Source organism: Natronorubrum daqingense (assembly GCF_001971705.1).
Lineage (GTDB): Archaea > Halobacteriota > Halobacteria > Halobacteriales > Natrialbaceae > Natronorubrum > Natronorubrum daqingense.
In genome coordinates, this window is sequence record NZ_CP019327.1 from 3,188,377 (window position 1) to 3,301,053 (window position 112,677).

Here is a 112,677-nt window from a genome sequence, read left to right on the forward strand (position 1 = left end):
CGGCGACGACGAGTGCGCCCGCGGCGGCCGACGGATTTCGCCGAAGGCCCCGCACAGTCGGGTGCTCGAGCCACGCCGAGACGCTCGAGTCTCGACGCTCGAGGACGCTCATGCCCGCCCACCTCCGAGCGAGACGCGCGGGTCGAGCCGACGGTAGGCCAGGTCGGTGAGCAGGTTGACGACGACGAACGTCACGCCGACGAGCAGGGTGACGCCCTGAATAACGGGGAAGTCCCGCGCGAAGACGGCGTCGACCAGCAACGTGCCGACTCCCGGCCGTTGGAAGACGACTTCGACGACGACCGCTCCGCCGAGGACGGCCCCCAGTTGGAGGCCGATGATCGTTACCACCGGTAACAGCGCCGTTCGGAGCGCGTGAGCGACGACGACGCCGCGTTCCGCGAGTCCGCGAGAGCGAGCCGCGTCGACGTAGGGCTCTTCGAGCGTCTCGAGCAGCGACGAGCGGACGAGCCGGGTGAGGACGGCGGCCATGCCGGTTCCGAGGGTGATCGCCGGAAGCACGAGGTGTGCGGGCGTTCCGGCACCGTAGACGGGGAAGACGCCCAACCTGAGCGCGCCGCCGATGATGAGCAGGTAGCCGAGCCAGAAGTTCGGCATTGAGAGGCCGAGCAGAGAGACGACCTGGCTGGCGTAATCGACCCACGTGCCGCGGTAAACGGCGCTGATCACGCCGGCGGGGAGCGCGATCGCGACCGCGATGAGGACCGATGCACCCGCAAGTTCGATCGTGTTCGGGAGGTGTGCGAGCAGCAACTCGAGGACGTCGCCGTCGCCGTAGTACGAGCGGCCGAGGTCGCCGCCCAAGACGTCACCGAGCCAGTTGCCGTACTGGATCGGGATCGGGTCGTCGAGCCCCTCTTCCGCCCGAAATTCGTTGACCGCGTCGTCGTCCGGCTGACGGCCCTGTTGCTCAGCGAGTACCGTTCGCGCAGGGTCTCCCGGCGTCAGGTGGATTAGGCCGTACGTGAGGACGGTGACGCCGAACAGGACGACGGTCGAACTCGCGAAGCGACGGAGCAGGTAGCTCACGGCGTTCTCCTCGCTGGCGATCGCGGCGTCCGGCACGCTCGAGTCATTACTCGTCGGTGTGTTCGAGTTCGGTGAAGTCGGTCATCGCACTAACCGGGTGCAGCGTCGGGGGCGAGAGGTCGCTCTCGTAGCCGACGACGTACTCGAGGTAGTACAGCGGGAGGACGACGCCTCCCTCGACCACCCGTTCTTGTACCTCGCCGTAGATCTCGCGTTTTTCCTCGAGTCCGTCGGTCTGATACCCGTCTTCGATGAGCGCGTCGACGTCCGAACCGAGGTTCATGACGCCGGTCCCCTCCTCCTCGTAGAGCTGCTGGTTGTCGCTTCCCTCCGAGTGGAACATCGCCCGAACGAGGTAGTCCGCTGCGGCGCTGTTCGACCCCAGGGTAACGATCGAGACGTGGGCCTCACCGTCGGTAAACGTCTCCATGAACGCCGCCGACTCGACGCTGGTGATCTCGCTGTCGACGCCGATCTCGTCGAAGCGATCCTGCAGAATTTCGGCGACGTTCCGATCGTCGGGCTCCGCGCCGTCGATCAGAATCGAGAGCGTTTCGCCGTCGTATTCCGAGTCCTCGACGAGGTCGCGAGCGTGCTCGAGGTCGGGGCCGAACGCCGGCAAGTCGTCGTGGATCGCGAACGGAATCTCGGGCGAGATCGGTCCACGAGCTGGCTCGCCGACTCCTTCGAGGACGCTTTCGACGAGTTCGTCTTGATCGATCGCGTACGCTAACGCCCGCCTGAGGGACTCGTCGTCGGTGGGCTCCTCGTAGATGTTGACCGCGCCGAAACACGTCCGCGGCGTAAGCTGGCGTTCGGTGGCCGTCTCTTCGGCGTCCTCGAGCCCCGAGACGGCGCTCCGTGGTGGCTCGAGTGCGACGTTGGCATCCGTCCCCTCGAGTGCCTGTACGCGCGTCGTCGGGTCGTCGACGACCTCGAGGTGAAGTTCGTCACCGGCCGGGACAACGTCCCAGTGATCCTCGTAGGGGACGAGCGTGACGTCGTCGCCGGCGCGCTCCTCGAGTCGAAACGGACCGGTCCCGACTGCAGTGTCGCCGTCCGCGTCGGTCTCCGAGTGAACGACCCCGAAGTAGTTGTGCGAAATCGTGCCGGGGAGCGTCGGGAACGGTTCGACCGTCTCGAACTCGACGGTGTACTCGTCGACGGCGCTGACGCCGTCGGGTTCGACGTTGATCCAGCCGGTCGCGTCGTGGTAGTCGATGGTCTCCTCGAACGAAGCGACCACGTCCTCGGCCGAAAGCTCCGCGCCGTTGTGGAACGTGACTCCCTCGCGAATGTCGAAGCGCCAGGTCGTCTCGTCGGTCTGTTCCCACTCTGTCGCGAGCAACGGCTCGGGCTCCATTTCGTCGCTCGTGCCGACGAGCGGCTCGAAAACGCGCGTATAGTAGGGAATCACGCCCCCGTAGACGCTCCACTCGCCGTCCTGTGAGGAGCGAGGACGAGCGACCGTAATCGACTCGTCGTCCATCGAATCGCTCAGACAGCCTGCGAGCGTACTAAGGCCAACGCCGACCCCCGCGAGGACGTGTCGTCGTGAGTATCTCCCGGTCATCTCTTGCTAGAAGAACTCCCTCTGTTAATATAAATTACTAAAGTATATCTTAGAACTATTAAACCAATCAGTAACCGTTCGGTGATCCGAGCGGTCGTCCGAATACGACTCGAGCGCTGCCCCGTCCCGAATGCGGTCATACAGGTCGTTCACACGCATAGCAAATATATTTGTCTAAGTGAAATCCTACTTTAGTTGTTGGGTGCTGCAGGCTGATTACAGTCGCTACGGAGAGAAAACCGGAACAGACGGCGAAGATCGTGGTTGGAGTCAGTTCTCGTCCTGGTACGCCGAGAGCGACTGGTCGGTCGCCTCGGTTCGGTGACGCGTCGCCAACCCGGCCAGGTGCGGCGTTTCTGGAACGATCAGTTTCTCACAGGCGGTCTGACAGGCGCCCGTACTCCCGGGCAGGCAAAACACCGGCGTGTCGACGGCGATGCCCGCCGTCGCGCGAGACGCCATCGCTCGCGTTCCGATCTCGTCCCACGAGAGCGACCGAAACAGTTCGCCAAAGCCCGGCAGTTCGCGTTCGAACAGCGACGACGTCGCTTCAGGGGAGACGTCGTCGGCAGTGACTCCCGTCCCGCCGGTCGTCACGACGACGTCGATGTCGCGACGCGCGACCAACCCGCGAACCGCCGTCCGGATCGACGAGTAGTCGTCTCGGACCAGCAGCCGTTCCTGGACTTCGTGACCTTCTGCCTCGAAACACTCCTGAATCGTATCGCCGCCCGGATCGTCGGGCTCCGCTTCGTCGGCCTGTGCGCGCGAACTCGAGACCGTCACGATGCCGACGTACAGCGGATCGATGATGTCGTGGCCGTGATCGTCCGTGCCTCGTCGATCGTCTCTATCTGTCGTCATACGTTGGTATCGTTGCTGCGGGGCGATTAATCCCACCCTCTCGCGCAGCGTCTCGAGTGCGATTCACGTCACCCCTCACCGCTATTCGCCGTCGCTCGAGACCGTCGTCGTTTCGTCCATTCCTGTCGGCGTCGGGTTCTCGAACGTCGACCACTCCACGTCGAGTTCGTCGTCGCTGAGCAGGCAGTCGTCGAGGCGAGATTTCACGGCCGCCATGTTGACGTCACGTCCGATAAGTGCGAGTCGCGTCTCCCGATCACCCCACCGTTCGTCCCACGAGAGGTCGGGTTGTTGTTCCCGATACTGCTCCTGGCGCTCCTCGGAGAGGCTGGCGATCCAGCGGCCAGTGACCTCGAGACTCGTCTCCGTCCCGGCGAGGCTCATCGTGATCGCCTGGCGCTCGCGGCCCGCGATCCAGCACAGTCCTTTGGCTCGGATCAAACCCTCGGGCGCGTCGGCGAGGAAGGCCAGGAATCGCTTCGGGTGGAGCGGTCGTCGCCGATGGTACGTGTCTACCTCGATCCCGTAGCGTTCGGGTGGGTGAACGTGCTCGTGTTCGTGTTCGTCACCATGACTGTGACCATGTCCGGGGTCGGCAGTGCCGTGTTCGTTCGTCTCACCGGTGCCGTGCTCGTCGGCGTCGGTCTCGATCACGCGCTTCCAGCCCGCAGACTTGGCCGCGGCCTCGAGATCGAACCGACCGCTGTCGAGGATCGTTTCAGGCTCGAGCGCGCCGTACTCGCTGGTCACGACGTCGGCTCGCGGCTGCAACGTCTCGAGCAGCGAAACGACGCGCTCGCGTTCCTCGTCGCTCACGAGGTCGCACTTGTTCACGACGAGGAGGTCACAGAACTCGACTTGCTCGAGTAAGAGGTTCTCGAGCGGTTGACTCCCGGTTTCGTCGGGACCCTGCGGTCGTAGTGTCTCTGCTGGACTCGTCGCCTCGGACGAATTCGCCACGTCGTGTTCGCCTGCTGTGAATCGGTCGTGAAACCGTCGCGCGTCGACGACGGTGACGACCGCGTCGAGGTCGTAGGGGCCCCCAGCAGGACCGCGGACGAACTGCCGCGCGATCGGCTCGGGCTCGCCAACGCCGGACGCTTCGACGACCAGGTACTCGAAGTCGTGTTCTTTCCAGAGTTGGATCACCGACCGCGACAGCTCGCCACCGAGGCTACAGCAAATACAGCCGTTCTCGAGTGCGAGGACCTCCTCCCCGGTCGATAGGTCGGTTCGCGCTTCGACGAGGTCGGCGTCGACGTTGACCGCGCCGACGTCGTTGACTAACACTGCGATCTCTCGGTCCGCCTCCTCGAGGAGCCTCGAGAGCAGCGTCGTCTTGCCCGCGCCGAGTTCGCCACAGAGGATGGTGACGGGAACACTCATTTACTCATTCGCGAGCGCGAGTTCACGTCGGTCTTCCGGTCCGAAGGGATCGGCGTAGGCGTTCCAGTCGTCGTCCATCTCCCTCTCCGTCAGCACGCAGTCGTCGAGTCGGTCGATCAGGGTCTCGTCGTCGAACTCGCGTCCGATGAAGACGAGTCGGGTCATCCGATCGCCCCACTCGTCGTCCCAGTCGTCTTCCAGTCCCGGCCGTGCGGCGAAGAACTGCTCGCGCTTTGCTTTCGGAAGCGTCGCGAGCCACTGGCCCGCCGGTCCGGCACGGACGGACGTTCCGGCTTTGTCGATGCCCATCGCGACATCCTCGCGGCCGGCGCTCCAGAAGAATCCTTTCGCACGGATAAGTTCGTCTGGGAGCTCGGAAAGTAGGGCTGCGATGCGTTCGGGATGGAACGGACGGTCACGCTGATAGACGAACGACGTGACGCCGTGTTCTTCCTGTGGATCGTGGTGGTGATCGTGCTGGAGTTCGTGTTTCCAGCCGGCACCCGCCTTGGCTCGCTCGAAATCGAACCGGGCGCTCCCGAGGATGGCAGTGGGATCGACGCCACCAAACTCGGTTCGAACGATATCGGCTCGAGGCTGTAGGCGCTCGAGAACGGCTTCGATCTCCTCGAGTGCGTCGTCGGGAACGAGATCACACTTGTTCAAGAGGAGCACGTCACAGAATTCGATCTGATCCAGCAGAACTTCTTCCGGTACGCGGCCCGCTTCGTCCTGTAGTTGCTGGTTCGTCAGCGTACTTCCGGTATCGAACGATTCCCAGATACTGTGGGCGTTGACCACCGTCACCATCGTATCGAGTTCGTACGTGTCTGTTGGATCGTAGTCCGCGTCCTCGAATCCCATCGCGAACGTCTGGGCGACCGGAATCGGCTCCGAGATCCCTGACGATTCGACCAGGAGGTAATCGAAGTCACGGCGCTCAGCTAGCCGACCGACTTCGTCCAACATGTCGCCACGGAGGCGACAGCAGATACAGCCGTTGGATAGTTCGATGATCTCTTGGTTGCCACCCAGGTCGGTCTGCTGAGCCACGTGTTCGGCGTCGACGTTGACGTCGCCCATGTCGTTGACGACGACGGCCACCTCGAGGCCGTGATCGGCGGTCAGGACGTGATTGAGGACGGTCGTCTTTCCGGCTCCGAGTGGGCCACTGAGGACAGTTACGGGAATACGGTTGGAACTCATAGCGTAGTTGTGAATAAGGGGTGGAGTATTGTTAATGTTAGTTGTTACGCAACGGCTGCGTACTGAATAACAATTGCTATTATTCTATGGTGAGATCTTCATATAACCGATGTCTGTCGTTAGCGTCTCGATGCCGACCGGTCTGATCGAGCGACTGGATACCCACGCGGCGAACCACGAGTACACCGGCCGCAGCGAGGTCATCCGTGAGAGTGCACGTGCCTTTCTGACCGAGTTCGACAATGACACCCTTGCTGCTGAACCGCTCGCCGGTGTCGTCACGGTCTTCTACGACTTCGACACCCACCCTGTCGAGCGGCAGGTAACCGAGTTGCGCCACGAGTACGACGCTCACATCGCCTCGAACGACCACAGCCACGTCGCGGACTACTGCGTCGATCTGTTCGTTCTCGAGTCCGACCTCGAGGTGATCGCTGCGTTCGTCGGTAAACTCCGGGCAATCGGGGACGTCGAGACCGTCGACTATTCGCTCGTTCCGCTGGACTCGATCGGACAGTTACAAAACGACTGAAGGGTGGAACACAGCGGCGGAGAACGGAGTTCCTGCGGTGGCGCGTGCTGTGAGACGGTGAGGCGCACCGTCGCCGAACCGTCGAGCGATTTCACGCGAGGGATGAGTGAGGGAACGTCGTGACCGAACGAATCGGCTGGGGAGGACGAGGAATCCCTTGTTTCCATGTGAGCAGAACGTGGGGCTGAACTGACTGTTCGATCGCTCCTGTACCCTGCTTCTTGTCGGGGTCTCCTCGGGCTATCGTTCCTCGAGAGTCAGTGGGTTCCGAAAAACGCGACCAGAACACGCTGTGATCTGGGTTGCCCGAAAACCGCTCCGAAATGTATCGGACGCCGAAGCCAGGACTCGAACAGGTGCGAGACGGTCGGCTTCACTTCGTTCGGCCGCGTGCGACTCGCGTGTTCGAGTCTGGCTCGTTTCGCGTTTACGAAACCCGAATTCACTCGGAGCTATCACTCCTCGTGAGTCCTTCGTTTCGTAAAAGCGCGACCGGACACTCCGTGATCCGGTCAGCCCGAGAATTTCTCCGAAATTTGTCGGACGCCAAAGCCAGGACTCGAACAGGTGCGAGACGGTCGGCCTCACTTCGTTCGGCCGCGTGCGACTCGCGTGCTCGAGTCTGGCTCGTTTCGCGTTTACGAAACCCGAATTCACTCGGAGCTATCGCTCCTCGTGAGTCCTTCGTTTCGTAAAAGCGCGACCAGAACGCTACGCGTTCTGGTTAGCCCGAAAATTTCTCCGAAATTTGTCGGACGCCAAAGCCAGGACTCGAACCTGGGACAACCTCGTTAACAGCGAGGTGCTCTACCATCTGAGCTACTTCGGCTCATCTTCAGATAACAGGGTGTATTTGATAGGGCTTTCGTTTTGCCGGCTCCGTGTTCGATACCCTTTCACGCACCGCTCGAGTACACCCTCCCAATGAGCGAGGAGGACGCTGCCGACGAGGGGCCAGACCCAGCCAGCGGTGACCCCACCGTCGAGTCGGTCACGGCCGACGTTCACGACCAAATCGACCCCGACGCGGACGAACGCGCTCGCCTCCGCGAGATCGCCGACCGGCTCGTCGAGCGAGCCGAAACGGCGGCGACCGACTGCTGTGAGGGGGTCGACGTTCTGCAGGTCGGCTCGACCGCTCGAAACACCTGGGTCAGCGGCGACCGCGACATCGACATCTTCGTTCGGTTCCCGCCCGACCTCGAGCGCGAGACGCTCGAGCGTTACGGGCTCAAAGTCGGCCACGAGACCCTGCCCGACGGCCACGAGGAGTACGCCGAGCACCCCTACGTCAAGGGCACCGTCGAGGGGTTCGACGTCGACGTCGTCCCCTGCTTTCGCCTCGAGTCGGCGACCGAGATTCGATCGGCCGTCGACCGGACGCCGTTTCACACGACGTACCTCCAGGCGCGACTCGACGACGAACTCGCCGACGACGTTCGGCTTACCAAGCAGTTCCTGAAGGGGATCGGTGCCTACGGCAGCGACCTCCGAACGCGGGGGTTCAGTGGCTACCTGACCGAACTGCTCGTCCTCGAGTACGGCGGCTTTCGGCCGTTACTCGAGGCCGCGGCGGCGTGGCACCCCCAAGTCGAACTCGACCCCGAAGGACACGGCCGGACGACCTTCACCGACCCGCTCGTCGTCATCGATCCGACCGATCCCGAGCGTAACGTCGCCGCCGTCTGCTCGCCGACGAACGTCGCTCGCTTCCAACACTACGCGCGGTCGTTCCTCGACGCGCCTCGAACCGACGTGTTCGAACCCGACGAGCCAGCGCCACTGACCGAATCCGACCTCCAAACACATCTCGAGCGTCGCGGCACGACTCCGGTCGCCATCCAAACCGATGCCCCCGACCTCGTCGACGATCAGCTCTATCCCCAGCTTCAGAAGTCACTCGACGGCGTTACGACGGGCCTCGACGATCGCGGCTTCGACGTCTTCCGTGCAACTGCAATCGCGGACGAAACCGCAGTCATCCTCGTCGAACTCGCGGTCAGCGAACGGCCGGCGATCGAACGCCACGACGGTCCACCAGTCCACGTCCGCTCACACGCCGACGGTTTCTACGAGGCGTACGTCGACGCACCCGACACCTACGGTCCCTACATCGACGGCGACCGCTACGTCACCGAACGACCCCGAGAGTTCACGACCGCCCGCGACTTCCTCGAGAGCGACCGCCTCTTCGACGTCGGCCTCGGCGCACACGTTCAGACGGCACTCGAGGACGAATACACGGTGCTCGCCGGCGAGGAACTCACGCGTCTCTGTGAAGAATTCGGTCGAGAACTGTCGGCGTACTTCGATCCGTCGCCCTAACCCCGCCGTCGCTACACGCCGCTCGCGATACTCGTTTATTCCCACCTCGTTTTATACCCCACTCGCACGATTCGTCCGCCTACTCACTCGCCCAGTTCGAGCTCTAACTCCAGTCCGTGGACGTCGATTACGTCCTCGAGCACCGATCGGGCCTTTTCGCCGCACGTCGAGTCGGGTTCGATCGGCTCGCGGCCGTCGAACGTTTCGTGAACGATCGAGATGCTGTCGGCGAGGACGTCCAGTCCGTAGCCGCCCTCGAGGATGAACGCGAACGCGGCGTCGGTGTCGTCGGCGAGCGTCCGGAGGCGGTCGGACAGCAGCGCGTAGGCTTCCGTCGAGAGGCGAACCCGAGAGATGGGGTCGTGGCGGTGGGCGTCGAACCCTGCACTGACGAGGAGGAGGTCGGGATCGTACGCCGTCAACGCGTGACGAACCGGCCCCTCGATCGCCGCGAGATACTCTCGGTCGCCCGTTCCCGCAGGCATCGGGACGTTCATCGTCGTTCCCGTGCCATCGCCCTCGCCGGTCTCGTCGATGTCGCCCGTTCCCGGATACAGCCCCTGTTCGTGAACCGAGACGAAGAAGACGTCCTCTCGGTCGTAGAAGATGTCCTGCGTGCCGTTGCCGTGGTGGACGTCCCAATCGACGATCGCGACTCGCTCCACGTCGTACTCGTCCGAATCGAGCGCGTGCTGGGCGGCGACCGCGACGTTGTTGACGAAGCAAAAGCCCATCGCGTCGTCGAACACGGCGTGATGACCCGGCGGTCGGCCGATCGAAAACGGCGTCTCACGGCCGGTTGCTCCCTCGAGTGCGGCTTCGACCGCCCAACAGGCGAGGCCGGAACTGTGACAGACTGCTTCCCACGTTTCTTCGACGGCAGTCGTATCCGGGTCCCAGTTGCCACCGCCGTCAGCACAGAACTCCTCGACGGACTCGAGATAGTCCCGGTCGTGGACGGCAGCCATGCGGTCGATATCACAGGGCTTTGCTTCGACGTACTCGACGCCGTGTTTTTTCTTCAGTCCTTCTCGAATCGCTCGTAGCCGGTCCGGCGTCTCCGGGTGGCGCGAACCGGGGTCGTGTGCGAGACAAGTCTCGCTGTAGCCGAATTGCATCTCACTCGAACAGCGAGAAGTACGTCTCGATGTCGTCTTCAGTGATCGTTCGTCGGTCGGCGTGGTGAGCGAGGATCGTGGCTGCTCGTGCCACGTTGTCCGCGTAGTCTTCGAGAATATCCGCGAGGGCGACGCGGGCGTCCATCGAAACGCGATACCGATCGTCGATGTCGATTCTGGCGATTCGGTCGACGGGAGCGACTGGCAACTCGAGGTCGGTCTTGTCGATGACCCGCTCGACGCCGAAATCCTCCGCCATCAGCGTCTTGCGCCCGTCACGGGTCGCGTGCTCGGCAGCGTCGATCGCGAGTTCGCTGCCGTGCTCTTGGATCCGCGTTGCAAGTTCCCTCGACGCGTCGGCACTCACCCGAAGTTCGCCCGCATTCCGCCGGATGATGGTATCAACCGGGGCGAACGGGAGTTCGACGTTCATATCATGATAGGCGAAGCAAACGCCCTTAACGCTTTTCCTCAGTGCTCGAGGAGGTTCCTCGGGACATCAGAACACGTCGTTTGCGTCGAGCGTTCCGTCTCGGACGACGCCTCTGGCGGTTATCTCCTCGCCGAGGCCCACGTCGGTGTCGGTCTCGACGCTCATCGTCGTCTCGCCGTCGTCGAGGACGACCGGACTTCCAGCCTGGACGACGACGCCGGTGAACTCGATTTCCTCACCCGCGTCCGGTTCGTCGCTCCCAGCGGAATCGTCACTCGAGCCATCGGTATCTGAACCCGCATCGGTCACATTGGCCCCCTCGGTGTCGTCGTCACCGGCGAACGACGACAGCCCTGCGTTCTCGTCTCGACCGTCGTCTTCGCTCTCTGCGGACGTCGTCTCCGAATCGGACTCGAGCACCGTGATCGTCGACTGCCAACCAGCGGAGGCCTCGAGATCGTCCTGCCAGCCGTCCTGAATCTCCACGTCGCCGAGGGCGACCTCGTCGCCCGGACCGATATCGATATCGGCCTTCTCGCCCCACATCGCCACGCGGATGTCGCCGGTCGCGTCCTGCACGCGAATGTTTCGAACCTGTCCTTCGGAGCCGTCGTCACGGTCGAAGGTTCGTTTTGGGTCGGCCGAGCGGACGACGCCGGCGATGTCCACCGTCTGGTCGATTTCGATCTCCTCGATTGGCGTACTCTCTGGAACGTACTCCACTTCTTCGTCGACTTCTTCGACCGCGCCGCGGTTGCCGACGTGGAGTTCGAGGTTCCCGTCCCGATCCTTGACGTAGCCGTCGACGACCTCGACGGTGGTACTGGGGTCGATCTCCGTCGCCGTCTCGGCCTGTTCGTCCCACAACGTCACGCGCACCCGCCCGGTCGAATCGCCGAGGACGAGATTCGAGACCTTCCCCTCGGAGCCGTCGTCGCGGTCGAACGTGCGAACGCTGCCGGTGTCGAGGACGATGCCGACGAGATTGACGTTCGAGAGGCCAAGCGAGAGCGCCTCGACGGTGTGGGTATCGGCGACTTGTACGTCACCGATTTCGGTGTCCGGATCGGGTTCGACATCGTCGACGCTGACCTCGACGCCGCTGTAGCCTTCCTTCGGTCGCCCCTTGATTCGAAGTACCTGTCCTTCCTCGAGTTCTCCGATGGCGGCCTCGGCGTGCTCGTCCCAGAACGCGGCTCGCACGGAGCCGGTCTCGTCCGCGACTTCGACGTTGACGACGCGACCGTCCTCGTCCTCGCCGTCGCGTTCGAACGTCCGAACCTCGCCGATGCTGATGACTTTGGCGACGAACTTCGCTTCCTCCATCCCGGGTTCGATGTCGGCGATGCCGCCGACCTCGCTCTCGCCGACTTCGTGAGCGACGAGCATCGCCGCCGTCTCCTCGTCCGCGAGTCCCCCCATCTGCTCGACTTTCGCCTCGACGGCCTCGCGAAACTCCTCGAGGGAGACGTCGGCCTCGAGGTCTTCGTACACGCCCTCGATGTCGCTCATTCTATGTTCGTGCATGAGTAGGCCGCGCATAAGCGTTGTTCATTCGTCGTATCGGGCCGCCACTACTGAGCGCGCTGACGTGGCTGTCAGCACCCGTCTGTCGAAACATCGGCCGCTCGAGTGAACTAACTGCGATCGGTCTCTCGAGTGACCTCGAGCGAGACTGCATACTATCGTTGGTCGCGTAATCGTATATAAACCTCAGCGCATACCAACTCCAAACGAAAGAAGGAGTCGTCAGAAGTACAGCGATTCGATTCGCTCCGCCGTTCGGAGTGCCAGCGCCTGTCCCGTGTTCGTCGGATTCGGACCACCGAGGCCGTTGGCCATGGCGCTGTGATCGCCGACGAAGAGTCGGTCGACGTCGTACGCCTCGCAGTTCTCGTCGACGACTTCGCCCATCCGCATCGAACTCTGTAAGTGGAGCAAGAGCGGCGGTGCGTCTGCCCGGTGAACGTGACTCGCGCCGGCGGATTGCAGGAGGTCCGCCGCGGTTTCTGCGAGTTGGTCCCGTTTCTCGTCGTCATCCGGATGTGGCTCCCACGTCACGTCGGCGACCGGGCCGTGCTCGTCGGCCGCATCCTCGTCGACGCTGACGCCGTTGTCTTCGCGCGGCAAATCGTCCGTGATAATTAGGATCGACAGCGACCGCCGATAGTCGGCCATCCGCGCTTTGAGGTCTTCGCCGGTGACCCAGCCGCGGCTATCCCACGGCGCGTCTGTATCCACGTCGATGTCGAACGCGTACCCCGCCTGACTGAACCCGTAGTTCTGGAAGCTCGCGATACCCGGCGTCCCGCCGACCATCTCGAAACAGCCGACACCCGGTTCGTCGTAGCGCGCGGCTGCGTTGTGGCCGACGAAGGGATCGATCGTTTGCTGGCCGGTGACCTCCTCGATCGTCTCCTCGTCGAAAACGCCGGTGACGAAGTCGAACCAGTGAGTCGTCAGTCCCGTCCCAACCGTCCCGTTATCCGGCAGGTCGGAGTTGAGCCACAGACGCGGCGTCTCGATACAGCCTGCTGCCATCACGACCACGTCGGCTTCGATCTCGCCGGTTTCGCCCGTCCACGTATCCCGGTACTCGACGCCGGTCGCCTCGGGGTCGCCAGCCCACCCCGCTGAATCGGTCGTGACGTTCGTGACGAACGTGTTGGGCCGAATCGTTACGTTGCCGGTCTCGAGCGCCCGCGGGACGTAACTCACGTTGCTCGATTTTCGAGACTTTTCCGAGACGGGGGCCTCGAGTGGCGTCGGCGCACCCTGGTAGTGGTCGCCCGCGAGGGTGTCACCCTCGACGTCTGGATAGGTGAACGGGCCGTCGTAGCCGTCGTCCTGTATGGTTTCGTCCGGCGGCGTGACCGCGTTCGGTTGTGGTCGGTAACCCGCGTCGACGACGTTCAACTGGTCGATCAACTCGATGCCGGCGTTTGCTGCCCCCTCGTAGAAGACCTCCTCTTTGGCCGTGGTCGGTGCCGGATGCACGTCGCAGATGTCCTCGTTTTGCTGGTAGTACGGCACCAACTCCTCGTAGTCGATCGGCCAGTGATCTTGCTCCTCGAAGGCGTAGGGATACGCTCGCGGGTGATTACCGAAGTAGTGCAGCGTCGTCCCGCCGACGCCCGCGATCTGGGAGATGTACATCGGGTCCGCTGTCGAGCGATCCCACTCCGGCCGGTCGCGATCCGCGGGACCGAATCGGAACCGCCCGCCGTTGGAGTCGTTCGTCGCGTTTTCGCGCAAATCGAACTGCTCGTCTAACAACTCGCCGCTCAGGTCGTTCGGATCGCTGCTCTCGGTCCCGCCCGCTGTTTCGTGTGGGTCCTCCCACTGTTCGTTGCCGTGCCACGGCCCCGCCTCGAGCACGAGCGTGTCGATACCGAGGTCGCCGAGTCGCCACGCGAGGGCCGGTCCGTCGCCGCCTGCGCCGATCACGATCACGTCTGGATGTTCTGTCATGAGTGTCGTGTCTGTTAGTAGTCGTTCTCCTGGAATTCGCTTACTTCGACGCCCCGGTACGCCGCGTATCCCGGCTCGAGCCCGGGGTAGTCCGTCTGCTGACGGCTCTGGACCTCGTCGATCGGTGTCTCGAGGTCGCGTTCCGTCGGCGGATCCGTCTTCGTCTCGCCGTAGCCGGCCCACTCGCTGTAGTAGCCCATCACCGCGAGAATTTGCAGCGTCATGACCACGTCCGGCATCGTTTCGGGCGCGGCGATGAGTTCGGACAGTTCGTCCTCGAGGATCTCGACCGGCTCGCCGCCGAACAGCCACTCGAGACAGCGCAGTCGATCTCGTGGGGAGAGCCGGACGAGCGCACCGCCACCGTCGAACGCCGAGCGCGCTTCGACGTCGTCTTCGGGCTCGCCGCGGGCCACGAACTCGAGTGCGACGAGGTCGAAAATTGCTGCAAATACTGGTGCGTAGGGGTAGGTCACCGACTCGCCGTCGACGGTCTCCTCGGTCGTCGTAATCGCGTACTCCACGTCGACCCTCCCTTCGTCGCCCGGTCGGTCGACGCCGATCTCGAGGCCGCGGAGCGAACCGAATACCGTGTCGACGTCCGTCAACCCGGCCCGTCGGACTCGATATCCCTCGATCGTCGAGTGATCGTCACGAACGTCCTCGAGAATTTCCTCGAGGTCGCTCTCCCCGACGTCGATACTCAATGCCGACGCGACGAGCCACGAGAGTCCCTCAGCCCGCAACTCCTCCGAATTGTTGTAGTTCCAGATGAGGAACTCCCCGAGATCGACGTCGAGTCCCCCTGGTTCGTGTTCGGACCCGAGTTCGTCGGCGAGACTCGGCGTTTCGGGCACGATTGCGTCGACGATCGACCGAAACGTATCCCGGGTGTGGGTGCTCGTCTCGAGGGTCGTCGGCCCGTCGCCAGCACCTGCCGTAACTGCCGGTAGCCCCGCCAGCGAGGCGATTCCGGTCCCGCCGATGCCGCCGAGCACCGTTCGACGGGACAGTCCATTACCGTGTTTGTCATTTGGTCCCATTCCACTTCCTCCGAGTACCCCAGGATACTAAATCTAATGGTATAATTAATTAAATTCTGTGACTGTGGCGGGGTACGATATATGTGGTGCCCGTTCGAGGCAGAGTGCACGCTTCGTTTCTCCGCGAGTCAGCCCAGAGTGAACCTCCGATACTGGCAGTTTCGAGTGCTCCCCAGGGGGTTTACGAACCCCCTCGAGAAACCCCGTTTGCGCGGCGTCTGTGCACGAGAGTGCCAGCCGGCGACCGGTCCCTTTCGAAAGGGCTTTAATGTGCACGCGGTTACGAAGAGATGAGTCCTGGTAGGGTAGTGGACTATCCTCTTGGCTTGCGGAGCCAGGGACCGGAGTTCAAATCTCCGTCAGGACGCTCACTTATCGCGAGTGCTTCACGTTGTTCAGCACTCGCTCTGCGTTCGGTCCTGACGTGCCTCACGCTCACTCCGTTCGCGTGAGACTCCGTCAGGACGTAACGGGCTACGCCCGTCCTGCAGTCTTGATGCTGGACTTCGCCCGGTGGAAGTCAAGCGAGCAAAGACAACGTGGATTGATATTGATAACGCAGGGCTACGAATTCCCAAAGAAGAGAGTTCAGAAAATGAGGGCCATTGGACTGTTGGACTACAGGACAGAACAGCAAAGGCTCTTGATCGATGGTTGGAAGAGCGGAAGCAGTACGACTTGTATGAAGGGACAGATTAGCTATGGCTCACACGCTTTGGGAACCCTTATCAGACAAGTTCTCTCCGGCAAGTGTTAGAAACACTGTTGAAATAGTGGAAATCTCAACCCAATTCGGTTCAGGTTCTATCACTTATCCATATTCCATTTTCATTAACAATGATTCAATTACTATCCTTCTATAAATAGACATCTATTGAATTATGTCAATTAGAGTGGGTTATCCCAGATAATACCCACATGGCGATAACACTTATAATTCTCAAAACTAATCATGAAAATGAAATACAATAATGGAAAGTGACTTCGTAAATCCATACTTCAAAAACTTCCTATCTGGGTCGGTTGCAATTTGGTTTCTCGGCTCTATTATTTCATTGGTTTTATTCTCAATTAATGTTATATTAGGATTTCTATCATCGATTATCGTTGGTTTGGGAATATCGTATTTCCTGTTCTTTACAATAGCAACTATGTGTGAAGATCTCATAGATAAGAAAGCTAATCATGATGAAATCGTAGGAAACCATGACGAGATACTCAGTGATAGCCGAGAGGATGAATTAGACAGTACGGAAGGAGCAGATAAGCCGGAAGTAGTAGGAGAATTGAACCACAGTGTTGTTGAAAACTCGAATATCATTAGTATACCTGACGAAGATGTCTCAATCTTTGAAGTCACGGATGAAGAACGGAGTGGGGAATTCATTCTACAAAACGGAAGTATAAGGGTCGCATCACCGATGTATCAGAGAAAGTTCGGTGAAGAATGGGTGGCAGAAGCGAAAGAATATTTGGCCTCTGAAATCTCAGATAAGAATAACGGTACATTCTGACTTACTATACCGCTTCCAGTTGGTAGCAGCTAATATGGTACGTTGGTCCCACTCCAATACAATGGGATTTATGTACCACTGCCCGATTTATGAACTGTCACGGACGAAAACAACCTGGTAAATAGTCAAATGCCTTTGATACGGCCATTTAGTGTGGTTGTATCCATAACGAGGCTCTTGGCTTGCGGAGCCAAGGACCGAAGTTCAAATCTCCGTCAGGACGCTCACTTATCGCGAGTGCTTCACGTTGTTCAGCACTCGCTCTGCGTTCGGTCCTGACGTGCCTCACGCTCACTTATCGCGAGTGCTTCACGTTGTTCAGCACTCGCTCTGCGTTCGGTCCTGACGTGCCTCACGCTCACTTATCGCGAGTGCTTCACGTTGTTCAGCACTCGCTCTGCGTTCGGTCCTGACGTGCCTCACGCTCACTTCGTTCGCGTGAGACTCCGTCAGGACGCTTTCAATTGAATACTTCGCTGTGTCCCATCTCGAGTGAGTAGCAGGTGCTTTCTCGAGTTCCCACCTCCACAAGCAACCGGAATGTGCCTGCAGGGAGCGGACCTGTCTGCGACACTGAGGTAGGCTCGACACTCCTGTCCAACCTATGAGAGACACTGACGGGAAGCAGACCACTGCGGGGAGAAATTCACACGAAACCGACGCCAACTCGAGTGGCGTGAGTCGACGGCGAGTCCTCCGAACGACGGCAGTGACGGCCGTCGCCGGGGCCGGAGTTGCCGGTGTGACGGGGACCGCTTCGGCGGGGGTCTTTTCGGGCTGTGACGACTGGCTCGAGGCTCCCGCGGAGTACCCCGAGATCGATCTGACGAGTTCGAATCCGACGGCGTCGAATCTCGAGGATGAGGACGACCTCGTCATTTACGTCCACGGCTGGCTCGGACTCGAGACCAGCACCGATCAGGCGTACACGCTCGAGGAGGCGTTCGCGGAGAACGACTACGACGTCCCCGTCGTCGCGGCGTCCTGGGAGGCGGACACGCTGAACTACTGGAGTGCCGAAAGCGAGTCCGAGACGGCCGGCCGGCGATTGGCGTCGTGGCTCGAGTCCGATCGGATCGACCTCGAGGACGGGACGGTTCGACTGGTCGGCCACTCCCTGGGCGGCCGAGTTTGCCTCGAGACGCTGGCGGCGCTCGGCGAGGAGGCGAGCGTCGACGACGTCGCGCTGGTCGGGGCTGCAGTCGACGACGATTCGGTCTGTACGGACGGCGAGTACGCCTACGGCATCGCCACCAGTGCCGACGCGGTGTCTAACTACCACTCCGAAAACGACGATAGCGTCTGCTACGGCTACGATATCCAGTCGCTCTCGAGCGGCCTGGGCTGTGGCGGTGCCGACTGCGAGGGTGGGCTGGTCACCGGAGACAGCGGCTCGACGCCGGAGAACTACACCGACGTCGACGTCACCGACGCGGTCGACGACCACTGTGACTACACGAAACCCGACGTCGGCTGTGTACCCGAACTCGTCGACGACTTCGAGTGAGCGAAGACAGACATCCGCGGCGATAGTAACGATCTCCGCCTCGCTCGAGTGACGCAAAGCGTCGTCACTCGAGGGTCAAAGGTAGGTGAGAGGAGTAAGCCCCCTTCTGTTCGTCCCGGCATTCGGCTGAGCGTCCGCGCCGTCCGCGGCGAGGCCGCGGGGCGTTCGGGCTACCACGGCACGGACTTGCACCGGTGAGGGTTCGCCGTTCCATCGATCCTCGACCGTCTGAGTGTGGTCGATCGCGTCGAACGCGATCCACGGGTTCGAACCGTGTAACGAAGCGACCACACGCGGTTCGCGGCTATGGCCGCGCACCTGTCGGCGACGCTCGCGTCAAAGACGCGCGAATCGCCCTTCCTCTGCGGGTCAACTCCCCTTCCTCTCGGTCGGGTTCGCACGCATCATCGGTCGGGTCGAGACGTGTCGTTTCTGTTCCAGAGCCAGCGGTCTCCCGCTCCGGATTTGCATCCGGTCACCTGCCCGAACAGGTGGGGGGACTTTCCTCGCGCGCGTTACGCGGCTCTACGAGCCGGGCAACGGTGTGTGCGGTATGCGACTCGAGGAGTCACATCACGTTGGACAACTGGATCGTTGCCGACCCAGTCGCCGCGGCAGCCAGGCTCTCTCTCCCACCGTTTGTAGGACCGTCGGCCGAATAAGTCCCTCGGTCGATTCGCCCGCAGTTCACCGGCGTCGAATGGAAGCGCTTTAGGAGCACAATTCCCATGTATATCTGTATGTCCCAGCGACAGGGCGTCGACCTCTCCTACGAAGACGGGGCGCGTGCAGTCGAACTCGCACGCGAGTCTGTCGAATCTTTCGTACAACACGGGCAACGAGAACAACCGGGCAGCATGCGCGAGGCGTTTTACGAACGAACTGGTGCGTTCGTTCGCCTCGAGTCCACACGCGGGCGGGGGAGCCTGCGCGGCTGTGCTGGTGGGTATCGTTCGGGCGAACAACTCGGCCACGTCATCGTCGACGCGGCGATCGAAGCCGCGAGCGAGGATTCCTGTGGCTCCGAAGTAACCCCCTCCGAACTACCGAATCTCACCGTTTCGGTCTGTGCCGTTCGAAACGTCGTCCTGACCGATGACCCGCTCGCAGACCTCGAACTCGGCACCCACGGCGTCGCCATCGACGGCGGGGAGGGCGGGTGGCTCTACCCGACCGTGCCGGTCGAAAACGGCTGGAGCGCACGCGAGTACCTCGATCGAACGTGTCGCAAAGCCAAACTCGCACCGAGTGCCTGGCAGGACGACGACGTCGTCGTCACGCTCTTCGAAGGTCAGGTCTTCCGCGAGCGAGACGCCGACGGCAGCATCGAGGAGCTCTAAGGCCGACTCGTTCGGCTTCGCGACGCACTCGAGTGCGGGCACCTTCGAAGACTTCGAATGACCACGCTGGTCTATTCCGCCCGCGGTCTCATTCGCACTCGCGAGTACCTCGTTTGTCGCCTCTCTAGTCGTTATCCCTCGTTGTCCCCCTTCACCCAGGTCGTCCGTTCGCCCTTTCGTCACGTTTATCGGAACCGACTGAGCGCGTTCTGACGTGAGCGACGGAACAGAACCCGACAGACCGAACACGTTCACTCGAGCGGTGCTGGCGACAGCGCTGAGCCCGTTTCGTCGCCAGACGTACGCCAATCTCTGTTACCTCCTGTTCGCGATTCCGCTGGGGGCGTTCTACATCACCTTCCTGATCGCAGGGTTGTCGATCGGACTCACACTCGCACTCTTCGTCGTCGGCGTTCCGATTTTGCTGTTCGTGTTGGGAACGAGCCACGTCTTCGCGATCGTCGAACGCGTGATCGCACGGCGACTCCTCGGCGTGCACATCGACTCGCCGAACTATCCGTTTCTCGAGGCGGACGACGAACTCGAGCGAATTCGCTCGCTCGTGTTCAATCTCGGCACGTACATGGCGATGTGCTTTCTCGCAACGAAGGCTGCAATCGGCCTCGTCTCGCTCGTCGTGGTGACGGCGGTACTCCTTCCAGCGATCGCCGTCGTGTTGACGCCGCTTTACTACGCGAGGCCGGACACGCTCGCAGGCTTCGACACCGGCGGCGAGGCGATCACGGTCGCGTCGGTAGAACTCCCCGTCCACGAGTTGCTCTTCGGCGTCGAGTTCGTCCGGTCGTTCGTAGAGTGGGGCGTAACGAGCCTTCCGCAGGCGCTCGTCGTCTCGAGTGTCGGGATCGTTTGCTTCCTCCTCGCGCTCTCGATGGTGAACCTGTTCGCGCGGCTGGTGGGTCAGTTTAGTCGCGTCTTCTTGGGGTCGTTCGGCCACTCGAGTCTCGACCGGTAGCGCGAGTTCGTTCGCTGGTCGCCCAGTATCTGCGCGAGACGAAGGAAAAACGACGCGCTCGCTCGAGTACCCCGGGGCCTTCAGCGCGTCTCGAGGACGTACCGACCGACGCCGACGACGAGGACGAGACAGAACACGATCATCGCGCCCTGAGAGACGGTCGCGACGACGGAGTCGACCGACTCGCCCGAGACGAGCGCGATGATATCGGGAACGGCCCGCGCTGAACCGACCGCGCCGAGAACCGCGAGGGCACCGATGCCGTAGAGTGCGCCTCGCTCTCGACTTTCGTCTCGTCCGATCGCTCCTAGTGCAGCGATGAGGACGCCGAAGAAAGTCGGAATGAGCGCCGTCACGCTGGCGAAATCCGTGAGCACGTACGCGCCGATACCGAGGACGACGAGCACAGCACCGACGATGGCTCCGAGCGTTGCCGTTCGTTCACCTACGTCAGACATACACGGTGGTTGGTACTCGTCGAATATGACTCTTCTCGTACACCTCTCGAACGCGACCGCGAGGTGCGCTCGCCGTCCAACTACACCGACTCGTCGACCTCGCCGAACCCGACTGTCTCGGCGGCCTCGAGACAGCGCTCGCTCGCCTCGTCGAGGTCGAACTCGCGAACGATTTCGCCGTCGCGGACGAGCGGTTCGAACAGCGACTCGCCGCCTTCGGGCCCCTCGCGCTCAGCCAGCGCGACGTGGTGGCCGCCCTCGGACGTTCGGTAGACGTCTTTCACGCCGGAGAGCTTGCCGCGCTTGGAAATCGGTTCGCCCTCGAGCGAGACGATGTCGAGGCTGAAATCGACCGAATCAGCGCCGGTAATGTGGCTGCCGACGCCGAAACCGTCGGCGACGTCTCGGAGGGGTCGAATCGTCTCGGGCTCGAGGCCGCCGCTACAGAAGATATCGACGTCGTCGTAGCCCCGTGCGTCGAGTTCCCAGCGAACCTCTCGGATAATGTGTTGGAAGTCGCCCCGACGCGAACTCGTCGTGTCGATTCGAACGCCGTCTAAGTCGTCGCCGAGGGTCTCCGCGGCGAGCAGACTCTCGCTCTTTTCGTCCCAGAAGGTGTCGGCCAGCGCGATTCGTGGCACGTCCTCGGAGACGGCTTCGTCGAACGCCTCCCAGGCGTCGGCCTGGTTGCCCTCGCCGAAGCAGAACATGAGCGCGTGGGGCATCGTTCCGCCCGCCTCACGGCCGAGCACGTCACCGGCGGCGACGTGGGAGAAGCCATCCAGACCGGCGAGTAACGCGGCGCGTTCGACCGACGCGGCGATGGCGGGGTGGACGTGGCGGGCACCGAAGGAGAGGACCTGCGAGTCGGGCGCTGCCCGTCGAACTTCGAGGGCGGCTGTCGCGAACCCGCTGGGTTGAGAGAGAAAGCCCAGCAGGGAGGTTTCGAGTTCGGCAAACTCGAGGTAGGGACCTTCGATTCGCATGACCGGGCCGCCGTCGAATAGCTCGCCGTCGGGGAGGGCGTCGATATCGACGTCGCGGCCCTCGAAGAGCGTGGCCACGTCCGCGACGCCGGTGAACACGTCGAAGGAACCGGTCGGGAACTGGTCTGCGGTCACTTCGGCGACGACGCGGGGGTTCTTCCCCGCGTGCTCGAGGGTCGTCCGGGTGCGCTCGAAGTAGGCGTCGGTCGCGGAGCCCTCGAGAATCGCCTCCGCTGAGATGGTTCCGAACGGTGTTGACATACCGACGACTTCCCGTGGGACACAAAAAAGCTACTCGTCTGGCGACGAACGCCGTCACTTCGAAGCGAGCACCGCGGAGTCGCTATCGTCGCAGTCGGGTCAGGAAGACGGCAACCGCGAGCGCGACGACGGCACTCGAGGCCGCGAAACCGGGAATCGAGTCGTTGTCCGCGTCAGTGGCTTCGCTCGCATCATCTGCGTCGTCTGCGTCACCGCTCTCCTCGTCGTCGGAGCCGGTGTCGTCGGTCCCAGCATCGCCGTCCGTCGGTTCGTCGGGGTCGTCGCTGACCTCGAGATCCTCGGCGACGACGCCGTCTTCGATGGCGTTCAGTTCGTCGACCGAGGGGCCGCGAACGATCGTCACGGACTCGCCGTCGACGTCGAGTGCGTACGCCCCCTCGTAGCCGTCGTCGATCGAGTAGACGCCCTCGCTCTCGTTGAGAGTCTGCGCGTCGTTGAGCTCGAGTAACTGAGTGTAACCGTCGACGAACTCCTCCGCGTCTTCCTCGGAGGTCCACTCGCTCTCCCAGACGTAGCCGGCGTCCTCGCTCGTGGATACGGCGTCGGTATCCGTGGCGTTCGAATCGACGTAGGTGACGAGTTCGTCACCGGCCCAACCGTCCGTGTAGGGCTGGTCGTAATCGACGCCCTGCAGATCGGCCGTGAGGAGGTCGGTTTCTTCGATCACGGACGACCGGAGGGGGTCCATCGCGTCGCCGCCGAGCATGGAGACCATCCCCGCCTCGCCGACCGTTTCGTTCGCGAGTCCGTCGTCCGTCTCGAATTGCTCCCACGAGTCGCTCGAGTCGTCGTCGACCGTGACGTCGCCCGATTCGCGGTCCTCGTCGGTGTGAATCACGTCCGAGGAACTCGCGGGCGCGTCGTCGTAGGCGTCGTCGACTGCAGACCAGTCGTCTCCCTCGAGCAGCGAATCGACGTACTCTGGCCCGGCTTCGTAGGGGTGCATGAGCAGCAGGTAGATGCCCCAGTTGAGGTCGCCAACTTGACCTTCCGGCGGTTGAGCGCTCGGTAGGCACTCCCACTCGGTGTCGCAGTGTTGGTCGTACGTTTGCTCGACGGTGACGGCGTCGCCCTCGATGAGACCGTTTTTGGCGGCGTCTTGGTCGATCGTCTCTCGATCGTAACTCGCTAGATCGAAGTGTTGATCCTGCAACGCGTGCAGGAGTTCGTGGCCGAGGATCACTTCGTCGACCTCGGGTTCGTCCGGACTGTCCGAAACGAGGACGATTTCGTTCGTCGCCGGATCGTAGTAGCCGCCGACGCTATCGCCGTACATCGCCTCGAACTCGTCTTCGGCGTCGGTTTCGCTGTCGACCATGAACAGCGCCTCGTAGGTGACGTTCTGTTGGAGTTCCTCGTCCTCACCCGTCTCGACGAACATCTCGTCGTGGTCCTCCTGGAACTCCTCGCGGGAGATCACGTCGACCGGAACCTCCTCCTCGAAGGTCAGTCCCCGGATCTCTTCGACGCGCGCCATCGAGCGGTAGATCACTTCCTCGAGGTCGCCTTCGTCGTCGACGACGGCGTCCTCACCGTCGTCCGCGTCGAGTTCGTCGTCGTACCAGTAGCCCTCGACGTAGCCGACCGTCTCCTCGGTCGACGGATCATCGGGGCGGTCGGTCGAATCGCCGCTCGCAAAGAGGGGGACTGCACCCGCGGCCGCCGCGATTCCGATTGCGAGCATCACAGCCACAACTGTCGCGACGAGAACCCGCGAACGCGTCACTTTCTCCATCATTTGGAAACGATGACACCGACTACGAACGGGCTTGTAAAAAGACCGCCGGTTGACGTGATCGAAACGGAGTCGTCCGCCTCGCCGCCGGAGACCGACTGCGTCGCGCCCACGAACGTTTTCATGCGTCCCTTCGTAGCACCTCCCATATGCACCTCGAGCCAGCGAACACGGCAGTGGTGGTCGTCGACATGCAAAACGGATTCTGTCACCCCGAGGGCTCGCTGTACGCGCCGGGCAGCGAGTCGGTGATCGAACCGATCGCGACGCTCGTCGATCGGGCCCGAGAGGCCGACACGCAGGTCATCTTCACGCGAGACGTTCACCCGCCCGAACAGTTCGAGGACACCCACTACTACGACGAGTTCGAGCAGTGGGGTGAGCACGTCCTCGAGGGATCGTGGGAGGCCGAGATCGTCGACGGACTCTCCGTCGAGGACGACGATTACGTCCTCGAGAAACACACCTACGACGCCTTCTACAACACCGAACTCGAGGGCTGGCTGAACGCTCGCGGGATCCACGATTTGGTCATCTGTGGCACCCTCGCGAACGTCTGCGTACTCCACACTGGCGGCAGCGCCGGCCTGCGTGACTTCCGACCGATCATGGTCGAAGACTGTATCGGGTCGATCGAAGACGACCACAAGGAGTACGCCCTCGAGCACGCCGACTGGCTCTTCGGTGAGGTCGTCGAAAGTGAGGATCTCGAGTTCGAGGGCGAGTAACGGTCGTCGCGGAGCGAATACGTCGTCGTGGTCTCCGTCGGCGGTCGACCGTCGACAGGGTTCTATTCGACCGTCGTCCAGATCGACGCCTCCGACGCGAAATGCGAGCGTTTTCAACGGCCCCGCCGAAACGATTCGATATGGACAGTTCCCGGCGTGCTCGGTTGGGTTGCCTCGAGCGTTCGGCCGCACTCCTCGGTTCACTCGGAGGTGCGCCAGCGTGAACAATCGCCGTTTGAAATCGATGTACATCATCGGCATTGTGTTGAACGCCGGCGCGTTGGTCTACGCGGTCACCGACGATTCGCCGCTGTTCGCCGTCACGTTCGGCCTCGTCATGGTCTACCTCGGCGTTCGCTACTGGATGGTCTCGAATCAGTAACGCTCGAGTCCCCAGCGGTGGGTCGGTGTCGCGATAGCCACCACTATACGAAGCGTGACCCAGTGCAGGTCATCGCGTATCAGGGACTCGTGCGTAGCCACCGCCGATGCTCGAGTCCTCAATCTACGTCGAGCTGGCTATCTACGGCTACTTCGCGCTCGTCGCGACGATTGGCTGGTACCTCCACGGTCGTCTCTGGCTCGCCTCGCGCTCGCAGTCTGGCACGCAACAACGGCCCGATGGTGCCGAGGACGACGGGTCGCGGTTGAACGGGTGACATGGGCTTATTTATACAGGGATTTGTAACGTGTATGGATGCTGCAAACCCTCCGAATTAAATTCCACAGCGTCAATCAACAACCCATTATATCGGAAATACTTAAGTGAACAAAAATAGCCGAAACAATTATTATGGTTGGCTAATATGTAATAAACGAAGATAATTAATAACAGAAATAAAGATAGTATAATGAATAGACGAAAGGTCCTTAGTGCTGTTGCGACTACTGGAATGCTCTCGGCCGTACCGGCTACTGCATCATCTAACGAAGATGGATTAATAGATAAAATCAAAACTGCAAACGAAGTCAGGAAAGAGACTGGCTCATTCAATGCATGGAAAGAATATCTTAAAGACAAGGGGCTTGTTGTGTCGAGTGATAGCAGTAAATTAGTGCATCCGAATGATGAAGAGGAGGTTGGTATTCAGCAAATTGATGAAGATGGAATAGATATGGAAATAAATCTTGTACAGCAATGTGATGAGGAACTTCATTATGTTGAAGTTGCTTGGGAGTATGATTGGGAATGGCTCAACATAGACGATTGTGAATCTCCTATCGGTCAGTTTGGTGAACCACCAAATGACTATATTGGATTTGAATTGGAATCATACACGCTTATGGATTCTAGTCCAACGCTTACAACGGACTCAAGCGAATATGTTGAAGTTGACACGAACGAAACTGAACCTCTTAGTGGTGTTTTATTTGAAGTCGCTGATCATAGTTGGACAGTTGACTATCAGGAAGATTGTATAAATGGCGACCCAATGCCAGATAATTTACATCATGCTGGTGTCTATCTTAACACAAATGATGATCATAATGACCAAAGTCATGAAATTGCTGCAGCCTACACCCATCACTGGAGAGATATAACTATTGAATCTGTTGACTTTGCATATCCTCCATCCAGCGGAATATCGGTTAGTAACGAATCTTATCAGATTGATTATCAAACAGAGGATGGTGGTGATGGTGACTTTTTGTTAGTGAACGCAGAAGATGATACAGAAGATGGTTGCCCATAGTATTAATCGATATCTCCACTAAGACATTCTCTACACCACAATGTGTGGGGGATTTGCCATAATGAACACTTGGCAGTGTCTAGTTAGCCCAGTTTGAGAAGCGAGCAGGCCGTAGAGTTACTTTGGCATGAAGCTCGCAGACCTGCTCAGCGAGTCCTACGCGGCGGAATTTGATGAAGCTTGGGAGCGTGAGCGGACGGCGAACACCCTGACGGGCGTCGCCGTCCGGCTCCACGCGACCGGTTGTTCGCTTCGAGAAACACAAGCAATTCTTCGCTTGATCGGCGTTGAACGCTCTCATCAAGCAATCTGGAACTGGGTACATCAGCTGGCTGACAGCGTACCAGACCCGCCGATGGCGAAGCCATCGCGGGTCGCGGTTGACGAGACCGCTGTCAAAATAAACGGCGAATGGTCTTGGCTGTACGCTGCAATAGACCTCGATACAAAGTTGATTCTCGATGCTCAGTTGTTCGGTCGCCACGGCACCGATCCGGCGGCTGCGTTCCTGCATAGACTCCGCGAGAAACATGATCTCTCCGAGGCGGTGTTTCTCGTCGATCAGTTTGGCTATCGGACTGCCCTTGCGCGGTTAGGATTGAACGGTCGGGTTGACTACATCGACCGAAACCTCATCGAAAAGTGGTTTCACACATTCAAAATGCGCGTCGACTGTTTCCATAACTCGTGGGTGGGCAGTCGGCGGAGCGCTCGCAAATGGATTGAACAATTCGTGCATTATTACAACCGCCAGAGACCGCATCAATCGCTTGATGGACGAACACCGGTTGAGGAGGTTCTAAACTAGACAGTGCCAACACTTCTATTTATCATATATTCTCAATTGATACCCAGAATCTCCGTTGCGGCAAAAGTGATACACTCGGCCGTCCGCAATTGTTTGATGCCACCTTGTCGCCTCACTCTTGAGTTCCCATCGTTGGTCCCCGTCACTTCGTGTGAGGCCGACAATCGTCGAAGGCGAACTGGCGACGATCGTTTCACCGACGATTGACGGGGAGAAGACTGCTGACCCTTGTAGTATGTTGTCGGTCTGCCAGTGAGTGCTCCCGTCTCCTGGATCGAGGGCGAGTACGCGGTTTCCATCAGAAACGACGACTTCGTCGTCGCCGACTGCTGGACCGATCGACCGGACGTTTTCTTCAGTCCATTCACTACGTCCACCGACTGCGTCCAGCGCGTACAACTCGTTGCCGGCACAAATATAGATCATACCGTGGTCTACCGCTGGCCCACCTTCTACGTCGGTTAGTTCGATACCCCACTGGTGAGCACCATTGTGATCGTACACTGTCAGTTCTCCCCCGCCGGAGACGTAGACTCGACCTTCGTCGACGGCCGGGGCAAAGTGTTCGGTGTGCGTATGATGCTGCCATGGATGTTCGATGGTAGATGCGTCGTCGCGCCACTCGCGATCACCTGTTTCGATGTCAACCGCAATGACTCCCGTCGCTGTGCGCATGTAGGCGATTCCATTTTTTGCCGTCGGTGTGAGTGCGGGTCCGTCCTCGAGAGGATACGACCACAGCGTCTCTCCGTCGGACATCGAGAGCGCGACAAGGCCTGCGTCTGTGTCTGGTTCGATTCCAGACTCGTTGCTGACTGTAACGAGAACGAGGTCGTCGACAATTGTTGCAGCGCCGTCAGGAAATGCGTGCTCGAGTTCTCGCTGCCAGGTAACGTCTAGCCAGTCGTGTCCGTCAGGTTCGAAACACGTGACGAGACAACCATCGTCGTCGCTTTCTCCCGGTGCTACCAAAATAACCGCTTCATCGTCGACGACCGGTGCTCGAGCGTTTGAGCCGTTGATTCCCACCTCGTCTGCCGGATATGTAGTCTGCGGATCGGGTTGTAGCTCATCCAGCCGCCCATTAGGTATGGTGCGGGTATTTTCCGGCGTAGCGTTCACGGACGGCCACGAGAACGTTCTCGTACCGCTCGAGTCGGGTGAGGTCCCACCTCTATCGAGAACAGTGCATCCTGCGAGGGTCGTTGGAAGGAGCGAAAGGAGAGCCCGCCTTGTAGTCATAGTTCACATCGAACATGATGGTTAATAAACCTTATTCTCGTTTACCGGAAAATTCGGTAGGCTCCCTGCCCGGTCGCGACTTCCTTCGTCTCACCGTCGGGGGTCGTGCTCTCGACGGTGATCTCGCTGACGCCGACGCTGCCGCCGACGCGGATCACGTCGGCCGTCGCCGAGAGGTCGCCCGTCGCGGGCCGCAGGTAGTTGACGTTCAGGTTGATCGTCGCGACGCTGATGTCGAAGGGTTCGTCCACCTTCGTCCGAAGGACGAGCCCGCCAGCCGTGTCGATCAGGGTCGCCGCGACGCCGCCGTGGAGGTCCGCCCGCTCGGTTTCCGGCGCGTTGGGGCGGGTGTTGCTCAGCTTCTCGTCGTAGGGAATCTCGAGCGTCATCGTGCCCTCGCCGACGTGTTCGACGGTCGTGCCGATCCACGAGAGAAACTCCTGATGTTCGTCGATGAAATACTGCAGTAACTCGCCGACGTCGTCGAACTCCGCCAGCATCGTCTGCACGTCTTCGGTCATAGCTGCTGGTCGCGGTCCGACGCTCTTTACGGCTCCGCTTCCGAACTTTCCCGTTGTCGATCGTTCATCGAGGCCCAGATTCATCCCGCTCGAGCGCGTGGCACGCCCATGCCCGATCCGACCGACGACAGCGCGGGTGACGGCGACGCGACCGATCAGGGGGGCGACGACGGCCCCGAGTACGACATCGACTTTCGCGAGGAACCCGAGCGATACGAGATCGGTCGCGGCGAGGAAGGCGTCTTCAAAGTCGAACCCTACAAGAGCGAACTCCTGCCGCATTGGTCCTACGCCGACGAGGCCGCCGCTCGAGAGTCCGCGGAGGCGATATACGAACGGTACGAACGCTACCGAGCGAACGACGACTTCCCGGGAATGGACATGGCTCGGAAGTACCTCCAGATGGGGTACACGCGAGCGATGCGGTACGCGAAGTACCCCGGCGGGAAGAAGTACGACGAGAGCGACGGCGGGGAACGCGAGCCACAGCAGTGGGCCGACCCCGACAAGCGGGCTGGGGCCCTCGTCTTCGAATCCTACTGGGAACGCGTTCGCGAGGACGAGCGCTACCAGCGAGCGAAAGACGAACACCGGAACCCGTGACCGGCGGTCGCTCCTCGAGTTTCCCGTCCGGGACGAGTGGCTGCCACCCTGTTCTCACTCGGCGGTTTCCCGTACCCGCACCCGAACTCGAACCGAGTCACCGACCGAAAACGCCGTCTCTGGGCAGATCAGCTTCGCGCCGAATGCATCGTCTCGAGCGCAAAACAGCGAGAGCCCGGTAATCGCCTCGCCGTCGGCCGTGACGACCACGTCGTCCCACTCGATCGTTCGCCCAGCCACAGCGCCGAGTCGGTCGTCGTTCAGCGACACCGGTTGCTCGAGCGAGCGAGCCCCGCTGTCCCGTCCGTAGATCCCGCCACCGTCGTAGTGGGGCAACCCACCGTCGAGCACGCCGCCTCCGTCGGCTCGGATGCCGACGAACGTCTCGCCCGGATCGGGATGGGCTGGAGCGTCGAGGACGGCGTACGTCTCCCCCGTCGAGACGACCGTCCCGGTTCCGTCCCACTCGAGTCCCGCGACGTCGACGCCGGCCTCGAGTGACAGGGAGCCTGAGGCCCGTCGGGGGTTCTGGTCGGGGCGTCGAAAGCCGACGTGGAGGTGGTTGTCGACCCACGGGGCGAAGAAGCCCGCGCGGACGAGTTCGCCCAGAGAGTCGCCCCGTTCGACGCGCTGTCCGGCTTCGACCGACGGCTCGACGTGCAAGATTCTGGCCGTCAGCCCCGCGAGGTCGCCGGGGCCGTCGCACTCGAGGAGGATCAGGTAGTCGTGCTCGGGGGCGTACGGTTTCGGCGGCGCGCGAACGGCCGTGGTCTCGAGGACGGTTCCAGAGACCGGACTGGGAGCGGTCGTCGTGCGCCCGTCTCGAAGGGTGCCGGGATACAGATCGATCGCACAGCCCTCGTCGTGGGCCGGATACGGTGAGTTGTAGAGCGAAAATCGCCGATACTGAGCCAACACCGTCTCGGGGAGCCTCACGACCATCGGTTGTCTGTGCCATTTTTCGAGCGCCCTCAATTTAACTCGCGCGAGACGACCCTCCCGAATCGGGCGCGGCCAGTGAGGCCACTCGAGCGCTCCGCTGTTTCGGCCTTTTTTGCCTACTTCTGTCGCCGATTGCGGCAATCGCGAACCGGTGGGAAACCCTTATGCGCGACGCGTCGGAACTAGCGATGAACCGATGACTGTCACACTCAAGGATTTCTACGCTGACTGGTGTGGCCCCTGCAAGACCCAAGATCCGATCCTCGAGGAACTCGAGGACGACTGGGAGGGCCGATTTGAAGTCGAGAAAGTAAACGTCGACGAGAAACAAGACGTCGCCAACGAGTATCAAGTTCGATCGCTGCCGACGCTCGTCATCGAGAACGACGACGGCATCGTCGAGCGCTTCGTCGGCGTCACCCAGCGCGACGATATCGAAGACGCCCTCGAATCCGCCGGCGCGTAAGCGACGGACTCGAGCGGTTTTCTGCAGCGGTTCGATTCACGGTTAGCAGCGGCTCTTTCCGACCGCAGCGCCTCGAACGCACCTCAGGGCTCGTCCGGATCGATATCGTCGACGCTCGGGTCGTCGTCGGTCTCGAACTCCTCTCCGGGGGCTTCTTCGGTGGCGCCGAAGGCACCGGCGTCGGTCTCCGTCTCAGCATCTCGTCCCGTCCCTGCTTCGCTACCCTCCTCGAGGTCGAACTCGTCGGTTTCGAGTGCCTCGCCGTCGACGCTGACGCTGCCGTCCTCGATGTCGATCACGACGCCGGCCGTCTGTTCGGGTCGGCCGATCAGCTGGTTGGTCGTCGACTCGAGTTCCTGATTGACCGACCAGACGAAGCGGAGGACGGACTCGAGTTCGGTGCCGGCCTGACGCATGCCGCGTTCGGGCGAGAGTTCGCCGAGGCTCTGGGCGCTCTCGGGGTGGAGGTACTGAATCGGGTGGTCGTTCGGAACTTCGTGCAGGTCGACGTTGAACGACCAGAGGTAGGGCAGCAACTGGATGGCGTACCCCTTCGGTTTCGGTGCTTTGCGGCCGAGTGCGGTCGTCGCGACGCCGATGGCCGTCGTGCCGGAGTCGGTGTCGTAGTAGACGCCGGGGAGGCCTGGGATCGAGAGGCGCATACGGACGAAAGGAGTCCGTCGCGGGTGAGTCTACACCCGGCACGTGCAACCGGTCTTTTAAGAGTACGTGACCGTTCGCCTCGCTTAGAACCCGTCGGCGAACTTGTCCCGTCGATTGACGTCGATCTCGCTGATACTCGAGCCCTCGCGGCTGGCCGCGAATCGAATCGCTTCGGCGACTTCCGCGGGTTCGCTGACCTCGCCCTCCTCGAAGTGCTCCGCGAACGTCTTGCCGTCGGCCGCTTCGAACTCCGAGCGGACCTCGGCGGGGTTGACGACGGTGACGCCGACGCCGTCGTCGCCGACCTGTGCGGCGATGCTCTTGGCGAAGCCCCGCGTCCACCACTTCGTCGCGGCGTAGACGGGATTGAACGACCGCGGGTACTGGCCGGCGAAACTGCCGACGAAGACGATGTGCCCCGTTCGCTCGCGAACATGGGGAATCGCGGCTCGCGTCGCGTAGAAGAGGCCGTCGACGTTCGTTTCCTGCATCGTCTCGTAATCCTCGGTCGACATGGACTCAACGTCGCTGCCTCGAGAGAGCCCGGCGTTGTTCACCAGCACGTCGATTCCGCCGAAGGCGTCGATGGTTTCCTCGATCAGCGCGTCGACAGCCTCCTCCTCGCGGACGTTGGTTGGAACGACGAGCGTTTCGACGCCCTGTTCGTCCTCGAGGTCGTCCGCAATGGCGTCCAACTTGTCCTCGCTTCGGGCAGCGAGAACCACGTTCGCTCCCGCGGCCGCGAACTCGTGACAGGTCGCTGCGCCGATGCCCGCGCTCGCTCCCGTGACGACCGCCGTCTTCGACTCGAGTGACGTTTCGACCATATCCGTACAGTGTGTGGGCCGAGATGTTAAGTGATGTTCTAAAATCGCCATAACTCGGCCAATCCTCTGCTATACAGTCACCATTCCATAGGGAACTACTAAAATTTATCAAGCTGCGTAATGTATGGCTCAACCACTATCTACGATGATCTATTTCCAGCAGATACTCCTTTCAGCGGAGTTACTCACAAATACGATCTTCATTTCTGTAGGCGTTCTATTCATTCTCGACGTATATTTTTATAAACAGAATCGAACTGAGACGCCAGTGATTCCGATTACAGCGATGGTCATCGGTGGGATATTACTCGTTCTCATGGGCCTCAGTGGGGCTATTGCGCTATTCAGTAGCCAAAGTGCTATCCCTCACAACATTCTCATCGGAGTATTGAGTATCGTATTCGTTATTTTACCATCACAGTGGTCTCTCGATATCGGTACAAGCCCGTCTCTCCGAATATTTCTCACTCGAATTCTCGGTAACCGATAGCGCACCGGATTTACAAATCGTACAACTCGCCGTATTTCTCGGTGACGTACTCGAGGAAGTAGTCGGCCGTGAACGCTTCACCGCTCGCCTCCTTGATCAGGTCGGGCGTGGTGTAGCGACAGCCGTGTCGGTGGACGTTCTCGCGGAGCCAGCCGTTTAGCTCCGCGAACTCGCCGGCCCGAACGTCGTCCTCGAAGTCGCCGAGATCGTCTTCCGCGGCCGCGTACAACTGCGCGGCGAGCACGGAGCCGAGCGAGTACGTCGGGAAGTAGCCGAAGGAGCCGTGAGACCAGTGGATGTCCTGCAGACAGCCCTCCGCGTCGGTCTCGGGGCGAACGCCGAGGTACTCCTCGTACTTGTCGTTCCAGACTTCGGGCACTTCGCTGACCTCGAGGTCGCCCGAGATCAGGGCGCGCTCGACCTCGAAGCGGATGACGATGTGGAGGTGGTAGGTGAGTTCGTCCGCCTCGACCCGGATGAGATTGTCGTCGTAGACCTGGTTCGCCGCCTCGTAGGCCGCTTCGGGGGAGACGTCCTCGAGGCTCGGAAATCGCTCGCGGGCGATGGGGAGGAAGTGCTCCCAGAAGGGGCGGGAGCGGCCGACGTGGTTCTCCCAGAGTCGCGACTGGGATTCGTGGACCGAGAGGTCGCGGGACTCGCCGAGTGGCGTTCCGTACCCCTCGTCGGGGAGTCCCTGCGTGTAGTTCGCGTGGCCGAACTCGTGGATCGTGGACGTGATCGAGCCGAGCAGGTCGTCCTCCTCGAAGCGGGTCGTCACCCGGGCGTCGAACTGCGTGCCCGTCGAGAACGGGTGGGGTGCCGTATCCAGTCGGCCGCGATCCCAGTCGTAGTTCAGCGAGTCGAGGACGTCCCGCGCGAGGGCCTCCTGATCGTCGTCCTCGAACGTGCCCGCGAACGCGTCGGTCTCGACGTCGGCCTCGCTCTCGTCGATCGCGTCGATCAGGGGAACGAGTTCGTCGCGCAGACGTTCGAGGACGCGTTCTGCCGTCTCGAGGTCGAGGTACGGCTCGTACTCCGCGAAGAGCACCTCGTAGGGGTCGGCGTCGGGGTCGATGTGGGCCGCGTACTCGCGGTTGAGTTCGACCAGTTTCTCGAGCGTCGGCGCGAAGGCCTCGAAGTCGTCGGTCTCTTTGGCTTCCTTCCACGTCGGGTGGGCGTTAGCCGTCGTCTCCGAAATCTCCTCGACGAGTTCCTGGGGGACGCTCGTCTCGCGGTCGTAGCGTCGCCGGACCTCGCGGACGACGGCGGCCTGTTCGTCCTCGAGTTCCTCAGACTCGAGGGCCTCGAGCAACTCGCCGGTTTCGTCGGCCGTCAGTAACTCGTGACCGATCGACGAGAGCGTCGAGAGCTGTTGTGCTCGAGCGGGCGTGCCGTCTTCGGGCATGACGACTTCCTGGTCCCAGCGGAGGACGCCGCCCGCGTGAGAGATGTTCGAAATGCGGCGAATTCGCGACTCGAGTTCGGTGTACGTTTCGGCCGCAGTCGATTGGGTGTCCTGTTCGGTCGACATATGTCCCTCGTTTGGGAGAACGCGATATCAACGTCGTGGTTCCGGAGGTGCGGTGGGGCTATCGATTCCGTCCAGTACGGGCGAGGAGGGCGTGACAGCGTTCTTACTCGAGCACAGTGTTCATAAGATATGGTATAATCACCTCGAGTGCCGTCTTCGTGCTGTTACTGTAATGTGATCGTATGGGTTGTGACGCCGTTCTCCGACCGGTGATAGTTGTGTGGAACGTGCAAGCAGAGAACTGTTCTACTGAGTTGACGTGTCTCTCCATCGTATGGTAGTCGCGTCAGCCATCGTCTTCGTCACGAGTCTGTTGATCGGTGCACTGGGTATCTACATCGGCGCACGCGTCATCGTCGGCGCTGGCGACTACGATCACGCCATCGTCACGGCGTTGATCGGGGCGGTCGTCTGGGCAGTCGTCGGCTACCTCGTGGGCTGGGTTCCACTCCTGGGGCCGCTGCTCGCCCTCCTCGCGTACATCGCCGTGATCAAGTTCCGCTACCCCGGCGACTGGACCGCGGCGGCGATGATCGGCCTCCTCGCCTGGGTGGTCGTGCTGGCCGTCCTCTACGCACTCGCGGCCGTCGGCATCACCGGCTTCGAAGCGGTCGGCGTGCCGGGCGTATAACGACTCGGCGCGGAGAGGCCCGTCGGGACCCGACTCGACGTGTTGTTTCTCGAGTTACCCACGGGTCTACGACAGCCACGACTCGGCGACTCGCTGGTACGTCCGCTGGCACCGCTCGAGCACGTCGATCGAGACGCTCTCGTCTTCGGTGTGAGCCTCGCCGGGTTCTGCCGCGCCGTAGATCACGCACTCGGTTCCCGCTGCGGAGAGCCAGCCAGCATCGGTCGCGTGGGGTTTTGTCACCAGTTCCGGCGAGCCCGGCTGGACGCTCGCGGCCGCCTCGAGGACGCGCTCGGCGAAGGCCCCATCCTCACAGCGCATCGGCGGCAGGTCCTGATCGACGGTCCACTCGACGCCCTCGAGTTCTGCCACTCGCTCGAGGGCGGCGCGCTCGCCCGGAACCGTTCGCTCGTCGATCGTGAGTTCACACCGGTCGGGAACGACGTTCATCGCCGTTCCGCCGTCGATTTCCGTGACGACGAGGCTTCCCGCGAGCGTTTCGCCCGCTACGGTGACAGCGGGTTCCTCGAGCCCCCGAATCCGGTCGACGGCGTCGGTCGCCCGGTAGATCGCATTCTCGCCGGCTCCGACTTCGCTGGCGTGGGCGGCTTCGCCGGAAGCCGTGATCGTGCTTCCGCGGCGACCTTTGTGTGCGACGGCCACGTCGGTGACGCCCGGACTCGAGTAGCCCGTCGAGCCCTCGCCGACGATAGCGTACTCGGGTGCGAATCCGTGGTCGATCGCGTGGCGGGCACCGACGCCGCCGACCTCTTCGCCGACGAAACTCGCGAAGACGAGTTCGCCCGTCGCCGTCTCCGCGTCGACCGCCGCCGTCGCGTCACGAAAGGCGAGCATGGCGGCCGCGACGGCCCCCTTCATATCGGCGGTGCCGCGCCCGTAGAGTCGGCCGTCTCGTGCTTCGACGACGTACTCGCCGCCGTCGACCTGTGTCTCGTCTGGCTCGACCACGTCGTGGTGGCCGACGAGCGCCAGCGAATCGACGGACTCGCGCTTCGACCCGGTCGGTCCCGCTCGAGCGATCACGTTCCCCGCCTCGTCCCGGCGAACCGTCGCGGTGGTTTCCTCCCGGAGCCACGACTCGATGAAATCGCCCGCGGCCGTTTCGTCCTCGTGACTGGGGATGGAAACGAGCTCGCGGGTGAGTTCGACGACGCTCATAGGCGTGTCTTACTCGTCGACGGGGTTGATTGCACCGGTTACTCTCACTCGAGTCGCTCGTACACCGGCGCGTCGGTTCCCGTCTCGACCGTCGTGAGGCGAGCGACCGTTTCGCTCACCGACTCGAGGCTGGCCGTCTGTTCCTGGCTCGCGGCCGCGACGGACTGCGCCGCTCCGGAGACGTCGCCGGCCGTCTCGGCGATCGATTCGACGGTCGCCGCGGCCGATTGGACGTTGTGCGCCTGCTGGTCCGTCGCCGCCGCAACGTCGTCCATCCGGGCCGCCGTCGTCTGGGCCGCCTCGTGGATCTCGTCGAACGACTCCATCGTGGCCCGTATTTGGGTCGTCCCGTCGTCGATTCGCTCGACGGTCGCGTCGGTCGCGTCGACCGTGTCGGCGGCCGCCTCGCGGACGCCTTCCAGCGCGCCTTCGACCCGCTCGAGGTCGCGTCTGGTCTGTTCGGCGAAGGAGTCGACTTCCTCCGCGATGACGCTCATCGTTTGCGCGTTGTCGCTTCCCGTGCGCGTCGCTTCGATCTTCGCGTTCTTCGCGAGCACGCTCGTTCGGTCGGCGACGTCCTCGAGTCGCTCGAGCACCGTCTCGATCTCGTCGGTGCGGGCTGCGAGTTCGTCGACCGATCGGGAGACCGTCCCGGCGGCCTCGTCGATCTTCTCGAGATCGTCGATCGCGTCGGTGGCCGCCGACGCACCGTCAGCAGCGAGGCGTTCGGTTCGCGTGCTCTCCTCGCTGACGGTGTCGGTGACGCTGGCGACCTCCTCGATTGCGGCGCTCAGTTCGCCGAGTTCGGCGGCCGCGTCGGTTGCTTCGTCGGCCTGTCGGTCGGTGTGCGTACTGATCGCTTCGGCGCGCGCCGCGATTTCCTCGCCGGCGTCGTGGAGTTCCTCGATCGGGGCCTGCACGTCCGTCTCGACCTCTCGAGCCAGTCGCCGCCGGCGGGCGATCGACTCCTCGAGGTCCTGGGCGGCCGAGTCGACGTACGTCTCGGTCGCGATCTGCACGTCGAGATTGATGATGCGCAACAGCGAGAGCACGTCGTGCATGCCGTCGTCGATCGCGTCTCTGACGGTCTCCTCGAAACTCGCCTCGAGGCCGTCCGCGTCGGAGTCGTCGCCACGAAAGCCGAGCGCACCGGCGAATCCACCGAGCGCTCCGCCGTCGTCGTCTCGCTCTGCCGCCCACGTTTCGATTTCCTCGATCACCTGTCGCTGGATTCGTTCGTTCAGTCGCTCGAGTAAGAGATCGTAGTAGACGCCGTACTGGCCGATGTAGTGTTTGAGCGGCATGTCGAGTAGCTCGTGAAGCTTGCCAATGCGCGCCCGATTCGCGAAGAACTGCTGATCGTAGTCGCCGGTCGACAGCGAGACGAGGTACGCTCGCTGGGTCTGCTTGAGCGCTTCTACCCCCTTTGGGGACCGTTCGATGACGTTTCGAGTCCCTTCGTAGCCGAGCAAATTTTCGTAGAAATCGTCGGCGATCGCGTCCTGGTTGTCGCGGACGACGGGCTCGAGGTCGGCGAGTCGCCGTTCGTCCGACTCGTCGAATCCGATGAAGTGTTTTCGCCAGGCGAGTTCGTCCTCGGTGAGTCCGATTCGCTCGACGAGCTCGGCCGTGTCGAACGCGTCGTTGAGTGCCCCAGTCCCGAACGTTTCTGTCGGATTCATTGACTGTAAGTCGGCAGTCTCACCGTGAATGACTGTCGTGTCTTCCTACCGGTTGGGAAGTTCGGCTCGCGATTCCTTTCACTCAATTTTTGGCCGATACATATTTCGCCGATTACCGTCTGTCGTCTCTCGTGTCACGAAACACCACCACTCGCGACGAATTCAGCGACCGAACGATTCTCGTCACCGGCAGCAGTCGCGGCATCGGTGCGGCGACCGCCGAAGAACTCGCCGATCGAGGCGGTAACGTCATCGTCAACTATCACACGAGCGAGGACCGCGCTCGGGCGATCGTCGACTCGATCACCGACGCCGGCGGGGAGTCAATCGCCGTACAAGCGGACGTTCGCGATCCGGACGCCGTCGGCGAATTGGTCACCACTGCCGAATCGGCGTTTGGCACCATCGATGTGCTGGTCAACAACGCGAACATCTCCTTTTCCAGAACGCCCCTGCTCGAGCACCCCTGGGAGGAGTTCCGGCAGAAACTCGTGGGGGAAATTCGCGCGGCGTACAACTGTACGCAGGCCGTCGCCCCGGGCATGCTCGAGCAGGGATACGGTCGAATCGTCTACGTCTCGAGCGAGGCGACGCGAACCGTCAGGCCCGGGTTCAGCTCGCACGTGACGGCGAAGTCGGGACTCAACGGGTTGGCTCGGTCCGTGGCGACCGAACTCGCGTCCGATGGCGTCGTCGCGAACGTCGTCTCGCCGGGACCCGTCCGCACGGAAGCCAGTGCGGACGTTCTCGAACGGTTCGAAGACCAGTTGATCGCCGAGACGCCGATGGGTGACCTCGCCGAGCCACGAGACGTCGCGCGAACGATTGCCCTCTTCGCCAGCGATGACGCCTCGTTCGTCACCGGAACGCACACCCCGGTCAGCGGCGGATTACTGGTCGAGTGAGGTGTTCCGTTCGCTGGTGACTGGAGTGTCGCCTCTGATGGACCGACAGCGCGATTGAACATCGCTCACAATCGATAGCTTCAGGGCTTGTGAGTCCGTGATTTTATCTGAGCGGAACCCCTCAGCATCGAGTAACCATGGTGGCTGACTCACAACAACAATGGCGGCGGATCTTTCGGGCGGTCTCCGAAAATCCTCGACGAGAGATCATCGAATCGCTCCTCGAGGCTCCAGCGGACGCGTCGGTCCCCCTTCCAGCAGCAGTGTCCGATGCGTCGGACGACGACGGCGCGCTCTCGAGCGAACTGGTTCATCGGCACCTCCCGGTGCTGGCAGAACACGGTTTCGTGACGTGGGAGCGCGAACCGTTTCAGGTCAGCCGCGGCCCATCGTTCGAGGACGCGACGGTGGTTATCGAAGCGATTCACTCCCACGACGGACTGCCACACCACCTCATCGTCGACTGCAACCGACTCCGGGAGGTATCGCGTGGAACCTGAAACGACCAGCATCACGCTGCGGGTCGCGCGAGCACTCGCCGAAATCGAGGGCGTCGAGCCACATCAACTCGAGTACTCCCTGTACAACTGTATCAACACCGAGGCGCTCGAACTGTTGATGACTTCCAAGCAACCGGAGTGGGAACTCACGTTTCGCGTCCCCGATCACACCGTCACGGTTCACGGAACGGGTGCGATCGAAATCGACGGCGAACTCGTCGACGAAGGGTCCGAGAACTCGATTTTCAAAGAGTGACGTCGTCGGCTACTGGGGACCACCCGGTGGTGGCCCGACGATGTCGATTCCGTGCGACGGAGCCACCTCCATCACTCGACCAATCGCGTCCTCGTCCGGCGGCTGGCTCGGAACCGACTCGTCGTCCGTCGGCTCACCTGCCGTTGTCACGAACTCGTCGAACCCTCCCGGCGTCGTCGACGTAACGATGGTCGTCTCTTCTCGAGCGACGAGTGAGTGTTCCCCTCCCTGTGGAAAGACGATCGACCCGCCTGCAGCCACGACAGTTACCCCGTCTGGGGTGTGCGCCTCGAGTTCGCCGTCGACGACGTGAATGACCTCGTCCGCTCGCTCGTGGACGTGCATCGGCGGGGCGTGCCCCTCCCGAAGTCGCATTTCGACGACGGAATGGTGTCCGTCCGTCGCCTCGTTGGGGACCCGGACGAACGAGGTCGTATCGAGGAATTCGTACGCCTGTGCGCCGGTCGTCGTCCCGAACGCCGGTGTCGTAAACTCACCCATCGAGACACTCGTTCTCACTACACGTAGATATACAATTCGACAGTTCGGATGACCATCACTCGAGGGTGGCTCTCTTCCCGGTCGATCGTCCGAATCGTGTGTCCGCCACACACGCCGTCGGAGGCCCGTAGAGCGGCGTTCTCCGGTGGGACACGCTTATACGTGTCCGTCGACCAGCTAGCGTATGCACGTCGTGCCGGATACGAGCGTGGTCATCGACGGCCGCGTTTCGGCGACGATCGAGGACGGGCAGTTCGAGGGAGCGACGATTTCGGTGCCGGAAGCCGTCGTCGCGGAACTCGAGGCGCAGGCAAACGACGGGATCGATAGCGGCTGGGACGGTCTCGAGGAGCTTCAGCGACTCGCCGACCTCGCAGACGAGGGCGAGATCGACCTCGAGTACGTCGGCGAGCGACCCAACGCCATCGAGCGCGGTCACGCCTCCGAAGGCGAGATTGACGCGTTGATTCGCGACCTCGCAGAGGAACTCGAGGCCACGTTTATGACCAGCGACGTCGTTCAGGCCGAAGTCGCTCGCGCGAAAGGACTCGAGGTCGAGCGTGTCTCTCCGGAAGTGAGGGAGGTCGGGACGCTCACCGTCGAGAGCTACTTCGACGATCAGACGATGAGCCTCCACCTTCGGGCGGGTGCCGTGCCGAAGGCCAAACGCGGCGAACTCGGCGAGATGCGCTACGAGCCGATCGCCGACGAACCACTCGACGAGGCGACCATGGACGAGTACGCCCGCGAGGTCGTCGACGGGGCCAAGGAGGCCTCCGAGGGTTTCATCGAACTCTCCCAGCCGGGAATGAAGATCGTTCAGTTTCGGGACTACCGAATCGCCATCGGTCGACCCCCCTTCTCCGACGGTATCGAGATCACGGCCGTCCGTCCGATCGCCCAGACCGACATCGAAGACTACGAGAAAGCCGACGAGTTGAAAGAACGCCTGCTCGAGCACCAACGCGGCGTCCTCATCTCGGGTGCGCCGGGTGCCGGGAAGTCGACCTTTGCACAGGCGGTCGCTCGCTACATTTCGGACCACGATTACTCCGTCAAGACGATGGAGAAGCCACGTGACCTGCAGGTTGGCCCCGAGATCACCCAGTACACCGAACTGGCCGGAGAGATGGCGAACACGGCGGACGCCCTATTGATGGTTCGGCCGGACTACACGATCTACGACGAGGTCAGAAAGACCGACGACTTCGAGGTCTTCGCGGATATGCGCCTCGCGGGCGTCGGTATGATCGGCGTCGTTCACGCGACGCGAGCGATCGACGCCCTCCAGCGACTCGTCGGTCGCGTCGAACTCGGGATGATCCCACAGGTCGTCGACACCGTCGTCTACATCGAAGCCGGTGAGGTTCACACCGTTTACGACGTTAGGACGGAGGTCAAGGTCCCCGCCGGTCTCACCGAAGAGGACCTCGCGCGGCCGGTCATCCAGATCACGAACTTCGAGACGGGCGAACCCGAGTACGAGATCTACACCTTCAACCGCCAGGTCGTCACCGTCCCGCTCAAAGACGAAGAGGGCGGCCCGGCCAACGATTCCGGCGTCGACCGGATCGCCAAACAGGAGATCGAACGCGAGATTCGCTCGATCGCGCAGGGGTACGTCGACGTCGAACTCAAGAGCCAGGACACGGCGGTCGTCTACGTCGAAGACGACGACATCTCGAGCGTCATCGGCAAGGGCGGCGGTCGAATTTCGGACGTGGAGAACCGCCTCGGCATCGACATCGACGTTCGGACCCACGACGAGAACCCCAACTACGGGGCCCCGAGTGGCGGCGGAGCCAGCGCGGACGGTGGCGCAGGCGGTGGCCAGGCGGCGGGCCAGATGGTCACCCCCGAAATCACCTCGAGGCACATCGTCGTTCCCGTCGACGGCAACCACGGCGAGACCGTCGAGGTGCAAGCCGGCGGCGACTATCTCTTCACCGCGACGGTGAGCCGCGGCGGCGAAATTCAGGTCTCTCGAGGGAGTGCAATTGCGGACGAGTTAGAGCAGGCGGTCGATCGCAAAGATCCGATTACGGTTGTGCCGTCGTAGTCACACCGCGAACGAACACAGTGAGTGAGCGGCCTTTTTTGGTGCAGATTTTTTGGCGGAGTTCGAACGCGCCGCTGCGCGTGAGGACTCCGTTAAAAAAGGTGCGTGCGTGAGATTCAGGTCTCTCGAGGGAGTGCAATTGCGGACGAGTTAGAACAGGCGGTTGATCGGAAAGAGCCGATTACGGTTGTGCCGTCGTAGGGAGCTAACCGCGAGCGAACGGAGTGAGTGAGCGGCCTTTTTGGCGTAGATTTTTGCGCGAGAGGTGAGTGAGCGGTGCGCGGCGCTTCGCGCCGCGGGAGTGCAAACGGGGAGCGTAAGCGACCCGTGAGCAAAGCGAGCGAACCCGACGAGAAAAAGGCACGTGTGCAAAGTGTCCTGCCTAGGAAACGACCGAATAGCGACGGCCCGGTTCGGTTCGGAATCCAGATAGGTCGCCGTTCGATCCGGCGACGACGAGCGTGTCCTCGAGGACGAAGAGGTCGTCACGACAGGATATCTCGTCGGGAAGGGTCGCGTCCCACTGGAACTCGCCGCTCGAGTCGACGCAGGCGAGCCCGCAGCCGGAGCCACTCGCCCAGCCGTAGATACTGTCGGCGTCGGCGACGAGGCCGCCGCTGAGCGGCGAGTCGAGGTCCCACAGGCGCTCGCCCGCCTCGAGGTCGACGGCGATCAGATCGCCGCCGGCCTCGAGGTAGGCGGTGTTCCCGACGATAACGGGTGGCCGTGGCCCGGGCCCGGGCCCGAGTTCGAGGTCGAGTTCGAACTGCTGGTCACCGTCGGTATCGACCCCCCAGACGGCGGATTCGTCCTCGAGTCCGAGGAGAGCGAGGTCGTCCCCGGCCGCGAGCCACTCGGGTCCCTCGGGAAGCGAGCGCGTTTCCCGCTCCCCATCGGTGTCGAAGACCGCGAGTCGTGGTTCGTCGTCCTCGAGAAAGCTGACCCAGGCGTACTCGCCAGCGGCGGCGATAGCGGTCGCATTCTGCGAGGCCGGAAGTTCGGCTGCGAACAGCTCTTCGCCGGTTGCCGGCTCGAATCCCCACAGTTCACCGTCACCGAGGGCGACGACGAGTTCCGAGCCGGCGGCGAGCTCGAGTTCGAGTTCCTCCTCGCTGTCGTCAGTTCCGTCTGCGTCATCTCCGCTATCATCGCCGTCGCTGTCTTCGTCGCCGTCGTCGTCAGCTTCGCCGTTCTCGTCGTCGGACTCCGCATCACGTTCAGCCTCACCGTTTTCGGTGTCAACTTCGGTCGTCCAGTGGACTTCTCCCTCGCCGTCGGTTCCGGCTCCGATCGCGGTGACGCCACCGCCCTCGAGAGCGAGATAGATCGTTTCGTCGACGAGGACTGGTTCGCCGACGTACTGCTCGGTGGCGTCGGTCGACCACTGCTCTTCGCCCAGACTGTCGAAGGCGCTGACGTGTGCTTCGTCCAATTCTTGCCATCCGCCTTCGCCGGGTTGGGGCGTCTGCCCCGACACGTTGGCGACGCCGTAGAGTCGGTCGGTTCCGGCGAGCCAGGTGCTTTCGCCGTCCGAGAACGGCACGTCTGGGCCGACGGACACGCTCGCGCTCCACTCGTACTCACCCGCGGCCGGTTGATAGCCACAGCCCGCGAGACTGGCGGTGACGCCGCACGCGAGCGTCCCGAGCAGTGAGCGACGGCCGAGCGAGTCACGGCTCACGACCGCTCACCCTCGAGTTCGCGCAGTCGCTCGATTCGAACCGCCGTGGGCGGGTGCGTATCCGGGAAGATGTCCGTGCTGAGCAGGTCGTTCGAGTCGAAGGCCCGATCCTCGAGCGGGGCGAGGTACAGCGCTTCGGTGCCGCCGTCGAGCTTTCGAAGGTCCTCGTCCGGCACGGCCGTCATCGTCTCGTCGATGGTCTCGAGGGCGCTCGCGAGGGCTGCCGGTGAGCCGGTGATCGCGGCTGCGGCCTCGTCCGCGGCGTACTCGCGTTGGCGCGAGAGGATTCGGTAGAACAACACGCTCGCGAGCCAGAACATCGCCGAGACCAACAACGTGGCGACCGCTGTGACGGTGATGACGACGATTACGGCTACGATACCCCGCCCGTCGCCGCTCCCGCTCGAGCGCCCTCCCGCTCCGGCTCCGAGTAGCCGGTAGAAGCCATAGAGGACGTAGAACGCGACGATTGCGAGGTAGTAGGTGATCGTCGGCAACAGCCACGCGACGGTCATCAGGTTCGCGTCTCGGTTCTTGAGGTGGGCGAGTTCGTGGGCCAACACGGCCTCGAGTTCGTCCTCAGAGAGCGACTCGAGGAGGGCACTCGTCACGACGACGCGGCCCGTTTCGCCGCCACCAGCGACGGCGAAGGCGTTGGGGACGTCGCTCTCGATGACGCTGATGGCTGGTTTCGCTACGTCGACTTGCGAGGAGAGTCGCGTGACCGTCGCGTGAAGCTCCGGATACGCGCTCGCGTCGACGGGACGAGCACCGAGCGAGTCGACGACCGTTCGCGGCCCGTACCGATACTGGACGGCGAGTCCGCCGAGGACGACGACCGACAGGACGAGCGGATCGACGTAGAACTCGCCGTGGTACGGTTGTTCGTTGACCCACTCGAGTAAGGGGATTCCGACGGTGTTCACGAGGAAGAGAAACGTGTAGACGAACGCGAACGGTAGACAGACGACTAATCCGAGTGCGAGGAGCATTCGAATACGGAGTTCGCGGTCGGTGGAGAGAGCCATGTGTGGAAACGCTTGCTTGTCATCTGTCCTGACATCTTATAATGGTGTTTGTCGTGAACCGTTTCCAGTGTGTGAGGAGTCTGAACAGGCTACGAGTGGATACTGGTTGTACACATCGACAGCAACTGATCGTAGAGCTACTAGGTGTTTAAGGAGAACACACTTATACGAGACGTTTGTCTAACTATCTATGGAAAAACGTGGTGTTCAACTCCCGTGAACGCAAACGTCGAAACAGTCGACAGCGCCAGTGTCGAACTAGCTGGTACATCGTTCCTAACGGACCGTTCGAGACTCGAGGCTGTACGGTCTCGGGTCGTCAGCGACATTCGGACGTCCGTCGAGGACGCGAGCGCAGAGGGCGTCGTCGTCGCGATGAGCGGCGGAATCGACTCGACCGTGACGACCGCACTCGCCGTCGACGCGGTCGGAAGCGACAGCGTGCTCGGTCTCGGTCTACCGTGTCACAAAACTGAGCACGTCGACGTCAGCGACGCTCGAACCATTGCGGACGGACTGGGAATCGAGTTCGAAGAACGTAGCCTTCGGCCGATGCTCGAGGCGTTCGAGGAGACGGTCGTCGGTTCGCTCGAGTCCTGGACGGACGAGACCGACGCTGATCGCCCTCGCGAGCGAAATCACGCGATCGGCAACGTGATCGCGCGCTTGCGGATGTGCTGTGCGTACTACGCGGCAAATCGCCAACGGCGGCTTGTCCTCGGAACGGCGAACCGTTCGGAGCTGTTGCTGGGGTACTTCACCAAATACGGCGACGGCGCGGCCGATACGTATCCGATCGGTGACCTCTATAAAACTGAAGTTCGCGCACTTGCAAAGCGAATCGGCGTTCCAAAACGGATCGTCAGTAAGGAGCCGACCGCTGGATTCTGGGCGGCACAGACTGACGCCGACGAGCTGGGTGCGACCTACGACACCATCGATCCGCTGCTTCACCAGCTCGTCGATGAAAACACCTCGATCACGGATGCCGCAGACGCGCTCGGAATCGATCGGCAAACGGCCCGGTCGATCGCGTGGCTCTGTACTGAAACACGGCACAAACGCAAAATGCCACAGACACCCGGTATCGCGGATCGTCCGCTCGTGTAACGATCTCGCGTCGATCGGCTGACTCGGACGAACGATTCACTCGGACGATCGGTCGGCTCGCGTCGATTCACTCGAGCGTTCCGGCGTACAGCGCCGTGTTGCGCCACCAGAAGAGTCCCCACGAGAGCATGAAGCCGCCGCCCATCGCGAGAATGTCCTGGACGATGCGTGGCAGGCCGATGGTGACGATTGCGGCGAGCACGATCGCCGAGCCGAGGGCAGCACCAACGAGGACGAACAGGAGGTCTCCAACAATGTGCGCCTGTGATTGCTCCCAGTAGTGTTGGCGCTCCTCGTCGTACCAGGGGCCGATAAAGATCAATACCGGCGCCATCGCGGTGATGATGGGGATCACCTCGAAGGACTGCGGTACTCCGGCCGGTCTGAACACGTAGAAGTTGAGCAACTCGGCGACGAGCACCATCCCGAACAGGCCGATCAAGAGCCAGCCCCAGCGCGGAAGCGATTCCTTGTCCATGGAGGAAGACGATTCCGCCGTCAAAATAATCCTCCTATTTGCTGATGATTATTCGGCGCAGCAGGCGTCCTTCTTCGGTGACTCCTCGACGCCGTTTCCGTCGGCCGCGACGGGTTCCTCGATCCGATAGAGGCTCTGTCGGGCGTCAGCAAAGTAAATATCTTCGTCGACGATTCCAATGTCCTCTAGCCGCTCGAGTGCGTAGCGAACGGTTCGGGCAGACAACATCGACTCTTCGACGATCTGCTTTTGGGTCAACGGACCATCGTACTCGAGTACCTTGAAGACGAGTTTGGCACTCGGTGGCAAATCTTCGATGTTCTCCCCGTCGGTCTGTGCCATACTACGAATCGAAAGGTCCCAGAAGCATAAAAGTTGAGCCTCGCCAGCGGGATCACCCGACATAAATTTCGGCAGAGGAATTATCGTATATTGTCTCTATGGCGGTCCAAGTGCTAGAAATACATATTTGACTGGCCAGTCAGTCAATGGCGAGGATTGCGGGAGTCGAGAGTCGACGATCACCTGCCCACTTGGCACCGTACTTATCCTTCACCGACCAGTCGATCCTCGTCCTCCCACTCGCGCTCGCGAAGTTCGTACTTCTGTGTCTTTCCGGTCGCAGTCTTCGGTAGGTCTTCGACGTATTCGATCTGTCGAACTACTTTGTAACTCGCGAGGTGCTCGCGGGTAAATTCGGTCAACTCCTCCGGTGAAACCGGCGGTTGATCCGGCGAACCACTCGAGGGCACGACGAACGCTTTCGGCGTCTCTCCCCACTCCTCGCTCGGAGCCGGGATGACTGCAGCGTCCCCAACGGCGTCGTGATCGAACAGCGTGTCCTCGAGTTCGATGCTCGAGATGTTCTCGCCGCCGGAGATGATGATGTCTTTCTTCCGGTCGCGGATGGCGATCATCCCGTTCTCGTCGACCGACGCGAGGTCGCCGGTGTGGAAGTAGCCCTCGAGACGGCCGCTGAACGCTTCGTCGGTCTCCTCAGGCTTGTTCCAGTAGCGGTCCATAATCTGATTGCCGCGGACGACGATTTCGCCGAGCGTTGCATCGTCTCGCGGGACGTCGGTACCGTCCTCGTCGACGACGCGGACATCGGTACCGAGAACGCCCATTCCCTGGCGTTTCTTGAGTTCGTAGCGATTCTCGTCGGTCAGGAGCCGTTTCGCATCGGAAATGGTGATCAGCGGTCCGGTTTCGGTTGCCCCGTAGAGGTGTTTCAGGTACCAGCCGAACTCCTCTTCGACGGCGCGAATGGTCGCTTCCGGCGGCGAGCTGCCGGCAGTCGTCGCTCGCACCCGGTGTTCGCCCATCATCTCGGGTTCGCCTTCTGTCTCGTAGTAGTCGATCAACTGATTGAGCACCGCCGGTGCAGCACAGAGGAACGACACGTCTTCGGTCGTAATCGCCTCGACGACCTCGTCGGCGTTGACGCCGCGGGTACAGACGTGCGTCGCACCCATTCCGGTCACCGCGTAAATGTGGCCCCACCCGTTGACGTGGAACATCGGTAGCGTCCAGAGGTAGACGTCGTCATCGGTGATCTCGTGATACATCGACATCAAGTACGCGTGAACGGTTTCCGTTCTGTGCGTTCGACAGACGCCCTTCGGATCGCCCGTCGTCCCCGAGGTGTAGTTGATCGTAATAATCTCGTCTTCGGCCAACTCGGGTGCGTCGAACTCGGTCCCCGCCTCCTCGAGTACGGTGTCGAAATCCTCCCACTGACCGTCCACCACGTCCGTCTCGTTCGTCACGAACGTCTCCGTCGGCACGTCCTCGAGGATCGGCTCGATTTTTTCGGCGTACTCGTAATCCGCGTAGACCGCGTCGACGCCCGCATCCGAGAGAATGTACTCGTAATCGTCCGGAGTCAGCCGATAGTTCAGCGGCGTAAAGATCGCACCCAGTTGCATCGCACCGTAGGCCGCCTCGAGATGATAGTGCGTGTTCGGATCGAGCACTCCAACTCGATCACCTTTCTCGATTCCGCGTTCTGCTAACGCCGCCGAAAACCGATCGACTCGCTCGCCAAACTCCTCGTACGTGAATCGCTCCCCCGTAGTCCCGACAATCGCCGTTTCGTCTCCGTAGTGGGCTCGTGCCTGCTCGAGAAAATCGGTCACGATGAGTGGCGTCTTCATACACCAAAATCTATCACGATCGATCATTTACGCATTTCGATCACCAGGCAAACCGACTCTCCGATTTCACGACCAAAATCACCGGCAAGCGTCCCGGTGTGTCTGCTCCTAATCTCGCTTCCCCCGATGCAGTTTCACTCGAGTTCCTCCTCCGACTCGCCCGTCGAAAACGACTGCCACCGGCCTCCGTCGCCGCGCGGACCAGTACCCACCTCACGGTAGCCGGGGACGGTTAGAGTTGCTTCCAGACGTCTTCGTCGTCCTCGAACCCTTCCTCGTCCAGATCTGAGAACTCGTCGATCCCCTCGAGATCCATCTCTTCGGGCGTAATCGCCGGTTCATCACCGTCGCCACTCGAGTCGCCGTGCTCCGAGAGGTTCATCTCCGGCCAGGCCGTTTCCTCCCACTGTCCACGCTCGCTGTAGTAGTAGACGACGCCATCGTTGACCACGGCGAAGAGCCCACGTTGTGTGTCGTGGACGACGCGCTCGTTCGTATCGATCGCGACGTCGACGACGTCCTCGAGCGTATCGAGCGAGACGTGATAGTTCCCGATCCACATCGGGATCGACCCCTTCGAGATCCACTCGGCGTAGCGGCGTTCGTGAATTTTGCGCCGGGCAACCGTTTCGTCGACCGGCGTGCGCCGGACGATTCCCACCGCCCCGGCGAGCGAAATCGTTCCGAGCAGTGACAATCCGGCGATCAACGCGAGCGAGCGCGACTCAGTCGTCTCCTCGGTCCCCGTCTGCTGGGTCGCCGTCTCCGACACCGACGCCGAATCCCCGAGCCAGTAGGCCGTCGAGGTCACCTCGAACGGCGTCGTCGCCTCGTCGGTTCCCTCCGCGCCACCAGTATCGTAGGCAACCGACAACACGAACTCGAGGTCCACGTCGCCGACGCCGCCGAGTTCCTGCTCGAGTTCGTACTGTCGGTCTCGGTACGATTCGACGTCGATCGTCTCCGAGGACGTCGCGACGCCGTCTTCGACGGTCGGCGATTCCTCGAGTACCGTATGGCTCTCGTTCCAGAACACGTCGCCGTCTCGCGTCGCCTCGTATCGCGCCTCGAGTTCGTGTGTCACCTCTGTATCGTCGACCGAGACGTCTTCGCGTTCGCTCTGAACCGTCGTCTCGGGCTCGAGGGTCAACTCCGGCGAGTCGTTGAGCATGTAGACGTCGTTGTTCTCGAGATACTCTCCCTCGTTCCAGAGCGTCCCGTCTTGAACGACCTCAGCGCCTGTGTGCAACTCCGTCGAGACGTGTTCGTCCGCGTACTGTGCTTCCGTCGTCGTCGATGGGTTCCCAACGGCCCATCCCGACGCGACGAGTGCGAGCGTACCGATCACGACCAGTGCAATCGCGATCGCTCTGCCGTACTCGGCGAACAGCAAGTCGAGTCGTGCGTTATCGATCACAGTTAGTTACCCCTAGAGAGACAGCGGTGCTGACCCTCCGTTTCCATCCCCGCAGTAATCCCCAACCGCAAACGGTTGAAACTATCACTCGGGTATAATTATCACTTCCGTTCATTATAACTATACTGGCCAAACCGAGACGATCTACCGATGCGGTAGCGGATCGCCCGTCGCGGCCGAAATCGCGTTCGAACCCGATCATCGCCACTCCCGAATTTTTCGACGGACTCGAGTCGCCAGCGAGACGTGCACGCCAGTGCTTCGAATCCGAATGTCGTTTCGTCCGAACACGGCGAGGACGAGCATAACGGCAACGCCGACGATGACGCCGTTGACGGCGGCGATTGCAACGAGTGGATGCCCAGTGTGGAGCCACTCGATCACGGACGGTGGTAAGAGGGCGATATACCGGTGCTCCTCGACGGACCGCGTGTACTCGCCAGTCTCCTCGGGTGCAGTGAGCGAGACCGTCGCCTCTCCACTCGAGCGCGGGCCGACCGTCTGTCGATCCGGATCGGTACTGACGGACTCGCGATCACTCTCGTGGATCGCGACGATCGGCAGGTAGCCCGCATTGTCGACCGTCTGTGTCAACTCGCCAGTCTCTCCGGGCTCGAGTTCTTGTGGGTCGTCACCCGGGGACGTGGTGCTCGCGATTCCGTACTCGACGGTTCCCGACGGGATCACCATCGCCGCCGTCGCTCCTGTGACGAAGACGAGTAAGACGACGCCCAGCACCGTCCACAACGCGATGACGTTCGGTCGCGAGCGCGAGCGTGTCGCCTCCCGGCGCCCGGGCCCGAGTCGCTCGAGGAGGATTCCGAAGCCGAGCAAGGCGACACCGAGGCCCACGAGCACTGCGCCGGCCGAATCGAAGTCGGTCGGTTCCGACAACCCGACCGTCGACGCAACCGTTCCGAACGCCGATTCCACGCCACCCTGAATGCCCATAATCGCCGTCCCCAGGTGTGGAATCGTGACGGGGTCGCCGCCGAGTTCCCACGCGGTCGCGACGATCTGATCGTCCGTGACGTGTGGCTCGTCGCTATCTTGATCCGTGAACGGATTCGCGTCGCCACTCGTGACGTACCCTTCCTCCGTTTCGTCGACGATTCGATGCGTGGTCAACTCACCGTCGTGTAACTCTCGAGCCTCGAAGACGACCACGTCACCCTCTTCGGGCGATCCCGTCACGGCGCTCGGAACCGAGACGAAGCCGTCTCCCGCGTCCATCGTCGGCTCCATGCTGCCGGTCGCGACGTACCCGAGCAAAATGGGCTGGCCGAGGAGCTGGCCGACCAATAACAACACGATGACGAGCGCGACGACACCGCCCAGCACTCGCTTAAGGAGTGTTCCCGTCGTCACGGTTTGACCACCCGAAGGCGTCCGTTCGGCTGAATTCGCCTCGACGGTGACCGTACTCGCTTCGACGATGGTTGTACTCGCTTCCCCAGTTTTCGTTCGGACGTGCGAGTCATTTTTTTACCCACCGTCGGTTTGCGACAGTCGCGATAACCAGCAAACTCGCCGCCATCGGTGGTGCGAGCGCAGCCATCGTCGTCGCCGACAGCTCTCTGTTTTGAATCTCGAACGTCGGCTCGTCGACGGTGACCGTGCCGGCGTCGACGCCGCTGACTGCAACGGGCGTCGTTCCTTCGCCGTCGAACTCGTGTTCGAACGTGACCGTCTGCTCGCTCGCCGACTCGAGTGCGACCGTTTGCGTGTCGACGACGATGCCGTCGACCGCGAGTTCGAGCGTTCGTTCGACCGGTTTGTCGGTCGGATTCGAGACCGTCGCCTCGATTTCTCCCGTCTCGCCGGCTGCGAGTTCGGTATCGACGACCGATGCCTCGAGCACGTCGACCGGTGGACCGTCGACCAAAACCGTCTCGTGCTCGACGCCGTCGACGCCGAGTTCGGTCTCCCCCGGCCACTCGAGTTGGCGCTCGAAATGCACCGTCTCTGTGTCTCCAGGACTGACCGTCACTGACTCGGAATCGACGACGGTTCCGTCTACCGTCAACTCGGCGTCGGTCGTCTTCGTCCGCTCGCCGACGTTCTCGTAGGTCGCGTTCACCGTGACGTTCTCCCCCGTTTCGACCGTTTCCGGCTCGACCTCGAGGTCCTCGAGGGTAACGACACCGGTCGATTTCCCATCGTCGTCTTCGTACTCGACGTGGACCGTGAACGTCTCCGTCGCCGCGTGATCGACGTGCGTATCGATACTCACACCGATCCGCGCGCTCTCGCCAGCCTCCGGCTCCAATGGCGACGATTCGCTCAGTTCTGCGTGTTGGTTCCCGTTTTCGTAAAAGGTGAGCCCCTCGACGTCTTCGATCCAGACTCGCGAAACGGCATCGTCACCGACGCTGATCGTAAACACGTCGTCGAACGTGGTCACCGCCCGCTCGTTGAGGCGCTCGAGATCCACCTCGAGCTCGCCCTCGTCCGTGACCGACGCGTAGGACGTCGTTGGCTCGAGGATGACGTCGTCGCTGGCGGTATCTTCATCCATCGTAATCGCAACGGTTGGCACTGCCAGTGTAAGTACTACGCAGGCCGCCACAACGGTCCATATCGCCTTCGGTGATACCATTCGCCGTATATCCCGCAACCGTCGCTCGTCTCGTTTCCTCTCAAACGGCTGTCGGGTGCCGGCCGAACCTGGGCCGGCACGCCAGCTACGCGAGTCCACCCCATTCCCAGTGGTTTCGGTGTACTGCGTAACAGCCTTAGCTAGTGCTACTGGCCTGACCCACTAGCCCTCGGTCGAGGTCTCAGTGGCTTCGATCTCGATTGTGTCGATATCTTCTATGTTGTCGCCCGCCCCCGTGTCGAATTGAAACCCGACGTGAAGCTCGTCGTCGTCGAGTGTTATTTCGTTGATTTCCGCGTCTTCGTTGTCGCCTTCGTACGCGAGGAACATGTCATCATCATCCGCACTAATGGTGACCTCAATATTCTCTGAATCCCGCTCTCCGTTATTCGTAATCGTAATGAGATTATCAAATCTAGTTACGGCGTTCTCGTTGAGGCCTTCCTCGTCATCTTCTCCACCGAAGTCGAAGCTAATCTCGTCGTCGTCATCGTCGACGTACTCTGAACCTTCGCCGTATGCCTCGATTCCAAGATAGGCGTCTGCATCGCCTGTTGTCGTAACCTCGATGGTACGATCTGCTTCTACCGTACTAAACGCGCCCGTCCCGAGTGCAGCCCCGCCACCCGCGACGATCGTTCCTAATCCCACTAACACATTGCGTCGATTCATTCTCATGTATATGGTCTCCGTTCTTCGCGCCGGTCGTCACCGTCTCGAGGACGGACGCCGGTACGCGGTCCGTATCAACTCTCAGATACGCTACCCACTTTGTATTCGGTTGCCAGAAGGGCTGAACGGTGAGCCATACGCTCGCTCAGGGTTGACTTGAACGGACCAATTCGGCGTCGAAATTGTTCGATTCCGTTTACGAACCGCTGTCAAATACGAACGAGCTTCGATCTTACAACTTCCTTCATTCGGCAGAAAAATTATTGTATATCTGTCGCCATCTCAAGTCTCATGGGAACACGAGTTGGGGAACGATGTGGAGTGCCTAGTCCGTTGGTCTCCTCGAGACGAGTGCGTCCTCGGTCGCATGAACCGAACGCAAATTCGATCGACGTGACGAGAACGGATCTGTATCACTGCCGATCCCAACCGACGAGCATAGGGACTGTTTCATGAGAAACGCGTTCACGATGCTGGGTGTGATCTGTCTCCTCGTCGGGAGTGCAATCGTCGCTGCTCCGTTCTTCGGCGGCTATTCTACCCTTGCCGACAGAGAAACGAGCGTCTCCGTCGCTGAGGACGAACAACACGCGTATCTCGGCCTCGAGGAAACGTACGACGGACCGCTCATCGAATACGAAAGTAGATGGCTGATTGGCGATATCGACGTGAGCGCCGATGTAGCGCACGTAACGAACAACGCGAACAACCCACTCGAGATTACGGACGTACACGTCCGCGGTACGACGTGGGCTGGCGGCGGTGATAGCAGTGTCCTCTCGGTCGCGAATGCCGATGATCACGCCGGCCTCGACTCTGGGGACGTCGTGCCGATCGAACTCGAGTGTAGTCAGGATGTCGACGTGGCGGCGGACGACGCGACGGTCGACTTGTCGGTTACTACAGACGGATCTGGTGCTTCTGTTGACCGAGAGGCGTTTACGGTATCTGGCGTCGATTTCGATTGCGAAGGCGACCAGCCACCCGCCGATGACTACCCAGCGCCGATTCCAATCGACGATTCCGGCCTTGAACTCGTCGGTCCACCCGAAACTGCGACCTCGAGTGGCGTCGATACTGGCGAGGAATCGGCAGTCATGTTCGACATCGAATACGAGGGCGAAGGTGATGGAACTGTGACTGGAATCTCAGTCCGAGAAACCTCGAGTGCGGCGAGTGAAATCGGCTACACCGGAACCGGCGGCTCAGAACTCATCATCGACGCGAGTGAAGACGGAAGTCTCGATGACGATATCGAAATCGGCGACGGTGCACCCCGATACGATCTTGATGATCAGGCACTGCTCGAAAGTGGGGACGAGGCCACAGTTACGCTCGAGCAGTTCCGTACTGGCGGCGCATTCAGCCAGGTCGACATGCGCGGTGAAACAGTGACGGTCGTCCTGTACGTAGAGGGACTCGATTCGGACGATCCCAACGCCGAACTTCCCATCGAAATAGTTCTCGATATTCCTTAATAGTGCGGTGGTGGGCACTCGTCTACGCGACGTACTCTTTTCTCCAACTTCTGATAAAATAGGTGTTCGTCTATGATGAGTATACAGTACACTTATATAATTCAGGACAGGATTGTCTTGTAGAATGAACAGTGTTGGGAACCGACCATCTTCACACGATTGCCGGGATCGAGGGGTCAATCCGCAACTCGGTATCGTGCTGTTGTTCATGATGGTCTTCGTGGGGGGGACGCTCGTGTTCGTCGTGGGAATGAGTGCGATGGATACGATCCAATCACAGACGCACGGGGAAAAGACCGAACAGGACCTTCAGCAGTTCGACGCCGATCTCACGACGATTGCTGGACAGGGTGAAACGGGATCAGTCTATCTCGACGGTCTCGACGGCGAAATCGTCGACGACGGCGAATTGAAAGTGACCGTTTCGGATGGGTACCGAACCGACACTGAATCGACCAATTTGACAACGTTCGCGGCCGAAGACGACGGTGGAAACGAGTACGCCTATCAGGCGGGTGGCGTCTGGGAGATTCACGACGACCGGGCGACCCCGATGGCGACGCCGAACATCGACTATTATCAGGAGACCATCGACGACGAGGAGGTCGGCCGAATCGACATTTCGCCGCTCTCACTCGAGGGAACTGTCGGCTCCGGTGAGCACACAGTTCAACAACCCCAAGACGATAATTCAGGAGAATTCGACACCCTCGGTAACGACATGGACTATGTGGACCACGTCACGGTCGAGGTTACCGATACGGCCTACCACCACGGCTGGTACTCATTCCTGGAGGACGAGTTCGATGCGGTCGACGAATCCGACGTGGACGACGACTGTGACTCGGCCAGTGGCGAAGTGACTTTAATCTGTCACGACGAGTCGGCAGAGTCGGTTACGGTCGTCGCCGCCGTCGACGGGGACGCACCGCTCGCAGACCTCGTCGATATTGAACCGGCCGTCTTCGGCGGCCTGTTCCTCGAGGGTGATGAGGGTCAACTCCGTTCGAGTCTCGACGTAAACTCCTACGACGACCACGATACGGCGAGTAACGTTACTGATGATCTGTTCCTCGCGAACTATGACGAGTACGAGCTAGCGAACAATGCCAATGTTTCCGGACTTTCTGTAGTTAACGGAGAAGTACATGCGCCGTCGAATCCTAAAATGTCTCCACTAGTGTATGGTCTTGAGTTTACTGACCAAAGCATCCACGAACCCCTCGATGAAGGTGTTTATCAGATAAATTCCGACGAACCACGAGGACAATCCGTTGGGGCTGAATTATCTGAACCGTTCGACGATATCGATACGATCGACGACGAACTCGAGCGATTACACACGGAGTATCTCGATGGTGAATCAGAAGCGGATGGTGAAGTCTCCGCCACCGACGATAGTAGTCAAGAAGGGTTGTTCGATGGGGCGTCCGACATCAATTCACTCGATTCGTCCGATGGCGACATTCACGTTGGTGTCGACGAACACGACACGCTTGAACTCCCATCTGATTCAGATGATCCATCCGTGTCAGAAACTCTCACAGTTAGTGGAGACAATCAGACGAACTTCTACGTCGAGGGGGATGTCCAACTTGGGAATGTCGAAATCGAACCCGACGATCGCGCCGATTCGCTATGGGTCTACGCATCGAGCGAGTCGCAGATTACGATCGACGACGACTTCCAGGGCGTCGTCTACGCGCCGGGTGCAGACATCGACATTGCTGAGAACGTAACGATCGACGGTGCAGTCGTTGCTGGAGACGGCAATATCGAATCAAACCAGGGCTCACAGGGGCCACAAGACGATAACATCGAGGAGTACGATGTCGAGATCAACTTCGACGAATCACTCCGTACCGAGACTCCGTTTACGGACTCCGACGAGGACCTCTACTTCGAGTACGGCGAGCAACGAATGCCACTCGATGCGACGTTCGTGCTCGACCGATCCGGATCGATGGGCCCACACAATCCGAGTGATGCAATCGATCCGTACAACCCGAACGACGAGGAGGACATCGGCGAATCGTGGGAACCGATACCGACGGACGATCCGTTCCGAAACATGGACGGTGGCTTCCTCGGGATCGGCGACGAATCTGACGTCGAACTCCGTGACGAGGACGGCAACACCGAGCGACTCGAGTATCGCGACTACGCTCATCCGGATGATTGGGAGGATATCCGTGTCCACCCAGACGACCACGGTGGACTGTTCGGCGGCTCGGCCACGCTCGGACTGTACGACCACCCTGGCAACGACCCGACCAGTGAACGGGTCGACGCAACTCGGAATTTCATCGGCATGATGAACGAGACCGATGGTGACCGCGCCGGAGTCTACGACTTCGACCGAGACGGACACGTGCTCCACCACCTCGACGACGACCTCGACGCAGCGCAGGCGAACGTCGAAGGCCACGCAGACGGCGGAACGAACATGGCCGACGGGTTCGAACTCGCACTTAATGACTACGAGAACTACGGCGAAGACGACCAGGAGCGAGTTACGGTTTTGCTGAGCGACGGACAGAACAACTATCCCGAAGATGATGCGGCGATGGACGCGCAAGTCGAGCGCGCGAACGAACTCAACGTCACGCTCTACACTGTCGGATTAGGCGGCCTCGAGCACGATCCGATTCCGGAAGACGAACTCGAGGAGTGGGCCGAACAGACTGGCGGCTCGTTCCACAGCACGGACGACGCCGAGGAACTCTTCGATCTCTTCGAGACCATCGCGGAAGAAGAAGTCGAGGTCGATGCCGAACCAGAAGTCGAAATTACCGCGACACACGAGCGGGACGTGACGGCAGACTACGCTGTCAGTGCCAGCGAACAGGTCGTCGAGATCGACTCCTGACACGCTCGCTCAAGCTGACAAATTATAGATGGCGGCGACCTCGTGGTTGATCTGTCCGATCCAATATAGTCGATAAGGCGTATAATGCGCACGATATTGCCATCCTATCACACACCGGAGTACTGTCATTTCTCGGCAAGAAACATTATGTACAACAGATACGTCAGTCCTTATTGGGGGATACGATATCCAATGGCGACACCGATGAGTAGTGACTCGAGAAAGGGGGAAATATTCGATCTCTTGAGCAATCAGCGTCGCCGCTATACGATTCACTACTGTAAACGTGAGAACGAACCAGTGACGATCGGCGATCTGGCGGAACACGTGGCGGCCTGGGAACTCGACAAGGAGGTCGCAGAACTCACGTCTGCAGAGCGAAAGCGCGTGTACACGTCCTTACAGCAGACACACTTGCCGACGCTCGAGCGAGCGGACGTGATCGAGTTCGACGACCGGACGATCGAACTGACAGACGAGGCCGCCGCGCTTGACGTCTACCTCGACGTTGTGCCTGCGGACTCGATTCCGTGGGGTGTCTACTACCTCGGGTTGGCCGCCCTCGGTGGAGTCATAATTGGAGGACTGTGGCTCGAGGTCGTCCCAACGGGAACGGTTTCAGAACTCGAATGGGCAACGCTGGTGTTTGCATTGTTCGCGTTTTCGGCAGTTGTACACGTAGTTCAGAGTCGACAGATGCGATTGGGAGAGATAGAGCGACCACCGTAGAGAACGTGACGATAGATGCCTCAAAAAAGTACTGTAACGCGACGTACTGCGCTCGGACTGATCGGAGCCGGCGTCCTATTGACGGCATCCGAGACGTTCGGGTTTAGCGAAATCTATGCGGGGCGAGGTGTGAGCGTTACTGCGAGCGACGATCCATCTGCGTATCTCGGAATTGACGGCACTACCGCTGACAGGACTCCCGTGTTTGTGAACAATACTACCACATATTCGATGACCGTCGAACTTGACAGCGACGACGATATCGAGTTTGATGTAAACGGAGAAGATGAATTTCAGGAACAGGTTGAGTTCGATATTGAACCGGGAGAAAACCAAGAGATTGAAGTAGGGGGGACAGATGAAACAGCGATCGTTCATATTTTTGCTGACCTCGAACCGACGAACAGCGACGACGCCACTGGCATTATCGATCTCGAACGGATATTTGAGATACCTCAGACAGCCGCTATCAGTGACATACAGGGAAGTGTTGATTCCGCGGGCAACAGTGGCAATTACGAATTTATCATCGAGAATACTCAACCTGACGACGGTCAAGTAGTCGAGCTTGACGGACTAGCTATCAGCTGGACGAATAACGAGGATGCGAATCAGGTTGGTGGCCATAATGATGATATTTTATTATTCGAAGACGAGCAGATTATAGACGAGGTTATCTACATTGGCGAAGAACTCGTCGGGTTCTCGAGAGATGGAGAAGAAAATACTGTTGCGATTGAACCTGGTGACGAAATGGAATTCGAGTTTGATAGATTTCGCGAGGAAGATGGGGGCGGTAGTAATGTTGGTGTTGACGACGTGGATATCACAGTCCGTGCAACCGACGGTTCTACCGCTCAAATTGAATTGAGATCCTGACAGTATTACGGCGTACGAGGGCTGACCTCATTCAGGAGTAGTACTTACATCGTTTCAAGATAGCCACTACCCTTGAGTTTGAACATCACGTCGAAATACATATTCTGTCATCACTCTCCACGTTTGTGCTGTTAGCGTCTTGTTCGCGAAAATTCCTCTGGTGGCAGTGAAGCAATCACATAAGGTTATTGCTACTGACGAAAGCAAATGTAATCTTACTACAACGGCTGGTACCAGTGTAGATACAGCGACGTATGACTCCCTCGAGACCAACCCGAACGCCTTTTTAGCCCCGCACTCGGAGTTGTTCGCATGTCGACCGAATCGATTAGTGACCGACGCGAGCATATCCGCTCGATCAGCGTGACGGCGCTGTCGGCGCTGCTCGGCGTCGCTGCCGGGTTTGCCTCGTTGGCGATTACCGGCGACGCCGCTTCGGCGGACGCGGCAGCGTCGGATATGCGAGGGCTCTTGCTCGTGTTGGGGGCGATCCTCGCCCAGTTCATCCTCTTTGACTTCACGAGCATTTACGGGGACGACGAGTTCGGGGCGAAACACTACCTGTTCATCGTGTTCATGACCTTCTCGTTCTGGTTCGTGACGTTTGGAATCTTGCTCACCACGGGGGCAAGCGTCTAACAATGGCGGATGACAGCATCGCCGTCGTAGACTTAGATCGGTGCCAGCCGGATCGATGTAGCTACGAGTGTAAGAACTACTGCCCGCCGAATCGGACGGGAAAGGAGTGCATCACCCTACGGGGTGAAGATACGGACGAAGGGCAACCCGAACAGATCCACATCTCCGAGGAGATCTGTCTGGGCGAAACCTGCGGGATCTGCGTCGAGAAGTGCCCCTTCGACGCCATCGAGATCATCAACCTGCCGAAGGAACTCCAGAACGATCCGGCCCATCGCTACGGCGAGAACGCCTTCTCGCTCTATGGGCTCCCAGCTCCACAGGACGGGCAAGTCACCGGGATCCTCGGCCCGAACGGTATCGGGAAGACCACTGCCATCCGAATTTTGGCCGGCGAACTCGAGCCGAATCTCGGACGCCACGACGAAGACGTCGACTGGGACGACATCCTCGAGGCCTACCGCGGGACGGAACTCCAGGACTACATCGCGGCCGTCCGCGACGGCGACGTGACCGTCGCCCGAAAGCCCCAGTACGTCGACCAGATTCCGAACACGTTCGACGGAAACACGCGCGAGTTGCTCGAGCAAACCAACGAACGAGGGGCGCTCGACGAACTCGTCGAGCGACTCTCGATCGGGCCGGTGATGGACCAGTCGATCGACGACCTCTCCGGCGGAGAACTCCAGCGTGTGGCCATCGCGGCGACGCTGGCTCGTGACACGGACTTTTACTTCCTCGACGAGATCACGCCGTATCTCGATATCGGCCAGCGAGTGACGGCAGCCCGATTGATTCGGGACCTCGCTGAGAAAGAAGATCGATCGATGCTCGTCATCGAACACGATCTCGCCATTCTCGACTTGCTCGCCGACACGCTCCACGTCGCCTACGGTGAGCCCGGTGCCTACGGTGTCATCACGGCCCCGAAATCCGTCCGAAACGGGATCAACGAGTACCTCTCGGGGTACCTCGACAACGAGAACATGCGGATCCGACCGGATCCCATCGAGTTCGAAGAACACGCGCCTCGAGCGGCGAGTCACACCGAGACGCTCGTCGAGTACCCTGACATCACCAAGAGCTACGGCGAGGGCGAGTTCTCGCTCGAGGTCGAGGGCGGGACGATCCGCCAGAACGAGGTGCTCGGTATCGTCGGTCCGAACGGAATCGGGAAGTCGACGTTCGCGAAACTCCTCACGGGGAACCTCGAGCCAGACACCGTCGGGCAAGACCCGACGGAAACGTCGAGCGGGCAAAGCCCGCTAGACGCAGGCGACGCGGACCTCGATCTCGACATCTCCTACAAACCACAGTACGTGACGATCGACCAGCACATGCGCGTCGACGCCTTCCTCTCGTCGATCACGGACCAGTTCGGTTCCTCGTACTGGAACACCGAAATCGCCCAGCCGCTCCAACTCGAGCGGATCATGGAGCAAAACCTCGCGGACCTCTCGGGCGGCGAACGACAACGGGTGGCCATCGCGGCCTGTCTCTCCGACTCCGCGGATCTGTACTTACTCGACGAGCCGTCGGCCCACCTCGACGTCGAGCAGCGGGTGCAGGCGACGAGCGCGATCCGACGCTACGCCGAACAACAGGACGCGACGGTCATGGTCATCGACCACGACACGTACATGATCGACCTGCTCGCGGACCGATTGATGGTCTTCGACGGCGAGCCCGCCGAACACGGTCGGGCCGGCGCGCCACAGCCGATGCGCGACGGCATGAACGACTTCCTGGCGAATCTCGAGGTCACGTTCCGCCGGGACGAGCGCACGTCGCGCCCGCGAATCAACAAGCCCGATTCGCAACTCGACAAACAGCAGAAAACGGACGGCGAGTACTACTACGCGCCCTGACGCTGGGACGTGAATTGGTCTGTATGCAAATCTGTTCTTCCGACGGCGATTCGAATCGGCTTTGCTGACGGTCCTACGGTGAGTTGCGAGTGCCGATCGCGAAACCAACCAGCACGATCGAGAGCCCGAGAGCGATGGCTCCGACGACGGACGTCGAGACGACGAGCGTCCCGGTCGCGCCGAGGACGCCACCGATCGCAGCGACGAGCGTCCCCACGAGGACGAACGCGATACCGAGGCGTTCGTCGGTACGGAGTTCCGAGTCGGGTTCCGTCTTCGACTCCGGTCGCTCGAGCGGGTCCACGAGTCGCCACTCGGGCGCCTGCGCTCGCTCGAGTCGGTATCGCCCGCCCGAGAGCGAGGAGAGCAACGCGTCGCTGGCGGTTTGGAGCGAGGATTCCCACGTCCACCACTCCTCGTCGTCGGGCTCGAGATCCGTCCGCTGGACGTAGACGGGTTCGCCGACGATGTGGTCGATCGAGGCGGCGTCGTAGCCGACGTCTTCGACGAGTCGGGCGAGGAGGAACTCCCGAGACCACGGAATCGGTTTCTCGAGGGGGAACGAGACGGTCTCGCCGTGGGGGAGCGCTACGGTGAGTTCAACCGTAGTCGGATCGAGTCCGGCGACGTCGGTGATGCGCCCCTCGACGTACCCCTCGGGCGTCGTCATGACGTCGACCCGACCGAGTTCGTCCGCGAGAGCCCCTTCCGAAACGGACTCCCCGGCGCTCTCCTCGAGTCGGTCGTGCGTCGTCTCTCGGTCGTGTCGTCGGTCACTGGGTGAACCGGGAGCGTCGTCGAATCGCTCGTCGCGTCCGCGAGTGACCTCGATTTCGACTTCACCGTCGCTATCGCTGGTCTCGCGGTCGATATCGTTCGGTTCGGTAGGTTCGTCGGTCACGAGTCGGGTAGTCGTCTCGAGCGTACGGTCGCGAGCGAGGTAAGTCGTTCCCGTCTCTTGCATCCCTGCGACAGGCTGACAGCCGGCTCACCTTTCCCGGCACGCCTTCGAGAACACGCCCTCCTCGAAGACGCACAGACAGAGCCGAACTGGTTGGAGTGCAATCTAATCGGTGAGGGTGTGCGGTAGTAGGCTGCCACCGAGAGATGGGCCAAGTTAGCTAATCAATCGCTGACAGCTACCACAGAGGTTCTCCTCTTTGATGTCGACTTCGCGGACGGTCGGCGAGAAGTTCATCACGCAGCGGTTGTTGTCGCAGTGCTCGAGGCCGTAGGTGTGGCCGATTTCGTGGACGATCTCTTTACGGACGCGGTCTTGAAAGATGTCGGCTGCACTTTGATTCGAAAAGCCGCCGTCGCTCGAGGTCTGGAGGCGGTAGGTCGAGACGACGCTGCCGCTGCCGTCGAGATAGGCGAGTCCGAAGACGTAGTTTCGACGGCGATAGAAGAGGTCGTGTGGCGTAATGGCGATGTTCTTCTCGCCGTTGCCGACGCGTTCGGCGAGTTGGATGAAGGTTTCTGCAGTGTACTGATTTCGGTCGGCGTCGTACGCACCGTTGGGGACCGGCTGGGAATCGTTGATCGTCACGTCGCAATCGTATACCGATCGCAACGCGGAAGAAGCCGCCCGTTTGACGTTGGCGGGGACGTTTCCGACCGGCACGATATCGACGAGCATAGCAAGTGCTATGGCGGCGGATGGCATAAACGTCCCGCCGTGTCCCACTCTCGCCGGAACCCGGAGACGTTGCTCGAGGCCTTAGCCGATTTCGAGTCACTCGTCGAGGTCGGTATCGGCCGCCGAAGCGATATCGCGGCGGCCCTCGCCGCTCGCGGCGCGAGCGTCACCGCGACGGACGTTCACGACCGATCGGTTCCGGACGGCGTGCGGTTCGTTCGGGACGACATCGTCGATCCGGATCTCTCGCTCTACGAGGGTTTCGAGGCGATTTACGCGCAAAACCTCCCTCCTGAGTTACACCGCCCGGCACTCGAGGTCGCTCGCGAGGTCGACGCTGCGTTCTTGTTTACGACGCTCGGTGGCGACCAGCCCGCGGTTCCCGTCGAGCGAGTGACCATCGACGCTGGGACGCTGTACGTGGCTCGCTCGAGCGAGTCTCGATGATCGATTTGGCTCGAGATCGATTTCGACGAGTGTGGGCTGTTATCAGAGAACTACCAGCGGGGAGCGTGACAGATCGCTCCGAACGAATTATCGGGGTGTACTTCCTTTCGCACACTAATGGCCGGTGAGTACGCAGTCGCTGCTGTCGCGCTCGTCGTTGCGCTCGTGGCCGTGGCGGTGGCAGTTTCGGGTTTCAGTTACCTCCTCTGGTTGGTGCTTCGAGTGTTCTCTGCCCCCGGCGTCGTCGTCCACGAATTCGCCCACAAACAGGCCTGTGACGCCGCCGGGGTTCCCGTCGCGGAGGTGGTGTACTTCCGACTGGGTGACCCGCCGGGGTACGTTCGCCACCACCACCCGAAGCGCTATCGAACGTCGTTCGTTATCAGCGTCGCGCCGTTTCTGGTGAACACGATTATCTCGCTCGTCGCGTTCCTCGGGTTCGCCTGGCTCGTGACGACGGCCGTCGACGCTACTGTTCTGGCGGACGGTCCCGCCCTCGAGTCGGTTTCCGCGGCAGTCGGTGAACTGCTCGCAGCCCCACCCGAGACGCTCGCACTCGTCGGACTCAGCGGCTGGCTGGGGCTCTCCGTCGGGATGCAGGCGTTTCCGAGCACCGGCGACGCGAAAACGCTCTGGACGCGCTCGAGCGCGGAGTGGCGCCAGTCGCCGCTCGTGTTGCTCGGCGTTCCCGTCGTCGTCGTCATCTACGTCGCGAACTTGCTCTCGTGGCTGTGGGCCGACGTGCTCTACGCGCTGGCACTCGGTGTCGCCGCGTTTTCCGTCATCGGTTGGATCGGTCTCTGATTCGACTGCAGCCGTGACCCTCGGTCCCCGCCTCGAGTCCAAATCCGACCGTCTTTATTCCTGCCGCCGCCTCTACTCGAGTATGAACGCAGATGCTGTCGTCCTCGATATCGACGGCGTGCTCGTCGACGTCGAAGACTCCTACCGACGCGCGATCGTCGAGTCGATCGAGGCCGTCTACGACCGAACGATCCGCAAGCCCGACATTCAGCAGTTCAAAGACGCGGGCGGGTTCAACAACGACTGGGAACTGACGTACGCTGCCGCGCTGTACGTCCTCGCGACGGGTGAGGGCTACAGCGCGTCCATCGACGAGTACACCGACGAAATCGCCGCTCGAGGCGGCGGACTCGAGGCCGCCGAGGACGCGGTTCGCGAGGAACTCGGCGCGCGGGCGACCCAGCGCGTCACGGAGCGCTGGGATCGAGAGCGACTCCGCGACGTGTTCCAGCAGTTGTACCTCGGGGCCGACCTCTATCGGGGCCTCGAGGGCGGGAATCCTGATCGCGAGACGCCCGGGTTCATCCACGACGAACCAGTGTTGCTCGAGCCGGAGACGCGCGAGGCTATTCTCGAACGGTACGACGTCGGCGTCGTCACGGGCCGACCGGAAGCGGAGGCCGAAATCGCACTGGAGCGCGTCGGTCTCGAGAGCGAGATTCCACTCGAGCACCGATTCACGATGGACGACTGGGCGGAAGGGAAACCACACCCCCACGCGTTGACCACGCTCGCCGAGCGATTCGACGCCGACAGCGTGGTCTTCGTCGGCGACACCTTAGACGATATTCGAACGGCCACGAACGCGGCCGACGCGGACCCCGGCCGGGAGTACTACGGCGTGGGCGTCCTCACCGGCGGCCTCACCGGCGAAGAGGGCCGGCGAGCGTACGAGGCCGAAGACGCGGCGGCCGTCCTCGAGTCGATCAACGACCTGCCGGACCTGCTCGAGTCGTAGGTCGAGATACTCGAGCGATCCGTTTTCCTCGCAGGATTACCTGATCCGTTCTTCCTTGCAGGGCCGCCCGTCCGCTTTTTGTCGCCCGTCGGTGTAGCACGTCGGAAGATGGCCGAATTCACTCGAGACGACCTTCCCGGCGAACCGACTTCGTGGTGGCTCGCGAGCACTCCCGAGTCGACGCGAGACGACGAGACGGGAGGTGGTGAGAGAGACGGTGACGAGATGGAAGGTGACGAAGCAGGGGACGAGGACGACGAAACTAGGACGCTGACAACCGACCAGTCCGTCGACGTGGCGGTCGTCGGCGCCGGTATCGCCGGCCTCTCGACGGCGTATTCGCTTCGCGAGCGCGGCGAAACAGTTGCCGTCCTCGAGCGAGATCGCGTTGCGAGCGGGGTGACGGCGAAGTCGACGGCGAAACTGACCAGCCAACACGGCGAGATATACGACCACCTGCGTCGCGAGTTCGGCCGTCGACAGGCGAGTCAGTACGCTCGCGTGCAGGAGGACGCGATCGACCGAGTCGAAAGTCTGGTCGACGATCTCGACATCGACTGCGGGTTCGAACGCCAGCCCTCGTACCTCTACAGCAACGAACCCGACGCGATCCAGCGCGAGACCGACGCCGCGCAGGCCGCCGGACTCGAGGCGACGTACGTGACCTCGGTGCCGCCGTTTGAACGGGCGCAGGCGGCCGTTCGCTTCGGCGACCAGGCGTGGTTCCACCCGCGAAAGTACCTGCTCGCGATCACCGACGAACTGCGGGGCGACGAGGGAGCGAGCGTCTACGAATACACCCGCGTGACGGACGTCGATCCGGGGACGCCGTGTCGTGTTCACACCCCCGAGGGGACGGTGACGGCGCGGCGAGTCGTCCTCGCGACGGGGTTTCCCATTCTCGATCGTATCGGCTACTTTGCCCGAATGCACCCCAAGCGATCCTACGTACTCGGGATCCGCCTCGCGGGCGACCCACCCGAGGGAATGTACTACCGCTCGAGCGACAACTACCGATCCGTGCGCAGCCATCGCGACGCCGACGGCGAACTCCTGCTCGTCGGCGGCGAGAATCACAAGACCGGGCAGGGGGGTTCGACCGCCGAGCGCTACCGACGACTCGAGCGCTGGGCTCGCGAACGGTTTCCCGTAGACGAGGTCGCCTATCGTTGGTCGACGCAGGATTACAAGCCGGTCGACAAGGTGCCGTTCGTCGGCCGCGTCGGCGGGGCCGAGAACGTCCTCGTCGCGACCGGCTTTCGCGGCTGGGGGATGACCAACGGCGTCGCCGCCGGAACACTGCTCGCGAAGCTCGTCGCGGGAGAAGAGCCCCCGGAACGCGACCTGTTCGACCCGCTTCGGTTCACCCCGAAGACCTCGGCTGGCTCGGCGCTCACCGAAAATGCCGACGCGATGAGCCAGTTCGCGACCGACTGGGCGCGCTCGCTGCTTTCGCCCGACCTCGAGGCCCTCGAACCGGGCGAGGGTCGCGTCGTGCGACGGGGAGGCAAACCCGTCGCCTGCTCGCGGGACGACGACGGTGAACTCCACGCGACGTCGGCCGTCTGCACGCACATGTACTGCGTCGTCGAGTGGAACGACGCCGAAGGAAGCTGGGACTGCCCGTGTCACGGCTCTCGGTTCGACCCCGACGGCGACGTGCTCGAGGGACCGGCGACCGACGATTTGCCGAGACGGGAGTCACTCGAGGGGCATCCATCGGATTCCGAATCCGCATCGAACCAGTGACCGCATCACGATCAGCAACTGCGGGCCGTGTATTTTGGCCCGCAGTCGGACAATTTATGTAGGATATCGAACGAATCGTCGATAATGGCGGATACACGCGTTCCAGCCCTCTCGGCAACCCTCGTCGGTCTCGGCCGATCCCTCGGGACGTTCGCCGGCGTCGCCTGGCTGTGTGTCGTGACGGGAACCGTCCTCGCTCGAGTCAGTGACGCCTCGGTGACGGCCGTCCCCGCGGAGTGGCTCGGTATCAGTGTCCTCGCCGTCGCGTTCGTCGTGACGAGTTGGCTCGTCGACGGCGGGTTCGACCGTCTCGGTGCCGATCCGAGCGGGGGTTTGACGTTCGTCTGGTTAGCCGTCTTCTTCGTCCCACTCGCATTCCTCCCGACGCGAGTGACCCTCGACGCCGTCGCCAACAGTGCGGGCGTTCTCGACGCCGCGTTCATCCTCGCGACGACACTGTTTGCCGGCTGGCTCGCGTTCTACGGCGGCCTCGAGCGACTGTCGCTCGCGCCGGACGACTTCCTCCAGATCGCCGTGTTCGTCGTCGCGCTCGGTGCTCCCCCCGCCGTCGTGGCCGTCCTCGCCGACGCGTCGTGGCTGACGATCGATCCAGTCGCCGTGGCCCTCGCTCTCGTCGTTCAAGGCGGTGCCTGCTGGCTCGGAGTTCGGATGGACGTTCCCTAATGCTGTCCGGCTGGACCGGCCGACGCCCTCACGCGTCCGAAAACGACCCGAGGCCGGGATAGTCGGCGATGATCCCGTCGACGCCCGCCGCGGCGAGCGCCTCGAATTGGTTCCAGGTCGTTACCGTCCAGACGTTCACCGTTCGTCCCTCCCGATGGGCTTCCTCGAGAACGTCGATCCCCGGAATCGCCTCTCCCGAAAACCCGGCGTACGTGGTCTGCTCGAGTCCGGTTCCGAGGATCACGTTTCGTGGCGGGTGAATCGCCTCGCAGTCGTAGCGTCGGGTAATTTCGAGGCCCGCCTCGAGGTCGTGCCAGACGAGCGTTGCGGCTGGATAGCGCGGAGCGACGTCGCGGAGAGCCGCGAGGGCTCCCTCGCAGAACGACGAAAAGAGAATCTCGCCGCCGAACGCCTCACAGGCGTCGACGACGCGGTCGACGAACGGAGTCCACACCTCGCGTCGCTCCTCGCGCTCGTCGGCCGGCAACGCCTCCGCAAATCGCACGTCGGTCGTTCCCGGATTCTTCAACTCGACGTTGACGCCCATCGTCTCGGGAATCGACTCGAGGAACGCCTCGAGCGTCGGCACCGTCGCGTCAGTTCCGAGCACGTGCGTCTCCCGGAGTTCCTCGAGTGGTGTCTCCCAGACGTGACCCGACCCGTCGGTCAGCGGCCGGCCGTCGCGCGTCCCCTCGAGGCGTTCGTCGTGAATTACGACGGGGGTTCCGCATGCTGCCGGCTGAACGTCGATCTCGAGCATCGACGTTCGGTCGTCGTCGGCCGCGACGGCGGCCGCTTCAAGGGTGTTCTCGGGTGCGACGCCGGCGTAGCCGCGGTGGGCGATGACGGTCGGAGTGGCCATGCGTACACGTTTCTCTCCGGACTCATTGGTGTGGCGCTCGCCCCTGGTGAGAGTGAGATCGAACTCGAAGCGAAGGTGGCTCGAACCCGGGCGAGTACCCGTTATCGCGACTCGAGTCCGACAGCTTCAGCGAGTAACTCGTGTGAACGAAGCGTGTCCTCGGGGTCCGCGATCTGGTTCTGAATAATGACTTCGTCGACGCCGACCTGCGACGTGAGATCCTCGAGAATCTCCGCCATCGTTTCGGGGCTGCCGGAAATCGCTCGCGGCCACTCCCCCGGCTCGAGCGGGAGTTCCGTCGGCTCCGGAACCGAACCGAGGTACTCGATCGCGTCCTCGACCGAGCGAATCGGCAACTGATCGACCTGGCCGCGTCGGAGCGCTCGAGAGGAGGCGTCGGTCGCTGCGCGGAGCCGTGCGGCCTCCTCGTCGGTTTCGGCGCACGTCGCGTTCACTGCCAGCATTCCGTACGGCTCTGCCGGACCCGCGTCGAACGGCGAGGGTTCGAAGTGCTCTCGGTACACCTCGAAGGCGCGAACGGCCGGACCCGGCCGGATGAACGCGGCAAAGCAGTAGGGCAGTCCGAGTTCGCCGGCGATCTTTGCACTCGAGGGACTCGAGCCGAGCACCCAGGTTTCGGGTTTCGTGTCGTCGGCAGCCGGGAGTTCGAGTCCGCTGAAGGGATGCTCCGCCGAAAAGCCGCCGTGGAGGTGTTTCGCGACCTCCTCGATCTTCTCGGCGTGATCGTTCGGATTTCGGCGCTGGCTTCGATCCATCTGCAAGGCGAGGTCTCGCGTCGGGTTGCCCGTCGCCCGACCGAGCCCGAGGTCGATGCGCCCGGGGGCGAGCGAATCCAGGACGCTGAACGACTCGGCGACCTTGTAGGGGCTGTAGTGGTTGAGCAGGACCGTCCCGGAACCGACGCGGATGTCCGATGTCTTCGCCGCGACGTGGGGGATCAGTACTTCGGGTGTCGTGCTCGCAATCGAGTCCGGAAAGTCGTGGTGTTCGGCCACCCAGAATCTCGAGTAGCCCAGTCGTTCGGCCTGCTGGGCGCGTTCGACGGTTCCCTCGAACGCGTCCACGGCGTCCCCACCCTCCGGAATCGGCGCGAGATCGACGATCGATAGCTCCACGTCCGTGGTTGGGAGCACTCGAATAAGTGTGCCCGCTTTCCGGATGGTACGAGGTGACTATCGACGGCCGAGCCTTGAGGGGCCTCGAGTCCGTGCTTCCGCTATGACCGAAACCACGCTCGAGGACGTCGAACGCAGCCTCGACCGAGCGACCGAACTGGAGACCGAAGAGGCCGTCTCCGTCTTGCGAACGGCCAGACAGGATCTCGAGGACCTCGGAACTGCCGCCGACGTCGACGAGCAGCGACGGCAGGAACTCGAGGACCGACTCGACCAGCGGATTCGCGAGGTGAAAAACCGCGACGCCTACGACAGCGGCCTCGGCTCGGCGATGAACCCGGAGGATGGCGACGCGCCGTAGCGCTCGACCGTCTCTCACGGCCGACAATTCAACAGATTGACCTGTGTTGACGGTCATCTGTCGGACGATGACCGACTCGAAGTCAGAGCCGAAGGCGGACGGTGGTGTATCCGGCGAGATCGATCACGAGGAACTCTACACGACGATCCGAACGGCCGTCTCCGATGCGCTCCTCGACGTGCTTGGAACCGTCCTGTTGCTTGCTCTCGCCGTGCTCTTCGTCGGTGTCGGTGTACAGGCAATCGTCCAGACACCGTCGTCCGTCAACATTGCGTTCGGTGGTGTCGCAATCGGTCTCGGACTCGCGATTGCTGCGGCGGCGTTCGACTTGCTTCCGCCGTTTCGAGAGTAACAGTCTCGCTCGAGTTCGCCACTGTCCCAGAACCCGGCGAGAACGGCCGCCCTCCACCCCTTTTATTCGGGTGCCGCCCCGAAAGGAGGTATGCGAATTGCACTACTCGGCGGCACCGGCGACATCGGGCAGGGCCTCGCCCTGCGGTTTGCACACGACACGGACCACGAGGTCATCATCGGCTCGCGCGACCCGGAGAAGGCGCGCGAGGCCGTCGCGGAGTACGAGGAGGCCCTCGACTCGCGCGGCGTCGACGCGAAGCTCACCGGCTTCGCGAACGAGATGGCGACGGACCGCGCCGACGTGGTCGTCCTCAGCGTCCCGCCGTACTACGCCGGCGACACGGTCGAAGCCGTCGCGGACTCCCTCGACGAGGACACGATTCTGGTCACCCCCGCAGTCGGCATGCAAGGCGACGAGGACGGCCTGCACTACCACCCGCCGGGAACCGGAAGCGTCACCCAACTCGTCGCCGAGCGCGCGCCCGACGAGGTGCCCGTCGTCGGCGCGTTCCACAACCTCGCGGCCGACGCCCTCTCGAATCTCGACAACGAACTGGATCTCGACACGCTGCTCGTCGCGGACGACGACGACGCGAAAGAGACCGTTCGCAACCTGTCGAACGAAATCGAGGGCCTGCGTGCGCTCGATTCCGGCCCGCTGGCCAACGCCGCCGAAGTCGAGAGCGTCACCCCCCTCGTGATCAACATCGCGAAGTACAACGAGGACCTCCACGACGTCGGCGTGAAGTTCTTGTAGGCGACGAAACGCCGGTTTTCTACAGCAGAGCCGATCTTTCGGCGAAGTAAGACGAACCCACTCGTGTGTCGTGGCGCGCGCTGTCGATCGGCCGAGCGCGAGCGAGACCGATCGACGAAGCCGTGCGAGGGGTGAGGACCGCAGCGACGGCCGGAGCGAGGACCGCAATCGGCTGGGGAGGACGTGGAAATCATTGTAGCCAGTACGAGGAGGGTGCTCGAGCCACGGAGCAATTCTCAAAGCGTGCTCGAGTCATAGCTTGATTCCCAGAGCGTGCTCGAGCCGGTCGCTTTTGACCCTCCCCCACCTACAGCGGGGCATGCGAATCGTCACGACGCTGCCCTCGGCGACCGAACTCGTCGCGGCCCTCGGCCTCGAGCCAGTCGGCGTCTCCCACGAGTGCGACTATCCACCCGGCGTCGAATCGATCCCGTCGGTCACCGCCTCGAGAATCGACGCGGAGGCCTCGAGCGCCGAGATCGACGAACAGGTCCTCGAAGTGACTGGCGACGGCGAAAACGAAGACGCCGATTCGGGAGTCTACGACGTGGACACGGACCTCCTCGAGGACCTCGAGCCCGATCTGATCGTCACGCAGGGGATGTGCGACGTCTGTGCGGTCGACGAGGTGGTCGTCGAAGACGCCGTGAGGGAGATCGAGGCCGATCCCGAAATCCTCACCACGGACCCGCATAGCGTCGGTGACGTCCTGGACGATCTCGAGCGAATCGGCCGCGCGACGGGCCGCGAGGAACGCGCCCGAGACGTTCGGGCCGCCCTCGATGCGCGGGTCGACGCGATCCGCGAGCGAACCGCGGACCTCGCCCCGCCGGATCGCCCGCGGGTCGCCATCTTCGACTGGACCGACCCCGTCATGATCGCGGGCCACTGGAGCGCCGAACTGGTCGAATGGGCCGGCGGCGAGTACGGACTGGCCGACGTGGGCGAGCGATCCACGCCTCGCGAGTGGGCCGACGTCCGCGCGTACGATCCCGAACTCGTCGTCGTCGCCCCCTGTGGCTTCAGCCTCGAGCAAACCGCCGAAAACGCCGCGGATCTCACCGAACGCGAGAGCTGGGAAACTCTCTCGGCCGTCCAAAACGACCGCGTCTGGGCGATGGACGGCCATCACTACTCGAACCGCCCCGGGCCGCGACTGGTGGACACGCTCGAGGCGCTGGCACCGATCGTTCGGCCGGAAGCGTTCGACGCGGAGACGCCACCCCGACCGCTCGAGGAAATCGCGGTTCCGTTCGCGGACCTGCTCGAGCGCCGCGAGGCGGACGCCGAGTTGCGACCGTGACCGACGATCCGTCCGCCGACGTTGGGTCCACGCTCGTGTTGCCGGGCGAGATTCGCGACGCTATTCTCGAGCGCGCTCGAGACGGCCAACCCGAGGAAATTTGTGGCGTCTTCGGCGGCGAGTACGACGACGCTCCCGGCGGAACCAGTCGCGTTCACTCGTACTACCCCACAGAGAACGTCGCTGAGTCGCCGCAAACGCGCTATCGAATCGATCCGGAGGCTCAACTCGAGGTCTTCGAACGACTCGAGAACGCCGGCGAGGAGATTGTCGGCTTCTATCACTCCCACCCGCGCGGGCCGGCGGCACCGAGCGAAACCGACGTGGACGCGGCGACGTGGCCCGATCGCTCGTATCTGATCGTCTCGCTTTCGCCCCTCGAGGTCGGGTCGTGGCGATGGCGCGCAGACGAGGACCGGTTCGAACGCGAACGAATTATTCTCTCCGCGTAACCTCCGTCTCGTTCCCCCTTTCGGGTACACTCCAGTTCTCGCTCTCGCCTCCCTCACTCCTCTCTCCTCATTCCTCTCTCCTCACGACGGACCCGACACGCACCGATTTGCGGCCTGCATACCGATCCGAGGTCAATACGAACCGTGTGCGAACGACTCGAGACAGTAAGATAACTAATAATGATCCAATACGTTAATTACCATACTCGAAGAATGATGGGTCATGTCAAAAGGTAACTCGGAGCAAATCGGGACGACTCAGAGTTTTAACCTCACGATATCACATCGCTCGATCGAGATACTCGGACGGATTTCGGCGACGATGCTCGTCGTCGGACTCTGTCTCGGCGCCACGAGCCTCTTGAGTTGGTTCTGGATCGAATCGGCGGTCCTCCCTCAACAAGACGGGACGGAAGCGCTCATCGTCGAAGGCTACACGCCGCTGGTGTTCCTCATCGTCGCCGCCCTCGCCGCACCGGTGGTCGCCGGTCTCGCGGGGGTCGTCGAAGGGCAGCGCGTTCTCTCGAGCGAGGACGCGCTCCTCGTCGGGGTCGGCAGTTTCATCGGGGCGACGGTGCTGGTCTTCGCCGCGGGCATTTTCATCGGTTCGACCGGCGGCGACGGCGGGGCCGGACTCGGTCCGATAGATCTCCTCGGACTGGCTGGCCTCAGCGGCGTCGTTAGCGCGATTGCCGGCGTTTCGACCGCAGCGGTGACCAGAACGATCCGAACCAATCACCCGGCAATTCCGCCGGCCCGACCCGCGGCGTCGACGAGCGAACAGCGCGACTCGAGCGAACCCGAGGACAAGTAGATACGCTTCCCGGCAGTCAGCGGCGGAACGCCGGCACGAAGATAGACGGCTGCGGAACGCCGATACGAAGGTAGACGACTGTAGAAGGTCGGTCCGAACGGAATTTTCGACCGACCGAGACGACGAATGCGAAGAGAGTGAACCCCATCCACGAACGAGTGCCGTCTTTCCCGCCACGGGTCGACCGTACCTGCCACCGAGACGAGTCCGGTTTTGGCCTCGGTACGTCCGTCGAAAAAAACACGACTGAAGACCGCTCGCTCGAGGATGCGACCGTCGGTTTAGATCACGGAGCGACCCGGCTGAACACGCCGGCACCGAGTGCGCCGATGGCCGCGACCACGCCGATCACCCCGAGGAACTGGCCGAATCCGGCAACGGCGGTCGACGAACCGGTCGCGCTCTCGCCGCCAGCGTCGTCTTCGTCTTCGTCGTCGGATTCAGCGTCGCCGGAGGACTCCGTGTCGTCGACTTCCTCGTCGTCGACGTCGAGTTCGAGGTCGAGATCGAGTTCGAACCAGTTCGTGCCGGCCTCGTCCGCCGGCAAGTCGAGTTCGGAGTCGATGATGCTGTCGCCGGTCTCGTCCTCGACGAGGAACTCGTTATCGACGAGCGAGGTCGTCGCGTGGTCGTCCTCGAAGTCAGCGTCTCCGGTGAGGTCCCCGCTCTCTCCGGTGGTCGTATCGATCTCGAACGAGAACTGCCTGTCCGAGTCTCCCTCGATCGCGACCTCGAGTTCGCCCTCGACGGACATTTCGTCGCCCTCCTCGTCGATCTCACCCTCGAGTCCGTCGGGCGCTGTCACCTCTGCTTCGATCCCGGAATCGGTCTCGAGGTTCGGGAAGGACGTACTGGTGGATTCCCACGTGCCGTCGTCGATCACGCCGACGATCTGAATGTGCTCGTCGTCTTCATCCGCCGACGGGAACTCGAGACCCTCTTCGAGGGCGGCTTCTCTGTCGGCGTCCTCGGCGAACGAGATGAATCCGCCCTGACTGGTGGCGACGAACGCATCTTCGTCCTCGCCGACGTCGCCGTCCTCACCCTCTGGGGACTCGTCGTCGGTCTCCGAGGACTCGTCTACACTGACGTCGGTCGTCGCGCGGTCGTCCTCGCTCTCGACTTCCGCCGTGTGCTCGCCGACGTCGTCCTCGTCGATGTCCCACTCGAGGGTCACCGTCTCCTCGTCGCCGGCGTCTACCGTGACGGTTTCCGCGGTCTCCTCGTCGCCCACCGAAACCGTCACGTCCTGCTCGAGGGAGTCGTCGCCCTCGTTCTCGACGGTCGCGTCCACGGTCACGGTCTCGCCCGCCGTCGCGTCGTCGGCCTCGATCGACACCGTGGTCGCCGACTCCTCGCCCTCGAGGGTGACGTCTTCGGTGGTCGTCTCGGCTTCGCCCACGTCCGTCTCGACGGTCTCCTCGGCGTAGCCGTCGGCGTCGACAGTCAGTTCGGCGGCTCCGGGCTCGAGGACGAGGTCGTACGTTCCGTCGTCGCTTGTCTCGGCTGTGGGACCACCGTCGGCCGCGTCAACGGTCGCGCCGTCGATCGGTTCGCCGTCGTCGTTTTCGACGGTCCCCTCAACCGTTCCGGTGACCGAGTCGCTCTCTTCGATCTCGAGGTCGAGCGCGAGGTCGAACCAGTTGTGGCCTTCGTTCGTCGACGGCAAGCCGAGCGCGCTGTCGATGACCGTGTCGCCGGTCGTATCTTCGACGAGGAACTCGTTGTCGACGAGCGACGCCGACGCGGACGAGTCGCCGAAGTCACCGCTCCCGCTCAACTCCCCGCTGTCGCCGGTCGTTCCGTCGATATCGAAGCTGAACGAGCGATCCTCGTCGCCGTCGACGAGCACCGTCAACTCGCCCTCGACCGTCATCTCGCCCGAGTCCTCGTCGAACTCGCCGTGGAGTCCGTCGCGAGCCTCGACGTCGGCGTCGGCCGCACCGGCGTCGAGCGTCGGGAACGATACGTCGGTCGACTCCCAGGTGTCGTCGCCGTAGACGACTCCGTCCAACTCGATCGGCGTTTCACCGTCGTCCTCGGCGGGGAACGACACGCCCTCGCTTTCGGCGTCGCTCTGACTCGACTCGTCGAACGCGACGAATCCGTCCTGGCTCACGGCCGAAAACTCGGCTACCTGCTGGTTCTCGGGCGACTCGTCGTCGCTCTCGTTTTCGTCTTCACCGTCCTCACCCTCGTCCGACTCGCCGCCGACCGCGACGGTCCCCTCGCCCCAGTTCAGTTCGTCGTCATCGTATTCAGAGAGGCCGGTCGCCCCGTCCCAGATCTGCGAGTCGTCGTCGATATCGACGTCGCCCGTTTCGCCGGGTTCGCCGACGACGACGAACTCCAGCGTGACGATCGTCGCGTTCATGCTCTCCATCGAGTCGCCGTCGGTTATCGAATCGGTCAGTTCGTCGCCGATGATCTCGAGGCCACTCGGCGTCCACTCGACGTCGGCCGACCCGTCGTTCGCGTCGACCTCGAGTTCCTCGTCGTCGTCGAGATAGGTGTCGGCGTCGGTGAGTTCGACCTGCTCGTCGTCGTAGTCGAGACGAAGATCGTATCCCGAAATGTCAGCGTCATCGTCGTCGGTCAACGTCCGTGCGTCCACGTCGACGCTCACCCGCTCGCCCGGTTCGCCCTCAGCGTCCGACGGCGTTACCTCGTACTCGGCTGACGAGTCGCTCGAGGCCTGAACCGGCTGCGTGGCGTCGCCGTGTTCGCTCGCCGTCGTCTCGAGCGTCGCGTCCGATGGTGTCGCCTCGCTCGGCTCGTCACTCCCACTCGCGAGGATACTTTCACCACCGACAGCGAGGGGCAACGTCACAACCCCGATAGCGACGACCGCGAGTAACACGGAAATCACTGCAAGTGCGGCTATTCGACGGTTCCGGCTCTCGTTGCGGTTACGTCGCACACCGTACAGGTCTTGCATCTTCAACAATGATATATGTCTTCGTATTTATTATTTTTCCCGAGATAGTATGGGTATTACAAATATTCCAAGTAGACATTCACTCCAGTTTAGCATATTTGAGCGTCGTGCTCGACTAGAGGCGGCGCTCAGACGGTCGAAACAACCGACTTACGCGCCGTCGTTCGCCGCCCTGAGCACGTCCGGCACCCATCCCTGATTCGGGTCGTCCGTTTCCCGCATCCACTCGATCAGTCGTTGGCGCATCTCCCGTCGAACGTCGGCGTACCCGGGATGGTCGATCAGATTGTTGAGTTCGGCCGGGTCGGCCTCGAGGTCGTACAACTCGTCGACGTCCGGACCGTTGTAGACGTACTTGTGGCGATCCGTCCGGACCGTTCGCTGGGTGTACAGTCCGAACTCGTCGCCGTGGTACTGCGCGAAAACCGATTCGGGCCACGCTTCGGGAACGTCATCGGAGTCGCCGCTCGCTTCGAGCAACGGCACCAGACTTCGCGCGTCGAACGATTCCGGGACGTCGACGCCCCCTAGCTCGAGGAATGTCGGTGCGAGGTCGTGGAGGTGGACGGGCGCGTCACAAACTGATCCCGCGTCGACGACGCCGGGCCAGCGAACCTGCAACGGAATTCGGTAGGTGTCGTCGTACATCAACGGTCCCTTGTTGAATTGGCGATGGCCACCGACGAAGTCACCGTGATCCGAGGCGTGGATCACGGCCGTCTCTTCGGTGAGACCGAGTCGCTCGAGTGCCTCGAGAATTCGCTCGAGTTGGTCGTCGATCATAGTGATGAATCCCCAGTACTTCGCGACCGCTTCGGCCCAGATATCCCACTCGAAGCCCTCAACACCGCGGTAGTGGAGGTAGTTTTCCTGCACCTGAGGTTTCCCCTCGTACGTTTCGGCGTAGCTCTCTGGCGGTTCGATCTCACTCGGCTCGTACATCGAGGCGTAGGGTTCGGGGACGACGTAGGGGTGATGGGAGCCGTAGAAATCCGCTCGGTGGAAGAACTGGTCGCCGTCGCTGTCGGTACCGCTCTCGGCGTGGCCCTCGAGCGCGTCGATCGTTCGTTCCGCGAGAAAGTACGCGCGAGTGTCTTCGACGCTGACGGGCGTTTTCGCGGCGACGAACGTCCCTTCGCTGGCATCTCGTGGATCGCTGCCGGTGTAGATTTCCTCCTCGAAGTCGACTTCGTCGACAGGGGTCCCACGATTCTCTCGGTACTCACGAAATGCCCGGTCGATGTCGTCGTGATGTTTGTCGCTGCCGCCGAGGTACGTGAAGCCGAAGTCCTTCGGCGTCTGATCGCGTCCGACGTGCCACTTCCCTGTGTAGCTGAGCCGATAGCCGACGTCGGCCAGCAGTTCCGAAAACGTCGGCGTCTCCGGAGAGAGATTCGGCTGGATCGCGTCCGCCTCGTGGCTGTTGTTGAGCATTCCGTGCGTGTGTGGCCACTGGCCCGTCATGAGCGACGCTCGAGCGCTCGTACAGATGCTGATCGGCGTGAACGCCCGCGAAAATCGCATTCCCTCACTCGAGAGCCGATCCATCGCCGTCGTCTCGACCGGCGGTCCCTCGGGGGCGCTGCAGTCGTATCGCTCCTGATCGGTGAGTACGAAGAGGACGTTCGGCGTGTCGAAATCGGCCATCGAACGGCGTACACCGACGTCGAAGTTAATGGTGGGCCCTGAACTGCACCACGTGCCCGTACCGACGGTGCTTACGCGAGGTCGTCGAACGTCGGTTGCTCGAGGTCGCCAGGGAAGTCGTCCACGGGAACCTGCGTCTGGTCGCCCGAGTTCATATCCTTGATCGTCACTTCGTCGTTCGCCAGGTCCTGTTCGCCGGCGATGACGACCGTTTCGGCGTTGATCGAGTCGGCGTAGTTCAGTTGCGAGCCGAAGGATCGCCCGGCGACGTCGGTCTCGACGACGTGGCCGCGCTCGCGCAGGTCGCGAGCGATTCGTGCTGCTTCGGGACGCGTGTCGCCGACTTGCAACACGTAGTAGTCGGTCGTCACCGTCTCCTCGGGCCAGACGCCCGCTCGCTGACAGAGCAGCGAGAGGGTCGCGTGGCCGGGGGCGACGCCGACCGCTGGCGTCGACTGCCCGCCGAAGCTCTCGATCAGGTCGTCGTAGCGTCCGCCGCCGAAGATGGATCGTGAGACCTCGCCCGTCGAGTCGAAACACTCGAAGACGACGCCGGTGTAGTAATCGAGTCCGCGCGCCGTCTCGAGCGAGATCGTACAGTACTCGCGCGCACCGAAGTCCTCGGCCGCCTCGAGGACGTTTTGGAGGTTATCGACCGCGTCCGTCACTCGCTCGTTCGCCGCGAAGGATTCGACTGCCTCGAGGTCGCCGTCGGCGATGAGGTCGTCGAACTCGACTGCTTGATCGGCCGAGAGTCCGGCACCGATCAGGAGGTCGTGATACTCGGCCGTCGAGAGCTTGTCCGATTTGTCGACCGCACGAATCGCGGCCTCGGTGTCGATATCGTCGTCGTAGCTCTCGAGGACGCCGCCAAGAATATCTCGGTGAGAGATGCGGAACTCGAAGTGCTCGCCGGTGAGCCCGAGGTTCGTCAGCGCGTCGGCGGCCCAGGCGAGAATTTCGGCGTCGGCGTCGGGCTCCGACGAGCCGAAGATGTCGACGTTCGTCTGGTAGAACTCGCGCTGGCGGCCCTGTTGAACCTGCTCGTAGCGCCAGAAGGGACGCGTCGAGACCCACTTGATCGGTTTCGAGAGCTCCTGTTGTTTGGCGACGACCATCCGCGCGACGGTCGGCGTCAGTTCGGGGGTCAGCGTGACGTGGCGGCCACCCCGATCCTCGAAGGAGTAGAGTTCGTCGACGATGTCGTCGCCGCTCTTGTCGGTCCAGAGTTCGGCGCGCTCGAGCGCGGGGGTGCCGATCTCGCGGAAACCGTAGCCGCGAGCGGTGTCCTCCAAGGTGTCGATGGCCTCCCGTCTGGCGGCCATCTCGCCGGGGTAGAAATCACGAAAGCCCTTGATCCGGTCGTACATGCGTGGTGGTTCGCCGAGGGCGAACTTCTATCCTGTTGTTTGAGGACGGACCGCGAACGAGTCACTCGATCCGTTTCGACTGACCCGCCGTTTGGTCCAGAACGACGCTCGGTCAGACCAGGACGCCACTCGATCAGTCCCGAACGACGTCCGTCACGTACGTCTGCTCGTGAGGCGGAAACACGTCCTCGACGGTCTCCGGGCCGTCTTCTGCGGCGATGATCGCTCGCAATTCGGCTTCGTAGTCCGCTCGATCGATCTCCTCGCTCGGGCCGACGGTCACCTCGAGCGTCGCGTCGACCAGTCGGTCGACCGCCGTCCGGCCGAAGCCAGAGAGCGGTGCAATGTAGTCCACGTCGAAACGATCCTCGAGACTCTGTGCCTGCGCCCTCGAGACGGTCGGCACTCGGTCGTCACGCCGAGTCCCGTCGGCAATCGCGTCGTATTCCCCCTGCGCAAGTTGTTCGAGGGCGTGCAGGTGAACCTGCTGGATGCCGTTGCGGGGAAAGCCGTCGTCGCACATCGTCTCGACGGCCTCGTGAGCAACGTCGGGATCTAACTCGAGTCGTTCGAACGCGAACCCCATCCGTTCGGCCGTCTCGCGGGCGTGCTCCCAGTCGTCGCTCACGGCGAAGTGAGCCGTCACCAGCGTTACGTCGTAGAACTCCTCCAGGAGAAGCGCTGCGAGCGTCGAATCCTTGCCACCGCTGTAGAGGACGCCGAGGTCCATCAGCGACGCTTGATGTCGAAGCTCTTCGAGTCGGGCTTCAGTTCCTGGAGCAACTGCTTCATCTTCTGGTCGTCGATCTTCCCTTGAATGCGGCCGCTTCGAGCCAGCGTGACGACCTGTCGTTCGACCTGCTCGCCGAAGTCGGGCTTGCTCATCTTGACCGTGTTGAGGCGCTTTCGCGCGTCGTCGGTCAGGTGCTGGCGCAAGACGGCCTTTTTCTGCGCTTCGGCCTGTTGCTGGGCTGCCTCCTGGGAGGCCTCGCCGCCCTGGGAGTCGGCCTGTTCTTGTAGCTGCTCCATTTTCTTCTGTCGGAGCTCCTCGAGTTTCTCCTCGTCAGGTGAGCCACTCATAGTGATGCGTAGACGTTGTGTCCCACGGTGGAAAATGATTACGGACGAGCGCGGCTACTGCAGGCGCTCACGTCTGAACCAACGCGAAAACTGATCTCCGCCGTGTTAGGCGTAGCGCTCGAGTTCCGGTCGGTCGAGGTCTTCGAGTACGGAGCCAGCGGTGTCGTCGAGCAGGCTCTGTCCCTCGGGGGTGATTCGTCGACCCTCTCCCTCTGCAGTCTCGACGAGGTCTTCGTCCTCGAGTTGCTGGAGGATGGTCCGAATCAGGTTCTTCGAGCCGTCGGCGCGTTTGTCGGGGGCGACCTGGTAGCGGTTCGAGCCACCTTTCGCGCCGCCGTACTCCGTCGACAGTCGTTCGACACCGACAGGGCCGCGGTCGGCGACCTTACGTAGGAGACTTGCCGAACGAACTGCCCAGAAGTCTTCTTGTTCTGGTGGCAGGTCACGGTCGACTCCGCTTTTGACGAACTTGCCCCAGTCGGGTTCCTCAAGTCGTTCCTCGAGATCGTCGGCGAGCGCCTCGATGAGGTCGTCCGCCGGAACGTCGTACATCGTAGCCATTGGCGTGAAGTTTCCGTCCGCGGCATTTAAGACCATCGTTGTCCTGTCGTGTGGCGGTGCGTGACGACGTGACGTACGGGTTTCGCCACTCCGCGTATTTGACGGTTTCCCCCGACAGTGCTCCTCGGTCGGAGTGCACCGTCGTCCGTCGAGAAAATCCCCGGAGGCGATAGGTCTATGTGCCACTGTCACATGCACCAATTTGCATCGCTATGAAACCGTGCCACAACTGTCAGGCGGTCATCGACGAGTATCTCTTAGACAAACAACTCGAACCCCTGCGCGAACTCACAGTCGACGACTTCAACGTCTGTGTCGACTGCACGACCATCGTTTCCAATGCGTGCGTGGAGTGTGGCGGCGCGGTCTACGTCCCCCGAAATCACACGGAGACGCCCGATTACTGCCCGGCGTGTCGATCGAACCAGATCGAGCAGACGGGCATCGACCCCGGGTGGAATCTCGATACCCAGTCTGTCTGAGACGGACGACTGTCCGTTGTTTCCAGACCGACCGCATACCGTCTTGTGGTCTCCTGGACACAGTTTCGGTAAACCGTCGAACGGGCGGCCCGTTCTCGGCTTTTCGAGCGACCTCGAACCGAGCGAGCACCCTTGCAGCTTCTTCGTCCGCTCGCTGAACCTCGCGGTTTCGTCTTCGATCTGTTCGGGATGTGGCCGATCGGCTCGGTCCGCGTCCCTTTTCGTGCTGGGCGCGAAACGGCCAGTATGGACGAACGTGGCGCTCTGGCGCTACTCGAGGGAGAACTCGAGTCCGTCGGAGACGACGCTGCCGTCGTCGACGACCTCGTCATTACGACGGACATGCTCCACGAGCGGACGGACTTTCCGGCCGGAACGACCCGCTACACGGCGGGCTGGCGAGCCGTGGGCGCCTCGCTCTCCGACGTCGCGGCGATGGGGGCCGAGGCGACTGCCGCCGTCGCGGCCTATGCAGCCCCCGAATTCGACCGCGAGGAACTGCTCGCCTTCGTTCGGGGTGCGAGCGACGTTTGTGAACTCGTCGACAGCGAGTACGTCGGCGGCGACCTCGACGGTCACGAGGAGTTCACCGTCTCGACGACGGCGATCGGCCACACCGACGCTCCAGTTACTCGAGACGGCGCACAGCCCGGTGATCTCGTCTGTGTAACGGGCACGCTTGGCCGTAGCGCGGCCGCTCTCGAGTTGTTCGAGCACGCCACGGAGACGAACAGCGAGGGAACGGACACCTCGAAAACGGTCGCCTCAGGGACACTCGAGCGCGCAAACGACCTCTTTCGGTTCGAGCCACGAGTCGGGGCGGGCCGAACGCTCGCTCCGCACGCGAGCGCGATGATGGACTCGAGTGACGGCCTCGCTCGCTCGCTTTACCAACTCTCGGCGGCGGGCGAGTGTGGCTTCGCCGTCGACTCGAGTCAACTCCCCGTCGACGAGACGCTTCTCGAGGTCACAGCGACCGACGAGGCGGCCCTCGACCTCGCAATTACGTTCGGAGAGGATTTCGAACTCGTCGCGACGATTCCCGAGGATGCGCTCGCCGACGCCCGTTCGGCGAGCGACGTCGACCTGACGGTCGTCGGTTCCGTGACGGAACCGGCGCACGGAATTACGTTAGATGGTGACGTACTCGAGGATTGTGGGTACACACACGGCGATTAGTTGATAAGAGGCGGATAGATTCCAGCGGGGAAGAACCGACGGATTCTGCCGTTACTGGATGACCTCGAGTGGCACCGGCATAAAGCAGAGCAAGCCGAGCCCGAACGTGGCTATCCCGACGAGCTGTCGTCCCGTGCCGAGTTCGTCGTCAGTGACGGGTTCTGCGGCTCCGGCAGACGCGAAGAGCGTCGTGAGGATCGCCCAGAGAATCCAGATGAACACCGTCTGGAAGCCGTATCCACCGACGAAGTACAGGTATCCTGCGAGTGCGACGAGCAGCGTCGGCACGAGCGAACTGATCGTGTCGAAGAGTCCGTCGCTCATCGACCGGAGGATGTGTCCGCCGTCGAGTTGCCCGACCGGAATCAGATTGAGGAAGGTGACGAACATGCCGACCCACGCTCCGATGACGACCGGGTTGATATTGCGCGTCGGATCGTCGGTGTACATCGGCTGATCGACTGCCATCGCCAGGAACTCGAGCAACGGCGGGATTCCGAGCCTGAAGCCGCTGCCGTCGGCTTCTTCGACGACTGATTCGGGGACGGTAACCGGCGGGAGATGGAGTCCGATGATGGCCACGACAATCGTCGCAGCCAGGCCGGCGAGAGGGCCAGCGACGCCGATATCGAAGAGGGCCTTTCGGTTTGGCATCAGGCCCTTGAGTTTGATGACTGCCCCCATCGTCCCGATGATCGTCGGAACGGGGAGGAAGTACGGCAGCGAAGCGTCGACTTCGTGATAGCGACTCAGCACGTAGTGACCGAGTTCGTGGACGCCGAGGACGCCGAGGACCGCGAGCGCGAACGGCCAGGCGAACACGAGATCGATCGGATTCGAAATCGGATCGAGCGACGGGTACCACCATGCCGCGCCGACGAACAGCGTCGAGAACACCGTCGCGACGAGGAGTACGATGTTCGTCCACGGAATACCGTCGATGCCGAGGTCGATCGGTTCGGCGACGAGCACGAACTCGCCGTAGCGAGTGGTCAACTGCGGGTCGTATCCCGCCTCCCGAAACGCAGGCCACAGCTCGCGCATCACCTGCTCGGGTTGCATCAGCGGATTTCCGTAATACACCAGTTGGTCGCCTTCAGTTCGAACTTCGTAGACCGAAAATACCGACTCGATGCGCTCGAGCGGCGGTCCGGCCTCGAGCGTCGACCCGGTTTCCCGCGTCGGTTCGAACCCGGACGATTCGACGTCGTCCATCACCGATGGTTTCGGGGCCGTGCGTATAAAACGACTGTCGTCGGCGAGTCGGAGACTCGACTCCGGCTACTGCACGACAGGAAACGAGTCCGACAGGAGGTGTGACAGGGGATTCGGACCCGCTGAGGGGGTGGTCGTTTGTGGTTCGCTCGTGTGGTTGATCGTTCGCTCGTGTGGCGTGTTGTGCGTGTTCGCTTGGAGGGTGGGGGGTGGTTGGTGGTGGGTGGAGGGTTGGATTTTCGACGTCAGGGGGATGGAGGGCTTCGAAACGCCACGTCGCGACGTTAGGCGGGTGCGACTCGCCACGTCGTCGCGCTCGTGTACGACCACTTCTCGATCTCGAGGTCGTTGACCGAATCGGAGAGTTTGACCATCACTGCACCGATCTCTTTCGGCGACATCCCGACGTCGTCTGCAATGAACTTGCCTTTGAAGTACATCTCACCGTCTGCAGCTCGTTCGCGCAAGTAGTGTTTCAGGCGGTGTTCTTTGCTTTCCGTGGAGGGTTGGGATGTTGTGCTCATCGACATCAACGCCTTGTGACGGGGATAGGTTATAAAGGGAGGTTGCTTAGCGGCGTTTCGATTGTCTTCAACGATTTGGGGGGTAATCGACGTTTTACCCACCTTTATGTACATCATTAAGGAGGGCAGAGATTCCATTAGACGTTTTAAAACACGTTCTAACCTATTATCTCTTCAATAAACGCACTGATTCTTATCATGCCGTCTCCCTCGAGCGATATCGGTTCCTGAACCACGATCACCCCACTGTTGCATCAGGTCTGATCGTGCACCCAGAACTCGTCGTCGACCGTCACTTCCTTTTTGAACAGCGGAACTTCGTCTTTCAACCGGTTGATACCGTCTTCGACGGTTTCGAACGCCTCCTCGCGGTGACCGGCGAGCACGACGACGAATACGATGTCTTCGCCGTCCTCGACGACGCCCGTTCGGTGGTAGAGCTCGACCTCGAGCACGCCGTCACGAGCCTCGAGATCGCGCTCGAGGGCGTCCATGCGCGCTTCAGCGACGCCTTCGTACTTCTCGAACTCGAGGTGTGTCGTCCGCGCGTCGTCGTCGCTGTCTTTCGCGCGGACGCGGCCGGTGAACGTCGCGATCGCGCCCGAGCGCTCTGCCTTCGGCGAGCGCTTGACGCGGGAAACGAGCGATTCGAGCGTCTCGTAGGGATCCGTTCGCTCGAGTTCGGTTTTCACGGCGTCGACCTCGAGGTCTGCGGGGTGTTCGATTACGTCGATGACGGAGCCGGAATCGGTGTCGATGTCGCCGTCGTCGGCCGACCCGACGACGAGCGTCGGGTAGCGGAGCGTGGGGACGCCGACGACGATGCCGTACTCGCAGTCGGTCGCAAGCCGGTCGATCGCATCGTTGACAGTCAATCCAGTGCCAGAGGCGGTCCAGTCTCCGTCTGCGCCCAGCCCGTAGCTAACGTCGCCGCCAACGGTTCGAGAATCGGTCGCTTGGATGCCGTCTGCAATCGTCGCGTCGTATCTGACGACGCCGACGCGTCCAGCCTGCTCGAGACGATCGACGATTCGGTCGACGACGCCTTCGAGTGCGTCGCCGTCCGTTCCGTGATCGCAGATGCCGAGTACGTACATACCTGGACCATGGTGGTGTTGGACTTTGTAGCTGTCGACGGCGGTTCTGTGCGCTCGTGCTGGGCGTACCCGGTGACGAGTCGACCGATGAGGAGACGGTTCGACACCGCTCGAGAGCGCGGCCGTCAAATTCCACCGGGACGATCGCGCTGATCGTTTCGCTCACGAGTTCGCGTTTCGCCGTCGCGTCGAATGCTATCACTGCGTTGGCGTGTTCGCGGCGTTCGCGAGTCGTTCCCGTGCGTGTGAGGCCCGCGCTGGTGGCCAGTTGGCAACCCTTAAGATAGCAACCCGGTTACACCGGGATAGTATGAAAGTGGTCGTCTCTATCGGCGGGAGCGTGCTCGTGCCCGAACCCGGGGCGGATCGGGTCGCCGAACACGCCGCCGTCGTCGAAGAACTCGTTGCGGACGGTTGTCGCGTCGGTGCCGTCGTCGGGGGCGGCGGCGTCGCTCGCGAGTACATCAGCGCCGCTCGCAACCTCGGGGCAAACGAAATCGAACTCGATCAACTGGGCATCGACGTTACCCGGCTCAACGCACGCCTACTCATCGCCGCGCTGAGCGGCGACTCGATCACGGCACCGGCGAAAGACTACGAGGACGCCGGCGAAGCGCTCCAGCGAGGCGGCCTCGCGATCATGGGCGGCGTCGCGCCGGCACAGACGACCGACGCCGTCGGCGCTGCATTCGCTGAGTACGTCGACGCCGATTTACTCGTCTACGCGACGAGCGTTCCCGGGGTCTACAGCGCCGACCCCAACGAAACCGACGACGCGACCAAGTACGACGAACTCTCCGCCACCGAACTCGTCGATGCCATCGCCGGCCTCGAGATGAACGCCGGCGCGTCGGCTCCCGTCGACTTGCTCGCGGCGAAGATCATCCAGCGCTCGGGCATGCGAACCATCGTGTTAGACGGCACCGATCCGGAGCGAATCTCTCGTGCCGTCCGCCACGGCGAGCACGACGGCACCGACGTCATTCCCGATGGCGTCGGCGAAGAACCGACCTACTGGGCCCAAGACGACCAATGAGTGACGACCAGAACGACGAGAGTCCCTACACCCTCCAGCGAGAGACCGACACCGACCACGTATTCTGGGCGGATACGGTCGCAGACCGAGTGCTCGAGCGCGATCCGGACGAACCGATCGTCATCAAGGGCGGCATCTCTCCCTCTGGCGTCCCCCACCTCGGAAACGTCAACGAACTCCTGCGCGGGTACTTCGTCGCCGAAGTCCTCCGCGAGCGCGGTCACGAGGTCCGTCAGGTCTTCACGGCGGACGACCGCGACCCCCTCCGGGGGCTCCCCCGTACGCTCTGTGACCTCGAGGGGAACTTAGTCGACCTCGGCGAGGTCGACGCGGGCGCGCTCGGACGAAACCTCGGCGCGCCGTACACGGACATTCCGGACCCATTCGGCTGCTGTGACTCCTACGGCGAGCACTTCTCGACGATCATCGCCGACAGCGCCGACGCCGTCGACGTGCCGATCGAGTTGCTCTCGAATACCGACCTCTACGAATCCGGCGAACTCGAGGACGTGACCCGATTCGTTCTCGAAAATCGCGAGCGCGCACGCGAGGTACTCACCGAGTATCAGGACAAGGTCGACGACGACTACGTCCCGTTCAACCCGATCTGCGAGGAGTGTGGCAAGGTGACGGAGACGGTGACGAGCGTCGATATTGACGCAGAGCCGCCGACCGTCGAGTACGAGTGTACCGACATGGACGCGGGCGACCAGACGATCGACGGATGCGGTCACGAGGGCACGGCGACGCTTCGGGAGGGCAAGATGCCGTGGCGCTTCGAGTGGCCCGCCCAGTGGCAGGTCCTCGGCGTCGACTTCGAACCCTTCGGCAAGGACCACGCCGAAGGATCGTGGCCGAGCGGACAGGACGTCGCTCACAACGTCCTCGAGATCGAGCCACCCGTTCCGATGGTCTACGAGTGGTTCACGCTCGACGGCGAACCGTTCTCGTCGTCAGCGGGGAACGTGATTCTGGTCTCGGACGTCCTCGAGTTGCTCGAGCCGGAGGTCCTCCGGTACTTCTTCGCGAAAGATCCGGCGAAGGCGCGAGACTTCAGTATCGAACGCCTCGACCAGTTGGTCGACGAGTTCGACCGACTCGAGGCGATCTACTTCGACGAAATCGACGCGGACGAAGACGAGACGGCGTTCGCGAAGCGCGTCTATCCGCTCGTCGTCGAAGGAGCGGCGGAAGCCGCCGGTCCGGAATCCGCCAGCGGGCACGAAGAAGGCCCGAGCGAGGAACGGATCCGCCTCCCCTACACGTTCGCCGCCGTTCTCGGAATGACCGACGATCCCGATCTGCGCGAGGAAATCGCCCGCAGAGAGGGTCACATTCCAGTGGACGCGCCGGAGTGGGCCGTCGAGTCGGCACTCGAGCGCGTCGAACGAGCGCGAAACTGGGCCCGGCGGACTGAAAACGAGTTCGACTACGAACTGAAGCGAAGCGAGATCCCCGATCACGACTTCGATGAAGCCACGGAAGACGCACTGGCGGACCTTGCCGACTTCATCGAGGAGGGTCACGAGCCAGACGAGATCCAGGGCGAGATCTTCGAAATCGCTCGCCGCCACGACGTCGACGTCGGCGAGTTCTTCGGCGCGGGCTATCGGCTGTTCTTCGACGAGGAGCAGGGGCCAAAGCTCGGTTCGTTCCTCGCGAAGGTCGATCAGTCGTTCGTCGTCGACCGACTCCGTCGAGAACGCTGATCGTTCTCACTCCTCACGCTACTCTTGGCGACTCGAGTCGCGGACAGACAAAAGCCATTTGAGACCCCCTCCCGGAATGAGGACTAATGGAGTACGGTTTCCCTGCGGTTGTCTCGGTTCCTGAACTCTACGGATCGGAGACGCTCACCTGGGTCGTCATCGGCCTTCTCGTCTACTGGGCCGCCATTATCGCCCTCGATCGGGCGGAGTTGTTCCCGGAGTACGTCGGGACGCAGGGACCAATTCTCACGTTTCGAACCAAACGCGGACGAGCGTTCTTAGATTGGCTCTCGGTGCCGAAACGATTCTGGCGGGCGTGGGCGAACCTCGGCGTCGGAATCGCCGTCGTCGTCATGGTGACGATGTTCGTCGTCCTCCTGTTCGCGGCCATTTCGGCGATCATGTCGCCAGAGCCCGCCGAGGGCGTCCAGCAGCCCCGAAACGTCGTTCCGTTCCCGGGGGTCAACGACTTCCTCCCGCTCTCTGCGACGCCGGGAATTGTCGTCGGCTTGCTCGTCGGCCTCGTGGTCCACGAAGGCGGCCACGGCCTGCTCTGTCGCGTCGAGGACATGGGAATCAAATCGATGGGCGTCGCGATGCTCGCGATTATTCCCTTCGGCGCGTTCGTCGAACCCGACCAAGAGAGCAGTAGAGACGCCTCGAGGGGGGCCCAGACCCGGATGTTCGCGGCGGGCGTGACGAACAACTTCGCGATCACGCTGCTCGTCTTCGCGCTCCTCTTCGGGCCGATCGCCGGCTCGATCGCCGTCGCCCCGGGTGCTGCCGTCGGGGGCGTCGCACCCGATTCGCCCGCAGCGGGTGCCGATATCGAACCGAACGAGCGAATCACCGCCGTCGACGGCGAAGCGATCGACGACAACGACGACCTGATCGAGTACTTCGAGGAGAGCGACAGCGAAACGGTCGAACTCGAACTCGACGACGATCGGACGGTCTCCGTCGATCGATCCGTCTTCGTTACCGAAGCGCTCGAGGACGGACCCGCAGATATCGACGTCGGCGAGACCATCGTCGAAGTCGAGGGCGAACCGGTCGCGACCGAACAGGAGTTCGTAGACGCCATCGGTGACGAGGAGGTCGTCACGCTGACGGTCGAAGACGCCGAGGGCGAGACGAGCGAGCGGGAGGTTCCGATCGGTGCTGCCGTCGACACGACCGACGACGGTCCACTGGGGGAGGAACTCGGTGACACCGACGAGACGGTCATCATCACCGCGTTCGATGGCGAACGCGTTACCGACTACAGCGAACTCGAGTCCGTACTCGAGGACACCGAGGCCGGCGACGAGGTGTCGGTGACGGTGTACGCTGACGACGAGGACGAGACGGTCGACGTCACGCTCGACGATCATCCGCGCGACGATATCGGCTTCCTCGGTATCGTCGCGAACCCCGGCACGTCCGGCTTCGACGTCAGCGACATCGGCGTCCAGTTCTACCCCGCCGACGAGTACCTCGCGATTCTCGGCGGCGGCGAGAACGGCAGCTACGGCGGCGCGACCGACTCGTTCTTCGGTAAGATTGCGCTCTCGGTCTTCCTGCCGGTCATCGGCGTCATCGGGCTGTTGCCGTTCAACTTCGCCGGGTTCACCGGCGGCGTCGAGAACTTCTACGAGGTACAGGGCTCGCTCGCAGCACTCGGCGATAGCACGGTCTTCATCCTCGCGAACATCCTGTTCTGGACCGGCTGGATCAACGTCCAGCTCGGGTTTTTCAACTGCATCCCGGCGTTCCCCCTCGACGGGGGGCACATCCTCCGGACCAGCACCGAGGCAGTCGTCTCGAGGCTGCCCTTCGAGACGAATCGCGGTCACGTCAGGACGGTGACCACGAGTGTCGGACTCACGATGCTCGTGTGCTTCCTCACCGTGTTGTTCTTGCCGTTCATCATCTGAACGCGGAGCCTCTCGGAGGCGATTCTTTTCAGGATGCTGACTCTCGAGCGCCCGTCAGTTCGGTCCTGATAGTCTCCTCGTTTCCTGGCTCGGAATAGGGAACGTATATTTTCGATGTAGTCAATGAGTCCACATGAGCACCGTCGAAGCAGGGTCCGTTCTTCTCGTCGCTCTCGTCCTCGCCGTGCTCGGAGTGCTGATCAGGTACGTCGGAATGGTCTCGCTGATCGGCGGCTACGACCCGGACACCGTCTCGGACGAGGCAGGTCTGGCGACGTTTATCGGAACAAATACGCTGTACGTCGCCGGACTCACGGCTCTCGTTGCTATTGCCGAGTACACGCAACCGACGGGATACCGAGCAATCTGGCTCGTCCACCTCGTCGGCGTCGGGGTGCTCACGATTCGGATGATCCGCGGCGCGCGACGATTCGAAGCCCCCGGGTGATTCGACCGTTCGACTCGAGGTGGACTTCTCACTCGTCGTCCTCGGCGTCGATGCCGTGGCGCTCGTAGAACTCCTCGGGGGTCGCCTCGATTCGTTCGAACTCGGTGTCGAAGTAGTGTTCGTGGTGGCGGACGACTTGTTCGACGATCCAGGCGCTGCACGTCTCGTCGAAGCGCCACTCGCCGTCCGTATCGGGAATCTCGAATCGTTCGTCGGTCGAAAACGCCGCGTAGACGTGGAAGTACCCGAGGATCACGTCCGCAAAATCGCGAGCTTTCTCCGTCGAGCGCTCGCGTCGTTCCTCGAGTTCGGCATATCCCGCCTCGGTGAGTTCGAAGTACTTCCGGTCGGGTTCGTCCTCGCGCTCGAGTCGCTCGGTCCACCCCTTCTCCTCGAACTTGTAGAGAATCGGATACACCGATCCGTACGACGGTTCCCAGTGGCCGCCACTCTGCTCGCGAATCTCCGTGAGAATTTCGTAGCCGTACCGGGGTTTTTCCTCGAGCAACTCGAGGACGAGGTAGGCGATGAGCCCCTTCGGCGGCCCACTTTTCCGCATAGTGCTCGAGAGTTGAAGGGACGTACGTAAAGCGTTTCGGCCCTGTGTGGGTCGATTCGGTCGCTCGCCTGCGCGCGTTTCCCTCGGTTCGAAACCCGGTCCTTCTTAGCGACGCCGAACTAACCCCGGCACATGGAACGACGACAGCCGCCACAGACCGACGAGGGCTGGTACGTCCTGCACGATTTCCGGTCGCTCGACTGGGACGCCTGGCGCGACGCCCCCGAGCGTCGTCGCACGCGAGCCATCGAGGAGGGTATCGAGTACCTCTCCGCCGCCGAATCCGTCGCGGACGCCGGGGAGGGCGACTCCGCCACGTTCGCTATCCTCGGCCACAAGGCGGACCTCCTGATGCTTCACCTCCGGCCGACGCTCGAGGACGTCGACGCGCTCGAGCGCCGCTTCGAGCAGACGGCACTCGCCGAGTTCACCGAGCGAACCGACTCCTACGTCTCGGTGACGGAGGTCTCGGGCTACATGTCTCAGGACTACTTCGACGAGGACGCGGAGGTCGAAGACACCGGAATCGCACGCTACATCGAATCGCGACTCAAACCCGAGATTCCCGACAGCGAGTTCGTCAACTTCTACCCGATGAACAAGCGCCGCGGCCCCGAGGACAACTGGTACGACCTGCCGTTCGACGAGCGCGCGGAGCACCTCTCGAGTCACGGCGATATCGGCCGCGAGTACGCCGGCCGCGTCACGCAGATCATCTCCGGCAGCCTCGGCCTGGACGACTTCGAGTGGGGCGTCACCCTCTTCGCCGACGACCCGACCGACGTGAAGGAACTGCTCTACGAGATGCGCTTCGATCCCTCGAGCTCCCGCTTCGCCGAGTTCGGACGGTTCCTCTCGGGGCGTCGATTCCCGCCGGAGAACCTTCGTCCCTTCCTCGAGGGCGAACGCATTCCTCAAGACGGCGCTGGCGACGCGCACCCACACGCCGAGGGTCACGGCGGTCACCACGGCGATTCGGACGCCGGACACCCACACGGCGGCGACTCGAGCGGTCACTCACACGGCGGCCACCACGGCGAATCTGACTCGAGTCACCACGGCGACTCCGACGCACACGGCGAAGACGAGTCGGGGATCCGCAGCGAACTCGAGGATATGGACATCTACGCGGGCCAGCCCCACGGCGAGGACGTCCACGCCGTCGTGCTCTACTCCGCGGCCGATGCCGAGGAACTCTTCGAGGAGGTCGACGGCCTTCGGACGAACTTCGATCACTACGATACGCACGTGAAGACGGCCGTCTATCAGCCAAGCGAGGTTGGTGGCGAGAGCGGGGAAAATGCCGTCGTCAGCCTCTGGGAGACCGAGCGCGCCGCGAACACGGCCGCCGGGTTCCTCGCTGACCTCCCCGAGGTCGTTCGACAAGCCGGAGACGACGAGGCGGACTCCTGGGGCACGATGGGCATGTTCTACACCGTCAAGCCCGACCACCGTTCGGACTTCACCGGCACGTTCGAGGACGCCGCAGGCCTCCTCGCCGAGATGGACGGCCACCGCAAGACCGACCTGCTCGTCAACCGCGAGGACGAAAACGACATGTTCATCGCCAGCCGCTGGGACTCCCGCGAAGACGCTATGCAGTTCTTCCGCAGCGACGCATTCGCCGACGCCGTCGAGTTCGGCCGCGACGTCCTCGTCGACCGGCCGCGACACGTCTTCCTCGCCTGAGTGATACACGCGGACTCGAGTCACTCGAGCCCTCTTTTCCCCGATTTCTGTTTCGCCAAATCTTCGGATGATGGCAGGTCTACCGCTCCCAGTGATCGGTATCGGCGGAGGCAGTATCGTCCCACCCGATTATCCGATTGGCGGTGGCGCGTGCTGTCGACTGGCCGAGCGATAGTGAGGTCAGTCGACGACAGCGTGCGAGGGATGAGTGAGCGAACGCAGTGAGGGAACGAATCGGCTGGGGAGGACGTGGAGATCCCTTGCGTCCACGATAGCAGAGAGCCCATTCGAGCTGTTTTCCCCGCGAATACCTCGTTCACGTATGCGGCCCTTCTCCGAGAATATGCGTCTAACGATGTTCTAACAGAGCCCGATTCCCACGCTCGAGTCACCCCCTTCTGCCCCATACACTCGAGAATTCAACTTACATTACAGCCACCAACCGCGACCCGCTCACCACTCGTCGTAGAAGAAGTACCCGGCGACGCCCGCGAGGCCGAGTGCGAGCGTGATGTAGGGCCACTTCCCCGCGTCTTGTTCCGTCACGACGGCGTGGGCGGTGACGAGAATCGCGAATCCGACGTGTGCACTCAGCGTCGCGACCGCGAATGCAGTGAGGTCCATTGCTCGAGTGCTGTCGTGGTTCGATATTAGCCGTTTCGGACTCGTCTCGGGGAACGATTTTGTGGCCGCTCCACGAACGATCGACCGTGAACCGACGCGCGCTCCTCGCCGTCGTTCCGACGGTCGCCCTCGCCGGCTGTGCGGCCCGACTCGGGCTCGCCGACCGCGTCGAAATCCACAGGAAGTCCGTTCACCTCGAGCCCGCAGACGGGGACGAGCCCATCGACGCGGCCGTCCGCCGCTACGACCCCGAGGACGAGCCGTACTACGACGGCGAGATTCACGAGTCTCTCGCGGACGAACTCGACGAGTCGGAGCCACTCGTCCTCTCGGCGTCTCTCCTCGAGGACCTCGAGATGGAGTTCGACACCATCAGCTGTCGGATTCGCGCCTGTGAGCCGGGAACGGACGACGACTGCCACCGGACGACGCTGGTTCAAGAGGATTTCAACGAAGTCGAAGTCGGCGATGTCGCCGATATCGTCTTTCGTGACAGCGGCGGCCTCGTCTCCGTCCACGAGCGTCGCGACTCGAGGGAGTGAGCGACTGTGAGCGTCTCGAGCAGCCACGAGTACGTGAGACTGTCGTCAATCGCTCGAGACAGCGACCGCTGGTCACGTCGGTTCTCGAGGACGACTCGTCCGGCAATCGATCAGTTCCAAAACAGGCCGATCAGGCGTCGACGTCGTGATCGGGATCGTCTTCGACGGATCGTTTCAACGAGTCGCGACGCGATTTGGCGTCACGCCCGGTCGCTTCGAGGAGAAAGTCGTTTTTCGCATCCACGGCGTCCGCAGCGGCCTCGAGTTCGTCTGGACCGAGTTCGGTCGGGTCGCGTTCGTAGAATTCGACGGCGAGTTTGTCCTTCTTGCCGGAGTACTCGACCGTCCCGGCGACGACCTTCTCGAAGACGGGGTTATCGGGTTCGCCGATCACGAACAGGTCGCTCCCCTTGAACTCCTCGGTGTCGGTGATCGGACCGAAGTAGTCCTCGACCGACGCTTCCATATCGGGGATTCGCTCCTCGAGATACTCACCGCGGCGCATCTTGTACTCCTTCATGGATTGGAAATACACGGCGGAGTGTTTACCTCTTTTCATAGCCGGTCTCTGCGCTCACACGAGAGCCGCCGACACGACTTTAGCGGGGACTCCTCGTCGACTTGCGTAGACTCCCTCAAGCGGTTCCGAAGACTGGCGTTAGCGTTCTCGCTCGCCGAGGTACCCCTTCTTGCACTCCGGACAGATATCGCCCGCACGAAGCGACGCACGGTCGCTGGCCGCGACGTACGCACAACTCGGACAGTAGAATTCGGTCGGGGTATCCTCACGTTCCGCCGTTGGGCTCTCGCCGGGAGTCGGCGCGCTTCCTGCTCGTTCGATGCCAGAGCCACTCGCTTCGGGTTCGTCGCTCTGAGACGTCTGGTTCGAATCCGACGCGGTCGGTGTCGAAGCGGTGGTCGATCTGGCGCTCGCGGCGGCGAGGGACTCGCTTTCGTCGCCAGCGTCCGCATCGAGGAGGATTCCGTCGTCGGTGGCCTCGACGTCGACGTCGGCGGTGTCGTCCCCGTCTCTCTCGTCGCCAGCGCCGTCTGCAGGGCCGTCGTCCGGCCACTCGTTTGGCTCGTTTTCGCCACCGACGGGTGGACCGACGTCGTCGGAGTCGGGCCACTCGCCGCGTTCCCGGTCCCGATCCGGCGACGGCTCCTCGTCTTCGAGGATTTCGCCGTCGTCCGTTATCGGCTCACCGTTTTCGTCGGTCGGGACGTCCAGTTCGTCCGTCGACTCCGGCGTTTCCGCCGACGCTGCCGGATCGTTCCCGGCGGCTGTCGGCGCTGCCGGTTCGCCGTCATCGTCCGCGTCGATGAATTCGGCGGCGTCATCGTCGACGTCACCGCCGATGTCATCGCGGGTGTCGCCAGTGTCGACGGCCGTCTCGGCCGGTGGTTCGGGCGGACGCTCCGTCGGTGGCGTTTCGGACTCGAGGTCGTATTCGTCGGGCAATGCGTCGGCGGCCGTCTGGGCAGAGAGGCTCGTCACTTCGGTGTTCTCGCTGATGACGTGGCGGTCGCCACAGCGTGCACACTCTTCGAACTCCTGGACGGTAACGACGACCTCACTGCCACGTTCTTCGCGCTCGCGTTCGACGTCGATCTCCCCGTAGTCGTGCCCGAGCAGCGAACATCGCAGGACCATTATCCCATCGTACCCAGTCACGCCATAAAAAACGTACTGCCTCCAGAAATTCAATTCGTGACGACCGCGCAACTGGTTTTGCACGTATTCGCCCGTCGAAACGACAACCATCAAATCCCTGGTCGTCGAAGGAACGTCTGGATGAGAGCAAAGCGGGAGTATCGGGATCGAGCGGAGACGGAGGTCGCGATTCTCGATGCCCTCGTCGATCGTGTTGACGACGGCATGACGGTCTTCGAACTCCGTGCCGACGTCGAAGTCGATATCGACGAACTCGAGTCAGCACTAGCGACGTTGAACGACGACGGACTGATCAGCGTCGAATCGAACCCGAGCCAGACGGTGATCAAGCCCGCCGACCGCGTCGTCCCGGACGTCCCGACCGACGAGGAGGAGACCCAAACCATCGGCGAGTGGCTCCGCGAGCGATTGCCCTTTTGAATCGAAACGCCTGTGGGGATCTGGCCCCTCGAACGAGTCATGAGCGTCATCGAGTCCATTCATACCGATCACGGGGCCACCTTCGGCGAGCGCGACGGGAGAACGGTCGTCGAGCACTTCGGTCGCCCCGAGCGAACTCACCGGGCGGTCCGAAACGGCGTCGGCTTGCTCGAGATGGCCTACGGAATCGTCGTCGTCGAGGGCGAGGACCGCCTCGAGTACGTCGACAACGTCGTCTCGAATCGCGTGCCCGACGAGGACGGCCAGGGCTGTTATGCACTGGTTCTCGATCCGCAGGGTCGAATCGAGATCGAACTCTACGTCTACAACGCCGGTGAGCGACTGTTGCTCTTTACGCCGCCGTCGAAGGCGGAGCCCTTGGCCGAGGAGTGGTCGGAGAAGGTCTTTATCCAGGACGTCGAGATCAGCGTCGGGACGGACGATTTCGCCGTCTTCGGCATCCACGGTCCGAAAGCCACGGAGAAGGTCGCGAGCGTCCTCAACGGTGCTGGCTCGCCGGACCAGCACTACTCGTTCGTCCGGGGGACGATGTCCGACGAGGGCGTCAGCGTCATCCGCACCGACGCGCCCACCGGCGAGGAGAGCTACGAGGTCATCTGTGCGGCCGCCGACGCCGAGGCCGTCTACGATACCCTCCTCAATCACGGCCTCAACGCCGCCCCCTTCGGCTACCGGGCCTTCGAGAGTCTCGCACTCGAGGCCGGAACGCCCCTCTTCGAGACCGAACTCGAGGGCACGATCCCGAACGTCCTCGGCCTGCGAGTCGCCCTCGACTTCGAGAAGGGCTGTTACGTCGGTCAGGAGGTCGTTTCCCGCGTCGAGAATCGGGGTCAGCCGAGTCGACAGCTCATCGGCCTGACGCTCGAGGGCTCCGACGGTGATTCGGCGTCCGTGGTTCCGGAATCGGGCGCGGCAGTCTTCGACGGCGACGCCTCGGTTGGCGAGGTCACCCGCGGCGCCGAGAGCCCGCTGCTCGAGGACGTCGTCGCCCTCGCGTTCGTCGAGTACGGCCTCGAGAGCACGGAACTCACGGTTCGTGTCGACGGCGAGGAGGTGCCGGCGACGGTAACCGAACTGCCGTTCGTCGACGGATCGGATCGCTCCGGTCGGTTGCCCGAGTATCAGTAGCCGACCCCGTTCTCAGGGTGCGTCCGCGACTCTCGCTGGCGGCGCGCCCGTGGACGCGTCGTCAGTCACTGAACAAGATATTTATCCGTCAACTCCGTCCTTGCCCGTATGTCCGATCTGGTTATGGTTCTCCTCGCCGGTGCACTCTTCCTCCAGTTTCCGGCCGCCATCGTGGTTCACTTCGACGCGAAACGGCTCGGCCTCGAGAACCCGGAGATGTACGAACTGGGCATCATCGTCCCGATGGCCGGCTTTCTCGTCATCTTCTACTACGCTTCCCAACGTGGTTCACTGCCGAGAGCCGACTCGCCGACGGAGTGATTGCGGATCGACGCCGCCTCGAGCACGCGCCGTGCCAGAACTGGCCGGCCCGACGCTCATGCACGCCGACCCCAAAGGCCCGCTATGAACGCCAGTTCCGACGCACCGATCGACCCATCGACGGACTTCACGGAGCTATGTGCGACTCTTCGGACGCAGTCCGACGAGGCACCCGGCTCCGATACCGAACGCGTCACGATCCGCTCGCTCGAGGACGTCTCCCCCGACTCGCTCGCCGAATTGCGCGAGACGGCCGAAAACGACGCGACGAGGGCGACGGACCTCGTCTACGTGCTCTCGCGGGCCAACGCCGAGTTATTGCTCGAGCGCGAGTTCGAGATCGGTGACGTCGACGAGTTAGAAGGGGTATTGGGTCGAACCGTGCAGGTCGAAGCCGCGATGCCAGACGATACCGTGCTCTTATTGGATCCGGCCGCGATCGAGGGCACGGAACCGACCGAACCCGATGCGATCGCGTGTGGCATCGTCGGACCGGACGAGTAATTCGGTCCGTTCGCTGGCCCACTCTCGAGTCGCCCGCGTTCGAATTCGTCGGTAAGCGGTCGTATCTCCCCGACTGAGACTCCTGTTGGCCTGGAAACTCGTTTATCGTCGCTGGATGCGTACCCTCTACTATGGCCTCGACAGAAAAATCACCCGGCGAGAACGCGCTCGCTGCGCTCCCCAGTGGAGCCGTTCGGTCGTTCGAAACCGAACTCAGCGGCGCGGCGATCCTTCCGGCGGACCCCGAGTACGAACGCGCCAGAGGGGTGTGGAACGGCATGATCGATCGATACCCGGCGATTATCGCCCGCTGTCGCGGGGTCGCAGACGTCGTCGCGTCGGTGGCCTTCGCTCGAGCGCACGACCTGCCCCTCGCGGTCCGCGGTGGTGGACACAACGTCGCCGGGACGGCCGTCTGTGACGCCGGACTCGTCGTCGACCTCTCGGCGATGCGAAGCGTCCACGTCGACCCCGACGCGAAGACGGCACGCGTCGAGGGTGGTGCGACGCTCGGCGACGTCGATCGCGAAACGCAACTGTTCGGCCTCGCGACGGCGCTCGGTGCCGTCTCTGAGACGGGCGTCGCCGGATTGACGCTCAACGGCGGCTACGGCCATCTGAGTCGCGAGTACGGGCTCGCGGTCGACAATCTCCGCAGCGTCGATGTCGTTACCGCCGATGGCGAAGTCGTAACCGCGAGCGCCGAGCAAAACGAGGACCTATTCTGGGGACTCCGCGGCGGCGGCGGACGGTTCGGGATCGCCACGTCGTTCGAGTTCGACCTCCACGAGGTCGGTCCCGAGGTGTACTCGTTGTTCTGCTGGTTCCACGGCGACGACACGGCTGCGGTACTCGAGGAGTTCCGCGAGTGGACCGCCGATGCACCGCGCAATGCTAGCGTGCTCGCGTTCGCCGCACGCGTCCCCGAACTCGAGGCGTTTCCCGAAGAGACGTGGGGCGAACTCGCCGTCGCCTTATTCGGCTCGTACCGAGGCGATCTCGAGGGTGCCGAGGAATGTTTCCGCTCGCTTCGAGAGCGGGCCACGCCGATCGCCGACTTGAGCGGGTCGATGGCCTACACCGACCTGCAGTCGATGCTCGACGAAGACTATCCCGACGGCCTCCGCTACTACTGGAAGTCGATCTTCCTGACGGACCTCACCGACGAGGTAATCGACATCGTCGAGAGCTACACCGACGCCGCGCCGTCGGCGCTCTCGACGATCGACCTCTGGCACCTCGGCGACGCGGTCGAGGAGGTTCCACGGGACGCGAGCGCGTTCTGGCACCGCGATAAACCCTACATGCTCACCGTGGAGGCGAACTGGGAGGACCCAGTTGACGACGACGACGCGAACGTGACCTGGGCTCGAGAAGTGTTCGCCGCGGTCCAGGCGCTTCCGGTCGCCTCCGGTCGGTACGGGAACTTCCCGGGATTGAACGAAGATCCCGAGAAGTTACGCTTCGGCGATAACTACGAGCGAGCCATCTCCCTCAAGGAACGGTACGATCCGGACGCATTGTTTGGGACGATCGGCGGCGAGGAATCGCGTACGGACGGCGAGGAGTCGCGTGTGGACGGCGAGTAACGCGTCCCGCTTTGGCTCGCGTCGGCTCGCATCGCAGTCGGTATCGGCGTTCGCTTTCCTTTCAACCGGTTTCGGCCGACGGCCGGTACTGACGACTGACGGCTTTCCAGCGACCGCTGCGGAACAGCCAGTAGTTGATGCCGCCGGGAACGGCCGTCTCGAGTAACAACGCGAGGTAGAGTCCGCCGATACCGAGTGGGGTGACGAGGCCAATCGCGGCGGCGGGAAGCGCGAAGACGTAGCGACCGATCAGCGAGGCGACGAACGGCCAGCGAGTGTCCCCAGCGCCGAGGAGAGCCCCAGCAGCGGCACCGTCGATCCCTTCACCGATCGCGCTGAGGCCGCCGACGGCGACGAATGTCGCTGCCAGCGCGACCTCCTCGGCGCTGCCGACGAACACGCTCGCGATGGGCTCCGCGAAGAGGATCATCAGGACGGCCAATCCGGTGTAACACACCGCAGAGAGGCGGATGATCCCCGCGCCGTACGCTCCCGCTTCCTCCTCGTCGTTCGCGCCGAGTTGTTGGCCGACCAGCGAACTCGAGGCCAGCGAGAGCCCCCAGTTGACGCTGTTGATGAGGCTCCGAACGCGACGGCCGACCTCGAGTGCGGTGACGACGACGGGGCCGAACGTGGCGGCGATCCACAACAGCGGGAAGACGACGAGTCCCTGCGCGAGTCGCCGACCGATCTCGGGCGTCGAAATTGTGACAATCTGGCGGAGCAATGTCGGCTCGAGCCACGGCCCCGAGCGGGTGACGGGGACGGGACTGGGCTCCATTCCGAGCGCGCCGTAGGAGTAGCCGAGCATGCCCCACGCGAGGACAACGGTGACGAAGCCGGTGGAGACGCTCGTCCCGATGGCCGCGCCGGCGACGCCGAGGTCGAAGCCGAAGATGAGGACGGCGCTCAACACGATGTTGAGCACGGCGCCGCCCGCGCGGGCGACCATCTCGGTGAACGTGTCGCCGACGCCTGTATAGGTTCGACTGGCGATCAGGTTCAGCAGTTCGAACAGGACGGCCGGCGCGACGAGCGTCAGGTAGGTCGCGCCGTGTTGCGTTTCGGCCGCGTCGGCACCGAAGAACCCGATCAACGGCCCGGCGAAGAACAAGAAGACGAGCGCGACCGGTATCGCGATGGCGACCGCGAGTAGGATGCTCTGCGTGACGACGAGCGATGCGCGGTCGGTCTCCTCGCCGCCGTAGTTTTGGGAAACCAGACTGACCGTGCCACCAGCCAGTCCTAACCCGATCATCGTGATAACTTCCCAGAACGCGAGTGCAAACGCAAGTCCGGCGGTTCCGGCCGTCCCGACGGCGATGCCGACCATCGCGAGGTCGGCTGTCTGCTTGGACATGATCGCGAAGCCCGTGACGATCCGGGGCCACGCGAGCTCCGCGGTCGGGTGAAACCGCTTCGCCTTCATCACGCCGAAGCGCTCGAGCGTCCGCGCGAGGAACTCGACGACGGCGGTCTGGCGTCCACTCATCTACCGATCGTTTCGTGAGAGTGGCCTTCGGTCTGTCGACTGGTCGCAACGGAGCGTTCTCGAGAATAACTGACCGACTTCTCAGGAGAGCAGCCGAGAGAGCATCGTCCGCAGGTGAGCCGGCGAGACGAGCGAGGTCGGCCGATCCATGTGGACGCCGATCTCACCGGAGAGCGCGCCGAGGCCGACGTGTTGGACCGGTGCCGGCAGCGAGTACGCCCGGCGGAGGAGGTGGCCGAGGGTCTGCTCGCGTGTCAAGTCCTCGCGCCAGGCGTGCTCGTAGGCCGCGAGCGTGGTCGGCCGATCGGGATCGATCTCGCGGGCGGCGTGGTCGGCGCTGGTCATGCCGTAGAGGATGCCGCCGCCGGTGAAGGGCTTGGTCTGGGCGGCCGCATCGCCGAGGAGGAACGCGCGACGGCTCGTGACGCGATCCGGCGGGCCGATGGGGATAGCCCCCGAGCAGCGATGCGAGACGTCGATCTCGTAGCCGTCGATTAGCTCCTCGAAGTGTTTGGTCACCTCGACGCCCGGCGGAGCCGCGAGGCCGTACTCGACGCCGGCGTCCCCGCGGGGAATGCGCCACGCGAAGAACGTCGGCGCGGTGAGGTGGACGTCGACGAAGTCCTGGTGGTCTTTCTCCTCGGAGAAGGCGAGCACGCCGTGGAGGAGTTCCTCCGGTTCGGGGAGACCGAGCGTCTCGCGGACTCGAGAGCGCGGGCCGTCACAGCCGGCGAGCATCTTCGCCTCGAACTCGAGGGTGCCATCGGGGCCGTTGGCGACGACCGCGACGCGGTCGCGGTGTTCCGTGACGTCGGTGACCGTGTGGCCCTCGCGAACGTCTGCGCCCGCCTCGCGGGCGAGGTCGGCGAGGTGTCGGTCGAGTCCGACGCGGTCGACGACGTTCGACGCGACCTCCTGTTTGTAGAACGGGTAGGCGTCACTTTCCGGTCCGTCGACGTGGAATCGCGCGCCGTAGATTTCGTTTTGAAACAGTGATTCGCGTGCGCCTTCGCCGGTAAAATCCCAGATATCCGTACTCACGTGCCCCGAGCAAGCCAGTGGCTCGCCAATCTGTCCTTTCTCGAGGGCGAGCACGTCGTAGCCGTCTTCGGCGGCCCGGCGAGCGAAGCGCGCCCCCGGCGGACCGACGCCGACGACGACGAAGTCGTACATATGCTGGTGATTTTCGTCGGCGGGTAAATAGTTTCTCGAGATTCTCTCGCTGGCTCTCACACCCAGACCCCCCCTCGAAGTCGCGTCTCGACGCAGCGGACGGCCCATCAGAGACCCGCTGGGAAACCCCGCGATTCAGCCGACTGGATGCTCGCTTACGTGAATCGTTTCGGAGTCGGTAACCGTCACCTCACAGCCGGCGTAGGAAAACGTGAGCCGCCACTCGGCCGTGTTATCGGCTGTATCGGGCGTTAGATTGCCCAGTGCCTCGGGGTCGATCGCGTTGTACAGTGGGGGCAGTGACTCGCGACGGTCGTTACTCGAGTCATCGGTCTCCGATGGTAACAGTGGAACGTTCGTTACTGCGCTGACTGCAGTGAGAACCGCTTCGATCATCGTTTCGTTAGAATTCACGTCGTATTCGAACGCTGTCGTCGAATCATCATCACCACCACTACTGGCTTCGCTGCTCATTAACGTAGAGGTCTAAGAAGCGGACGGGGATGGACCTTCCCTGCAATTATGCAGGGGGGTTTACAACAGATCGAATTATTCCGCGTTATTGGTCGTGTATGTATGTACGATCGTATTTTCGAGGAGATTGTAATACCCGCGACGCAGACGGTCGCTGAACGAAGATCGTGAAATATCGAGTTGATCGGCGAGCGTCTCGAGGTTCGTCGTTCGCGGCTGATCGTAGTAGCCCTCGTTGAAGGCGAGAAGCAGCGCCTCGTGTTGATTCGCAGTGAGTCCGTGCGAGTGGGTCGGTTGGTTCTCCGCGAGTGACTGTAGTCGCTCGAGTTGGACGGTGATATCGTAGTCAGCACACGTCCGATGAAATGCCGAAATTTGATCGGGATCGTCGGCTCGGAACTCGAACGTCCACCGCTCGTGCGTGCCGAGTGCCGACAACACCGTGAGTTCGCTCTCGAGGATCGCAGTGAGGACGCCCTCCACGTCGGTGTTCCACCGAGCTCGGAAGAGTTCGCGCCCGTCGAGTGTATCGACCCGCGTTACCGACTCGAACGCGGGTTCGGCCGTCAGGAACCCCTGAACGTCCGTTTGTTCTACGTCCGAGATCCAAAAATAGGGGAGCAGGTCCTGCTCGGTCGGGACGACGCGCTCGATTTCGACCGTCGTGTTCGGCAGATCATCGAAGATCCGACCCAACGGGAAGTCGTCCGCTGGAATCGTAAACCGGGCAATGGTCGCCATAACTGGCGTTTCAACCTCGCATCGGAAAACGCTCCGCCCGACGGTCACCGGGCAAGTCGCCACTGCGAGCGCTCGCCGCTTTTTGTGCCGGTCGGACGGACGGCGCGTTCTCGTGGACCGACGAGCGACGATCGGTCGATTCTGTCACGTACCTTCAAATATCCGCCCCGAATCGAGGGTACTATGACCAATCCGTTGACAGCCGACGACGCGACGCTGATCGACTTGAGTATCGGTCTCGAGGACGGCCCGCCGAGCGAACCGACGCCGCCGTCGATCGACGCCTTCGATCACGCGGCGGGTGCCGAACGCCTCGCGGCGAACCTCCGCGAGCTCGGTCACGACATCGAGGCGAGTGACTTTCCCGAAGGGATGGGCCTCGCTTGGGAGGATGTCGAGGCGATCCCTCACGCGGGAACCCACATGGACGCCCCCTGGCACTACGGCCCCGAGGTCGACGGAGAACCGGCGAAGACCATCGACGAGGTGCCCCTCGAGTGGTGTCGCGGAAACGCGGTCGTGCTCGATTTCCGATCGAAATCCCCCGGCGAGGAGATTTCGGTGCCCGACCTCGAGGACGCCCTCACGGATCTGAACCACGACCTCTCGCCCGGCGAAATCGTCCTGATCCAGACGGGTGCCGACGAGTTGTGGGGCTCCCCCGAGTATCTCACGCGTTTTCCCGGCATGAGCGGCGAGGGGACGAAATTTCTCGTCGAGCAGGGCGTGAAGGTGATCGGCACCGACGCATACGGCTTCGACAAGCCGTTCACCTCGATGGGCGAGCGCTACGCCGAATCCGGAGACGAGAGCGAACTGTGGCCGGCGCACTTCGCCGGCCGCGACGTCGAATACTGCCAGATCGAGAAGATGGCGAATCTCGATCGATTGCCCCGAAAAACCGATATCCCACTCGTCGCGTTCCCGATTTCGATCGAAGACGGGAGCGGTGGCTGGGTCCGTCCCGTCGCCCTCCTCGAGGCGGAGGCTGATGACACCATCCACGCCGACGCTGGTGAGGATGACTCGTGCGCCGACACCAGTGCCGATGAAACGACCGCCGACGCTCGAGGTGAGCAGCCGTGAAACTCGCGACGTTCGAGGTCGAGACGCCCGTCGGCCCCGTCGAACGAATCGGTGCCGTCCTCGAGGCCAGCGAACACCCCGCAGCCGTCGCGGGGGAGGCAACCCTCGTCGACCTCACCGCCGCCACCGCCGCGCGCCTCGAGGCCGAGGGTGAACCCGCACCCGTCGATCTCGCACACGCTCGCGTCCCACCAGAGATGATCGCCTTCCTCGAACGCGGGGATCGCGCGCTCGCGGACGCACGAGACGCCCTCGAGTACGCGTCCGAAACCGACGCCGAACGCGGACCCGGCGGGGCGAAGATCCGCTACGAACCGGACGAGTACGACCTCCTCGCACCGCTGCCGCGTCCGAACTCGCTTCGGGACTGTATGGCCATCGAGGAACACGTCCAGAACAGCATGGACGGCGACATCGACGACGTCTGGTACGACATCCCGGTCTACTACAAGGGCAACGCCGACAGCGTCGTCCCCCCGAACACGACCGTTCAGTGGCCTGAGTACTCACACATCATGGACTACGAACTCGAGATCGCCGCCGTCATCGGCAAACGAGGACGGGATATCCCGGCCGACGAGGCCGAGGACTATATCACCGGCTACACCGTTTTCAACGACTTCAGCGCTCGAGACATGCAGGGCAAAGAGATGGACGCTCGCCTCGGTCCGGCGAAGGGGAAGGACTTCGCGAACGGACTGGGCCCCTACGTCGTCCCCGCGGACGATATCGACGTACTCGAGGCGCCGATGACCGCCCGCATCGACGGCGAGGTCTGGTCCGAAGGAACCGTCGACGAGATGTATCACTCCTTCGCGGATATCATCGCACACATTTCCCAATCGGAAACGCTTCACCCCGGTGACGTTATCGGGAGCGGAACGGTCGGCGAAGGTTGCGGATTAGAACTCGGCCAGTGGCTCGAGGACGGCTCGACCGTCGAACTCGAAATCGAAGGGATCGGTGTCCTCGAACACACCGTCGTCGAGTAACGCCGCTGAGAAATCGTTCCTCACGCGTCGAGCGCAGCCCACAGCCACGTCGCGTCGCCCTCGAATTGCTCGAGCAGCGTCCGAACGTCCTCGCGAACGTCGTCGGTGACGGTGACGTGGACCATTCCTTCGTCGGGTTGCCCGTAGACGACGCTCGCACCTTCGGGTGCCGCGAGAATCGCGGGTAAGGCAACCAGATCTTCCTCGCCGTCGACCAGAATCGTCGTCGGCTCCTCGCGCTCGAGTCCCTCGAGTAGGGCGTCGACCACGTCCGCTGAAATCTCGGCTGGCGGATTTTCCGCCTCGAGGTGGGTCGCGTCGGTGACGACTTCGCGAATCTCCTCGTCGACGGTCTGGCGTTTCGTCCGCTCGTCGACGAGTGCGACGTCCGGGTGACGGCCGGCCTGTAGAATGTGGTAGGTGACGACGTCGCCGACGGCGATAAGCGGTCCCGAAACGTCCTCGAGGAGCACGTCGGCGTCGGTCTCGATGGGACCCATCGGGCCTTTGAGTTCGTGTCGGAGTTCGTCTGGAAGAACCAGTCGCTGGTCGTCGGCGTCAGCGGCGGCCGACTCCGACGCGTGTTCGTCGCGAGACACGGTTCGTTACCGGACCTTGAGCGCGTACGCGCCCGGTTCGGTGACCTGCATCTCGCTTGCGATCTCGCTATCTTCGGGGTGGGAGATGACGACGTACCCCGCCCAGTCTTCGGTTAGCGACGAGGAGTTACAGGCGTCGCAAGTCTCGTTATCCGGATCGTTGACCCGGTGACACTCGCGACAGACGAGACGATCCGATGCCATCGTCACTCACCCTCAGCCGTCGCTTCACGCTTTTCGTGTTCTTCCTCGAGCCAGCCGTGCTTGCCGAGGCCGGGCTGTTTAGCGGTGAGGCCGATCTTCGAGTCACGCGGGTTGCGCTCGTCGATGCTCTTGGTGACGATGCGTGCGCGAATGGCGTCCTCGACGCCGAGCGTCTGGTTCGACTCGTTCGAGGCGAGTTGTTGGTTCTCGCCGTCGTAGGCGAGGTACTCGTCGCTGATCTGTGAGACGTGGAGCAAGCCGTCGACGGGGCCGATCCCGACGAATGCACCGAACTCGACGACTTCGACGACGGTACCGTCGACGACCTCTTGCATCTGTGGGTCGAACGTGACGGCGTCGAAATCAGCTTCGTAGTAGACGCCCGGCTCGTTCGGGAGGACCGTTCCCTCGCCGATATCGTGGACGTTCGTCACCGAGACGATGCTGCCCACCTCTTCGTCCATGCGCCCCTCGAGTTTGTCCTGGAGCAGTCGCTTCACGAGGTTCGGCGAGACGTCACCGAGTGCCTCCGGCGGTACTTCGACCGTGTCTTTCAGTCTGGCCCGTTTGTACATCTATGGTTGAGTGATCGCTAGCTTGTTTCTCCCGCGTAATGCAATTACCGGTACACACTCCTCGAGCACCCGGTCGCACAGCGGGCGATCGTTCGTGACGACGTACTCGACGCCACCCTCGCGGGCGAGTTCGACCAGCGCGTCGTCGGCGTACGATTCTTCCGTGTCGACGATGAGACAGCGTTCGGTCGCCAGGTCGTGGCCGACGTTCGCCGCTGTCCCTTCGGTTCCGCCCTTCTCGGCGAGTCGACGGAGTTCTTCGACGACGGCCTGTGGTGTCGTCGGCTCGTATGCGTCGACCAGCCGATCGAGTTCGTCGAACAGCCGCACGTCCAATTCGACCGGCATCATGAGCGCACTCGTATCGAGTGCCACTCGCGTCGGCGTGCTCATTCGTCGTGTTCCGTTGCGTTCGTTATTCGACGAGCGTTCCGAGTCCGATCAGTCGCCAGCGCGCACCGATCCGGCGGTTGATCGCGATCTTCGCTCCCGGTTCGGCGGCGACGGGTCGTTTGAGGTTAACCTCGCACTCGCCCTCGCGGGCGCTCGTGACCGCGCCGACGGTCGTTGCCGTGCCGACGGTCATCATCAGTGGCTCACCGGTCGAAATCTCGTCGACCGTTTCGCCGCTTTCGGCACCGACCACACGGTCTAGTAGGTCGACTTCCATCGTAAAGCCCTGCCAGGTCGGTGGCAGCGATCCGGGTGGACCGGCCAGTTGGCCGGCCAGCGCGTCGCCTTTCGTGAACGACGGATCGAGGCCGGTTCCGACACCGAGCAAGCCACCCGGCGTGGCCGAATCCACCGATTCGCCACCTGCTTGCAGCGAGCGAATCGTCGTCTCGATCGACACGTATTCGGATTGGCCGCCCTCCTCGACCTCGCGTCCGGGTTTGATCTCGAGGGCGTCGCCTTCCTCGAGTTCGCCGTGTATCAGGCTGCCACCGAGGACGCCGCCGCTGAGGTTCTCGTGGGTCGTCCCCGGCTTGTTGATGTCGAAACTCCGGGCGACGTGCATTCGCGGATCGTCGTCGGGGTCTCGATCCGGGGTGGGAATCTCCTCTTCGATCGCCTGAATGAGCAGATCGAGGTTGACCTCCTGTCCCGCGGAGACGGGGACGACGGGGGCGTCTTCGGCGACGGTCCCCTCGACGAACTCCTGAATCTGTTCGTAGTTGTCTCGCGCCGTCTCGGGGTCGACGAGGTCGACCTTGTTCTGGGCGATGACGATGTTGTCGATCCCGATGATATCGAGTGCCATCAGGTGTTCTTCGGTCTGGGGCTGTGGGACGGATTCGCTCGCGCTGACGACCAACACGGCGCCGTCCATCAGTGAGGCACCAGAGAGCATCGTCGCCATCAGGGTCTCGTGACCCGGGGCGTCGACGAACGACACGGTCCGAAGCGGCTCGCTTTCGGAGCCGTCCGGACACTCCTCCTCGACGGTGTAACATTCGGGTTCCTCGAGTCCATCGCAGTGACGGAACGTCGCGTCGGCGTAGCCAAGACGAATGGAGATACCGCGTTTCATCTCCTCTGAGTGCTGATCTGTCCACGATCCGCTGAGCGCTTGCACCAGCGTCGTCTTGCCGTGGTCGACGTGACCGACGAGCCCGATGTTCACCTCCGGTTGTTGAGTTCCTGCCATAAGACGGTGAGTAATCTTAGGTAAAGCTTCCGCCGTGCGATTGATAAACCTACTGTTCTGGGGGCGATTTGGCGACCGTCTCCGCGCTGTTTCTTTGTTTGTCAGGAGCGCCGATATCGTTCGGTGATAATTCGTACGGACTGCTGTCCCTGTATACCGGTGCAACCGCAACCCGTCTGCAGTTGGACCGGGACTGACTGACAGCAGACCGTGTCACTCGTGACGAGTGGGCACGAGTGCGTCGGTCGACGTCACCGGCTTACCGACGTTCCTCGAGATCGACGAACGCTGTTCGATCTGCCGACAACCAGTGAGTGAGTTTCGCCTCGGCGGAACACTCACTCGGTGTAATCGTGCATCGGTCGGCTAGATTCCGGTACTGAACGACGAGACACTCGAGGTCGACTTCCCGTTCAGGGGTGTCCGTCAGGTCCGAGACGTGCTGTTGGTCCGTCGTTTCGTCGTCTTCGTGTGGCGTCTGACTCATGCGCTTCTCAGTAGATGAGGTCGTCGTCGTTTTCGACCATGTACAGCGTCCGCGCCGCGATGTTTACCGCGTGGTCACCGACGCGTTCTACGTCCCGTATCGTCAGGAGCATTCGCCAGACGTCCTCGAGGAGCGCGTCTTCGTCGACGCGCTCGGTTTCGGCGGCCGCAGTCTCGACGTCGATGAGGCTCCGGACGACGACCTCGCTCGCGTTCGCACAGAGGGTGTCGATCTCGTCGTCGGTCGCGGCGATGTCGTGGGCCGTCGCCGCGTCGTCGGCCTCGTAGCCCGCCATTGCCATCTCGACCATCTCGACGGTCCGCTCGCCGATGTAACCGACGTCGACGTCGCCGTAGCGGTCCCGTTCGGCCCGCTGGGTGTACTCGGCGAGGTTCACCGCGAGGTCGGCGATTCGCTCGAGGTCGGTGATGATCTTGAACGAGGCGGCGATGAACCGTAGATCGCCTGCAACGGGCTGTTGCAGGGCGAGCAGGTCGACACACTGCTGTTCTATCTCGAGATACCGTTCGTTTATCTCGTGATCGCCGGTGATGACTGCCTCGGCGAGACCGTCGTCTTTCGTCTCGAGAGCTTCGAGCGCCTGCTTGAGCCGATGACAGACGAGGTCGCTCATCTCGAGGACGAGTTCGCGCAGTTCCGTCAGTTCCTGTTGGTATTCGGTGCGTGCCATGAGTTACCCAAATTTTCCGGTGATGTAGTCTTCGACGCGGTCGTGTTCTGGGTCCGCAAAGATTTTCGCCGTCTCGTCGTACTCGACGAGTTCGCCGCCTGTGAGGAAGACGGCGGTTTTGTCGGAGATGCGGGCCGCCTGTTGCATGTTGTGCGTGACGATAATGACCGTGTACTCGCGGGCGAGATCGGCGATCAAGTCCTCGATTTTCGAGGCCGCGACGGGATCGAGCGCCGATGTCGGCTCGTCCATGAGGAGGACTTCGGGATCGGGGGCGATCGCGCGAGCGATACAGAGTCGCTGTTGTTGGCCACCCGAGAGGTCGAGCCCGCTCGAGTCGAGTTGGTCGCTCACCTCCTCCCAGAGGGCGGCGCTGCGCAGCGCCTCCTCGACGCGCTCGTCGACGTTCTCTGTTATTCCTTGAACCTTCAGCCCGTAGGCGACGTTCTCTCGAATCGACTTCGGGAACGGGTTCGGCTTCTGGAACACCTGGCCGATCTTCCGGCGCAGGGCGACGGGATCGACGTCATCGTCGTAGATGTTTTTCTCTTGGAACGTGAGTTCGCCGTCGACCCGGCAGACATCGATCTGGTCGTTCATCCGGTTGATCGAGCGGAGGAACGTGGACTTTCCACAGCCCGATGGACCGATGATCGCGGTCACCTTTCGCTCGGGGATTTCGATCGTGACGTCCTCGAGTGCCTGGTCTTCGCCGTAGTAGACGTCGAGCCCGTTGGCTCGGAGAACCGTTTCGTCCGGCATGTCCGTGCGGGCCGTTTCCGTCGTCGATACCTCGGTCGTAATCAGTGAGCCTGTTTCGGTTCGTGTCATGTCAGTAGTCCCGTTCGTACCTGTTGCGCACGTAGAAGGCGACGCCGTACATCCCGATGAGGGTCGTCAGGAGGACCGCAATCCCCATCGCAGCGAGGTACTGCAACCCCTGCTCGGGGAGAAACGCCCATTGGTAGATCTGTGTCGGCATCGCGCCGAACCGATCGAGCGGGCCGGGCACGTGTCTGATTCCCCAGATGGTGCCGACCATGAGCAGCGGTGCGGTCTCACCGATGGCACGCGCCAGCGCGAGAATCGTTCCGGTAACGATACCGGGCATCGCTGAGGGAAGAACGACTCCCCAAACCGTCTGCCACTGCGTCGCGCCGGTCGCCAGCGAGCCGTTCCTGACGCCGTCGGGCACCGCCCGCAGCGCCTCCTGGCTCGAGACGATGATGATCGGCGTCACCAAAAGCGCGAGTGCGAGCGCGCCGGCGAGCAAGATGGGTCCCATCCGCAACGCGTTGACGAAGACGCCGAGTGCCAGCAGGCCGTAGACGACCGACGGCACGCCGGCGAGGTTCGTCAGGTTCGCTTCGATGAGCCGGGTCGTTCGGGTGTCGGGCGCGTACTCCTCGAGGTAGACGGCCGTCCCGACGCCGAGGAAAAAGGAGAACACCAGTGTGAACACGAGCAGCCAGAGCGAGCCGACGATCGCTCCCAGGAAGCCAGCCTGGGTCCACTCGTTCGAGTACATTTGGGTGAGGAACTGTGCTGGATTGATTTCGAAGACGACGATCCCGATCGAAACGTCGAGGATCACGTCGGCGATCAGGATCGCCAGGACGATCACACCGAACAGCGAGGCCCCGAAGAGGGTGGCGTGGAAGAGTCGGTCGCGTCGCTTCACCCAGGTGAGGTCGACGTCACTCGCCCAGTTCCGGGCGCCGGCTCCGTCCGAATCCGTTTCGGTACTCATCGGTACACCTCCCGGTAGCTGCGCTTGATATAGTCGTTCACCAAGTTCGCGGCCAGCGTCATGACGAACAGCGCGAGGCCGACCGCGTACAGGCTCTGGTACTCGATCGAGCCGACGAGCATCGTCGACCGCGTCGAGTCGACCATGTACGCCGTCATCGTCTGAATCTCCGCGAAGGGGTTCGCGGTCAGGTTTGGCGAGACGCCCGCGGCCAGAACGACGGCCATGGTCTCGCCGATTGCCCGCGAGACGGCGAGGATGTACGACGCCATCATTCCGGAGATCGAGGCCGGTAAGACGACGCTCGTCGACACCGAGTACTTCGACGCACCGAGCGCATATGCGCCGTTACGGAGATTGTCGGGAACCGACGACATCGCGTCCTCGGAGATCGACGCCACCATCGGGATCGTCATCACGCCGACAACGATCGCCCCCGAGAGCGCGCTGAACCGCCCGACGTCGTGGCCCAACAGTGAACCGAGCGGTCCGACGACGTTCGGGGTGATGAACGTCAGCGCGAAGAACCCGTAGACGATCGTCG

115 protein-coding genes, 2 tRNA genes and 1 other RNA gene (2 of these 118 cut by a window edge) are annotated in these 112,677 nt (G+C 62.2%); 52 read left to right on the forward strand and 66 right to left on the reverse strand.

Annotation, left to right across the window (positions count from 1 at the left end; genetic code table 11):
* The 6 genes from nikC to BB347_RS15435 form a co-directional block, all read right to left on the reverse strand.
* Positions 1–112: the start of a nickel transporter permease gene (gene nikC, locus BB347_RS15410; RefSeq protein WP_076582570.1), read on the reverse strand. 800 nt of this gene lie to the left of the window's left edge; 112 of the gene's 912 nt are visible here — the first part of the coding sequence; its start codon is at positions 110–112; its stop codon lies off the left edge, out of view.
* Positions 109–1,086 (reverse strand): nickel ABC transporter permease, encoded by a 978-nt coding sequence (nikB, locus tag BB347_RS15415; RefSeq protein ID WP_394329263.1) that lies wholly within the window; start codon positions 1,084–1,086, stop codon positions 109–111. The genes nikC and nikB overlap by 4 nt, the downstream gene beginning before the upstream one ends.
* A 10-nt stretch (positions 1,087–1,096) precedes the next feature.
* On the reverse strand, positions 1,097–2,623 hold the full coding sequence (locus tag BB347_RS15420) for an ABC transporter substrate-binding protein (protein WP_083687769.1): 1,527 nt from the start codon (positions 2,621–2,623) through the stop codon (positions 1,097–1,099).
* A gap of 270 nt (positions 2,624–2,893) precedes the next feature.
* On the reverse strand, positions 2,894–3,487 hold the full coding sequence (locus BB347_RS15425; RefSeq protein ID WP_076582567.1) for a MogA/MoaB family molybdenum cofactor biosynthesis protein: 594 nt from the start codon (positions 3,485–3,487) through the stop codon (positions 2,894–2,896).
* 81 nt (positions 3,488–3,568) lie between these two features.
* A complete protein-coding gene (locus BB347_RS15430) occupies positions 3,569–4,873 on the reverse strand; it encodes a CobW family GTP-binding protein (RefSeq protein WP_076582565.1) in 1,305 nt (434 codons plus the stop codon).
* Positions 4,874–6,079 carry a CobW family GTP-binding protein gene (locus BB347_RS15435; RefSeq protein ID WP_076582564.1) on the reverse strand — a complete coding sequence of 402 codons (1,206 nt, stop codon included), beginning with the start codon at positions 6,077–6,079 and terminating at the stop codon, positions 4,874–4,876.
* A gap of 109 nt (positions 6,080–6,188) precedes the next feature.
* Between BB347_RS15435 and BB347_RS15440 the strand changes: the two genes are divergently transcribed.
* Positions 6,189–6,611: a CopG family ribbon-helix-helix protein gene (locus BB347_RS15440; protein ID WP_076582562.1), complete on the forward strand. Its 423-nt coding sequence runs from the start codon at positions 6,189–6,191 to the stop codon at positions 6,609–6,611.
* Between the two features lie 756 nt (positions 6,612–7,367).
* Here BB347_RS15440 and BB347_RS15445 read toward each other — a convergent pair.
* Positions 7,368–7,440: transfer RNA gene (locus tag BB347_RS15445), tRNA-Asn, on the reverse strand.
* 95 nt (positions 7,441–7,535) lie between these two features.
* On the opposite strand from BB347_RS15445, the gene cca reads away from it, so the two are divergent.
* A complete protein-coding gene (gene cca / locus BB347_RS15450; RefSeq protein ID WP_076582559.1) occupies positions 7,536–8,936 on the forward strand; it encodes a CCA tRNA nucleotidyltransferase in 1,401 nt (466 codons plus the stop codon).
* A gap of 83 nt (positions 8,937–9,019) precedes the next feature.
* On the opposite strand, the gene BB347_RS15455 is transcribed toward cca, so the two are convergent.
* The 5 genes from BB347_RS15455 to BB347_RS15475 all read right to left on the reverse strand — a co-directional run bounded on the left by BB347_RS15455 (position 9,020) and on the right by BB347_RS15475 (position 15,001).
* Positions 9,020–10,054 (reverse strand): histone deacetylase family protein, encoded by a 1,035-nt coding sequence (locus BB347_RS15455; protein WP_076582557.1) that lies wholly within the window; start codon positions 10,052–10,054, stop codon positions 9,020–9,022.
* 1 nt (position 10,055) lies between these two features.
* Complete coding sequence (locus BB347_RS15460; protein ID WP_076582555.1) at positions 10,056–10,487, reverse strand: histone family protein; 432 nt, start codon at positions 10,485–10,487, stop codon at positions 10,056–10,058.
* A gap of 66 nt (positions 10,488–10,553) precedes the next feature.
* A complete protein-coding gene (locus tag BB347_RS15465) occupies positions 10,554–11,999 on the reverse strand; it encodes a single-stranded DNA binding protein (RefSeq protein WP_076582553.1) in 1,446 nt (481 codons plus the stop codon).
* Between the two features lie 237 nt (positions 12,000–12,236).
* Complete coding sequence (locus tag BB347_RS15470) at positions 12,237–13,958, reverse strand: GMC oxidoreductase (protein WP_076582551.1); 1,722 nt, start codon at positions 13,956–13,958, stop codon at positions 12,237–12,239.
* Between the two features lie 14 nt (positions 13,959–13,972).
* Entirely contained in the window at positions 13,973–15,001 is a 1,029-nt protein-coding gene (locus BB347_RS15475) for a hypothetical protein (protein ID WP_139327031.1), read from the reverse strand.
* 294 nt (positions 15,002–15,295) lie between these two features.
* On the opposite strand from BB347_RS15475, the gene BB347_RS15480 reads away from it, so the two are divergent.
* From BB347_RS15480 to BB347_RS15495, 3 genes are all read left to right on the forward strand, one after another.
* Positions 15,296–15,368, forward strand: a tRNA-Arg gene (locus BB347_RS15480).
* 604 nt (positions 15,369–15,972) lie between these two features.
* Positions 15,973–16,515 (forward strand): hypothetical protein, encoded by a 543-nt coding sequence (locus BB347_RS15490; RefSeq protein ID WP_139327030.1) that lies wholly within the window; start codon positions 15,973–15,975, stop codon positions 16,513–16,515.
* A 604-nt stretch (positions 16,516–17,119) separates the two neighbouring features.
* Entirely contained in the window at positions 17,120–18,022 is a 903-nt protein-coding gene (locus tag BB347_RS15495; RefSeq protein ID WP_083687705.1) for an esterase/lipase family protein, read from the forward strand.
* 83 nt (positions 18,023–18,105) lie between these two features.
* Here the strand turns inward: BB347_RS15495 and rnpB are convergent.
* Positions 18,106–18,556, reverse strand: an RNA gene (gene rnpB / locus BB347_RS15500) — RNase P RNA component.
* Between the two features lie 206 nt (positions 18,557–18,762).
* Here rnpB and BB347_RS15505 point away from each other — a divergent pair.
* Together BB347_RS15505 and BB347_RS15510 are read left to right on the forward strand one after the other, a co-directional pair.
* Positions 18,763–19,362 carry a TIGR00296 family protein gene (locus BB347_RS15505; protein WP_076580259.1) on the forward strand — a complete coding sequence of 200 codons (600 nt, stop codon included), beginning with the start codon at positions 18,763–18,765 and terminating at the stop codon, positions 19,360–19,362.
* Positions 19,363–19,576: 214 nt separating this feature from the next.
* Positions 19,577–20,335 carry a sensor domain-containing protein gene (locus BB347_RS15510; RefSeq protein ID WP_076580082.1) on the forward strand — a complete coding sequence of 253 codons (759 nt, stop codon included), beginning with the start codon at positions 19,577–19,579 and terminating at the stop codon, positions 20,333–20,335.
* An 80-nt stretch (positions 20,336–20,415) separates the two neighbouring features.
* On the opposite strand, the gene BB347_RS15515 is transcribed toward BB347_RS15510, so the two are convergent.
* The 4 genes from BB347_RS15515 to BB347_RS19830 all read right to left on the reverse strand — a co-directional run bounded on the left by BB347_RS15515 (position 20,416) and on the right by BB347_RS19830 (position 23,921).
* The gene (locus tag BB347_RS15515) at positions 20,416–20,793 is read right to left on the reverse strand and encodes a hypothetical protein (RefSeq protein WP_076580079.1); all 378 of its coding nucleotides are present in this window, start codon (positions 20,791–20,793) and stop codon (positions 20,416–20,418) included.
* Positions 20,794–20,873: 80 nt separating this feature from the next.
* Positions 20,874–22,040, reverse strand: a complete 1,167-nt coding sequence (locus BB347_RS15520) for a nicotinate phosphoribosyltransferase (protein WP_076580076.1) — start codon at positions 22,038–22,040, stop codon at positions 20,874–20,876.
* Between the two features lie 82 nt (positions 22,041–22,122).
* Positions 22,123–23,745 carry an Hvo_1808 family surface protein gene (locus tag BB347_RS15525; protein WP_236995961.1) on the reverse strand — a complete coding sequence of 541 codons (1,623 nt, stop codon included), beginning with the start codon at positions 23,743–23,745 and terminating at the stop codon, positions 22,123–22,125.
* Between the two features lie 50 nt (positions 23,746–23,795).
* Positions 23,796–23,921: a hypothetical protein gene (locus BB347_RS19830; protein ID WP_257787620.1), complete on the reverse strand. Its 126-nt coding sequence runs from the start codon at positions 23,919–23,921 to the stop codon at positions 23,796–23,798.
* Between the two features lie 24 nt (positions 23,922–23,945).
* On the opposite strand from BB347_RS19830, the gene BB347_RS15530 reads away from it, so the two are divergent.
* The 5 genes from BB347_RS15530 to BB347_RS15535 all read left to right on the forward strand — a co-directional run bounded on the left by BB347_RS15530 (position 23,946) and on the right by BB347_RS15535 (position 27,026).
* Positions 23,946–24,524, forward strand: coding sequence for a cysteine hydrolase family protein (locus BB347_RS15530; protein WP_076580072.1), 579 nt, complete (start codon positions 23,946–23,948; stop codon positions 24,522–24,524).
* Between the two features lie 220 nt (positions 24,525–24,744).
* Positions 24,745–24,906: a hypothetical protein gene (locus tag BB347_RS19420; RefSeq protein ID WP_168170967.1), complete on the forward strand. Its 162-nt coding sequence runs from the start codon at positions 24,745–24,747 to the stop codon at positions 24,904–24,906.
* Positions 24,907–25,012: 106 nt separating this feature from the next.
* Positions 25,013–25,183 (forward strand): hypothetical protein, encoded by a 171-nt coding sequence (locus BB347_RS19425; RefSeq protein WP_168170968.1) that lies wholly within the window; start codon positions 25,013–25,015, stop codon positions 25,181–25,183.
* Between the two features lie 192 nt (positions 25,184–25,375).
* Positions 25,376–26,218 (forward strand): hypothetical protein, encoded by an 843-nt coding sequence (locus BB347_RS19045; RefSeq protein WP_139326974.1) that lies wholly within the window; start codon positions 25,376–25,378, stop codon positions 26,216–26,218.
* 127 nt (positions 26,219–26,345) lie between these two features.
* On the forward strand, positions 26,346–27,026 hold the full coding sequence (locus tag BB347_RS15535; RefSeq protein ID WP_076580070.1) for an IS6 family transposase: 681 nt from the start codon (positions 26,346–26,348) through the stop codon (positions 27,024–27,026).
* 15 nt (positions 27,027–27,041) lie between these two features.
* Here the strand turns inward: BB347_RS15535 and BB347_RS15540 are convergent, their stop codons facing one another.
* On the reverse strand, positions 27,042–28,148 hold the full coding sequence (locus BB347_RS15540; RefSeq protein ID WP_168170969.1) for a PQQ-binding-like beta-propeller repeat protein: 1,107 nt from the start codon (positions 28,146–28,148) through the stop codon (positions 27,042–27,044).
* Between the two features lie 161 nt (positions 28,149–28,309).
* The gene (locus BB347_RS15545; RefSeq protein ID WP_076580257.1) at positions 28,310–28,789 is read right to left on the reverse strand and encodes a PaaI family thioesterase; all 480 of its coding nucleotides are present in this window, start codon (positions 28,787–28,789) and stop codon (positions 28,310–28,312) included.
* Positions 28,790–28,897: 108 nt separating this feature from the next.
* On the opposite strand from BB347_RS15545, the gene BB347_RS15550 reads away from it, so the two are divergent.
* Entirely contained in the window at positions 28,898–29,392 is a 495-nt protein-coding gene (locus BB347_RS15550) for a DUF4385 domain-containing protein (RefSeq protein WP_076580066.1), read from the forward strand.
* A 54-nt stretch (positions 29,393–29,446) separates the two neighbouring features.
* Here the strand turns inward: BB347_RS15550 and BB347_RS15555 are convergent, their stop codons facing one another.
* On the reverse strand, positions 29,447–30,334 hold the full coding sequence (locus BB347_RS15555; protein WP_076580064.1) for a hypothetical protein: 888 nt from the start codon (positions 30,332–30,334) through the stop codon (positions 29,447–29,449).
* A gap of 196 nt (positions 30,335–30,530) precedes the next feature.
* Between BB347_RS15555 and BB347_RS15560 the strand changes: the two genes are divergently transcribed.
* A complete protein-coding gene (locus BB347_RS15560; protein ID WP_076580063.1) occupies positions 30,531–30,800 on the forward strand; it encodes a thioredoxin family protein in 270 nt (89 codons plus the stop codon).
* A gap of 83 nt (positions 30,801–30,883) precedes the next feature.
* Here BB347_RS15560 and BB347_RS15565 read toward each other — a convergent pair whose 3' ends face one another.
* The 3 genes from BB347_RS15565 to BB347_RS15580 form a co-directional block, all read right to left on the reverse strand.
* Positions 30,884–31,462, reverse strand: coding sequence for a hypothetical protein (locus BB347_RS15565; RefSeq protein ID WP_076580062.1), 579 nt, complete (start codon positions 31,460–31,462; stop codon positions 30,884–30,886).
* An 84-nt stretch (positions 31,463–31,546) separates the two neighbouring features.
* Entirely contained in the window at positions 31,547–32,290 is a 744-nt protein-coding gene (locus tag BB347_RS15570; RefSeq protein ID WP_076580061.1) for an SDR family oxidoreductase, read from the reverse strand.
* Positions 32,291–32,790: 500 nt separating this feature from the next.
* Positions 32,791–34,311 (reverse strand): carboxypeptidase M32, encoded by a 1,521-nt coding sequence (locus BB347_RS15580; protein ID WP_076580059.1) that lies wholly within the window; start codon positions 34,309–34,311, stop codon positions 32,791–32,793.
* A gap of 274 nt (positions 34,312–34,585) precedes the next feature.
* Here BB347_RS15580 and BB347_RS15585 point away from each other — a divergent pair, with 274 nt between their 5' ends.
* Positions 34,586–34,942: a hypothetical protein gene (locus BB347_RS15585; RefSeq protein WP_076580058.1), complete on the forward strand. Its 357-nt coding sequence runs from the start codon at positions 34,586–34,588 to the stop codon at positions 34,940–34,942.
* A gap of 66 nt (positions 34,943–35,008) precedes the next feature.
* On the opposite strand, the gene BB347_RS15590 is transcribed toward BB347_RS15585, so the two are convergent.
* Positions 35,009–36,121, reverse strand: a complete 1,113-nt coding sequence (locus tag BB347_RS15590) for a M20 family metallopeptidase (protein WP_076580056.1) — start codon at positions 36,119–36,121, stop codon at positions 35,009–35,011.
* A gap of 44 nt (positions 36,122–36,165) precedes the next feature.
* Positions 36,166–37,803 carry a globin-coupled sensor protein gene (locus tag BB347_RS15595; protein WP_076580055.1) on the reverse strand — a complete coding sequence of 546 codons (1,638 nt, stop codon included), beginning with the start codon at positions 37,801–37,803 and terminating at the stop codon, positions 36,166–36,168.
* 131 nt (positions 37,804–37,934) lie between these two features.
* Between BB347_RS15595 and BB347_RS15600 the strand changes: the two genes are divergently transcribed.
* The 3 genes from BB347_RS15600 (at position 37,935) to BB347_RS15610 (ending at position 39,464) form a co-directional block, all read left to right on the forward strand.
* Positions 37,935–38,708, forward strand: coding sequence for an SDR family NAD(P)-dependent oxidoreductase (locus BB347_RS15600; RefSeq protein ID WP_076580053.1), 774 nt, complete (start codon positions 37,935–37,937; stop codon positions 38,706–38,708).
* A gap of 137 nt (positions 38,709–38,845) precedes the next feature.
* Positions 38,846–39,208: a hypothetical protein gene (locus BB347_RS15605; RefSeq protein WP_076580051.1), complete on the forward strand. Its 363-nt coding sequence runs from the start codon at positions 38,846–38,848 to the stop codon at positions 39,206–39,208.
* On the forward strand, positions 39,198–39,464 hold the full coding sequence (locus tag BB347_RS15610) for a HalOD1 output domain-containing protein (protein WP_083687703.1): 267 nt from the start codon (positions 39,198–39,200) through the stop codon (positions 39,462–39,464). Before BB347_RS15605 ends, BB347_RS15610 begins: the two co-directional genes overlap by 11 nt.
* Before the next feature lie 9 nt (positions 39,465–39,473).
* On the opposite strand, the gene BB347_RS15615 is transcribed toward BB347_RS15610, so the two are convergent.
* Entirely contained in the window at positions 39,474–39,965 is a 492-nt protein-coding gene (locus BB347_RS15615; RefSeq protein WP_076580050.1) for a cupin domain-containing protein, read from the reverse strand.
* A gap of 184 nt (positions 39,966–40,149) precedes the next feature.
* Between BB347_RS15615 and BB347_RS15620 the strand changes: the two genes are divergently transcribed.
* The gene (locus BB347_RS15620) at positions 40,150–42,024 is read left to right on the forward strand and encodes a PINc/VapC family ATPase (protein WP_076580048.1); all 1,875 of its coding nucleotides are present in this window, start codon (positions 40,150–40,152) and stop codon (positions 42,022–42,024) included.
* 382 nt (positions 42,025–42,406) lie between these two features.
* On the opposite strand, the gene BB347_RS15625 is transcribed toward BB347_RS15620, so the two are convergent.
* Together BB347_RS15625 and BB347_RS15630 are read right to left on the reverse strand one after the other, a co-directional pair.
* Positions 42,407–43,705: a PQQ-binding-like beta-propeller repeat protein gene (locus tag BB347_RS15625; protein WP_076580047.1), complete on the reverse strand. Its 1,299-nt coding sequence runs from the start codon at positions 43,703–43,705 to the stop codon at positions 42,407–42,409.
* Complete coding sequence (locus BB347_RS15630) at positions 43,702–44,733, reverse strand: M48 family metalloprotease (RefSeq protein WP_076580045.1); 1,032 nt, start codon at positions 44,731–44,733, stop codon at positions 43,702–43,704. Before BB347_RS15630 ends, BB347_RS15625 begins: the two co-directional genes overlap by 4 nt.
* 216 nt (positions 44,734–44,949) lie before the next feature.
* Between BB347_RS15630 and BB347_RS15635 the strand changes: the two genes are divergently transcribed.
* Positions 44,950–45,843, forward strand: a complete 894-nt coding sequence (locus BB347_RS15635) for an NAD+ synthase (protein ID WP_076580043.1) — start codon at positions 44,950–44,952, stop codon at positions 45,841–45,843.
* Positions 45,844–45,910: 67 nt separating this feature from the next.
* On the opposite strand, the gene BB347_RS15640 is transcribed toward BB347_RS15635, so the two are convergent.
* From BB347_RS15640 to BB347_RS15670, 7 genes are all read right to left on the reverse strand, one after another.
* Positions 45,911–46,321 (reverse strand): hypothetical protein, encoded by a 411-nt coding sequence (locus tag BB347_RS15640; RefSeq protein WP_076580041.1) that lies wholly within the window; start codon positions 46,319–46,321, stop codon positions 45,911–45,913.
* Between the two features lie 48 nt (positions 46,322–46,369).
* On the reverse strand, positions 46,370–46,663 hold the full coding sequence (locus BB347_RS15645; RefSeq protein ID WP_076580039.1) for a winged helix-turn-helix transcriptional regulator: 294 nt from the start codon (positions 46,661–46,663) through the stop codon (positions 46,370–46,372).
* A gap of 203 nt (positions 46,664–46,866) precedes the next feature.
* Positions 46,867–48,477, reverse strand: a complete 1,611-nt coding sequence (locus BB347_RS15650) for a long-chain-fatty-acid--CoA ligase (RefSeq protein WP_076580037.1) — start codon at positions 48,475–48,477, stop codon at positions 46,867–46,869.
* 232 nt (positions 48,478–48,709) lie between these two features.
* Positions 48,710–49,894, reverse strand: a complete 1,185-nt coding sequence (locus BB347_RS15655; protein ID WP_076580035.1) for a DUF5305 domain-containing protein — start codon at positions 49,892–49,894, stop codon at positions 48,710–48,712.
* Between the two features lie 198 nt (positions 49,895–50,092).
* Positions 50,093–51,262 carry a S26 family signal peptidase gene (locus BB347_RS15660; RefSeq protein ID WP_076580033.1) on the reverse strand — a complete coding sequence of 390 codons (1,170 nt, stop codon included), beginning with the start codon at positions 51,260–51,262 and terminating at the stop codon, positions 50,093–50,095.
* A gap of 109 nt (positions 51,263–51,371) precedes the next feature.
* Positions 51,372–52,412 (reverse strand): hypothetical protein, encoded by a 1,041-nt coding sequence (locus tag BB347_RS15665; protein WP_338141498.1) that lies wholly within the window; start codon positions 52,410–52,412, stop codon positions 51,372–51,374.
* A gap of 243 nt (positions 52,413–52,655) precedes the next feature.
* Positions 52,656–53,144 (reverse strand): hypothetical protein, encoded by a 489-nt coding sequence (locus tag BB347_RS15670; protein ID WP_168170970.1) that lies wholly within the window; start codon positions 53,142–53,144, stop codon positions 52,656–52,658.
* A gap of 473 nt (positions 53,145–53,617) precedes the next feature.
* On the opposite strand from BB347_RS15670, the gene BB347_RS15675 reads away from it, so the two are divergent.
* The 6 genes from BB347_RS15675 (at position 53,618) to BB347_RS15700 (ending at position 61,627) form a co-directional block, all read left to right on the forward strand.
* On the forward strand, positions 53,618–54,643 hold the full coding sequence (locus BB347_RS15675; RefSeq protein ID WP_076580027.1) for a hypothetical protein: 1,026 nt from the start codon (positions 53,618–53,620) through the stop codon (positions 54,641–54,643).
* 124 nt (positions 54,644–54,767) lie between these two features.
* A complete protein-coding gene (locus tag BB347_RS15680; protein WP_236995962.1) occupies positions 54,768–57,512 on the forward strand; it encodes a vWA domain-containing protein in 2,745 nt (914 codons plus the stop codon).
* Between the two features lie 204 nt (positions 57,513–57,716).
* On the forward strand, positions 57,717–58,241 hold the full coding sequence (locus BB347_RS15685; protein WP_076580252.1) for a DUF7344 domain-containing protein: 525 nt from the start codon (positions 57,717–57,719) through the stop codon (positions 58,239–58,241).
* A gap of 129 nt (positions 58,242–58,370) precedes the next feature.
* Positions 58,371–59,120, forward strand: coding sequence for a hypothetical protein (locus BB347_RS15690; protein ID WP_139326972.1), 750 nt, complete (start codon positions 58,371–58,373; stop codon positions 59,118–59,120).
* 312 nt (positions 59,121–59,432) lie between these two features.
* Positions 59,433–59,759 carry an EMC6-like membrane protein gene (locus tag BB347_RS15695; RefSeq protein WP_076580022.1) on the forward strand — a complete coding sequence of 109 codons (327 nt, stop codon included), beginning with the start codon at positions 59,433–59,435 and terminating at the stop codon, positions 59,757–59,759.
* A gap of 2 nt (positions 59,760–59,761) precedes the next feature.
* Complete coding sequence (locus BB347_RS15700; RefSeq protein ID WP_076580021.1) at positions 59,762–61,627, forward strand: ribosome biogenesis/translation initiation ATPase RLI; 1,866 nt, start codon at positions 59,762–59,764, stop codon at positions 61,625–61,627.
* Between the two features lie 73 nt (positions 61,628–61,700).
* Here the strand turns inward: BB347_RS15700 and BB347_RS15705 are convergent, their stop codons facing one another.
* Together BB347_RS15705 and BB347_RS15710 are read right to left on the reverse strand one after the other, a co-directional pair.
* Positions 61,701–62,591 carry a hypothetical protein gene (locus BB347_RS15705; RefSeq protein ID WP_236995963.1) on the reverse strand — a complete coding sequence of 297 codons (891 nt, stop codon included), beginning with the start codon at positions 62,589–62,591 and terminating at the stop codon, positions 61,701–61,703.
* A gap of 153 nt (positions 62,592–62,744) precedes the next feature.
* The gene (locus tag BB347_RS15710) at positions 62,745–63,266 is read right to left on the reverse strand and encodes an archaemetzincin family Zn-dependent metalloprotease (RefSeq protein ID WP_076580019.1); all 522 of its coding nucleotides are present in this window, start codon (positions 63,264–63,266) and stop codon (positions 62,745–62,747) included.
* Between the two features lie 39 nt (positions 63,267–63,305).
* On the opposite strand from BB347_RS15710, the gene BB347_RS15715 reads away from it, so the two are divergent.
* The 5 genes from BB347_RS15715 (at position 63,306) to BB347_RS15735 (ending at position 67,908) form a co-directional block, all read left to right on the forward strand.
* Positions 63,306–63,713: a UPF0146 family protein gene (locus tag BB347_RS15715; RefSeq protein ID WP_076580017.1), complete on the forward strand. Its 408-nt coding sequence runs from the start codon at positions 63,306–63,308 to the stop codon at positions 63,711–63,713.
* Positions 63,714–63,830: 117 nt separating this feature from the next.
* Positions 63,831–64,517, forward strand: coding sequence for a metalloprotease family protein (locus BB347_RS15720; RefSeq protein WP_076580016.1), 687 nt, complete (start codon positions 63,831–63,833; stop codon positions 64,515–64,517).
* A gap of 82 nt (positions 64,518–64,599) precedes the next feature.
* Entirely contained in the window at positions 64,600–65,475 is an 876-nt protein-coding gene (locus tag BB347_RS15725) for a TIGR01548 family HAD-type hydrolase (protein WP_076580014.1), read from the forward strand.
* 108 nt (positions 65,476–65,583) lie between these two features.
* Positions 65,584–67,224, forward strand: coding sequence for an FAD-dependent oxidoreductase (locus BB347_RS15730; RefSeq protein WP_076580012.1), 1,641 nt, complete (start codon positions 65,584–65,586; stop codon positions 67,222–67,224).
* Between the two features lie 84 nt (positions 67,225–67,308).
* Positions 67,309–67,908, forward strand: coding sequence for a hypothetical protein (locus tag BB347_RS15735; RefSeq protein WP_076580010.1), 600 nt, complete (start codon positions 67,309–67,311; stop codon positions 67,906–67,908).
* A gap of 28 nt (positions 67,909–67,936) precedes the next feature.
* On the opposite strand, the gene BB347_RS15740 is transcribed toward BB347_RS15735, so the two are convergent.
* Together BB347_RS15740 and BB347_RS15745 are read right to left on the reverse strand one after the other, a co-directional pair.
* Positions 67,937–68,770, reverse strand: coding sequence for a glycerophosphodiester phosphodiesterase (locus tag BB347_RS15740; RefSeq protein WP_076580008.1), 834 nt, complete (start codon positions 68,768–68,770; stop codon positions 67,937–67,939).
* Positions 68,771–68,871: 101 nt separating this feature from the next.
* Positions 68,872–69,906, reverse strand: a complete 1,035-nt coding sequence (locus tag BB347_RS15745) for an LLM class flavin-dependent oxidoreductase (RefSeq protein WP_076580006.1) — start codon at positions 69,904–69,906, stop codon at positions 68,872–68,874.
* A 103-nt stretch (positions 69,907–70,009) separates the two neighbouring features.
* Here BB347_RS15745 and BB347_RS15750 point away from each other — a divergent pair, with 103 nt between their 5' ends.
* From BB347_RS15750 to BB347_RS15775, 6 genes are all read left to right on the forward strand, one after another.
* A complete protein-coding gene (locus BB347_RS15750) occupies positions 70,010–70,267 on the forward strand; it encodes a hypothetical protein (RefSeq protein ID WP_076580004.1) in 258 nt (85 codons plus the stop codon).
* 67 nt (positions 70,268–70,334) lie between these two features.
* Positions 70,335–70,619: a hypothetical protein gene (locus BB347_RS15755; RefSeq protein WP_076580247.1), complete on the forward strand. Its 285-nt coding sequence runs from the start codon at positions 70,335–70,337 to the stop codon at positions 70,617–70,619.
* Positions 70,620–70,709: 90 nt separating this feature from the next.
* Positions 70,710–71,378 carry an NADPH-dependent F420 reductase gene (npdG, locus tag BB347_RS15760; protein WP_076580002.1) on the forward strand — a complete coding sequence of 223 codons (669 nt, stop codon included), beginning with the start codon at positions 70,710–70,712 and terminating at the stop codon, positions 71,376–71,378.
* A gap of 319 nt (positions 71,379–71,697) precedes the next feature.
* Entirely contained in the window at positions 71,698–72,681 is a 984-nt protein-coding gene (locus BB347_RS15765; RefSeq protein ID WP_076580000.1) for an ABC transporter substrate-binding protein, read from the forward strand.
* On the forward strand, positions 72,678–73,133 hold the full coding sequence (locus tag BB347_RS15770) for a desampylase (RefSeq protein ID WP_076579994.1): 456 nt from the start codon (positions 72,678–72,680) through the stop codon (positions 73,131–73,133). Before BB347_RS15765 ends, BB347_RS15770 begins: the two co-directional genes overlap by 4 nt.
* A gap of 223 nt (positions 73,134–73,356) precedes the next feature.
* The gene (locus BB347_RS15775; RefSeq protein WP_076579992.1) at positions 73,357–73,947 is read left to right on the forward strand and encodes a hypothetical protein; all 591 of its coding nucleotides are present in this window, start codon (positions 73,357–73,359) and stop codon (positions 73,945–73,947) included.
* Between the two features lie 286 nt (positions 73,948–74,233).
* Here the strand turns inward: BB347_RS15775 and BB347_RS15780 are convergent, their stop codons facing one another.
* From BB347_RS15780 to BB347_RS15805, 6 genes are all read right to left on the reverse strand, one after another.
* The gene (locus BB347_RS15780) at positions 74,234–76,885 is read right to left on the reverse strand and encodes a carboxypeptidase regulatory-like domain-containing protein (RefSeq protein WP_083687702.1); all 2,652 of its coding nucleotides are present in this window, start codon (positions 76,883–76,885) and stop codon (positions 74,234–74,236) included.
* A gap of 150 nt (positions 76,886–77,035) precedes the next feature.
* Entirely contained in the window at positions 77,036–78,532 is a 1,497-nt protein-coding gene (locus tag BB347_RS15785) for a sulfatase-like hydrolase/transferase (RefSeq protein WP_076579990.1), read from the reverse strand.
* 71 nt (positions 78,533–78,603) lie between these two features.
* On the reverse strand, positions 78,604–79,902 hold the full coding sequence (gene hisS / locus BB347_RS15790) for a histidine--tRNA ligase (protein WP_076579988.1): 1,299 nt from the start codon (positions 79,900–79,902) through the stop codon (positions 78,604–78,606).
* A gap of 133 nt (positions 79,903–80,035) precedes the next feature.
* The gene (locus BB347_RS15795) at positions 80,036–80,632 is read right to left on the reverse strand and encodes a DUF7411 family protein (RefSeq protein ID WP_076579986.1); all 597 of its coding nucleotides are present in this window, start codon (positions 80,630–80,632) and stop codon (positions 80,036–80,038) included.
* Complete coding sequence (locus BB347_RS15800) at positions 80,632–80,982, reverse strand: DNA-binding protein (protein WP_076579984.1); 351 nt, start codon at positions 80,980–80,982, stop codon at positions 80,632–80,634. The genes BB347_RS15795 and BB347_RS15800 overlap by 1 nt, the downstream gene beginning before the upstream one ends.
* 105 nt (positions 80,983–81,087) lie before the next feature.
* Complete coding sequence (locus BB347_RS15805) at positions 81,088–81,543, reverse strand: 30S ribosomal protein S19e (RefSeq protein WP_076579982.1); 456 nt, start codon at positions 81,541–81,543, stop codon at positions 81,088–81,090.
* A gap of 212 nt (positions 81,544–81,755) precedes the next feature.
* Here BB347_RS15805 and BB347_RS15810 point away from each other — a divergent pair, with 212 nt between their 5' ends.
* Both BB347_RS15810 and thiL read left to right on the forward strand, forming a co-directional pair.
* The gene (locus BB347_RS15810; protein WP_076579980.1) at positions 81,756–82,025 is read left to right on the forward strand and encodes a DUF7571 family protein; all 270 of its coding nucleotides are present in this window, start codon (positions 81,756–81,758) and stop codon (positions 82,023–82,025) included.
* A gap of 246 nt (positions 82,026–82,271) precedes the next feature.
* A complete protein-coding gene (thiL, locus tag BB347_RS15815) occupies positions 82,272–83,204 on the forward strand; it encodes a thiamine-phosphate kinase (RefSeq protein ID WP_076580241.1) in 933 nt (310 codons plus the stop codon).
* A gap of 51 nt (positions 83,205–83,255) precedes the next feature.
* Here thiL and BB347_RS15820 read toward each other — a convergent pair whose 3' ends face one another.
* From BB347_RS15820 to BB347_RS15830, 3 genes are all read right to left on the reverse strand, one after another.
* Positions 83,256–84,419 (reverse strand): site-2 protease family protein, encoded by a 1,164-nt coding sequence (locus tag BB347_RS15820; protein ID WP_076579978.1) that lies wholly within the window; start codon positions 84,417–84,419, stop codon positions 83,256–83,258.
* A gap of 284 nt (positions 84,420–84,703) precedes the next feature.
* Positions 84,704–84,949 carry a DUF7123 family protein gene (locus tag BB347_RS15825; RefSeq protein WP_076579976.1) on the reverse strand — a complete coding sequence of 82 codons (246 nt, stop codon included), beginning with the start codon at positions 84,947–84,949 and terminating at the stop codon, positions 84,704–84,706.
* A gap of 248 nt (positions 84,950–85,197) precedes the next feature.
* Positions 85,198–86,040, reverse strand: a complete 843-nt coding sequence (locus tag BB347_RS15830) for a molybdopterin synthase (protein ID WP_076579974.1) — start codon at positions 86,038–86,040, stop codon at positions 85,198–85,200.
* 310 nt (positions 86,041–86,350) lie between these two features.
* Here BB347_RS15830 and pyrH point away from each other — a divergent pair, with 310 nt between their 5' ends.
* From pyrH to BB347_RS15850, 4 genes are all read left to right on the forward strand, one after another.
* Positions 86,351–87,076, forward strand: a complete 726-nt coding sequence (pyrH, locus tag BB347_RS15835) for a UMP kinase (RefSeq protein ID WP_076579972.1) — start codon at positions 86,351–86,353, stop codon at positions 87,074–87,076.
* Positions 87,073–88,785, forward strand: a complete 1,713-nt coding sequence (gene lysS / locus BB347_RS15840) for a lysine--tRNA ligase (RefSeq protein WP_076579971.1) — start codon at positions 87,073–87,075, stop codon at positions 88,783–88,785. The genes pyrH and lysS overlap by 4 nt, the downstream gene beginning before the upstream one ends.
* An 86-nt stretch (positions 88,786–88,871) precedes the next feature.
* Positions 88,872–90,701 carry a site-2 protease family protein gene (locus tag BB347_RS15845; RefSeq protein ID WP_076579969.1) on the forward strand — a complete coding sequence of 610 codons (1,830 nt, stop codon included), beginning with the start codon at positions 88,872–88,874 and terminating at the stop codon, positions 90,699–90,701.
* A 133-nt stretch (positions 90,702–90,834) separates the two neighbouring features.
* A complete protein-coding gene (locus tag BB347_RS15850; protein WP_076579967.1) occupies positions 90,835–91,149 on the forward strand; it encodes a DUF3784 domain-containing protein in 315 nt (104 codons plus the stop codon).
* Positions 91,150–91,177: 28 nt separating this feature from the next.
* Here BB347_RS15850 and BB347_RS15855 read toward each other — a convergent pair whose 3' ends face one another.
* On the reverse strand, positions 91,178–91,708 hold the full coding sequence (locus BB347_RS15855) for a PadR family transcriptional regulator (RefSeq protein ID WP_076579965.1): 531 nt from the start codon (positions 91,706–91,708) through the stop codon (positions 91,178–91,180).
* Positions 91,709–91,840: 132 nt separating this feature from the next.
* Here BB347_RS15855 and BB347_RS15860 point away from each other — a divergent pair, with 132 nt between their 5' ends.
* Entirely contained in the window at positions 91,841–93,397 is a 1,557-nt protein-coding gene (locus BB347_RS15860; RefSeq protein ID WP_076579964.1) for a heme-binding protein, read from the forward strand.
* A gap of 453 nt (positions 93,398–93,850) precedes the next feature.
* On the opposite strand, the gene BB347_RS19430 is transcribed toward BB347_RS15860, so the two are convergent.
* Positions 93,851–94,021, reverse strand: coding sequence for a hypothetical protein (locus BB347_RS19430; RefSeq protein ID WP_168170971.1), 171 nt, complete (start codon positions 94,019–94,021; stop codon positions 93,851–93,853).
* 86 nt (positions 94,022–94,107) lie between these two features.
* On the opposite strand from BB347_RS19430, the gene BB347_RS15865 reads away from it, so the two are divergent.
* Positions 94,108–94,563: a hypothetical protein gene (locus BB347_RS15865; protein WP_076580238.1), complete on the forward strand. Its 456-nt coding sequence runs from the start codon at positions 94,108–94,110 to the stop codon at positions 94,561–94,563.
* Between the two features lie 130 nt (positions 94,564–94,693).
* Here BB347_RS15865 and BB347_RS15870 read toward each other — a convergent pair whose 3' ends face one another.
* Positions 94,694–95,083, reverse strand: a complete 390-nt coding sequence (locus BB347_RS15870) for a DUF5611 family protein (protein WP_076579962.1) — start codon at positions 95,081–95,083, stop codon at positions 94,694–94,696.
* 138 nt (positions 95,084–95,221) lie between these two features.
* Complete coding sequence (locus BB347_RS15875; RefSeq protein WP_076579960.1) at positions 95,222–96,217, reverse strand: DUF7093 family protein; 996 nt, start codon at positions 96,215–96,217, stop codon at positions 95,222–95,224.
* Between the two features lie 141 nt (positions 96,218–96,358).
* Between BB347_RS15875 and BB347_RS15880 the strand changes: the two genes are divergently transcribed.
* From BB347_RS15880 to BB347_RS15900, 5 genes are all read left to right on the forward strand, one after another.
* A complete protein-coding gene (locus BB347_RS15880) occupies positions 96,359–96,658 on the forward strand; it encodes a DUF6432 family protein (protein WP_076579958.1) in 300 nt (99 codons plus the stop codon).
* 39 nt (positions 96,659–96,697) lie between these two features.
* Positions 96,698–97,807 carry a CAF17-like 4Fe-4S cluster assembly/insertion protein YgfZ gene (ygfZ, locus tag BB347_RS15885; protein ID WP_076580235.1) on the forward strand — a complete coding sequence of 370 codons (1,110 nt, stop codon included), beginning with the start codon at positions 96,698–96,700 and terminating at the stop codon, positions 97,805–97,807.
* A 108-nt stretch (positions 97,808–97,915) separates the two neighbouring features.
* Positions 97,916–98,128: a hypothetical protein gene (locus tag BB347_RS15890; protein WP_076579956.1), complete on the forward strand. Its 213-nt coding sequence runs from the start codon at positions 97,916–97,918 to the stop codon at positions 98,126–98,128.
* Positions 98,129–98,212: 84 nt separating this feature from the next.
* Positions 98,213–98,632, forward strand: a complete 420-nt coding sequence (locus BB347_RS15895; protein ID WP_076579954.1) for a hypothetical protein — start codon at positions 98,213–98,215, stop codon at positions 98,630–98,632.
* A gap of 131 nt (positions 98,633–98,763) precedes the next feature.
* Entirely contained in the window at positions 98,764–100,221 is a 1,458-nt protein-coding gene (locus tag BB347_RS15900) for an FAD-binding oxidoreductase (RefSeq protein ID WP_076579952.1), read from the forward strand.
* Positions 100,222–100,282: 61 nt separating this feature from the next.
* Here BB347_RS15900 and BB347_RS15905 read toward each other — a convergent pair whose 3' ends face one another.
* The 4 genes from BB347_RS15905 to BB347_RS15920 form a co-directional block, all read right to left on the reverse strand.
* Positions 100,283–101,713: an MATE family efflux transporter gene (locus BB347_RS15905; RefSeq protein ID WP_076579950.1), complete on the reverse strand. Its 1,431-nt coding sequence runs from the start codon at positions 101,711–101,713 to the stop codon at positions 100,283–100,285.
* A gap of 81 nt (positions 101,714–101,794) precedes the next feature.
* The gene (locus BB347_RS15910) at positions 101,795–102,886 is read right to left on the reverse strand and encodes a geranylgeranyl reductase family protein (protein ID WP_076579948.1); all 1,092 of its coding nucleotides are present in this window, start codon (positions 102,884–102,886) and stop codon (positions 101,795–101,797) included.
* A gap of 135 nt (positions 102,887–103,021) precedes the next feature.
* Positions 103,022–103,360 (reverse strand): HalOD1 output domain-containing protein, encoded by a 339-nt coding sequence (locus BB347_RS15915; RefSeq protein ID WP_076579946.1) that lies wholly within the window; start codon positions 103,358–103,360, stop codon positions 103,022–103,024.
* 75 nt (positions 103,361–103,435) lie between these two features.
* Positions 103,436–104,101, reverse strand: coding sequence for a helix-turn-helix domain-containing protein (locus BB347_RS15920; RefSeq protein ID WP_076579944.1), 666 nt, complete (start codon positions 104,099–104,101; stop codon positions 103,436–103,438).
* A 183-nt stretch (positions 104,102–104,284) separates the two neighbouring features.
* On the opposite strand from BB347_RS15920, the gene BB347_RS15925 reads away from it, so the two are divergent.
* Together BB347_RS15925 and BB347_RS15930 are read left to right on the forward strand one after the other, a co-directional pair.
* Positions 104,285–105,187, forward strand: a complete 903-nt coding sequence (locus BB347_RS15925; protein WP_076579942.1) for a cyclase family protein — start codon at positions 104,285–104,287, stop codon at positions 105,185–105,187.
* Positions 105,184–106,179, forward strand: coding sequence for a fumarylacetoacetate hydrolase family protein (locus BB347_RS15930; protein ID WP_076579940.1), 996 nt, complete (start codon positions 105,184–105,186; stop codon positions 106,177–106,179). The genes BB347_RS15925 and BB347_RS15930 overlap by 4 nt, the downstream gene beginning before the upstream one ends.
* Before the next feature lie 20 nt (positions 106,180–106,199).
* On the opposite strand, the gene BB347_RS15935 is transcribed toward BB347_RS15930, so the two are convergent.
* The 10 genes from BB347_RS15935 to pstC form a co-directional block, all read right to left on the reverse strand.
* Positions 106,200–106,778 carry a GTP-dependent dephospho-CoA kinase family protein gene (locus BB347_RS15935; RefSeq protein WP_076579938.1) on the reverse strand — a complete coding sequence of 193 codons (579 nt, stop codon included), beginning with the start codon at positions 106,776–106,778 and terminating at the stop codon, positions 106,200–106,202.
* Positions 106,779–106,784: 6 nt separating this feature from the next.
* Positions 106,785–106,982: a transcription elongation factor subunit Spt4 gene (spt4, locus tag BB347_RS15940; RefSeq protein ID WP_076579936.1), complete on the reverse strand. Its 198-nt coding sequence runs from the start codon at positions 106,980–106,982 to the stop codon at positions 106,785–106,787.
* Positions 106,983–106,984: 2 nt separating this feature from the next.
* Positions 106,985–107,557 (reverse strand): DNA-directed RNA polymerase, encoded by a 573-nt coding sequence (locus BB347_RS15945; RefSeq protein WP_076579934.1) that lies wholly within the window; start codon positions 107,555–107,557, stop codon positions 106,985–106,987.
* The gene (locus tag BB347_RS15950) at positions 107,558–107,950 is read right to left on the reverse strand and encodes a PIN domain-containing protein (protein WP_076579932.1); all 393 of its coding nucleotides are present in this window, start codon (positions 107,948–107,950) and stop codon (positions 107,558–107,560) included.
* Between the two features lie 22 nt (positions 107,951–107,972).
* Positions 107,973–109,205 carry a translation initiation factor IF-2 subunit gamma gene (locus tag BB347_RS15955; protein ID WP_076579930.1) on the reverse strand — a complete coding sequence of 411 codons (1,233 nt, stop codon included), beginning with the start codon at positions 109,203–109,205 and terminating at the stop codon, positions 107,973–107,975.
* A 259-nt stretch (positions 109,206–109,464) separates the two neighbouring features.
* A complete protein-coding gene (locus BB347_RS15960; protein ID WP_076579928.1) occupies positions 109,465–109,692 on the reverse strand; it encodes a DUF7511 domain-containing protein in 228 nt (75 codons plus the stop codon).
* Positions 109,693–109,699: 7 nt separating this feature from the next.
* Positions 109,700–110,383, reverse strand: a complete 684-nt coding sequence (gene phoU / locus BB347_RS15965; RefSeq protein ID WP_076579926.1) for a phosphate signaling complex protein PhoU — start codon at positions 110,381–110,383, stop codon at positions 109,700–109,702.
* Between the two features lie 3 nt (positions 110,384–110,386).
* Positions 110,387–111,214, reverse strand: coding sequence for a phosphate ABC transporter ATP-binding protein PstB (gene pstB, locus BB347_RS15970; protein ID WP_076579924.1), 828 nt, complete (start codon positions 111,212–111,214; stop codon positions 110,387–110,389).
* Position 111,215: 1 nt separating this feature from the next.
* Positions 111,216–112,133 (reverse strand): phosphate ABC transporter permease PstA, encoded by a 918-nt coding sequence (gene pstA, locus BB347_RS15975; RefSeq protein WP_076579922.1) that lies wholly within the window; start codon positions 112,131–112,133, stop codon positions 111,216–111,218.
* A protein-coding gene (gene pstC / locus BB347_RS15980) for a phosphate ABC transporter permease subunit PstC (protein WP_076579920.1) crosses the window boundary here: on the reverse strand, positions 112,130–112,677 show its 3' portion. 463 nt of this gene lie beyond the right edge of the window; only the last 548 of its 1,011 coding nucleotides appear in the window; its start codon lies beyond the right edge, outside the window; it ends in the stop codon at positions 112,130–112,132. Before pstC ends, pstA begins: the two co-directional genes overlap by 4 nt.

Excerpts from the sequence above, each read along its gene's own strand:
- BB347_RS15420 (WP_083687769.1), bottom strand. The coding sequence starts at position 2,623 with ATGACCGGGAGATACTCACGACGACACGTCCTCGCGGGGGTCGGCGTT.
- BB347_RS15425 (WP_076582567.1), bottom strand. The coding sequence starts at position 3,487 with ATGACGACAGATAGAGACGATCGACGAGGCACGGACGATCACGGCCAC.
- BB347_RS15430 (WP_076582565.1), bottom strand. The coding sequence starts at position 4,873 with ATGAGTGTTCCCGTCACCATCCTCTGTGGCGAACTCGGCGCGGGCAAG.
- BB347_RS15435 (WP_076582564.1), bottom strand. The coding sequence starts at position 6,079 with ATGAGTTCCAACCGTATTCCCGTAACTGTCCTCAGTGGCCCACTCGGA.
- BB347_RS15440 (WP_076582562.1), top strand. The coding sequence starts at position 6,189 with ATGTCTGTCGTTAGCGTCTCGATGCCGACCGGTCTGATCGAGCGACTG.
- cca (WP_076582559.1), top strand. The coding sequence starts at position 7,536 with ATGAGCGAGGAGGACGCTGCCGACGAGGGGCCAGACCCAGCCAGCGGT.
- BB347_RS15455 (WP_076582557.1), bottom strand. The coding sequence starts at position 10,054 with ATGCAATTCGGCTACAGCGAGACTTGTCTCGCACACGACCCCGGTTCG.
- BB347_RS15460 (WP_076582555.1), bottom strand. The coding sequence starts at position 10,487 with ATGAACGTCGAACTCCCGTTCGCCCCGGTTGATACCATCATCCGGCGG.
- BB347_RS15465 (WP_076582553.1), bottom strand. The coding sequence starts at position 11,999 with ATGAGCGACATCGAGGGCGTGTACGAAGACCTCGAGGCCGACGTCTCC.
- BB347_RS15470 (WP_076582551.1), bottom strand. The coding sequence starts at position 13,958 with ATGACAGAACATCCAGACGTGATCGTGATCGGCGCAGGCGGCGACGGA.
- BB347_RS15475 (WP_139327031.1), bottom strand. The coding sequence starts at position 15,001 with ATGGGACCAAATGACAAACACGGTAATGGACTGTCCCGTCGAACGGTG.
- BB347_RS15490 (WP_139327030.1), top strand. The coding sequence starts at position 15,973 with ATGGAAAGTGACTTCGTAAATCCATACTTCAAAAACTTCCTATCTGGG.
- BB347_RS15495 (WP_083687705.1), top strand. The coding sequence starts at position 17,120 with ATGAGAGACACTGACGGGAAGCAGACCACTGCGGGGAGAAATTCACAC.
- BB347_RS15505 (WP_076580259.1), top strand. The coding sequence starts at position 18,763 with ATGTCCCAGCGACAGGGCGTCGACCTCTCCTACGAAGACGGGGCGCGT.
- BB347_RS15515 (WP_076580079.1), bottom strand. The coding sequence starts at position 20,793 with ATGTCTGACGTAGGTGAACGAACGGCAACGCTCGGAGCCATCGTCGGT.
- BB347_RS15520 (WP_076580076.1), bottom strand. The coding sequence starts at position 22,040 with ATGTCAACACCGTTCGGAACCATCTCAGCGGAGGCGATTCTCGAGGGC.
- BB347_RS15525 (WP_236995961.1), bottom strand. The coding sequence starts at position 23,745 with ATGCTCGCAATCGGAATCGCGGCGGCCGCGGGTGCAGTCCCCCTCTTT.
- BB347_RS19830 (WP_257787620.1), bottom strand. The coding sequence starts at position 23,921 with ATGAAAACGTTCGTGGGCGCGACGCAGTCGGTCTCCGGCGGCGAGGCG.
- BB347_RS15530 (WP_076580072.1), top strand. The coding sequence starts at position 23,946 with ATGCACCTCGAGCCAGCGAACACGGCAGTGGTGGTCGTCGACATGCAA.
- BB347_RS19425 (WP_168170968.1), top strand. The coding sequence starts at position 25,013 with ATGCTCGAGTCCTCAATCTACGTCGAGCTGGCTATCTACGGCTACTTC.
- BB347_RS19045 (WP_139326974.1), top strand. The coding sequence starts at position 25,376 with ATGAATAGACGAAAGGTCCTTAGTGCTGTTGCGACTACTGGAATGCTC.
- BB347_RS15535 (WP_076580070.1), top strand. The coding sequence starts at position 26,346 with ATGAAGCTCGCAGACCTGCTCAGCGAGTCCTACGCGGCGGAATTTGAT.
- BB347_RS15545 (WP_076580257.1), bottom strand. The coding sequence starts at position 28,789 with ATGACCGAAGACGTGCAGACGATGCTGGCGGAGTTCGACGACGTCGGC.
- BB347_RS15550 (WP_076580066.1), top strand. The coding sequence starts at position 28,898 with ATGCCCGATCCGACCGACGACAGCGCGGGTGACGGCGACGCGACCGAT.
- BB347_RS15555 (WP_076580064.1), bottom strand. The coding sequence starts at position 30,334 with ATGGTCGTGAGGCTCCCCGAGACGGTGTTGGCTCAGTATCGGCGATTT.
- BB347_RS15560 (WP_076580063.1), top strand. The coding sequence starts at position 30,531 with ATGACTGTCACACTCAAGGATTTCTACGCTGACTGGTGTGGCCCCTGC.
- BB347_RS15565 (WP_076580062.1), bottom strand. The coding sequence starts at position 31,462 with ATGCGCCTCTCGATCCCAGGCCTCCCCGGCGTCTACTACGACACCGAC.
- BB347_RS15570 (WP_076580061.1), bottom strand. The coding sequence starts at position 32,290 with ATGGTCGAAACGTCACTCGAGTCGAAGACGGCGGTCGTCACGGGAGCG.
- BB347_RS15580 (WP_076580059.1), bottom strand. The coding sequence starts at position 34,311 with ATGTCGACCGAACAGGACACCCAATCGACTGCGGCCGAAACGTACACC.
- BB347_RS15585 (WP_076580058.1), top strand. The coding sequence starts at position 34,586 with ATGGTAGTCGCGTCAGCCATCGTCTTCGTCACGAGTCTGTTGATCGGT.
- BB347_RS15590 (WP_076580056.1), bottom strand. The coding sequence starts at position 36,121 with ATGAGCGTCGTCGAACTCACCCGCGAGCTCGTTTCCATCCCCAGTCAC.
- BB347_RS15595 (WP_076580055.1), bottom strand. The coding sequence starts at position 37,803 with ATGAATCCGACAGAAACGTTCGGGACTGGGGCACTCAACGACGCGTTC.
- BB347_RS15605 (WP_076580051.1), top strand. The coding sequence starts at position 38,846 with ATGGTGGCTGACTCACAACAACAATGGCGGCGGATCTTTCGGGCGGTC.
- BB347_RS15615 (WP_076580050.1), bottom strand. The coding sequence starts at position 39,965 with ATGGGTGAGTTTACGACACCGGCGTTCGGGACGACGACCGGCGCACAG.
- BB347_RS15620 (WP_076580048.1), top strand. The coding sequence starts at position 40,150 with ATGCACGTCGTGCCGGATACGAGCGTGGTCATCGACGGCCGCGTTTCG.
- BB347_RS15630 (WP_076580045.1), bottom strand. The coding sequence starts at position 44,733 with ATGGCTCTCTCCACCGACCGCGAACTCCGTATTCGAATGCTCCTCGCA.
- BB347_RS15640 (WP_076580041.1), bottom strand. The coding sequence starts at position 46,321 with ATGGACAAGGAATCGCTTCCGCGCTGGGGCTGGCTCTTGATCGGCCTG.
- BB347_RS15645 (WP_076580039.1), bottom strand. The coding sequence starts at position 46,663 with ATGGCACAGACCGACGGGGAGAACATCGAAGATTTGCCACCGAGTGCC.
- BB347_RS15650 (WP_076580037.1), bottom strand. The coding sequence starts at position 48,477 with ATGAAGACGCCACTCATCGTGACCGATTTTCTCGAGCAGGCACGAGCC.
- BB347_RS15665 (WP_338141498.1), bottom strand. The coding sequence starts at position 52,412 with ATGGATGAAGATACCGCCAGCGACGACGTCATCCTCGAGCCAACGACG.
- BB347_RS15675 (WP_076580027.1), top strand. The coding sequence starts at position 53,618 with ATGAGAAACGCGTTCACGATGCTGGGTGTGATCTGTCTCCTCGTCGGG.
- BB347_RS15680 (WP_236995962.1), top strand. The coding sequence starts at position 54,768 with ATGAACAGTGTTGGGAACCGACCATCTTCACACGATTGCCGGGATCGA.
- BB347_RS15685 (WP_076580252.1), top strand. The coding sequence starts at position 57,717 with ATGAGTAGTGACTCGAGAAAGGGGGAAATATTCGATCTCTTGAGCAAT.
- BB347_RS15695 (WP_076580022.1), top strand. The coding sequence starts at position 59,433 with ATGTCGACCGAATCGATTAGTGACCGACGCGAGCATATCCGCTCGATC.
- BB347_RS15700 (WP_076580021.1), top strand. The coding sequence starts at position 59,762 with ATGGCGGATGACAGCATCGCCGTCGTAGACTTAGATCGGTGCCAGCCG.
- BB347_RS15705 (WP_236995963.1), bottom strand. The coding sequence starts at position 62,591 with ATGCAAGAGACGGGAACGACTTACCTCGCTCGCGACCGTACGCTCGAG.
- BB347_RS15710 (WP_076580019.1), bottom strand. The coding sequence starts at position 63,266 with ATGCTCGTCGATATCGTGCCGGTCGGAAACGTCCCCGCCAACGTCAAA.
- BB347_RS15720 (WP_076580016.1), top strand. The coding sequence starts at position 63,831 with ATGGCCGGTGAGTACGCAGTCGCTGCTGTCGCGCTCGTCGTTGCGCTC.
- BB347_RS15725 (WP_076580014.1), top strand. The coding sequence starts at position 64,600 with ATGAACGCAGATGCTGTCGTCCTCGATATCGACGGCGTGCTCGTCGAC.
- BB347_RS15730 (WP_076580012.1), top strand. The coding sequence starts at position 65,584 with ATGGCCGAATTCACTCGAGACGACCTTCCCGGCGAACCGACTTCGTGG.
- BB347_RS15735 (WP_076580010.1), top strand. The coding sequence starts at position 67,309 with ATGGCGGATACACGCGTTCCAGCCCTCTCGGCAACCCTCGTCGGTCTC.
- BB347_RS15740 (WP_076580008.1), bottom strand. The coding sequence starts at position 68,770 with ATGGCCACTCCGACCGTCATCGCCCACCGCGGCTACGCCGGCGTCGCA.
- BB347_RS15750 (WP_076580004.1), top strand. The coding sequence starts at position 70,010 with ATGACCGAAACCACGCTCGAGGACGTCGAACGCAGCCTCGACCGAGCG.
- BB347_RS15755 (WP_076580247.1), top strand. The coding sequence starts at position 70,335 with ATGACCGACTCGAAGTCAGAGCCGAAGGCGGACGGTGGTGTATCCGGC.
- npdG (WP_076580002.1), top strand. The coding sequence starts at position 70,710 with ATGCGAATTGCACTACTCGGCGGCACCGGCGACATCGGGCAGGGCCTC.
- BB347_RS15765 (WP_076580000.1), top strand. The coding sequence starts at position 71,698 with ATGCGAATCGTCACGACGCTGCCCTCGGCGACCGAACTCGTCGCGGCC.
- BB347_RS15775 (WP_076579992.1), top strand. The coding sequence starts at position 73,357 with ATGTCAAAAGGTAACTCGGAGCAAATCGGGACGACTCAGAGTTTTAAC.
- BB347_RS15780 (WP_083687702.1), bottom strand. The coding sequence starts at position 76,885 with ATGCAAGACCTGTACGGTGTGCGACGTAACCGCAACGAGAGCCGGAAC.
- BB347_RS15785 (WP_076579990.1), bottom strand. The coding sequence starts at position 78,532 with ATGGCCGATTTCGACACGCCGAACGTCCTCTTCGTACTCACCGATCAG.
- hisS (WP_076579988.1), bottom strand. The coding sequence starts at position 79,902 with ATGTACGACCGGATCAAGGGCTTTCGTGATTTCTACCCCGGCGAGATG.
- BB347_RS15795 (WP_076579986.1), bottom strand. The coding sequence starts at position 80,632 with ATGGACCTCGGCGTCCTCTACAGCGGTGGCAAGGATTCGACGCTCGCA.
- BB347_RS15800 (WP_076579984.1), bottom strand. The coding sequence starts at position 80,982 with ATGAGTGGCTCACCTGACGAGGAGAAACTCGAGGAGCTCCGACAGAAG.
- BB347_RS15805 (WP_076579982.1), bottom strand. The coding sequence starts at position 81,543 with ATGGCTACGATGTACGACGTTCCGGCGGACGACCTCATCGAGGCGCTC.
- BB347_RS15810 (WP_076579980.1), top strand. The coding sequence starts at position 81,756 with ATGAAACCGTGCCACAACTGTCAGGCGGTCATCGACGAGTATCTCTTA.
- thiL (WP_076580241.1), top strand. The coding sequence starts at position 82,272 with ATGGACGAACGTGGCGCTCTGGCGCTACTCGAGGGAGAACTCGAGTCC.
- BB347_RS15820 (WP_076579978.1), bottom strand. The coding sequence starts at position 84,419 with ATGGACGACGTCGAATCGTCCGGGTTCGAACCGACGCGGGAAACCGGG.
- BB347_RS15825 (WP_076579976.1), bottom strand. The coding sequence starts at position 84,949 with ATGTCGATGAGCACAACATCCCAACCCTCCACGGAAAGCAAAGAACAC.
- BB347_RS15830 (WP_076579974.1), bottom strand. The coding sequence starts at position 86,040 with ATGTACGTACTCGGCATCTGCGATCACGGAACGGACGGCGACGCACTC.
- pyrH (WP_076579972.1), top strand. The coding sequence starts at position 86,351 with ATGAAAGTGGTCGTCTCTATCGGCGGGAGCGTGCTCGTGCCCGAACCC.
- lysS (WP_076579971.1), top strand. The coding sequence starts at position 87,073 with ATGAGTGACGACCAGAACGACGAGAGTCCCTACACCCTCCAGCGAGAG.
- BB347_RS15845 (WP_076579969.1), top strand. The coding sequence starts at position 88,872 with ATGGAGTACGGTTTCCCTGCGGTTGTCTCGGTTCCTGAACTCTACGGA.
- BB347_RS15850 (WP_076579967.1), top strand. The coding sequence starts at position 90,835 with ATGAGCACCGTCGAAGCAGGGTCCGTTCTTCTCGTCGCTCTCGTCCTC.
- BB347_RS15855 (WP_076579965.1), bottom strand. The coding sequence starts at position 91,708 with ATGCGGAAAAGTGGGCCGCCGAAGGGGCTCATCGCCTACCTCGTCCTC.
- BB347_RS15860 (WP_076579964.1), top strand. The coding sequence starts at position 91,841 with ATGGAACGACGACAGCCGCCACAGACCGACGAGGGCTGGTACGTCCTG.
- BB347_RS19430 (WP_168170971.1), bottom strand. The coding sequence starts at position 94,021 with ATGGACCTCACTGCATTCGCGGTCGCGACGCTGAGTGCACACGTCGGA.
- BB347_RS15870 (WP_076579962.1), bottom strand. The coding sequence starts at position 95,083 with ATGAAGGAGTACAAGATGCGCCGCGGTGAGTATCTCGAGGAGCGAATC.
- BB347_RS15875 (WP_076579960.1), bottom strand. The coding sequence starts at position 96,217 with ATGGTCCTGCGATGTTCGCTGCTCGGGCACGACTACGGGGAGATCGAC.
- BB347_RS15880 (WP_076579958.1), top strand. The coding sequence starts at position 96,359 with ATGAGAGCAAAGCGGGAGTATCGGGATCGAGCGGAGACGGAGGTCGCG.
- ygfZ (WP_076580235.1), top strand. The coding sequence starts at position 96,698 with ATGAGCGTCATCGAGTCCATTCATACCGATCACGGGGCCACCTTCGGC.
- BB347_RS15890 (WP_076579956.1), top strand. The coding sequence starts at position 97,916 with ATGTCCGATCTGGTTATGGTTCTCCTCGCCGGTGCACTCTTCCTCCAG.
- BB347_RS15895 (WP_076579954.1), top strand. The coding sequence starts at position 98,213 with ATGAACGCCAGTTCCGACGCACCGATCGACCCATCGACGGACTTCACG.
- BB347_RS15900 (WP_076579952.1), top strand. The coding sequence starts at position 98,764 with ATGGCCTCGACAGAAAAATCACCCGGCGAGAACGCGCTCGCTGCGCTC.
- BB347_RS15905 (WP_076579950.1), bottom strand. The coding sequence starts at position 101,713 with ATGAGTGGACGCCAGACCGCCGTCGTCGAGTTCCTCGCGCGGACGCTC.
- BB347_RS15910 (WP_076579948.1), bottom strand. The coding sequence starts at position 102,886 with ATGTACGACTTCGTCGTCGTCGGCGTCGGTCCGCCGGGGGCGCGCTTC.
- BB347_RS15915 (WP_076579946.1), bottom strand. The coding sequence starts at position 103,360 with ATGAGCAGCGAAGCCAGTAGTGGTGGTGATGATGATTCGACGACAGCG.
- BB347_RS15920 (WP_076579944.1), bottom strand. The coding sequence starts at position 104,101 with ATGGCGACCATTGCCCGGTTTACGATTCCAGCGGACGACTTCCCGTTG.
- BB347_RS15925 (WP_076579942.1), top strand. The coding sequence starts at position 104,285 with ATGACCAATCCGTTGACAGCCGACGACGCGACGCTGATCGACTTGAGT.
- spt4 (WP_076579936.1), bottom strand. The coding sequence starts at position 106,982 with ATGGCATCGGATCGTCTCGTCTGTCGCGAGTGTCACCGGGTCAACGAT.
- BB347_RS15945 (WP_076579934.1), bottom strand. The coding sequence starts at position 107,557 with ATGTACAAACGGGCCAGACTGAAAGACACGGTCGAAGTACCGCCGGAG.
- BB347_RS15950 (WP_076579932.1), bottom strand. The coding sequence starts at position 107,950 with ATGAGCACGCCGACGCGAGTGGCACTCGATACGAGTGCGCTCATGATG.
- BB347_RS15955 (WP_076579930.1), bottom strand. The coding sequence starts at position 109,205 with ATGGCAGGAACTCAACAACCGGAGGTGAACATCGGGCTCGTCGGTCAC.
- BB347_RS15960 (WP_076579928.1), bottom strand. The coding sequence starts at position 109,692 with ATGAGTCAGACGCCACACGAAGACGACGAAACGACGGACCAACAGCAC.
- phoU (WP_076579926.1), bottom strand. The coding sequence starts at position 110,383 with ATGGCACGCACCGAATACCAACAGGAACTGACGGAACTGCGCGAACTC.
- pstB (WP_076579924.1), bottom strand. The coding sequence starts at position 111,214 with ATGACACGAACCGAAACAGGCTCACTGATTACGACCGAGGTATCGACG.
- pstA (WP_076579922.1), bottom strand. The coding sequence starts at position 112,133 with ATGAGTACCGAAACGGATTCGGACGGAGCCGGCGCCCGGAACTGGGCG.